Here is an 88580-nt window from a genome sequence, read left to right as displayed (position 1 = left end):
GTCGGGGGTGCTGGTGGCCCCCTTACCACCCCGCCCCGCAATCGAAGTTCACCTGTGGGCCGGGTTCACCGCCCTGCTGGCCGTTGGCACGGTCGCTTTCGCCCGGGGCCACCGGGCTGCTGTCGCGTGTCAGGCCGTGGGGTTCGGCAGCCAGAGGTCGGGGCCGAAGACCTCGTACCGGATGCGCCGTGCCGGGACACCGGCGCCCAGCAGCTGGGCACGGGCGTCGCGCATGAAGGGCAGCGGACCGCACAGGAACACCGTTGCGTCGGAGGGGAGTTCGACGCCGCTCAGGTCCATGAGCCCCGTACGGGCCGCGGGTTCCTCCGGTCCTGGGCGCTCGTACCAGAAGTCGGCCCGCGCGCCCGGTAGTTGGGCGACCAGGTCCCGGGTCTCGGTGCGCAGGGTGTGGTCGGCGGGGGAGCGGTCGGCGTGCAGGACCAGTACCGGGCGGGTGGCGCCGACGGATTCGAGGTGGGCCAGGATGCCCGCCATCGGGGTGCAGCCGATACCGGCCGAGACCAGGACCAGGGGGCCCGCGGCATCGGCCTTCTCGTCGAGGAAGACGTCCCCGAACGGTGCGGACAGGGTGAGTTCGTCGCCCTCGTGGACCTGCTCGTGCAGGAGGCCGGAGACCTCGCCGGCGGGCTCCTCCGCCGTGCCGGCGACCCGCTTCACCGTGATCCGGCGCAGTTCCCTGCCCGGGTCGCTGGACAGGCTGTACTGGCGCAGCTGGTGCACCCCGTCGGGCATCCGCACCCGGACGCTCACGTACTGCCCCGCCCGTGCCCGCGGCGCCCGTCGGCCGTCCGCCGGGCGGAGCAGGAAGGACACCGTGTCCGGGGTCTCGGTGCGGCGCTCGACGACCGTCCACTGCCGCCAGATCCGGCCCGGCTCGACTCCGGCGTCCTGGTAGAGACGGGCCTCGCGGCCGATCAGCGCCCCGGCCATCAGCCAATACACCTCGTCCCACGCCGCCGCGACCTCGGGCGTGACCGCGTCGCCGAGTACCTCGGCCATCGCCCCGAACAGGTACTTGTGCACGATCGTGTACTGGTCGTCGGTGACCCCCACGGCTGCGTGCTTGTGCGCGATCCGCGACAGCAGGGCGTCGGGGCGTACGTCCGGATGCTCCAGCAGCGCGGTCGCGAATCCGGCGATCGACCCGGCGAGCGCCCGCCGCTGGGTGCCTCCGGCCTGGTTGCCGCGGTTGAACATCCCGTCGAGGAGTTCGGGGCGGTCCCGGAACATCGCGCCGTAGAAACGTGTCGTGATCTCGTCGAGCGCCTCGCCGACGGCGGGCAGCGTGGCACGTACCACGGTGGCGGATTCTGCGGACAGCATGGAGCCTCCCGGACAGGGCGGAGGGGTGAGGGAGTTCGCCGCGTCGAAGGCGCGGTGACCATCTGTGTAGCAGGCATCCGCCGGACCTTCGTGCCTGTTCACGGCCCCCGGGGCCGAATGGGGACGCATGGCCCCATCGATCGGGCCGCACCGGCCCAACGGAACGCCTCGGTCAAGGGCCGTACGGCGGCACCGGTTTGTCCCGTCGGACCTCCCCTCCCCGCGGCCGGTCACAGCTTGAGCGTGAACCAGGTGGTCTTGCCCTCGTCGGTGGGCCGTACCCCCCAGTCGTCGGCGAGTGCCCGGACCAGCAGCAGGCCCCGTCCGGACTCCTCGTCGTCGGCGGCCAGCCGGGGCTGGGGGAGGTGCGGGCTGTGGTCGCTGACCTCGACGGTGAGGTCGGTGTCGGTACGGCGCAGGTGCAGGCCGATGGGGCCGACGGCGTGCTGGACCGCGTTGGTGAGGGTCTCTGACAGCAGCAGGACCGCGTCGTCCGTGGCCGGGGCACAGTCCCAGGCCTCGAGGGCCTTGTGCAGGAAGGCGCGCGCTTCGGGCACCGACGACGGTATGGCGGGCAGGTCGGCGCTGATGGACGCCAGCGGGGCGGCGGGCAGCTGGGCCAGCAGCAGGGTGACGTCGTCGTTGTGGCTGTCCGCGTCGGGCAGGAGGCTCGCCAGCACCCGGTCGGCCACGGCCTCCAGACCGGGGGCCTCGGCGAAGGACCGGCCCAGAACGGTGGTGAGTTCCTCGATCCGGACCTCGATGTCGCTGCCGGGGGTCTCGATGAGTCCGTCGGTGTAGAGGACGAGGGTCGCGCCGGGCGGGATGGCCGTGCAGGACTGCTGGTAGAGGACGCCGCCGACGCCGAGCGGCGCGTTGACGGGAGAGTCGAGGTTGCTGACGCCCTCGCCGGGCAGGGCGACCAGGGTGGGCAGGTGGCCGGCCGAGCACACGGTCACCGTCCCGGCGTCCGGGGCGATCACCAGATAGCAGCACGTGACCAGTTGGTCGGGGACGTCGAGGTCGGTCACACAGGTGTCCAGGGCCTGCATCAGCTGGCGCGGCTGCATCCCGGTCTTGGCGAGGGCGTGGGCGGCCGAGCGCAACTGGCCCATCACGGCGGCCGCTTCCAGGCCGCGGCCCATCACGTCGCCCATGAGCACGCCGACCCGGTCGGCGCCCAGCGGGATCAGGTCGAACCAGTCGCCGCCCACACCGGCGCCCTGGGTGGCGGGCCGGTAGCGGCTCGCCGTGGCCAGGCCCGGGATGGCGGACGGGGCGCCCATGAGGCTGCGCTGCAGGGTCAGGGCGATGTGCCGCTGCTGCTCGTAGAGCGCGGTGAGTTCGGCCTCCGCGCGCTTGCGGTCGCTGATGTCCCGCACGATGGCGCAGGCGCCCACGACCGTGCCGTCGGTGTCGCGGGTGGGCCAGAGCGTGACGTCGACGTCCAGCAGGCCGCCGGTGTTGGTCAACCGCAGCGTCTCGAAGTGCTCGACCTTCTCCCCGTGCCGCAGCCGCTTGAGCAGCGAGCTGACCTCTTCCCGCAGCTCCGGCGGGGCGAGCAGCGACACGTGCCGGCCGATGGCGTCCTCGGCGGTGTAGCCGTACAGGCTCTGGGCGGCGGCGTTCCAGTAGGTGATGTATCCGTCGAGGGTCTTGGCGAGGATGGCGTCCTGCGAGGACTCGACGAGCGCGGCCAGTTCGTTGATGCGTGCCTCGGCGGCCTTGCGGTCGCTGACGTCCCGTACGGCGGCCGACACCAGGAGTCCGTCGGTCGTCTCCAGCGGGCTGAGGCTGATCTCGACGGGGAACTCGGTGCCGTCCTTGCGCAGTCCGTGCAGGTCCAGGCCGGCGCCCATCGGGCGGACCTGGCGGTTGGCGGTGTAGCCGTGGCGGTGCCTGGTGTGCTGGTCGTGGAAGCGGTGCGGCATCAGCAACTCGACGGGGCGGCCGAGCAGTTCCTCGCGCCGGTAGCCGAAGAGGGCCTCGGTCTGGGCGTTGACCAGCCGGATGGTCCCGGTGTCGTCGACGATCACCATGGCGTCCGGGGCCGCCTCCAGAAGCCCCCTGAACCGTTCCTCGGCGGCCCCCGTCCCGCTGTCCCGGAGTTCCGCACCGCACCGGCAGCCGTCCCACTCGGCCACTCCAGCGGCAGTGGTCGTCCCGATTCCTGCGAACTCATCCATGTCAACCCCCAGTTCACCGCGCGGTGGGTCGGGCCATCCCAGCGCACCCACCCCGGCCCCGTCACCGGATGTCCCCTACTGTCCGCGCACTGACCGAACCTGTCCGTCACCGCCTTCCGGCTGGGCCGACACCGCCGTATACCGCCCGAATCGACAGCACACGCGATGGCGCCTGGCGCGCGAGGGGCGTATGCGCGGTCTCCCTGCCCGGCGGCCGCGCGCACGCGTGGGGTCGCCGCTCGCCGGCGGACCCGGTGCCCGTCGCCCAGGCGACCGGTCACCGGGTTGGAGGTGCCCGCCGCCGCATGCGCGCCAGGACCGGCGTCGCGCGAAGGTCCTTGGTGAGCGAGGGGGCGTGTGCGCCTGGTGCATTGCTGGGCGAGCGGGCATGCGTGCGGGGGCGATCTCCGAGCGGGGGGTGAAGGCACACGTCGCCGTGCGGGGCCCGGACCGGCGTCGCGTCAAGGTGCCTGGTGGGCGAGGGGGCGTGTGCGCGGGGTTGCTTGCCGGGGGGATCGGCTACACGCGTGCTGGTGGCTCTCGCGAGCCGGCCCGGTGGGCGGTTGTCGGCGGGCTCATGTGGTCGGGGGCGGCATCGTGCGGACTCTGCCCGCTGTGCGAGTGGTGCTGCGGGCAGCCGGGGCGCTTCCGTTCGGACGGGCGTGGCGTCGGGTTGCCTCTTGGGCGAGCTGGTACCGCGTCCCCGCATCGATGAGAGTCCACTGGAACCTTGCCGTGGACCGTTCGGCCCATGCCGGGGCCGTGGTCGTGGCCGAGCCTGAAGGTGTCACGCGACGGATGCGGACGCGCGACGTCAGTCCTCGGGAGGACGCCATGACCGGCACTCCGTATCTCGTGAGCGATGTGATGACCGCTACCGTCGTCGCCCTGCGTCGCCAGGCGCCCTTCAAGGAGATCGTCAGGACCCTGCGGCGCTGGAGGGTAAGCGCCATGCCGGTGCTGGAGGAGGGGGGCCGCGTGGTCGGAGTCGTCTCCGAGGCGGACCTGCTGCCCAAAGAGGAGTTCCGCGACGGCGACCCCGGCCGCTACACCCAACTGCGTCGGCTGACCGACCTGGTGAAGGCCGGCGCAGTGACCGCCGGGGACCTGATGAGCAGCCCGCCCGTCACCGTGTCGGCCTCCGCCACCCTCGCCCAGGCCGCCCGGATCATGGCGCTGCACAAGGTGACGCGACTGCCCGTCGTCGACGATGACGGCGCGCTGCGCGGCATCGTCAGCCGTTCCGACCTGCTCACGGTCTTCCTGCGGGACGACGAGGACATCGCCGAGGAGGTCCGCCGGGACGTCGTCGCCGCGTTGTTCCCCGAAGCGGCCGAACCGATCGACGTCGCGGTCCGGGACGGGGTCGTGCGGATCACCGGACGGGTCACCGACACCACCCTGGTCCCCGTCACCACCCGGCTGGCACGTGCCGTCGAGGGCGTCGTGGACGTGGACTGCGCCCTGCTGGGCCCACGCCGGCGCCCCGACCTCGACCCCGATCTGCCGGACACCGCCTCTACCGCGCGGCCACCGGGAGCCGGCGGCGTGGGCTGAGGCGGCACCGAACAGGCGGGAGTCCCGGGGACGTTGGGCGCCAGGGCCGACCGGGCCCAGGATGGGCTCGGTCGGCCCACGCGCGCCGCGCCGCCGGGCGGGACGCTGGAAGCGGCGAAGAAGAAGAGGAGGAGGGAGACATGACTGGCATGATCGAGCGGCTGCCGGGCTGGCCGGCGTTCCCCGACCTGTTCGGATGGGTCGAGTCCGGCTTCCCGGGGGCGCACACGGTCCCCGGTCTGCACGGCATCCGGATCGAGGAGCACCTGGCGGACGAGAAGTACGTGCTGCGGGCAGAACTCCCGGGCATCGACCCCGCCAAGGACGTCGAGATCACCGTCACGGAAGGCGTTCTGACCCTGCGGGCCGAGCGCAGTGAGGAGACGACACAGAAGCACCGCACGGAGTTCCGCTACGGCACCTTCGCCCGCTCCGTCCGCCTGCCGGCCGGGGCAGCGGGTGACGAGGCCACCGCCGAGTACAAGGACGGTGTCCTGACCGTCACGATCCCGGTGCCCGAGATCAAGACGGGCACCAAGACCATCCCCGTGCGGCAGGGCTGAGTACGACGCCGTACACGGCCTGACCAAGAAGTGCGCGGTCGGTACGCCGGCCGCGCACACGCATGTCCGCCGGCCGGCGGACAACGGGTCCAGCCGGGCCGTACGCGGGCCGGTCGGGGTGTTGTCGGGGGCTGGTCGGCCCCGTGCGGGGTGCGGGCCGCCGGTCGACGCTGGGGGTCGTAGCGCGGATCCGGATGAGGGAGGGCTGTCATGAACGGTTGCGGTCCGGTCGTGGTGGGAGTCGACGGCACGGCGGCGGGGCTGGCCGCCGTGGAGGCCGCGGCTTGGGAGGCCGACCGGCGCGGTGCGGCGCTGCAACTCGCGCACGCGCTGACGTGGGTCTCGCCGGACGTGCCGGCCGGTGTGGCGCCCTGGGACCCGGATGGTGCCGGTGCCCGGGACCGGGTCAACCGGGCCTTCTCGGACGCCGAGGGCCGGGCCCGCCGGGTCGCGCCCCACCTGGTGATCACGCGCGAGGTCCTGGTCGGCGCGCCGGACGCCGTTCTGGGGTCCGAGTCGCGCGCCGCCTGCCTCGCCGTGGTGGGCGCCCACCGGATCGACGGAGCACGCGGCCGTCTGCACGGCTCGGTCGCCGGCCGGCTGACCGCCCGGGCGGTCAGCCCGGTGCTGGTCGTCGGCGGCAGGCACACGCGGACCGGTCCCGTCGTCCTGGCGGCGGACGAGTCGCCCGGGGCCGGGCAAGCCGCCGAGTTCGCCTTCGCCGAGGCCTCCGGGCGAGGCACCGACCTGGTGGTGCTGCATGCTAGGCGCAGCGGTCGTACGACGGCCGACGCGCTGTCCGCACTGCGCGAGAAGTATCCGCACGTCACCGTGCGCACCCCCGCGGTCCGCGGCCGTCATCACCGTGCGCTGGTCGAGGCGAGCGTCGACGCCCAGCTCGTCGTGGTCGGCGTGCGGCGCGGCGGTACGACGGCCGTACTGCCGGGATCCGAAGGCCGGTCCATCCTGCGCGACGCGCACTGCCCTGTCGCCCTGGTGCCCGCCGCCGGCCGCTGATCGACGCGAGGGACCGCTTGACCCTCCCCTCCGCCGCGATGGAGTGAGACCGTTTAGGTGGGTCCCTTTAGGTGGGTCCGTCCCATTGCGCCCGTAAGGGGGTGTGCCCGATGCGGAAGCTCCGCCGGGGGAAGGTCCTGGGATGGCGCTGGCGCCGCAACCCCCTGCGCCGGCCGAGTGACGTGGTCGAGGCGTGGATCGTGCTGGTCGCCTGGACGGTCGCGATCGTGGGGGCGGTCGTCGCGGGGGTGATCGGCTCACAGATCGCGCATCGAGCGGTGGCACACGACCGGGCGGGACGCCTGCCCGTGTCCGCCGTGCTGGTGAAGGCGGTACCCGGCGGCCGGGACCTGGTCACCGGGTTCAAGTACGACCGGGTCCGGGCCACGGTCCGCTGGACCGACGCGAAGGGAATCACGCACACGGGCGTGACGGACGTGAAGACCACCGTGAAACCGGGCAGCGCGCTGACCGCGTGGACGGACGGCCGGGGTCGGCTGGTGGCCGCACCCATGAACTCCGCCGAGGCGACGAGCCGCGTGCTCATGGCCGCCACCGGAGCCGCCCTGGCCGCCGGGCTGACGGTGCTGGGAGCCGGATGCCTGGTACGGCTGCGTGTGCAGCGGCGCGCCACCGAGCGGTGGGGCGCCGAGTGGGAGCGCGTCGGCCGCCAGTGGGGACACACCACGGGCTGAGGCTCATGGGGGTCTCGCTCTTCGGTACCGGGTGGCTTCCGGTACGGGGTCGCTTTCCGTACAGGGTCGCTTTCCGCACGCGCGGGACCCATGGCCCCTGACCGCCCCCCGCGCTCGAGCCCACGATGACACCGTCAGACCGGACCCACGGAGGGAACAGTGTCATGACCGCCCAGCACGTGGCCGTCGGAGTCGACGGCTCGCTCATCGCCGTACGAGCCCTCGACCTGGCCGCCGAGGAGGCGGTCCGGCGCGGCGCGACCCTGCGTGTGGTGTACGCCGTGTCGGACCGCGACGAAGCCGCGCCGATCCTCGCCGCGGCCGCCGAACGGATCCACGACCGTCACCCCGGGCTGCCCTTCGAGACCGAGGCCGCCGAGGACGACCCGGTCCGCGCCCTGGCCCGTGAGAGCGCCGGCGCGGCCCTCACCGTCGTCGGCACCCGGGGTCTCGGCACGGTCGGCGGCACTCTGTTCGGCTCCGTCAGCCTGCGGCTGGCCGCGCACACGCACGGGCCGCTGATGATCGTCCGCGGCGACCACCCCTGCGGCGACGACCGGGCGGTGCTGCTCGGGCTGGAGAGCGACGCCGACACGGAAGCGGCCGCCCACGCCTTCGAGGAGGCGGAGCGGCGCGCGGTGCGGCTGTGCGTCCTGCACGCCCCGGCGCACCGGCACGCCACCCCCGAACTGCCCTCGCTGATCCCCGCGACCAGCCCCGGCCAGCGCCGGCAGGCCCAGGAGGAGCGGGCGGAGGAGGCCGTGTCGCGGTTCGGTATCGCCCGGCTGCGGCAGGCACACCCGGCGGTCACCGTCGACACGGGGACGGTGCGCACCGGACCGGCCCGCGCGCTGCTGGAGGCCACCCGTGAGTGCGCGGTCGTCGTCATCGGCCGCCACCGGCACCTCGGCCCGGTGGCGCACACCCTGCTGCACCGCTCGCACTGCCCGGTGGTGCTGGTCCCGGGCACCGATTGACCGTATCTCCTAGGCCGGATGGGCCGCTCGGCCCTGTTGGGTACCCAGCGGGCGGGAGAGGGTGAGGTGGTGCGGACCGGCAAGCACCTCCGATCCGAATCCGATCCGGAAGGGAACCCCCTGATGTCCGTCGACACGCAGCAGGCGTCCGCTCGGCTCACCGACGAGGAGCTGAGGACGCTGGACGCCCACTGGCGCGCCGCGAACTACCTGTCCGTCGGCCAGATCTATCTGATGGCCAATCCGCTGCTGACCGAGCCGCTGCGGCCCGAGCACGTCAAGCCGCGGCTGCTGGGCCACTGGGGTACGTCTCCGGGCCTGAACCTGGTGCACACGCACCTCAACCGCGTCATCAAGGCCCGTGACCTGAACGCCCTGTGCATCTGGGGCCCCGGCCACGGCGGACCCGCCGTACTGGCCAACGCCTGGCTGGAGGGCTCGTACTCCGAGACCTATCCGGACGTGTCGCGGGACGCCCAGGGCATGGGGCGGCTGTTCAAGCAGTTCTCGTTCCCGGGCGGGGTGCCCAGTCATGTCGCGCCCGAGACGCCCGGGTCCATCCACGAGGGCGGCGAGCTCGGCTACTCGCTGTCCCACGCCTACGGCGCCGCGCTCGACAACCCCGACCTGGTCGTCGCCTGCGTCATCGGTGACGGTGAGGCGGAGACCGGCCCGCTGGCGGCCTCCTGGCACTCCGACAAGTTCCTCGACCCCGTCCACGACGGCGCGGTCCTGCCGATCCTGCACCTCAACGGCTACAAGATCGCCAACCCGACGGTGCTCGCCCGCCTCCCCGAGGCCGAACTCGACGAACTGCTGCGCGGCTACGGCCACGACCCGATCCACGTCACCGGCGACGACCCGGCCGCCGTGCACCGGGCCATGGCCGAGGCCATGGACACCGCGCTGGACCGCATCGCCGCCTTCCAGCGGGCCGCCCGCGAGGACGGCGCGACCGAGCGTCCCCGCTGGCCGATGATCGTCCTGCGCACCCCGAAGGGCTGGACCGGCCCGGCCGAGGTCGACGGGCTGCCCGTGGAGGGCACCTGGCGTGCCCACCAGGTGCCGATGGCCGCCGTACGCGACAACCCCGACCACCTGAGGCAGTTGGAGGACTGGCTGCGCTCCTACCGCCCGGAGGAACTCTTCGACGAGCACGGGGCGCCCCGCCAGGACGTCCTGGCCTGCGTCCCCGACGGCACCCGCCGTCTCGGGGCCACCCCGCACGCCAACGGCGGACTGCTCTTGCGTGAACTCCCGCTGCCCGAACTGGAGAAGTACGCCGTGTCCGTCGACAAGCCGGGCGTGAGCGTGCACGAACCCACCAGGGTGCTGGGCGAGTTGCTCGAAGACGTGATGCGATCCACCGCCGACCGCCGGGACTTCCGTCTCGTCGGCCCGGACGAGACCGCCTCCAACCGGCTTCAGGCCGTCTACGAGGCCAGCGGCAAGGCCTGGCAGGCCGGGACCCTCCCGGTGGACGAACACCTCGACCGGCACGGCAGGGTGATGGAGATCCTTTCCGAACACACCTGTCAGGGTTGGCTGGAGGGCTATCTGCTGACCGGCCGGCACGGGCTGTTCTCCTGCTACGAGGCGTTCGTGCACATCGTCGACTCCATGGTCAACCAGCACATCAAGTGGCTGCGCACCACCCGTCGGCTGCCCTGGCGCGCCCCCATCGCCTCCCTCAACTACCTGCTGACCTCGCACGTGTGGCGCCAGGACCACAACGGCTTCTCCCACCAGGACCCCGGCTTCGTCGACCACATCCTCAACAAGAGTCCCGAGGTCGTCCGGGTCTACCTGCCGCCGGACGCCAACACCCTGCTTTCCGTGGCCGATCACGCGCTGCGCAGCAAGGACTACGTCAACGTGATCGTGGCCGGCAAGCAGCCCTGCTTCGACTGGCTGAGCATGGAGCAGGCCCGCGCGCACTGCGCCCGCGGCGCCGGGATCTGGGACTGGGCCGGCACCGAGAACGGCACCCGCGAGCCGGACGTGGTGCTCGCCTGCGCCGGTGACGTACCGACCCAGGAGGTGCTGGCCGCCGCCCAGTTGCTGCGCCGGCATCTGCCGGAGCTGGCGGTGCGCGTGGTCAACGTCGTCGACATCGCGCGGCTGCTGCCCACCGAGGAACACCCGCACGGGATGAACGACTTCGAGTACGACGGCCTGTTCACCGCCGACAAGCCGGTCATCTTCGCGTATCACGGCTACCCCTGGCTGATCCACCGGCTCGCCTACCGCCGCACCGGCCACCGCAATCTGCATGTGCGCGGCTACAAGGAGATCGGCACCACGACCACCCCGTTCGACATGGTGGTCCGCAACGATCTCGACCGCTACCGCCTGGTCATGGACGTCATCGACCGCGTGCCGGGCCTGGCGGTGCGCGCCGCGTCGGTACGGCAGCGCATGGAGGACGCCCGGCTGCGCCACCACGACTGGATCCGGGTCCACGGCACCGACCTGCCGGAGGTCGCGGACTGGGCCTGGGACGGCTGAGCCGGAGCGACGCGAGCCAGGTGCCCCGCCCGGCGGGGGAGGCGCACCTGGCTCGACTCGACCATGCCGGAGGTGTGTTCACCTCCACGGGGCCGCAAGCGTGGGCAGCGTCCGTTCAAGGCGGGACGGCTCCGTCATGTGGCCCAGGCGGTGCGGATAGCGGACCCTGAGCACTGCTGCCGCCAGAGTCGCGGCGGCCAGGACGGCGCTGCCCAGCAGCAGGGGGCCGGCGTACCCGGTACCGAGCAGTGGCCGGGAGATCAGGGGGCCGATGATCTGCCCGGTTCCGTAACCCGCCGTCAACAGTGCGACCGCTCGTGGCACTTGGAGGTGTTCACCGACGGCGAGTGCCAGGGAGGTGATGCCCACGAATGTGCCGCCGAAGGCAGCCGCCGCGACGAGCGCGCTGACGCTGCCGGGAACGAGCGCGGTGAGGGCGATGCCCGCGGCCTGGAGGAGCAGGGCGGATGCCAGCAGGGTGGGACGACTACGCCGCCGGGCCAGGGCCGTCCACAGTGCCGAACCAGGGATCGCGGCCAGTCCGACGACGACCCACGCACCCGCGCCGACCCAGCCCGGGGCGTCCTGAGTGACCGAGGCGACGAGGAAGGTGCCGGCGATGATGTAGCCGATGCCTTCGAGGGTGTAGCTGAGCGCCAGTGCGGTGAACCACCGGCGTGTGCGGATACGGGTCTTCACCGCGGCGGCCGTATGCGGGGCCGGTGGGGCCGGTGGGGAGAGTTTCCAGGACGCCGCGGTGAGCAGCAGAGTGAGCACGGCCGCGGTCCACCACGCCGTACGCCAGGTCGCGACATCGCGGACGGCCAGGACCAGCAGTCCGGAGAGCATGATGCCGGCCCCGATCCCGCCGAAGCCCCAGCCGATCAGGTGCGGGGCCGATCGGCGCAGTCCGGACAGGAGCGCTCCGACCGCGTGGACGAAGGCGAGGGCGCTGGCGAATCCGGCGACGAGGCGCAGCCCCGACCAGAGCGTGACGTCCTGGGTGAGCGGCATCAGGGCGAGAGAAGCAGCCATCGCGATCATCGAGGCGCGCATCACCGGGCGCGAGCGGACCAGCCGGGGTGCGAAGCTGCCGGTCAGCGCGCCGACCAGGTAGCCGACGTAGTTGGCGGTCGCCAAGTTGGCCCCGCCGGCGGCCGAGAGGTGGGCCTGGTCGTGCATCAGCGGCAGGATCGGGGTGTAGACGAAACGCCCGACGCCGTTGCTCGCGGCCAGCGCTGCGGCTCCCTGGGCCACTGTGATCCAGGGGGAGGCTCCGACGTGCCGGCGTTCGGCCGGCGCTCGTTCGAGGGTGAGAGTCACGGAAGGGACCTTTTCTGGGATTGGCGGCACGGTGCGGCCGGATCAGGCGGCGGCATCTTCGGCGCCAGGTCCGCGGCGGCAACGCCACGGAAGACCCTTCGCGGCCCATGGGCGGCCTCAGCAGGGGTGAAAGCTGGTGTGGGGCATTCGGGCCGCGGCGCGACGGATGAGCGGGGTGCATGGTGCCGCCCGCAGACCACGGGGTGCTCGGGCGGACGCCCACTCCGATGGACGACTGGCGCGCCCTCCTGCGGGGGAGGGCGCGGGTGGCCGCGGGCCGGGCCGCCCGGGCCAGGGCCTGTTGCGAAAGTCCCGTCGTCCGCCCGGAGGGCGGGCCCTGCGGCGTCATGGGGGTCCCCCGCGCGAGTTTGTTCGAGCGTGGGGGAGCGTGCTCTCGGCGTGCCGGGTGCGAGCCCTCGTACTGGATGTACTCGGGGTTGTGCCCGGTGCGGCGAGTGGGGGTGCCCCCTCCGGGGGAGCGTGCCGGGCGTCGCGGGGCACGCGGGACCTTCGCAACAGGCCCAAGTCTCAGCGGGCTCGGGTGGCGTCGACGCCTTCGACGATGAACACGTGGTAGTTCGCACCGGCCTGACGGTGGGGCAGCGCCGCCTGGTAGGCCGGGCTGTCGTACCAGGCCCGTGCGTCCTCGGCGCCCGGGAAGCGGTGGATGAGCACGCCGTCGGACACCGTGCCCTCCAGCGTTTCGATCGCCCCGTATCCGACGACGGGTGTCACCTTGTGCCCGGCCCGGGCCGCCCGGGCCGAGCCGGCGTGGAGAGCCGGCCCGGTCGGGTCCGTCACGCGTTCGCGCAGCATGACGACGTAGGCGCTCATCAGCCGGCCTTGGTCACCAGCTCGATCACGGCGTCGGCTGCGGGGGCCGAGGAGGCCGGGTTCTGGCCGGTGATCAGCAGACCGTCCGTCAGGACGTAGGGGTGCCAGTCGTCGGTCTTGGAGTAGAGGCCGCCGAGCTTGGTGAGCTCGTCCTCGACCAGGAAGGGGACGATGTCGGTGAGCTGGACGGCCTCCTCCTCGGAGTTGGCGAAGCCGGTGACCTTCTTGCCCGCGACCAGCGGGGTGCCGTCCTCGTTGACGGTGTGCCGCAGCACGCCGGGCGCGTGGCACACCAGTCCCACCGGCTTGCCGGAGCGGAGGGTGGTCTCGATCAGACGGGCGGAGACGGTGTCCTCGGCCAGGTCCCACAGCGGTCCGTGCCCGCCGGGGTAGAAGACGGTGTCGAAGTCGCCCGCCGAGACGGAGTCGAGGCGCACGGTGTTCGCCAGTGCCGCGGTCGCCTCCGCGTCGGCCTCGAAGCGCCGGGTGTCGTCGGTCTGGAAGCCGGGCTCGTTGCTCTTGGGGTCCAGCGGCGGCCGGCCGCCCTTCGGCGAGGCGAGGGTGGTCTCCCAGCCGGCCTCCTTGAAGCGGTAGTAGGGCGCCGCCAGCTCCTCCAGCCAGAACCCGGTCTTGACGCCTGTGTCCCCCAGCTCGTCGTGCGAGGTGAGAACGATCAGAACCTTCATGACATACTCCCTGATTGAGTAGACCAGTCTACTATTTGAGTTCGAGAGGGTCCCATGACCGGACCGGTCATGGGAGTGCGGGCGTCTACAGGTGCAGAAGCCCACGAGTCACCGCCGTGACGGTGTCGAGCGGGGCCAGGCTGCGATGGATCTTGGCCATGACGCTGGCGCCGAGCCACATGTCGTACAGGGCCTGTGCGACCTCGCGGGCCTCGCCGTCGACCGAGAGGGAACCGTCCTCCAGGCCTTCGGTGATGGTCCGCTCGATGCGGTCGACGACCGCGCTCGTTCCTTCCTTCAGGGCCAGGCGCATCGCCTCGGACAGGTCCGCCACCTCGGCGCCGAGTTTCACTGCCAGGCACTTGCCCTGGCACTCGTCGAGGCTCTGTGTCTCCCGCCACTGGTGCCAGTAGGTCATCAGCCGTTCGGCCGCCGACTGGCCGGAGTGGGCGAGAACACGGTCCATGTCCGTGAGGTAGTCCGCGAAATAGCTCTTCAGGATCGCTTCACCGAAGGCGTCCTTCGAGGCGAAGTAGTGATAGAAGGAGCCCTTCGGTACGCCGGCCTCCGCGAGCACCTCGTTGATGCCGACGGCCGAATAGCCCTTGTGGGCCATGATCCGTTGGGCGGTGTCGAGGATGACTCGACGGGTGTCCTGGGTGCGCGTGGTGACCGGCATGTGGTGAACCGTAGCATCTGAGTAGACCAGTCGTCTAGTAGGTGCTCAGGACGCGTCGGCGACCGTCAGGCGGATGCCGGTGACGAGGTCGGGGCGGATGCGGACCGCGTAGTCCATGGTCTGCTTCACCCACGGGCGCAGCAGGGACTGGTAGCGGGCCAGCTCGTCGGGGTCCGTGACCAGATGGGCGTAGCCGGTGACCACCACGCTCCAGCCGAGATGCGTGGCAGGGTCGATGACGTCCGCCTCGTAGGCGACGACGACTCCCGGGTCGCCGGCGTTCCGGGTCCGCCGGGTCAGGGCGGCTCCCTCGTGCGTACGGATGACGATGTCGCCGTCGACCAGGATGTGGTTGACGGGCCGGATCGTGGGCAGCGCGTGCTGGGTGAAGCCGATCCTCCCGAAGGAGACGCCGCCCAGCAGGCGCATTGCTTCGACGCTGTCGAGCTCGACGCTCTGACGGGGCCCGGCCGGGGGCGCCTCGGCGTGGTCAAGGGTCATGGCGGGTTCCGTACGTCCTGGGTGCGCGGCTGTGTTCGATCAGATCATTCGAACCGAGTCGGGGCCGTGCCGCTAGGGCCGGTCGGCCCTCACACGGTGCCCGCCGGACCCTTCGCCGTGATGGCGCCGAGGTCGGCGACCGCGCCGAAGACGTCGTCGACAGCGAGAGCGTTGACGACACCGACGACCCCGTCCACCTGCCAGGTCGCCCACACCGCGGACCCGATGTCGGCGCCGTCGGCCACCCGTCCCGCGAGGGTGACCATGCCGTCCCGGACGAGTACTCCGACCGCGTCCGGCGGCAGACCGAGTATGCCGACGACGACCTCCTCGACCACCTCGCGGCCGATCGTGTCGTCCGGACGCAGGAAGATCCGCAGCAGGTCACGGCGGGTGGCGATGCCGATCAGCCGGTCCTCCTCGTCCACCACGGGCAGCCGGTCGACGCCGTGCCGTTCCATCACCCGGGCGGCGTCCGGCACGCGCTGTTCCGGGTGCGCGGTGATCGCCGGGCTCGACATCAGCTCTCCCGCCGTGCCGGCCCGTACGGTGGTCCGCGCGCGCACGAGGTCGGTGCCGGAGACCACGCCGATCACCTTGTCGTCGTGGTCGACGACCGGCAGCCCGCTGATGCGGTGCCGGTCCAACAGCCTGATCAGTTCCTTGAACGGTGTCGCCCGTCGGGCGTGGACGACCTCACTGGTCATCACCTCACCGATGGTGCGTGGTCCCACGGCACCCACCTCCTCGCCCCCGTAGGGAGGGGCCCCTCGCGAGCGGCGAGGGGCCCGTGGTCGTTCTAGTCCTGCCTGTGGTCCTGCCCCTGGCCCTGCCGACCCGCGGCCGGGCCGCCGCGCCACGGGGGCGGCGCGGCCGTCCTGCGGGCCGGGCCGCCGCGCCACGGGGGCGGCGCGGCCGTCCTGCGGGCCGTGTCGCCGCGGTGCGTGAGGCGTTCCACCTGGCCGCGCAACCGGTCCTGGATCCGGTCGGCGAGTTCGTGCGCGCTCGCCTCGCGGGCGTGCACGACCACCACGACGCCTCCCACCCGGATCTCCCCGCCCGCGGACCACGGCCGTTCGTCGTGGTGCGCGCCGGCCCGGGAGATCCGCACCTCGCCGTCGACGGCCGGCAGCCCCGGCCGTTCGAGGGCCGCCCGCACCTTGGCCCGGACGTAGGCGAGGGCCTCCTCGCCCACGTCGCCCTCGGCGCGCACCCGCAACGACGTGACGGTGTCACCGGCCCCGGTGTCCCTGGGAGTCATGTGCTCCACTCCTTTGATCGCTTGTCGACCTTCAGCCTGGCGCCGGTGCCCCACCGGTCCCAGGGGCCGCCCGGCCCCGGGACGCGGCCCGGGGGTCCCTCTTCGGCCCGGCGCGCGACGCGCCGGCATGGGGCCGTCGGCGCGGGGAAACGGCCAATCAGGGCCGACCGGCCCTGGCCCCCCGGCCCCGAGAGGCGTTGGATCTCGGACAGGAACCCTTCCCCGACGCGGGACACACGACGAGGAGCGTCTGATGGCGGACAGCCAGCGACCCGGCCCCGACGGACCGATCCGGGTCTTCCTGCTGGACGACCACGAGGTGGTGCGGCGCGGAGTGCACGACCTGCTGAACGACGAGCCGGACATCAGCGTCGTCGGCGAGGCCGCCACCGCTGAACAGGCCCTGGTGCGCGTCCCCGCCCTGCGTCCCCAGGTCGCCGTCCTCGACGTACGTCTGCCGGACGGCGACGGGGTGAGCGTGTGCCGGGAGCTGCGCTCGCGGATGCCGGAGCTGGCCTGTCTGATGCTGACCTCGTTCGACGACGAGGAGGCGCTGCTGGACTCGATCATGGCCGGTGCGGCCGGCTATGTCCTCAAGCAGATCCAGGGCTCGGACCTGGTGTCGGCGGTGCGTACCGTCGCCTCCGGACAGTCGCTGCTGGACGCCAGTGCCACGACGCGCCTCATGGCCCGGCTGCGCCAGGGCCGGCAGCCGGAGGAAGAGGAACCGGAGGCGCTGCCCGGTCTGACCGACCGGGAACGGGAGATCCTCGCCCTCATCGGCGAAGGACTGACGAACCGTCAGATCGGCCAGCGTCTGTTCCTCGCGGAGAAGACGGTGAAGAACCACATCTCCCGGCTGCTGGCCAAACTCGGCGTGGAACGCCGCATCCAGGCCGCGGTGATCGCCACCCAGGCCCAGGACCGGATCAGGCAGCAGGAGCACTGACCGGTATGCGTCGCGGACCCTTCGGCGTAACTACGGGTGGGTCCGGCTCGCCCCGGTCCCGTCGCGGTCGGCGAGGTCGGCCTGGGCCAGCAGCAGGCGGGCCAGGCGACGGGCCTCGCCGACGGTCAGCGCCGCCCAGGTGCCCGGTTCGCCCCCGCTGACCGTGCCCACGTCCAGGGCGACCCGGGTGATGGGCCGGTCCGCGGGGGTGAGCGTCAGGCGGCGCACCCCGATCCGGCGGCCGCACGCGGTCACGAGAGGCGGGTCCCCCACTGTGCGCGAAGGGTCTCGTCCTGTCGTCGTCATCGGTCTCATGCCCTTCCTCGGCGGCTGAGGCATCCATACCCGTCGGGCTATATACGTCAGCGTCCGTCGAACCCGGATTGTTCCCCGCCCGGTTGGGCCGGTCGTCCCCCGGCCCGCCCCCGCCCGGCCCAAGCCGTGCCGGCCCCGTCGGCGGGAGGCTGACAACGAAGAACGAGGCAGGACACGAAGACATCGACGTGGGAGGGCGACGGGCATGAGCGTGCGCGTGGGCATCAACGGATTCGGCCGTATCGGACGCAACTACCTGCGGTGCGTGCTGGAACGCGCGGAGAGCGCCGCAGGCACCCCCGTCGAGGTCGTGGCGGTCAACGACATCACCTCACCGGCGGCGCTGGCCCATCTGCTGGCGTACGACTCGACGTACGGCCGCCTGGGCCGCACCGTCGAGCACGACGACCAGTCCCTCACGGTCGACGGACACCGCGTCGCGGTGACCGCCGAGCGCGACCCCGCGGCCCTGGCCTGGGGGGACCTCGGCGTGGACGTCGTGATCGAGTCCACCGGCCGTTTCCGTACTCGGGAACAGGCCGGGCTGCACCTGAAGGCGGGGGCCCGCAAGGTCCTGCTGTCCGTGCCGGGCAAGGACGTCGACGCCACCGTCGTGATGGGCGTCAACGAGGGCACCTACGACCCCGACCAGGACCACGTCGTCTCCAACGCCTCCTGCACCACCAACTGCGTGGCGCCCATGGTCAAGGTGCTCGACGAGCACTTCGGCATCGTCAAGGGCCTGATGACCACCATCCACGGCTACACCAACGACCAGGTGGTCCTCGACGGCCCGCACAAGGACCTGCGCCGCGGCCGCAGCGCCGCCGTCAACATCATCCCCACCAGTACTGGTGCCGCCCGCGCCGTGGGCCTGGTCCTGCCCGAGCTGGCCGGGACGCTGGACGGCATCGCCGTCCGGGTGCCCGTGGAGGACGGTTCGCTGACCGACCTCAGTGTCCTTCTGGACCGACCGGTGACGGCCGACGAGATCAACGCCGCGTTCCGGGAGGCCGCCGACGGACCGCTCAAGGGCGTCCTGCGGGTCTCCGACGCGCCGATCGTCTCCCGCGACGTGGTGGGCGACCCCGCCTCCTGCGTGCTCGACGCCCCGCTGACCCAGGCGCACGGCGAACTGGTGAAGGTCTTCGGCTGGTACGACAACGAGTGGGGCTACACCAACCGGCTGCTGGACCTCACCGAGTACGTGGCCGCCCGGTTGCCGCGCGCCTGAGGCATGGCCGACGGACGCCGTGACGGCGTCAACCGCCCTGATCCCGTACCCCGCCTCGTCCTGGACCGTTACCGTGGCACATGACCGCATGCGGTCGAACGGTCGAGGGAATGTGGAGGATCAGGGGTGGCAGGCTCCGAAGACACCGGGGAAGCCCGTGTGCGGCTGCCGCAGCTCAGGCTCGACGAGCTGCTGGAGGAGCTGCAGGCACGCCTCGACGCGGCCCGCGGCACCCGTGACCGGGTGCACAGCCTGCTGGAGGCGGTGCTCTCGGTCGGCCGGGAGCTGGACCTGGAGCAGGCGCTCTACAGCATCGTGGAGGCGGCGGCCGCGCTGGTGGACGCCGAATACGCGGCACTCGGCGTCATCGGCCCCGACGGCAAGCGGCTGTCGGCCTTCCACACCGTCGGCGTCACCACCGAGCAGATCAGGCAGATCGGCCCCTACCCCGAGGGCCACGGCATCCTCGGCGAACTCATCAAGCACCCGGAGCCCCTGCGCCTGACGAAGATCTCCCAGCATCCGGCCTCGTACGGCTTCCCGCCGCACCACCCGCCGATGAACACCTTCGTCGGCGTCCCGATCCGGGTGCGCGACCAGGTCTTCGGTAATCTGTACCTCACGGAGAAGCGGGGCGGGGCGCAGTTCGACGAGGAGGACGAGTCGGTCCTGTCCACCCTCGCCGTCGCCGCCGGAGTCGCCATCGACAACGCCCGCCTGTACGAGGAGACCCGGCTGCGCGAGCGCTGGCTGCGGGCGAACGCCGAGATCACCCACAGTCTGATGTCCGATGGCGAGGGCCCGGAGGTCCTGGGCCTGATCGCCGAGCGGGCCGGTGAGATCACCGGGTCGGCCCTGGCGGCGGTCGGTCTGCCCATGGAGGGCACCGACTCCCTCACCGTGGAGATCGCCGTCGGTCTGGAGGCCGACGCCCACCGGGGTCTTGTGCTGTCCCTGGACCGGAGCCTGATGGGCCTGGCCTTTTCCGCCGCCGCCCCGGTGACCAGTGAGGACGCGTCGCAGGACGAGCGGATCTCCCTGGATCCTCCCCGCTTCAAGGGGCTGGGCCCCGCCGTGGCCGTGCCCATCGGTAGCGGCGCCGAGGGCCCACGGGGTGTACTCCTGCTGGCCCGTCAGATCGGCCGGCCGGTGTTCTCCGAGACGGAGATCGAGCCCCTGCGCGCCTTCGCCGCCCAGGCCGCCATCGCGATGGAGCTGGCCGAACACCGCCGCGACGCCGAGCAGATCGCGGTGCTCCAGGACCGCGACCGCATCGCCCGCGACCTGCACGACCTGGCGATCCAGCGGCTGTTCGCCACCGGCATGACCCTGCAGAGCGCCGGCCGCTTCATCGAGCACCCGGAGGCGGCGGAACGCGTCGTGCGCGCCGTGGACGACCTGGACGAGACCATCAAGATCATCAGGTCGACGATCTTCGGCCTGCGGGCCCGTGAGGGCGGCGCCGGGGCCGGGCTGCGCGCCCGCACCGTCCGGGTGGTCGGCGAGGCCGCGCCCGTGCTCGGGTTCGCCCCCAGTGTCCGGATGGAGGGCCTGGTCGACACCGACGTGCCGCGGGAGATCGCCGACCATCTGGTCGCCGTCCTCTCCGAGGCCCTGACCAACACCGCGCGGCACTCCGGCGCCGACCACGCCGACGTCGTCCTGCAGACCGACGGGCGCGAGGTGCGGCTCACGGTGTCGGACAACGGCGTGGGCATTCCGGACGAGGGCCGTCGCAGCGGGCTGAAGAACATGGCCGAACGCGCCGAGCAGTTCGGCGGACGGCTGGAGCTCAACCGTCCCGAGGGTGGCGGCGCCGAGCTGGTGTGGCGGGTGCCGCTGGGAGGCTGACCTCCCGTGTCCGGTCCGCGTGAGCCGGGCACTGTGGCGAGTGCCGCTGGGAGGCTGACTCCCCGTTCCAGCCGCCTCGAGCCGGGCCCAGTGGCCGTCCGTTGTGACCGGGCGGCCCATCCCCCCGCCCTGCCTCCCCGACGACCCTGGAAGCAGGACCGCCTGCCGGGTCCGACCGGCCTCGCCGCCCGGGTCCTTCGGCCTCTGCGCCCACTGACACGCGCGGGTGAGGCTGGAGCGACCGGCCCGGCGGGACGGCAGAGGGGAGCGCCATGTCGCACGTCACGACCGCACCGCCCACCGCCCACGAGCGGTACGCGACCGCGCCCGAACCCGAGCGCGGTGTGCGGAGCCTGGTGGCCGACTCCTGGCGGCGCTCGGCCCGCGAGGGCATACGGCCCGACGGCAGCCGCCTGCCTCCCCTGCGCTGGGCCTCCGACGAACTGACCGCCTACCGCGAAACCCATCCGCTGGCGCCGCTGATGCCCCTGTTCCGCGAACTGCTGGGGGCCGGAGCCGCTGACGACGGACATGTCTTCGCCGTCGGCGACGCCGACGGAACCCTCCTCTGGGTCGAGGGCGACACCCGCACCATGGCACGCGCCGAGCGCATGCACTTCATGGCCGGAGCCGGCTGGGCGGAGCGTCAGGCGGGCACCAACGCCCCTGGGACGGCACTGCAGTTGGGCCGCGCGGTGCAGATCGTGACGGGTGAGCACTACAGCGCCGCCGTGCACGCCTGGTCCTGCGCCGCCGCTCCGGTCCGCGACCCCTGTACCGGGCGCGTGCTCGGCGTCGTCGACCTCTCGGGCGGCGGCACCATCGCCACGCCGCCCGCCCTGGCCGCCGTACGGGCCGCCGCGCTGGCGGCGGAGGGACAGCTGGCCCGAATGCCCGCCCCGCCCCTGCTCGGCCCCGACGGCCAGGCGCTCCGGAGTGCGAAGCCCCGGCCCGAGGCCGTCCACCTGTGGGTGCTGGGCCGCGACGAGGCTCTGCTGGAGTGCGCCAACCACGTCCGCCGGCTCAGCCCACGGCACAGCGAGATCGTGCTGGCGCTCGCCCTGGCCGGAGCGGGCGTGACCGGCGAGCGGCTCGCCGTGGACCTGTCGGAGCGGGAGATACCGGCCTCGACCCTGCGCGCCGAGCTGACCCGGTTGCGCGCCGTGCTCGGCGCCGACCTGCTCGGTTCCCGGCCCTACGCCCTGCTGCGGCCGGTGCTCACCGACTTCACGGCCGTCTCCGACCTGCTCGCCCAGGGCCGCGCCGGCGAGGCGCTGGCCCGTTACCCGGGCCCGCCGCTGCCGCGTTCCGAGGCTCCGGTGGTCGTCGAGCACCGCCGCTGTCTGGAGCAGCAGCTGCGCGGGGCGGTCCTGGGCAGCGGCGACCCGGGCCTGCTGCGCCGCTGGGTCGACGCGACCTGGGGTGCTGACGACGGCCCTGCGTGGACGGAGCTGGCCAGGGAGCTGCCGGCCGGCTCGCCGCAGCGCGCGGCGGCCGCCGCACGCGCCCGTGCGCTGACCCCGGGCACCATTTCCTTTCCGCAGGCCAGGAGGCATGCAGCGGTGTTGCAGCGTGGCCGCTCCTAGCGTGCTGGGCATCACCACGATCGTCGTGATGGGAGAGGAAAGGGGACGGTCATGAAGTACCAGCCTCCGGGCAGGGCGGGCAGCCCCGTGGACGTCGCGCCCCGCTACGAGAACTTCATCGGCGGCAAGTGGCAGGCGCCCACCACCGGCGAGTACACGTCGAACCTGAGCCCCGCCACCGCCAAGCCGATCTGCGAGATCCCGAAGTCCGGCCCCGAGGACATCGAACTCGCCCTCGACGCCGCGCACGCCGCCAAGGACGCGTGGGGTGAGGCGAGCGCCGCCCAGCGGGCCGCGGTCCTGAACAAGGTGGCCGACGCCATCGACGCCCACCGTGAGGAACTCGCCGTCGCCGAGAGCTGGGACAACGGCAAGCCGGTCCGCGAGACCCTGGCCGCCGACATCCCCCTCGCCGCCGACCACTTCCGCTACTTCGCGGCCTCGATACGCGCCGAGGAGAGCTCGATCAGCGAGATCGACAAGGACCTCATCGCCTACCACTTCCACGAGCCGCTGGGCGTGGTCGGACAGATCATCCCGTTCAACTTCCCGCTGCTGATGGCCGCGTGGAAGCTCGCCCCGGCGCTCGCCGCGGGCAACTGCTCGGTCATCAAGCCGGCTTCGCCCACACCGTGGTCGATCCTGAAGCTGATGGAGGTCGTCGGCGACATCCTGCCGCCCGGTGTCCTCAACGTCGTCAACGGACCCGGCGCCGAGATCGGCAAGGCCCTCGCCGCCAACAAGCGCATCGCCAAGGTCGCCTTCACCGGCGAGACCACCACCGGCCGCCTGATCATGCAGTACGCGGCGCAGAACATCATCCCGGTCACCCTGGAGCTGGGCGGCAAGTCGCCGAACATCTTCTTCAACGACGTGGCCGGGAAGGACGACGACTTCCTGAACAAGGCGGTCGAGGGCCTGGTGCTCTACGCGTTCAACAAGGGCGAGGTGTGCACCTGCCCCTCCCGCGCCCTGATCCAGGAGGACATCTACGAGGAGTTCATGGGCCGTTGCCTCGACCGGATCCGCGCCATCAAGCAGGGCGACCCGCTCGACACCGCGACCATGATCGGCCCCCAGGTCTCCCGCCAGCAGGTCGAGAAGATCGCCTCGTACGTCGAGATCGGCCTGAAGGAAGGCGCCGAACTGCTCGTCGGCGGCCACCGGCCCACGCTCACCGGCGAGTTCAAGGACGGCTTCTTCTTCGAGCCGACCGTCCTCAAGGGCCACAACAAGATGCGGGTCTTCCAGGAGGAGATCTTCGGACCCGTCCTCGCGGTCACCACGTTCAAGGACGAGGCCGAGGCACTGGAGATCGCCAACGACACGCTGTACGGCCTGGGCGCCGGCGTCTGGACCCGCGACGGCTCCCTCGCCTACCGCATGGGCCGCGCCATCAAGGCCGGCCGGGTCTGGACGAACTGCTACCACCAGTACCCCGCCGGTGCCGCCTTCGGCGGCTACAAGGTCTCCGGCATCGGCCGTGAGACGCACAAGATGATGCTCGAGCACTACAGCCAGACCAAGAACCTCCTGGTCAGCTATGGCACCCAGCCGCTCGGGCTGTTCTGAGGAGGAGTTGAGCGGTCATGCCCGCGAGGACCGAGTACGGCACCGTCGGGCGCGTCACCGCGACACGTGCGGCGCGCAGGGCCATCGCGGCCCTGCGGGCCGGCCGCGGCCCGGTGATGTTCGTCCAGTCCGGCGGCTGCTGCGACGGAAGCGACCCGATGTGCTTCCCGAGCGGCGAATTCGCCCTGGGGGAGGGCGACATGCTCGTCGGCGTGGTGGACGGCTGCACGTTCCACATGGACGCCGACCAGTACGAGGCGCTCGGCCGCCCCTTCTTCGTACTGGACGTCGAACCGGGCATGCCGGGCGGCTTCTCCCTCGCAGCCGGAGACGGGCTGCATTTCGTGACCCGGGTCAAAGCGGCCCGGCAGCACACCAGTTGAGGAGCGCATGATGAAGGCAGCAGTCGTCACCGACTTCGGCAAGCCCCTGGAGATCCAGGACCTGCCCATCCCCGAGCCCGGCCCCGGTCAGGTGCTCGTGAAGATGCAGGCCTCCGGGCTCTGCCACACCGACATCCATGCCGCACACGGCGACTGGCCCGTCAAGCCGCGTCCGCCGTTCGTCCCCGGCCACGAGGGCATCGGCTCCGTACAGGCCGTCGGCGGCGGCGTCCCGGCCGACCTGCTCGGCAAGCGGGTCGCCGTCCCCTGGCTCGGCTCGTCCTGCGGCACCTGCCGCTACTGCGTCTCCGGCTGGGAGACCCTGTGCGAGTCGCAGGTCAACTCCGGCTACTCCGTGGACGGTTGCTACGCCGAGTACGCCGTGGCGAACGCGGGAGCGGTCGTCGAGGTGCCCGAGGGCGTCAGCTCGTTCGACGCGGCACCGCTGACCTGCGCGGGCGTCACCACGTACAAGGCGATCAAGGTCGCGCACGTGGTGCCCGCCGAGCGGGTCGCGGTGTTCGGCATCGGCGGCCTGGGCCACCTGGCGCTGCAGTACGCGCGCCTGGTCGGCGGCCTGGTCACCGCGGTCGACCTCGAACCCGACAAGCTGGGCCTCGCCCACCGCCTGGGTGCCGACCAGCTGGTCAACGCGCGCACCCACGACCCGGTCGAGGAGATCAAGAAGGCCGGCGGCGCGGACGTGGCCGTCGTGCTGGCCGCCGCGCCCAAGGCGTTCGAGCAGGCCTTCCGCTCGCTCAACCGCGGCGGACGGCTGGTCATGGTCGCGCTGCCCGCGGACAATGCTGCCATCAACGTCCCGATCTTCGAGACCGTCCTCGGCGGGATCTCCGTCATCGGCTCGATCGTCGGCACGCGGCAGGACCTGGCCGAGGTGTTCGCGCTGCACGCCGCGGGGCGCACCGAGGTCATCGCCGAGCCACGGCGCCTCGACCAGGTGAACGACTCCTTCGACGAGGTACTCGGCGGACGTGCCGAGGCGCGTCTCGTCTTCGAGTTCTGAGGCCCGGGAGACCCCCGGACCCCGGTAGAGAGGCAGCAGATCATGGCAAACGTCACTGTGGCTGCCATACGGGAGCGGGCACCCGGCGAACGCCGGGTGGCCCTCGTCCCCGAGGCCGTCACCCTTCTGCACCGCGCCGGGATCGACGTCATGGTCGAGGCCGGTGCCGGCTCCGGCGCCTGGTTCGCCGACGCCGACTACACCGACGCCGGCGCGACCGTCGTATCGCCGGACGAGCTGTACCTGCGTGCGGACGTCGTGCTGTGCGTCGGGCCGCCCGACCAGGAGACCGCCCGCGCCCTGCGCGCCGGACAGACGCTGATCGGCCTGCTGGAGCCGCTGCGGCAGCCCGCCCTGGTGCAGGACCTGTACCGGCGCGGGGTGCACACGGTCAGCCTCGATCTGCTGCCGCGCACCCTCAGCCGCGCCCAGTCCATGGACGCGCTGACGTCTCAGGCGAACGTCGCCGGCTACAAGGCGGCCCTGCTCGCCGCCGACTCCTACGACCGCTTCTTCCCGATGCTGACCACCGCCGCGGGCACCATGCGCCCGGCGCAGGTCCTCGTCCTCGGTGCCGGAGTGGCCGGACTGCAGGCCATCGCCACGGCCCGCCGCCTCGGCGCCGTCGTCTCGGCGTACGACGTACGCCCCGAGTCACGCGGAGAGGTGGAGTCGCTGGGCGCCCGCTTCCTCGACGTACAGAGTCCGCAGGGAGACGCCGGACAGGGTGGCTACGCAAGGGAGCTGACTCCGGAGGAGCAGCAGGCGCAGCGTGCTGCGCTGGACGCCCACATCGCCCGCTCCGACGTCGTCATCACCACCGCACAGGTCCCGGGCCGCCGGCCGCCGCTGCTGGTGAGCGCGGCCGTCCTGGAACGGATGCAGTCCGGCGCGGTCGTCGTCGACCTCGGTGCGAGCGACCTCGGCGGCAACGTCGAGGGCTCCGAGCCCGACAAGACACAGGTCCTGGACAACGGTGTCACCGTCATCGGCGCCGGACGGCTGCCGTCCGCGATGGCCACCGCCGCGTCCACCGCCTACGCCCGCAACCTCGTCGCCCTCCTGCGCCACCTGGTGCGGGACGGCGAACTCGTACTCGACCCGGCGGACGAGATCACCGGCGCCCTGATGGGAGGCGGCCAGTCATGAACGACCTCGACCTGCTCACCGCGATCACCGTGTTCGTGCTCAGCGTCCTCGTCGGCGTCGAGGTCATCAGCAAGGTGCCCGCGACCCTGCACACCCCGCTGATGTCCGGCTCCAACGCGGTGCACGGCATCGTCGTCATCGGCGCCATGCTGATCGCCGCCGAGTCGCACACCCCGCTCGGCTACGTCCTGGCCTTCGTGGCGATGGTGTTCGGCGCGATGAACGTCGTCGGCGGTTACGTCGTCACCGACCGGATGCTGGAGATGTTCAAGGCCAAGCCGGCCGCCGAGAAGACGGCCCAGAACGAGAAGGCGGAGGTGTGACCGTCATGGACACCGTCTCCAACGCCGTCCACTACGTCTTCCTGGCCACGGCCGCCTGCTTCGTGCTCGGTCTGCACCTGATGAACCACCCGCGCACCGCGCGCCGGGGCAACACCATCTCGGCGAGCGCGATGGCCGTCGCGATCGCCGCCACCGGGTGGCTGGTGATCCACCAGAGCACCATCACCACCACCGGCTGGCTCGTCCTGGCCTCCGGCGGCCTGGTCGGCGCGGCCCTCGGGCTGTACGCGGCCCGCGAGGTCAAGATGACCGCCATGCCCCAACTGGTCAGCCTCTTCAACGCCGTCGGCGGCGGGGCGGCCGCGCTCATCGCGGTCAACGACCTCCTCCAGGCCGAGAACCCGGCGGGACTCGGCGCCCGGGTCTCCCTCCCGGGCGCCCTGGACATCGTCATCGGCGCGGTCACCTTCTCCGGCTCGCTGATCGCGGCCGGGAAGCTGCAGGGTGTCGTCTCCGGGGCACCGGTCGTCTTCCCCGGGGCCCGGCTGCTGAACGTGCTGCTGCCTGCCGCCTTCGTGGCCGGCACGGTCTGGCTGGTGCTGTCACCGGACTCCCGTACGGCCCTGTACGGGCTGGTGGCCGTGGCGCTGCTGTTCGGCGTGACCATGGTGCTGCCCATCGGCGGGGCCGACATGCCGGTCGTCATCGCCCTGCTGAACGCCTTCACCGGATCCGCGGTCGCGATGGCGGGCTTCGTCCTGAACGAGACCGCGCTGATCATCGCGGGCATGCTCGTCAGCTCCTCGGGCGGCATCCTGACCAAGCTGATGGCCGACGCCATGAACCGCTCCATCGCCAACATCGTCGTCGGCGGCTTCGGCACCGGCGACAGCGCCCCGGCGGTGACAGCGGGCGGGGCGGCCCAGGTGCGGCCCGTCTCCGCGGACGACGTGGCGATCCAGCTGGCCTACGCCGGCAAGGTCATCTTCGTCCCCGGCTACGGCCTCGCCGCCGCCCAGGCCCAGCACGAACTCGGCGACCTGGCCAAGCTGCTGGCCGACCACGGCATCGACGTCAGCTACGCCGTCCACCCGGTCGCGGGCCGGATGCCCGGGCACATGAACGTGCTGCTGGCCGAGGCCAACGTGCCCTACACCCAGCTCAAGGAGATGGACGACGTCAACCCCGAGTTCCCGCAGGCCGACGTCGCCCTCGTGATCGGCGCCAACGACGTCACCAACCCGATCGCCCGCCGCCCCGGCAACGCGATCTCGGGCATGCCGATCCTGGACGTCGACAAGGCCAAGAGCGTGGTCGTCATCAAGCGCTCGATGGGCCACGGCTACGCGGGCATCGACAACGAGCTCTACACCGACCCCAAGACCGGCATGTTCTTCACCGACGCGAAGAAGGGACTGGCCGAACTGAAGGCGGCCGTGGGGGAGTTCGTCAGCTGACACCTGATACGTGAGTGGGCCCCCGCCCGACTCGGCGGGGGCCCACTCACGTACGGTCCTATTCCTCGGGCACCATGTCGATCGCCCCGCTCGGGCACTCGGCCGCGCACAGGCCGCAGCCCTTGCAGTAGTCGAGGTCGATCGTGAAGCCCTTGCCGGGGCCCAGCTTGGTGATCGCGTTGTCGGGGCAGACGCCGTAGCAGTTGTCGCACTCGAAGCAGTTGCCGCAGGACATGCAGCGCCGGGCCTCGAACAGTGCGGTGGACTCGTCCAGCCCCTGTTTCACCTCGTCGAACGTCGACACGCGCCGGGCCAGCGCCAGCTGTGGCCGGACCGATGCGGGCGCGTCCGCGTAGTACCAGGTGTTGAGGCGGTCGAAGTCGGCCGGGGCGTGCTTGGGGCCGGGCTCGTAGGACTCCCCGCGCAGATAGGCGTCGATGTGCCGGGCCGCCTTCTTGCCGTGCCCCACGGCCACGGTGACCGTGCGGTCGGCGGGCACCATGTCGCCGCCCGCGAAGACGCCCTCGTGGCCGGTCATCAGTCCGTCGGCCACCTGGACCATGCCGTGGTCCACGGCCAGGTCCGGCACGCCCCGCAGTAGGGACAGGTCGGACTCCTGGCCGAGGGCGAGGACGAGCGAGTCGGCCTCGAGTTCCTCGAACTCGCCGGTGGGCTGGGGGAATCCGCTCTCGTCGAGCTCCATGCGCTCGATGGTGATCCGGCCGCCGTCGGCGTGCTTGATGGTCGACAGCCACTTCACCCGCACGCCCTCCTCCAGCGCCTCCTCGACCTCCTCGTCGTGTGCGGGCATCCGGTCCCGGGTGCGCCGGTACACGACCACGGCCTCGGTCGCGCCGAGCCTGCGGGCGGTGCGTGCCGCGTCCATGGCGGTGTTGCCGCCGCCGTACACCGCCACCCGGCGCCCGAGCATGGGCGGGCCCTCGCCCTCCATGCTGCCCAGCAGCGACACCGCGTCGAGGATGTGCGCGGTGTCCCCGGCCGGGATGTAGGCCCGCTTGCCGATGCCGGCGCCCACCGCCAGGAACACGGCGTCGAAGCCGCCGTCCCGCTGTGCGGCGAGCACGTCGTCCACGCGGGTGTCCGTCTCCAGCCGCACCCCCAGGGCCAGGACGCGCTCGATCTCCGCGTCCAGCACCCGGCGCGGCAGGCGGTAGTGCGGGATGCCGTAACGCATCATCCCGCCGGGCTTCTCCTGCGCCTCGCGGATCGTCACCTCGTGGCCCAGCAGCCGCAGATGGTAGGCGGCCGACAGCCCCGCCGGCCCCGAGCCGACCACCAGGACACGTTTGCCGGAAGTCGTCCGCGGGGGTGCCACCCTCCAGCCGTGCCGGATCGCCTGGTCGCCCAGGAAGCGCTCGACGGAGTTGATCCCCACCGCGTTGTCGACCTGGACGCGGTTGCAGGCGGTCTCGCAGGGGTGGTAGCAGACCCGGCCCATGACGGCGGGCAGCGGGTTGTCCCGCATCAACTGCCGCCAGGCGGCCTCGTAGTCGCCGCTCTCGGCGTGGAAGAGCCACTGCTGGATGTTCTCCCCGGCCGGGCACGCCTGGTTGCACGGCGGCATCCGGTCGACGTAGACGGGACGCTCGGTCCGCCAGGCGCCGGTGCGGTTGGCGAGGCTGGACCCGACGTCCAGGGTGATCGCGAACGGTTTCTCCTTCACGACGGCACCTCCTCCTCGGCGAGCAGCCCGAAGCGGGCGATGTTGCGGTCGGCGGCCCGCTGCAGACGGGCGATGACCTCGGTGCGCGGCTCCGGTTCGAAGAGGTGCGCGTACCGCTTCTGCGGACGCAGGTACTCCTCGACCGGGACCCGACGCCGGATGCGGGTGACATCGGTGACCTCGCCGTCCCTGGCTTCGAACACCGGGAAGAGCCCGGTCTGTTCGGCCAGCCGGGCGATGCGGACCGTGTCGTGGGACGCCGTGCCCCAGCCCAGCGGACAGGGCACCAGGACATGCAGATAGCGGGCGCCGCGCAGGCCCATCGCGCGGTGCACCTTGGCCTCCAGGTCGCGCAGTCCGGCGACGGTGGCCGTGGCGACGTACGGGATCTCGTGCGCCATCGCGATGAGCGGCAGGTTCTTGCCCTGGCCGAACAGCGCGCCCGGGTCCTCGCCGACCGCCTGGGTCGTGGCCGTGCGCGCGGTCGGGGGAGTGGCCCCGGAGCGCTGCACGCCGGTGTTCATGTACGCCTCGTTGTCGTAGCAGATGTACAGGACGTCGTCGCCCCGCTCGAACATGCCGGACAGACAGCCCAGTCCGATGTCGACGGTGCCGCCGTCGCCGCCCTGCCCGACCACCCGGACGTCCGTGCGGCCCTTGGCGCGCAGCGCGGCGGCCACGCCCGCGGCGACGGCCGGGGCGTTGCCGAACAGGGAGTGCAGCCACGGCAGTTGCCAGGAGGTCTCCGGGTACGGCGTGGAGAACACCTCCAGACAGCCGGTCGCGTTGACGGCGATGACCTTGCCGCCGGCCGCCCGCTGCGCCGCGTCCAGGACGTAGCGGGCGCCCAGCGCCTCGCCGCAGCCCTGGCAGGCGCGGTGACCGCAGGTGAGCGCGTTGGAGCGGCCCGGATCGGCCTGGTCGGACTGCAACTCCGGCCCCAGCAGCCGGTTCCCGGCGGCGAAGCTGCCCACCTGGTAGAACTTGACCTGCGGTGCGCCAGTCATCGGTTGCTCCCCACATCGCGCAGGATGTTCTCCGCGGACGGACCGGAGCGCCTGGTCTCCTCCATCCGCGCCAACTCCCGCTCCACCAGATCGCGGTTGAGGTCCAGGAAGGTCAGCTCCCCGAGCCGCCCGGCGATCGCGTCGTCGAACAGCCGGTGCAGCGAGTCCTTGGTGATCGCCCGGCCGCCGAGCCCGGCGATCACGGTGTGCCCGTCGAGCTGGATCCCGGACAGCGCGGTGCGGACGTTCGCCGACACGATCCCGCCGATGCCGACCGCCAACGCCCGCTCCAGCACCAGGACTTGACGTGCCCGGCCGAGCACGGTGCGCACCGCGTTCAGCGGGAAGGGCCGGAACGACGTGATCGCGAGCGCCCCGATCCGCACCCCGTTCTCGCGCATTTCGTCGACGACGTCGCACACCGTGCCGAACACCGAACCCAGCGCCACGACGACGATGTCGGCGTCCTCGCAGGCGTACGGCTGCACCAGTCCGCCGCTGGCCCGCCCGAAGACCCGCCGGAACTCGTCGGCCACCCGGGGGATCGCGTCGAGCGCCTGCATCTGCTTGGCGTGCGCCAGATAGCGCACCTCCGTGAAGGCGTCCGGGCCGACCATCGCCCCGATCGACACCGGCTCCTCGGGATCCAGCACCTGACGGGGCTCGTACGGCGGCAGGAACGCGTCGACCTGCGCCTGCTCGGGCACGTCGACCCGCTCCCAGGCGTGGGTGAGGACGAAGCCGTCCATGCACACCATCACCGGCAGCGACAGTTCCTCGGCCAGCCTGAAAGCCTGCGGGTGCAGGTCGGCGGCCTCCTGGTTGTCGCGGGCGTAGAGCTGGATCCAGCCGGAGTCGCGCTGCGACATCGAGTCGCTGTGGTCGTTCCAGATGTTGATGGGCGCCCCGATGGCCCGGTTGGCGACCGTCATCACGATCGGCAGACCGAGCCCGGAGGCGTTGTACAGGGCCTCCACCATGTACAGCAGCCCCTGGCTGGCGGTCGCCGTGTAGGTGCGGGCGCCGGCCGCGGAGGCTCCGATGCACATGGACATGGCGGCGAACTCGGACTCGACGTTGACGTACTCGCACGGTTTGACAGCGCCGGACTTCACCAGCCTGCTGAGTTCCTCGACGATGTGGGTCTGCGGGGAGATCGGGTAGGCGGCGATCACCTCGGGCCGGCAGTACCCGACGGTCTCGGCGACGGCCCGCGAGCCCTCAGTCTGCTTGAGCATGAGCGTGTTCCTCCCGGAGAGCTTTCTCTGTGTGAGCGCTCACGTGGTCGAAGGCATCCCGGGCCGCGGCCGCGTTGGCCGTGCCGAGGTCGCCGGGGAAGCGTTCCTCGATGGCCGCCGTCAGCGAACCGATCAGGACACAGCCGGTGAGGGCGGCGAGACCGCCCAGCAGGACCGCGTTGGGGACCGGGCGGCCGAAGCGGCGCAGCGCGATCGCGGTGGCCGGGACGGTCAGGACGCGGCCGGCGGCCGTGAGCGCCGGAAGGCCCAACTCCTCAACAGGCCGCGGAGAGTTGATGAGGACGGACCCTCCGGACCGCAGTCCGCCGAGGACGTCGATCTGGTGCAGCAGGGTCGCGTCCTGCACCACCAGGGCGTCCGGTCGGGTGACGGGTTCGCGTACGCGGATCGGCCGGTCGTCGATCCGGCAGAACGCGACGACCGGCGCCCCGGTCCGCTCCGAGCCGAAGCTCGGGAACGCCTGTGCGTGGCGGCCCTCCACGAACGCCGCCACCGACAGCAACTCCGCCGCGGTGACGGCCCCTTGGCCGCCCCGTCCGTGGATGCGCACCTGGAACATGCCGCTCTCCTCACGCGTGCGGGACGATGGCGACCGGGCAGCGGGCGTGGTGCAGTACCGCGTGCGCCACCGGGCCCGTGTGCGGGCCGAGCCTGGCCGGGCGGATCCGGCGGCCCACGACGAGCAGACAGGCGTCGGCCGAGGCGTGCAGCAGACGCTGCGCGGCGCGGCCGTCGTCCACGATGCGGTGGACGTCGACGTTCGGGTACTTCTCCCGCCACGGCCCGAGCGCCAGGTCCAGGGCCCGCTCGGCGTCCTCCCGCGAGGCGTGGCCGGACGGGACGTGCCGCGGATGCCAGGCGTGAACCGTGCGCAGGGGCGCTCGGCGCAGGGCGGCGGCGTCGAAGGCGAACTCGAGCACTTCGTCGCAGGGATGTGCCGTGTCCACACCCATCACGACGGGGTGGTACGCGCTCCCGGCCTCGGGCCCCTGCGCGTACGTGGCCGGCACGAGCACGACGGGCCCCGGTGCCCGCGCCACCGTCGCCAGCCCCACGGAGTCGGCGAGCAGACCGGCGAAACCGCTGAAGGCGCGGTTGCCAAGAACCAGCACCTCGGCCTCGGCGGCGAGAAGGGCTTCCGGTGCCGGCCGGGCGATCTGCTCCGCGCCGAGCGGCACCTGCGGGTAGGTCTCCGCGAGCCGGTCCATGGTGCCGCGCAGCACGCGGCCCGCCCAGTACCGGGGTGCGGCGAGTTCGGGAAGGTCCGAGGCCTCGGCGGGCAGCCCCTCGAACGCGTACAGGAGGCGCAGTGGCAGCCCGCGCCGCAGGGCCTCCCTGGCCGCCCAGTCGGCGGCGGCGAGACTCTCGGGTGAACCGTCCAGTCCCACGACAACGGGTCGCCGCACGGGAAACACCTCCCCACGTCGCGCCCGCGCGGGGGCCGGCGGACTCGATGCTTCCAGCGTCCGCACGACGCCCCCACCGGGGCAGGGGCTGCTGGACCCTGGCCCGGGGGCCGAACGGCCCGGCCGACTCGGGCCCCGGACGCCAGGGGCCGCCCTGACGGCCGGCCCTCGGACGGGCCCGGGCGACGTCGGATGGGCCGTGCCCGCGTGCGCTGGTGAGGTGGGGCGGGGTGCGGGCGGTCGCCGGCAGCCTGGGTGTTCGCCATGGTCGGGTGCGCGAGGCGGCGCCGGTGGCTGACGTCCGGAGCGCCTCCGTCGGCTACCTCCCGCGGCCCTGCATCGTCTGTCGCAGCCGGGCAGCGGCTCCCGCCAGACGTCGGCGGGGGAACCCGTACCCCGGTGGGCTCCCCGACGAGGACCGATCGGCCCATGCGATCTCTCCGTCCTTGACCGAGCCTGGTAAGAGGCGGTGTCCCCCGTGGCGGCCGCCGCACCGGCCCGGCGCAGGAGGAGGCCCAGCCATGACCACCGCGACCACACCCCGCTCCGTCAGGAAACTCCCCGCCGTGTACCGGGGCAGACTGATGAGCCTGGCGCACGAGGTGCGCTACCCGGCGGGCACCCGTCTGTTCGGTGAGGGCGGGCGCGCAGACCACTTCTGGATCATCGATTCCGGCACCGTCGCCCTCGACATGCGGGTGCCCGGACGCCAGGCCCCCGTGATCGAGACCCTGGGCGCCGGGGAACTCCTCGGCTGTTCCTGGCTGTACCGGCCGTACACCTGGCGGTTCGGGGCCCGGACGACCGGGCCCGTGGGCGCGCACGAGTTCGACGCCGAGGCCGTACGGCGGATGTGCGAGGCCGATCCGGACATGGGGCGCTCGATCGCCCTGTGGGTCGGCGAGTCCATGGTGCGCCGGCTCGGTGCCGCCCGCACCCGGCTGCTCGATCTGTACGCCCCCTACGGCAGCGGAGGCCGGGGCTGAGCCGTGCGGTCCCGGGACCTGACCACTCGGCCCGCGATGCTGCCTGGTCGGCCCCTGCAGCCCGCGCCCCGGCCGTGAGACGTTCGAGTTGAGAGGCAAGGGGGTGTCGGCATATGGCGGACACGCGGCCCACTCGGGTGAAGAAGGTGCGGTTCTGGCGCTGGCGGCACAATCCGCTGCGCCGCCCCAGCGACACCGCCGAAGCGTGGATCGTCCTGGCCACCTGGATCGTCGCGCTGGCCGGTGGCGTGTTCGCCGGCCAGGCCGCCGACGCCGCCATGCAGGACAGCCTCGCGGCACGACGGGCGACGCTGTCCCCCGTGTCGGCGGTGCTCACCCAGGACGCGGACAAGACCCCGCCTGTGACGACCGGTGACGGCGGTGACGGGGTGGTCTGGGCGAAGGTGCGCTGGACGGCCGCCGACGGGTCCACCCACACCGGCCTGACCAGGGTCGAGCCGAGAAGCAAGGCGGGCTCCACGGTCAGCGTCTGGACCGACCACCGGGGTGGGCTGGTCTCCAGCCCGCCGAGCGCCGCGGAGGCGCGCCTGCAGTCCGAACTCGCCGGTGTCCTCGTCGCGTTCGGCGCCGGCGGCGCCGTGGTGGGCTGCGGCTGGGTGGTACGGCTCCGTCTCGACCGGCGGCGGCTGCGCAACTGGGAGACCGAGTGGGCACAGGTCGACCCCCAGTGGCGCAAGAAGATGAACGGCTGACACCGCCGACAGCGCCGCCTCTCACTGGAAGACGGCGTGGACCTCGCTCTCGGTGGCGGTGTGGGACAGCACGAGGATCTCGTCACCCTCCCGCAGCTCCAGGTCCGCCGCAGGAGTCAGCGGATCCCCGCCCCGGACGACGGCGGCCACCACGATGCCCGGCGGGACGGCCAGCTCCCCGAGGGCGCGCCCGGCGGCCCGGGAGCGCGGACCGATCGTCGTCTCGATCACGTTCACTCCCGCCTTGCTCAGCCGCAGCAGCGCCACCGTGTCGCTGGCGCTGGTGGCCTCCTCGACGAGGGAGACCAGGGGCGCGGCGGCCGGCACGGCGGTGTCGACGCCCCAGTGCTGGGTGAAGAGCCAGGCGTTGTCGTCGTCGTTGACGCGGGCGATGACCCGGGGCACCTTGAACTGGCGCTTGGCGAGCAGGCTCACCACCAGGTTGTCCTCGTCCTCGCCGGTGGTGGCGACGACAAGGTCCGCCGCGTGCGCGCCCGCGTCCTCCAGCACGCCCGGTTCGCACGCGTCACCGGCGCGCACCTCGGCGGGGAGGCGGTCCCGGAGCGCGGCCACACGGTCGTCGTCCTGGTCCAGGAGCGTGACCTGGTTGCCGGTCCCGCCCAGCACCTGGGCGATCTGGGTGCCGAGGCGGCCCGCCCCGGCGATGATGATCCTCATGTGCCGAGCTCCTTGTCCAGGAAGCCGCGCAGCCGGCCCAGGGCATCGGCCGCGACGGCGAACGTGACCAGGTCGTCCGCCTCCGCCGGGGTGTGCGGGGTGGGCAGGAACGACCGCCCGCCGCGGGTCACCTCGACGACCCTGATCTCGCCGTCGACCTCCAGGTCGCCCATACCGCGGCCGGTGAGGTAGGCGGGCAGCCGGGAACGCAGCAGCATCGTCTCCCCGTTGCCGAAGTCCAGCTCCGGGGTGAGATGGCGGTGCAGCAGCATCTGATGGAGCTGGTGCACGGTCCAGCGCACGCTGGCGATCGTCGGGATGCCCAGGTCACGGTAGATGTCGGCGCGCCGTGGATCGTAGATGCGGGCCAGCACGATCGGCACCCGGTACGTCTCCTTCGCCGTGCGGGCGCTGACGATGTTGGTGTTGTCGCCGGAGGTGACGGCGACGAACGCGTCGGCCAGTTCGATGCCGGCCGACTCCAGCAGCGCGCGGTTGAAACCGTTGCCGTGCAGGATCTGACCGGTGAAGCCCGCCGGCAGCAGCCGCCGGGTTCTCGGGTTGCGGTCGATGACGCGCACGTCGTGGCCCTCGTTGACCAGCTGGACGGCGAGCGCGGAACCGACCCGGCCGCAGCCCACCACGATGACCCTCATCGCGCGACCTCCTTTCCTGTCGGGGCTCCTGTCGGGGCTCCTGTCGGGGCGGGGACGGCCCTGCGGCGCACCCACCACTTGCGGGCCTCCTCCGCACCCAGCAGCAGCACGCCGAAGGCGACGAGGACGGCCCAGTCGGCGGCGGTCAGGGGTGCCGTGTTGAACACGTCCTGCAGCAGGGGCACGTAACTGATCGCGGCCATCAGGCCGATGCCGAAGCAGCCGGCCGCGATCAGCCGCGGGTTGGAGAACAGCCCGACGCTGAACACGCTCTGCCGGTCCGTCCGCACGGCCAGCGCGTTGAAGAACTGGCTCACCACGATCGCGGCCTGGGTGAGGGTGATCGCCTTGCGGTAGGCGGGGTCGGAGCTGGTGAAGTCCGCATACGGGATGCCCGAGGCGTGGATCTGCCAGAAGAACACCGCGCACACGCCGATGGACTGCACGGTGCCCAGGAACAGGAACCGGCGGACCAGTTCGGCGGAGAACAGCCGTTCGTGGCGGGAGCGGGGCGGACGGTCCATGGTGTCCGGCTCCGGCGGCTCCGCGCCCAGGGCCAGCGCGGGCAGCACGTCCGAGCCCAGGTCGATGGCGAGGATCTGTACGGCGGTGAGCGGGACCAGCGGGAAGCCGGCGAAGGCCGCGGCGAGGATCGGGGCCAGCTCGGCGATGTTGTGGCTGAAGAGGTAGGCGAGGAACTTGCGGATGTTGCGGTAGACCGACCGGCCCAGCTCCACCGCGGCGGTGATCGAGGCGAAGGAGTCGTCCAGCAGCACCATCTCGGAGGCCTCTCGGGCGACGTCGGTACCGGTGGCCCCCATGGACACGCCGATGTCGGCGTGCTTGAGCGCGGGTGCGTCGTTGGCCCCGTCACCGGTGACCGCCACCACCTCGCCGCGCGCCTGCAGCGCCGCCACCACGCGCATCTTGTGCTCGGGGCTGACCCGGCACAGCAGCAGCTGGCTCTTCTGCGCGAGCAGCGCGTCCAGTGCCGCCGCGTCCATGCCGTCCAGGCGGGAGCCGGTGACCACGGTGGGGGAGGGGTCGGTGACGATGCCGACGCGGCGGGCGATGGCCTCGGCGGTCAGCGGATGGTCCCCGGTCACCATGACGATACGGATGCCGGCCCGACGGCAGGCGCGCACGGCCGCGGCGACCTCGGGCCGGGGCGGGTCGAGCATGCCGATCAGACCCAGGAACGTCAGACCGGCCTCGGCCTGCTCCGCCGTTCGCGGCGCCTCGCCGACCGGGCGGACGGCCACGCCGAGAACGCGCAGTCCCTTCCCGGCCATGGTGTCGTTGGCTCCGACGACGGCGTCCCGCAGCTGCGCTGTGAGCTCCCGCTCCACCCCGTCCACCCGCATCCGGGTGCACCGGGCCAGCAGCTCCTGCGGCGCGCCCTTGACGCACAGGACGTCACCTTCGGGTGTCCGGTGGACGGTGCTCATCAGCTTGCGCACCGGATCGAAGGGGAACTCGCCGATCCGCGGTGCCGCCTCCTTCTCAGCGCCCGGGTGCAGGCCGGCCTTGGCCGCGGCGACGAGGATCGCGCCCTCGGTGGTGTCGCCGAGTACCCGCCAACCCTCGGAACCCGAGGGCGGCACGAGCCGGGCGTCCGTGCACAACACGGCACTTCGCAGCAGCTCGCGCAGCTCCTCCGCGCCGGACACCTCGCCCACCGGGGCGTATCCCACGCCGGACACCTCGTGCCACGCCCCGCCGCTCCACATCCGGGTGACCGTCATCTCGGCCTGGGTGAGCGTGCCGGTCTTGTCGGTGCAGACGACGGTGGTCGAGCCCAGCGCCTCCACCGCCAGCAGCCGCTTGACCAGCGCCTGCCGGCGGGCCATCCGCCGTACACCGATGGCCAGCGACACCGACAGGGTCGCGGGGAGCCCCTCGGGCACCATCGCGACCATCACCCCGAGCGCGAACACGAAGGCGGACACCAGGGGCTGGCCCGTCTGCAGGCGCAGCGCGAACATGCCCGCGCCGATCGCCACCGCGAGCGCCGCCACGCGCCGCGCCATGACGGCGACCTCGCGCTGCAGGGGCGTCTTCTGGCGCGGGGCCTGGTCGGTGAGCCGGAAGATCCTGCCGAACTCGGTGGCCGCGCCGGTGGCGTACACGACGGCCTTGCCGGAGCCGGAGACCACCGTGGTGCCCATGAAGACACAGTTGCGGGAGTCCAGCGCGGTGTCCGAGGCGGTCGGTTCGCCGACCCGGGCGACGGCTGCGCTCTCCCCGGTCAGCGGCGCGTTGTTCACGGACAGGCCGTGGGCCTCGACCACCCGGCAGTCCGCCGACACCGCGTCCCCCGCCTCCAGGACGACCACGTCCCCGGGGACCAGCGCACCGGACGGCAGCTCCAGGCGTTCGCCGTCCCGCAGCACCCGGCAGGTGTGCGGCACCATGGCCTGCAGGGTCTCCGCGGTGCGCTCGGCCGAGTACTCCTGCACGAACCCGATCACCGCGTTGAGCACGACGACGCCCAGGATCGCGAAGGCCAGCTGCAGGTTCCCGACGTCGCGCGGGTCCTGCAGGGCGTAGGCGAGGAAGGTCAGCGCGGACGCCGCGATCAGGACAAGCGCGAACAGGTCGGTGAACTGGGCCAGGAAGCGCCGCCACACCCCTTTGCGGCGCGGACGCGGCAGTTCGTTCGGTCCGTACCGCTCCCGCAGTGTGTCGGCCGCACCTTCGGACAGCCCGCGCGGTGATGTGGCGAACCCGGTGAACACCTCGTCGGCGCGCAGCCGTTGCACGGGCGGCGCCGACTCGGCGGGTGGCGTGAGCGCCGGCCCCCCGGCGCGGTCGGCCGGAGCACTCGCGGCGAGATGACTCGGCACCGGACCCCCAGAAGGTGGGACGACTCTGTGCTCCACCCTTCGCCCCGTGAGGCGGAGCCGCCATGGGCCACCCGGTCCCCATCCGTGGGCGAACCCGCCCGTGTCCGGTCGACGGAAGGGCGCACGACGAAACCTGCGAGGTGGGCTCCCTTCGCCGGCATGGTCCGGATCAGGTGGTGGAGGTCGCCTTCCGGTCCTTCGACCCTCCGGCCTCTCAGCCCGTCCGTCAACGGCGTCTCCTGACAAGGGCAGTGACTCCCCTGTTGAACGACCGTTGCGGACGAACTCCCTCGCTCGCCCCGCAGGCTGCTTTCAGGTTGTGCCGTCGGCCGCGACGGGACAGGGGCCGGACGGGGTCGTACGAGGGGACCGTTCGGCCCGAATCCCCGGAGGCGATCTCCAGCAGGGCCGCTGGGTGCCGGGTGGACAGCGCCGGTGGGGAAGTGATGACGACGCGGAGCGCCTCGACACGGGCGGGCGGATCGGCGGCCATCGTGAACTCCGCGCGCACCCGCAGTCCGGCGCGGGGAAGCCCGTGCCGGAGGACGTACCGGCCGGAGTGGAAGGCGACGCACGTAGCCAGGGACGCGGTGAACAACTCGGCGGGGGTGGCGGCGACATCCGTGCCGTCCGCCTCCATGGGCTGGTCGACCAGGAGCCGGTGCCCGCGCACGTCGACGCCGTACGCGTCGTCGTGGACATGGGTGACGACGAGCACGGGTGCCTCGGCATCCGGTTCATCCCGCGCGATGCCGGTGTCCGGTGCCGTGCGGGTCAAGACACCTCCTGATCGGGGGAGCTGTCAGGCCGCGGTGAGGTGGTCCGTCACGTCGAGCACGTCCGGAATGCACGCCACCGCGTCGGTCAGCCGGGGGATGAGGTCCGTGGGCACCGGACCGGAGAGAGTGACGACACCGTCGTGTACCTCCACGTCCACGCGCGCGGGACCGATCCCCAACAGGTCCGGCAGGACGTGGGAGACGACCTCGTCACGAATCGCGGCGTCGTCCCGGACCAGGGCGTGCAGCAGTTCGCCACGGCTGACGACACCCACGAGCCGCCCCTTGTGGTCGGTCACGAACACCTGCCGGACGCGGGACCGGGCGGCGTCGCGCGCGGCCTCGACGACCGGGGTCCAGGGATGCGCGGTGAGGGCCGGCGCCGACATCAGCGTGACGGCCGTCCCGCCCACGGTCCGCGGTCGGCGACCGAGCAGTTTGCCGAGCGTACCGGGCTTGGCGTCGGAGGAGGCCTGCGCGGCGGCCCGGGCGAGCAGGTCGGACTCGGCGACCACGCCGACGACCCGGCCCTCGGCATCCACCACGGGCACGGCGCCCAGCTGCTCCCGCGCCAGCATGCGCGCGATGTCCATGAACGGTGTGTCGAGCGCCACCCCGACCACGGTCCGCTGTGCGATGTGGCTCACCTGGAGCTCCGTGGGGGGCGTCGGACGCTCGGCGGGACGGGGGGTGACGGCGGGTGCTTCGGGCCCGGTCGCGGACGGCTCCGCGGCGGCCTGCGCGTCGTGGGCGGCCATGGCATGCAGGTACCGCACCATCAGGTTCTGCCGGAACTCCTCAACCGGCTTCCGGGCGAGGGAGGGCACCGCACGGCGTGCCTCCGCCGACGCCGCTCCGGCTTCCCGTGTCCTACGGTCGTCCATGGCAGCCTCCCACGGTCGGCGCGGATTTCGAGTCCTACGCTCACCATCCCGCCCGCCCCGCTGCCACGACAGGGCCGCCTGGCCCCTTCCGCAGGTCAAACGGCCCCTGTGGGGGGAATCGACCCATTTCGTAGCGTGAAGACAGGCCCCCGGCGGACACCGTCGTCGGGCTGGGAGGTTTCATGCCTGGGTTCCGCGAGTTCCTCGCCCGTTTCCGGCCGGCCGGGTCACCCGGTCCAGCCGTCGGCGGTGCCGTCCCCCCGGACCGCTCCGCGGAGCTCACGGCGGAGCTGGAACCCCCGCTCACCCTGCTGGACGGCACGACGGCCGAGGCCGCCGCGATACGCGAGGCTGCCGTGCGCGAGGCCGCGGAACGCCGCCGCAGGGCCACGGAACGGGCCGACCGCATCGTACGGACGGCACAGGAGCGCGCCCAGGGCGTCAGGCGGGAGACCGCGGACCGGCTCGGACAGGAGACCGCCGCTGAAGCGGCCCGCACCGACGCCGAGGCCCAGCGCGCCGTACGGGAACTGCGGGAACGAGCCCGCGAACGTACCCCCGAGCTGGCTCGACGCCTGGTCGGTCAGGTCGTCGGCGAGTTGACCGGGGCGGTCGGCGACGAGCCGCACCCACGACACCGGGGAATGCCATGGGCGCCGGATGGGTCGCCGGAGTGACCCGGGCCGAGGCCATGGCCTCCTCGCGCGCCGGTCCCACGACCGCGCGGCGCCTGGCCACGGCGGCGAACCTGTCCGACGCCCTGCGCCTGCTGTCCGCCACGCCCTATCGTCGGGGACTCGACGTGAGCGCCGGGATCGAGAAGGCGCAACGCGCCGTCACGGAAGCGCTCGTATGGCAGTTGCGCGTGCTGGCCGGCTGGCAGCCCCGGTCGGGCTCCGCCGCCGTACGCCTGCTCGCCTCCGGTTTCGAGATCGCGAACACGCGCGGCCGCATGCGGTCTCTGTCCGGCGCGTCGGCGCCGCCGCCGTACCGGCTCGGCGCGCTGTCGACCGCCTGGCCCCGGCTGTCCGGCGCCCCGTCCCGAGCCGGTGTGCGGGCCGCCCTGGCCGCCTCCTTGTGGGGAGACCCCGGCGACGAGTCGCCGGCTGCCGTGGTCACGGGGATGCGGTGGTCGGCGGCCGCACGCACCGCGGCGAACCTGCCGCCCGCCACCCGGTGGGCGGCAGGCGAGGCCGCCCTGCTGTGGGTGCGTGAGGTCTTTCTGGCAGGCCGCCCGCCGCCCCCACCGGTCGTCCGGCACGCGAGCCGGCTGCTCGGTGCGGCAGCCGTGGACGCGGCGTCGTTCACCGAATTCCGGGCCGGCCTGTCGCCGACGGCTCGATGGGTGCTGGAGGGCGTCGAGCGGCCCGGGGAGTTGTGGCGGGCCGAGGCCCGCTGGTGGACCACCGTGGAACGGGACGGACTGCGCCTGCTACGCGACGCGCGCTTCGCGGTGTCGCCCGTCGTGGGGGCGGTGGCGGTGCTGTGCGTCGACGCCTGGCGGGTGCGGGCCGGCCTGCAGTGCGCCGCACAGGGCGGCCGGGCGTTGGAGGCATTCGATGAACTCCTGGGCTGACTCCCTGACGCCGACGCGCATGCAGCGGGTGGCCGTCGTGGCACCCCGCGCCGCCCTGCGGGAGGCCCTGGTCCGCGTGGCCGACGCCGGCTGCGTCGAACTCGACGCCACCGACGACTCGGGCCACGGCGCACCCGGGCCGGCCGCCCGGCGACTGCAGGAACTCGGCCGCGGTCCCACCCAGCCGTTGCTGTCCGCCGCGACCCCCGATCTCGACGCGCTCACGTCGACAGGACGGGCCGACCTGCTCGCCGGTGAGGCGCAGCTCGAGACATACCGCCGGGCCGCCGTACGGCACGACACCGTGGCGGCACTGGCCGGCTGGTGTCCCACGGCCGAGATGCCGCGGCTTGCGGCCCGGCTGGCGGACCTCGGGGCGGCCGCCGTACCACTTCGGGCACCGCGCGGGCTCGACCCGCCAACCCGTCTGGATGACACCGGTACGGTACGGCGCTCCCTGGTGCCGTTGGTCCGCACCTACGGGACGGTGCCGTACGAGGACGTCGACCCCACGATGCCCGCCGGAATCGCCTATGTGGTGATGTTCGGCATGATGTTCGGCGACGCAGGTCACGGCATCCTCCTGCTGTTCGGTGCCCTGCTGCTGCGCTCCGGCCGGGTGCGCCGACTCGCCCCCCTGCGGCCCCTGTGGCCCTTCCTGCTCGCAGCGGGAGCGACGAGCACACTGGCCGGCATCGCGTACGGAGAGTTCTTCGGCCCGACCGGCGTCCTGCCCGTCCTGTGGCTCGCCCCCCTCGACCAGCCGTTGCGTCTGCTGGGCGCCGCGATCGCCGTCGGCGCGGTCCTGCTCGCCCTCGCCTACGCGGCGGGCATCGTCAACCGGTGGCGCGAAGGCGGCCCCGGCCGTGCCCTGTACGCATCGTCCGGCATCGCCGGGGCCACGGTCTTCCTCGGGCTCGCCGTACTGGCCGCGGGCGCCGCGCTGCACACGACGCTCGTCGTGGCGTGCGGCTCGGCGCTCGTCCTCACCGGGCTGGCGCTGGCCGGGACGGGGCTGTTCACGGCTTCCGGCGGCGGCCCCTCGGGCGCGTTGCAGACCGGTGTGCAGCTCTTCGACGTGGTGATCCGCATCGGATCCAACACGGTGTCCTTCGCCCGTCTCGCGGCCTTCGGGCTCACGCACGCGGCACTCGGCGCCATCGTCTGGCAGGGCACCACGGCCCTGGCCGGGACCGGCCCGCCGGGCATTGCGGCAGCCCTCCTGGTCTTCGTCGTCGGCAACGCGCTCGCCTTCGCCCTGGAAGGGCTCGTGGCGGGCGTCCAGGCCCTGCGTCTGGAGTTCTACGAGCTGTTCTCCCGGGTCTTCGACGCCGAGGGCCGGCCCTTCAGGCCCTGGCACGTGCCCACCGAGACTTCGTCCGGGCGGCGGACGGACGCCACACCCACGCCCCACAGCACGGAGGTGACGACATGATCGCCTGGCTGATCGCACTGCCGGTGCTCGTCGCGGCGTTCGCCGTGACCCGGCGCCTGATGCGGCGACGCAGTCCGGCCGCGCTGCGGTCGATTCTCGCGGCGGACGGCGCACTGTTCGCCGGAGCCCTCGCCCTTCTGCTCGTGGCGCTGAACGGTGGTTCGGCACACGCCGACACCGCGGCCGCCGCGCAGGGCTCGGGTTCCGGCTCGGCGGCCCTCATCGGAGCCGCCATCGCGGTGGCCGGCGCCTCGATCGGCGCCGCGATCGCGGTCGCGTACACCGGCGCCGCGGCGATCGCGGCGATGAGCGAGCGGCCCGAGCTGTTCGGGCGGGCCATGGTCATCGTGGGCCTCGCCGAGGGCATCGCGATCTACGGCCTGGTCGTCGCCATCATCCTGATCGGGAAGAGTTGACCATGCGGGTGGCGGCGATCGGAGAACGGCGGCGCGTCTCCGGGCTGGCGACGGCCGGGGTCGTCGTACTGCCCGCGGAGGACCCCGAGTCGGCGCGGAGCGTCTGGCGCGAACTGCCCGCGGACGTCGGCCTGGTGATCCTCACCCCCGCCGCGGCCACCGCCCTCGGCCCCGGACTCCTCGACGCAGAGGAACCGCTCACCGCGGTGATGCCGCCATGACGCCGCCCACCGACGCCACCACGGCACTCGCCCCCGTGCGGACCAGGCTCCTGCGGGACGCGGCAGCGGACGCCGAAGCGCTGCTGAGCGCCGCCGGCGAAGAGGCCACGGCCGCGATCCGCGCGGCCGAAACCAGGGCGGCCGGCATCCTGGCGGAGGCCCGGCGCGAGGGAGCGCGGGACGCCGAGCGCATCCGAGGCGCCGACCGCGCCCGTGCCCGCCGCACCCATCGGGCCCGGGAACTCGCCGTGCACCGGGAGATCTGGGAGGAACTGCGCCTTCAGGTCGTTCGCGGGGTGGAGGAACTGGGCGGCAGCACGGCGTACCCGGCTGTCCGCCGACGGCTGACCACCTATGCGCAGCGGGTGCTGGGCCCCGACGCGCGGATCACCGAGGCGCCCGGCGGAGGAGTGGTCGGTGAGGTTCCCGGGCGGCGGATCGACTGCGCTCTGGCCACGCTCGCCCGGCGGGCGCTCGACCGGGCCGGAGGGGAGGTGGAGGAGCTGTGGGCACCGTGACGTTTCCCGGGCCCGGCACGGGCCGCATCCTGCGCGTCGCGGGACCGCTCGTGGAGGCCGAGCGCGTCGGCGGCACCGCCATGCACGACCTCGTCGCCCTCGGAGAGACGGGACTGCCAGGAGAGGTCGTGGCGATCCGCGACGACATCGTCACCGTCCAGGCGTACGAGTACACCGGTGGCCTCGCCCCCGGCATGCCCGCCCGTCCGCTCGGCAGCCCGCTGTCGGCGGCGCTCGGCCCCGGTCTGCTGGGAGGTGTCTTCGACGGGCTGCTGCGCCCGCTGTCGGCGGCCGGCGCCTGGCTGGAACCGGGTGCCGTCGGCGACCGGTCCGACGGAGAGCAAACGGCGTGGACGTTCGAGCCCCGCGTCGCCGAGGGCGACCAGGTGGGCCCGGGAGACGTCCTCGGCGACATCCTCGACGCCGGGCCCATGACGTTCCCGGTCCTGGTACCGCCGGACTGCTCGGGACCCGTTCAACGGGTCGCCGCCGCCGGACGGTTGGACTCGGACGCAGTCGTCGCGACGGTGGCCGACACGGCGGTCCCGATGACGAGCCACTGGCCCGTGCGCACCCCCCGGCCGGTGCGTCGGCGCCTGCGGACCGGCGAGGCGCTCAACACCGGGCAGCGCGCCATCGACCTGCTCTTCCCGGTCGCGCTGGGCAGCACGGTCGCCGTACCCGGCGGGTTCGGCACCGGTAAGACGGTGCTGCTGCAGCAGATCGCCAAGTGGTGCGACGCGGACGTCATCGTCTACGTCGGCTGCGGCGAGCGCGGCAACGAAATGGCCGACGTGATCGAGGAGTTCGGCGCGCTGACCGACCCGCGCACCGGGGGGCGCCTGGCTGACCGGACCGTCATCGTCGCCAACACCTCGAACATGCCGATGATGGCCCGGGAAGCCAGCATCCACACCGGGGTCACGGTCGCCGAGTACTTCCGCGACATGGGCCTGGACGTGGTGGTCATCGCCGACTCCACCTCCCGCTGGGCCGAGGCGTTGCGGGAGTTCGCCTCCCGCACCGGCGCCCTGCCCGCCGAGGAGGGCTACCCCGCGGGCCTCGCCTCGGCGATCGCCGCCTTCTACGAACGGGCCGGGGTGGTGACGACCCTCGGCGGCCGCACCGGGTCCGTCACCGTGATCGGCGCGGTCTCCCCGCCCGGCGGCGACATGGCGGAGCCGGTCACCGCGCACACCCAGCGGTTCGTGCGCTGCCTGTGGACCCTGGACCGTGAACTCGCCTACGCGCGGCACTATCCGGCCGTCGCCTGGGCCGAGTCGTTCTCCCGCGACGCCGAGGCGCTGGACGCCCACCACGCCGCGACCGACGACCCCGACCGGCCCGCACGGCGCGCCCGCGTCGCCGACCTGCTCGCCGAGGCCGACCGGCTGGCCGACCTCGTCGCCCTGCTCGGCATCACCGCGCTGCCCGCCCGGGAGCGCGTCAGTGTCCTGGGCGGTCGGCTGGTGCGCGAGGGCGTGCTGCAGCAGAGCGCCCTGTCCGAGCGGGACGCCTACAGCGCGACGGAGAAGACGGCGGCCCTGGCCGACGCGGTCGTGGCCGTCGTCGCCCGCTGCCACGAACTGGCCCGGGCGGGAGTGCCGGCGGCCCGCATCGAGGAGGTCGACTTCTCGCCCGTGCTGCGGGCCCGCGAGGAGGCGGGACCGCACGACGCGGCAACCGTGGAGGCCCTGCGCGAGACCATGCTCGCCCGGCTCGGGGAGGTGTCGTGACCGCAACACCGGACTGGGGCCGCGTCGAGTACACCTCGGTGCGGGAGCTGAGCGGACCGCTCGCCGTCATCGACAAGGTCGAGGGCGTGGGCTGGGACGAGTTCGTACTGTTCACCGTGGGTTCGGGCGAGCGGCGGCACGGTGTGGTGCTGGAGGTCGACCGCGGTACGGCCGTCGTCCAGGTCCTGGAGGACACCGCGGGCATGGACCCGGAGCGGGTCGGCGCCGTCTTCACCGGCTCCCCGCTGCGTGTGCCCGTGGGTCCCGGCTGGCTCGGACGGGTGTGCAACGGGCGCGGCGAACCGCTCGACGGCGGACCGCCCGTCTTCGGCGCCGCCGCCTCCGCGGTGGCGGGCCGCCCCGTCAACCCGATGCGCCGCGAACCGCCGGCCGAGCCAGTGCTGACCGGCATCAGCGCCATCGACGCCCTCACCACCCTCGTGCGGGGACAGAAGCTCCCGCTCTTCTCCGCCGCAGGTCTGCCGCACCTCGAACTGGCGACGCAGATCGCCGCCCAGTCGACGGCCGGCGGGCAGCCGTTCTGCGTGGTCTTCGCCGCCATGGGAGTCACCCACGCCGACGCCGACTTCGTACGGGACGCTCTGGAGGAACGCTCCGCGGCGGGCGAGCTGGTCCTCCTGCTGAACACGGCCGACGACCCGGTGATCGAACGCATCCTCACCCCACGCATCGCGCTCACCGTCGCCGAGCACCTGGCCTTCGCCGAGGGCCGCCACGTCCTGGTCGTCATGACCGACATGACGAGCTACGCCGAGGCACTGCGCGAGATCTCCTCGGCCCGTGGCGAGATCCCGGCCCGTCGCGCCTATCCCGGCTACCTCTACAGCGACCTGGCCTCGCTGTACGAGCGCTGCGGCCGGGTCCGCGGTCTGCCGGGCTCCGTCACCGTGCTGCCGGTACTCACCATGCCGGCCGGCGACATCACCCATCCCGTCCCCGACCTCACCGGGTACATCACGGAGGGCCAGGTCGTCCTGTCCCGCCACCTGCACGCCCGGGGCGTCTATCCGCCGGTGGACGCGCTGTCCTCGCTGTCCCGGCTGATGCGCAAGGGCGCCGGCCCCGGCCGCACCCGCGAGGACCACCTCGACGTGGCCGCCCAGCTGCTGTCCGCCCTGGCCCGCGCACGCCAGGTCAGGGAGCTGGCCGACCTCGTCGGCGAGGGCTCGCTGGGCCCCGCCGACCGCGGCTACCTGGACTTCGACGAGGCGTTCGCCCACGGCCTGGTGCAGCAGGGCCGCGACGAACTGCGCACGCTGGAACAGACGCTGGAGCGTGCCTGGCAGGTGCTGCTCACCCTGCCGCGCAGCCAACTCGCCATGCTCCCGGCCAGGTTCCTCGACGCCCACGCAGCCGGGGAAGGCAGGTGACCTCATGGCCGAACCGCGCGTCCCACCCGGCCGGGCAGGGCGGCTGCGCCTGCGCCGGAGCCTGGAGGCGGCACGGCGCGGGGCCGACCTGCTCGACCAGAAGTTGCGCATCCTGCGTGACCGCCATGAGGAACTCCTGCGTGCCGAGCGGACCGCCTGGGAGCAGTGGTACGAGTACCTGGCCCGGGCAGATGAGTGGCTCCGACGCGGGCTGCTGCTGGGCGGTGAGGAGGAGCTGGAGACGATCCGCGCGACACGCCCCGCCGAACTGACGGTGTCCTGGACGTCCACGATGGGCGTACGGCACCCCGGCGCCGCGGAGTGCACGGTGCCGGCGCGCGAGGCGGACGAACCGGTGGCGTCGAACACCGCTCTCGTGCACTTCGAGGCGGCCTGTGCCGAGGCGGTGCGGGCGGCGGCGGACTACGCCGTGGCCCGTGCCGCGTCCCGTGCCCTGGGCGACGAGGCCGTGCGCACCCGTCGCCGGGTGCGGTCCCTGCGCCGCCACTGGATCCCGCGTCTGGAGGAAGCCCTCCACGCCGTGGACCTCGCCCTGGAGCAGAGTGAGCACGAGGACGCGGTCCGCAGGCGCTGGGCGGCGGGAAGCCGGCAACACGGCGGTTGACGGCAGTCCCCCGTGGCCTTCGCAGCCGTGCCGCTACGCCGACCGGCGCGGCGGTGTGCCGACGGGCGGAAGCGCCAGGTGGGCCGTGAACCACTCCCGGGCCAGGTTTGCGACCGAGGACAGCGTGCCGGGTTCCTCGAAGAGGTGGGTGGCGCCGGGGACGACGGCGATCCGGTGGTCGCAGCGCATCCAGTCGGCCGCCAGCCGGTTCAGGCCCAGCACCCGGGTGTCCAGCGAGCCCACGACGAGCAGGGTGGGGGCCCGCACGTGGGCCAGTGCGGCAGGCGTGGCCAGGTCGGGACGGCCGCCGCGGGAAACGACCGAACGGATGTCGAAGTCCACGGAAGCCGCCTCCAGCGCGGCGGCCGCACCGGTGCTGGCCCCGAAGTAGGCCACCGGCAGTCCGGTCTCACGGCGCAGCCACAGTGCCGCGGCGCCGAGCCGCCGGGCGAGCAGCACGATGTCGAAGACCTTGTGCCGATCGCGTTCCTCGTCCTCGTCGAGCAGGTCCAGCAGGAGGGTGCCCAGTCCGGCTCGGCCGAGTACGTCGGCGACGTACCGGTTGCGGGGGCTGTGACGGCCGCTGCCGCTGCCGTGCGCGAACGCCACGACGGCCGGCGCCCCGTCGGGCAGCGTGAGCCGTGCCGCCAGCCGAACCCGCCCTGCGGGGACGTCGACGTCGCCGTCCGGCACCGGGCGCGTGGCCCGTGCCAGCAGGTCGGCCACCTCCGTGTCGTCGACCTGGGGGAAGGCGTCGTACCAGGCGCCGACCGAGCCGAAGAAGTGCGGGGAGCGCAGACAGACCACCTCGTCCGCCGATTGCCGCAGGCGGCGCACCGTCCGCTCCGGACCGACCGGGACGGCGACCACCACCGGGCCCGCGCCCTGACCGTGGACGACCTGGCACGCGGCCTCGGCGGTGGCGCCGGTGGCCAGACCGTCGTCCACCACCACGACCGTCCGCCCGGCCACCGGGACGGGGGGACGGTCGCGCCGGTAGAGCGTCAGCCGCCGTTCCAGCTCGGCCCGTTCCGCCCGCTCGACCGTCCGCTGCGCGTCGGGCCCCACCCCGGCCTCCCGGAGCACGTCGTCGTTGAGCACGCGCACGCCGTTGTCCCCGACGGCTCCGAAGGCCAGCTCCGGCTGCCGGGGCACCCCCAGCTTGCGCACCACCAGGACGTCCAGGGCGGCGCCCAGCTCCCGAGCCACCTGGAAGGCCACGGGCATCCCGCCCCGCGGCAGGCCCAGTACCAGGACGTCCTTGCCACGAAGGTGTTCCAGCCGCCGGGCCAGGCGGCGCCCCGCATCCGTACGGTCCTGGAAACGCACGGGCCACCTCCTCCTGCGCACCGTCCGACAGGACGGTGAGACGGTCCCTGTCCGCTTCCATCGTCCCGCTGCTCCGGCCCCGCGCCGGGGGGCCACGAGCCCCGTGCGGAGCGGGCCACCCAGGCCGTCCCCGGGGCCATTGGGCCCAAGGCAGAGCAGGGGCGCCCCAGGAGGCTGGAGACACAGCCGGTGCAGGACCGGAACGACGACCGCCCCCTGGTCGACCGGCCCTCCGCCGAAGGAGGGTGACGTCATGATCACTGTGGTACCGCGGCCGGAGGACACGACGCGTGGACCGGCACGGCCCGCGCTGCTGACCTTCCTGGGCGGTGTGGGGACGGTGACCGGCAGCAAGTTCCTCGTCGAGAGCGACCACGCCCGCGTCCTCGTCGACTGCGGGCTGTTCCAGGGACTCGCCGAGCTGCGCAGGCGCAACTGGCGCGAACTGCCCTGCGACGGTGCGGACATCGAGGCGGTCGTCGTCACCCACGCCCATCTCGACCACTGCGGCTATCTGCCACGGCTCGTACGGCACGGCTTCCGGGGCCGGATCGTGACGACGGAGTTCACCGCACGGCTGATGGAGATCGTGCTGCGCGACAGCGCCAAGCTGCAGACCGAGGCCGCCCAGCACGCCAACGAACACGGCTGGTCCAAACACCGGCCCGCGCAGCCCCTCTACGACGACTCCGACGTGGACCGCACGCTGAAGCTCCTCGATCCCGTACCGTCCGGTACCACGACCGACATCGCCACCGGGACGAGTGTCACCCTGCATCCCGCGGGACACATCCTCGGTTCGTCCTGGGCGGCGCTCACCCTGGAGGACGGCGCCGTGCTCGCCGTCAGCGGCGACCTCGGACGTCCCGGCCATCCGCTGCTGCGCCCGCCGGAACCCTTCTCCGGGGCGGATGTCCTGCTCATGGAGTCGACCTACGGCAATCGGCGTCACGAGGAGCAGGCGGGGCGCGCCCACTTCGCCGACGTGGTCTCCCGTACCCTCGCCCGCTCGGGCACCGTCGTCATTCCGTCGTTCGCCCTCGACCGCACCGAGGTCGTCCTGCACGAGCTCACCGAACTCCGCCGTGCGGGCCGGATACCGGCGACGGTGCCGGTGTACGTCGACAGTCCGATGGCCCTGGCCGCGCTCGGCGTCTACCGTGACGCTCTGGCGACGCGGGCTCCCGAACTGCGCCCGGAGGTGCTGGCCGAGGGCCCGGCGGCGCTCAGTCCGGACCCGTTCCGGGCCGTGCGGTCACTGCAGGAGTCCGTCGAGCTGGGGCATGCGGCAGGACCGGCCGTCATCGTCTCGGCGTCGGGCATGGCCACCGGAGGGCGTGTGCTGCACCATCTGCGGCGCGTGCTGCCGGATCCCCGCAACGCCGTCGTCGTGGTGGGCTTCGCCGCCGCGGGCACCCGGGCCAGGGACCTCGTCGACGGAGCCAGGGCGCTCAAGATGTTCGGCGAGTACGTGCCGGTGCGCTGCCAGGTCGCGGACGTGCCGCACTTCTCCGCGCACGCGGACGCGGCACAGATCCTCGACTGGCTGCGCGGCGCTCCCGCCCCGCACGTCACCTATCTCGTGCACGGTGAGCCGGAGGCGTCCGCGGCACTGCGCGAGCGCATCGACCGGACGCTGGGCTGGACCGCAGTCGTGCCGCGCTCCGGAGAGCGGGTGCTGGTCCGCTGAGGGCTCAGTAGGGCATCGGGCGCCCCGACGGGGTGCGCAGGTCCTGGGGCTCGGGGCGGCGAGGCGTCCCGGGGCGACGGGTTTCGTGAGTCCTCTTCATGACCGTCGCCTCCTGCGGGACATGGGGGAGGTTCCGGTGCCTCGGAACACCGCCACCGAAAAGCCTCGTCCGCCGCCGGACCCGCGGCCATGAGGCCACCGGCCTGCGATCATGGGCCGGGCCGACCTCGGCACCGGGGCCGGTCGGCCCATCCCGTGGGTGGCGGACGCCGCGGGACCCGGGACTAGGGCCGCTAGAGACCTCAGTTCGGGACGATCGGCTCATGTGCCGTGCTCCGCAACGGAGTTGGCTGGAGATGACAGGAACGACGCCCATCCGAGAGGGGGAGAGGACAGTGGGTACGAGTCTCACACCGGAGTTCTACGAACGGTTCGCCTTGCTGCTGGTCGCGGCGATGGGCGTGACCTTCGTCCTCACCATGCTGTTCGACGCGCTGGCGCTGCGGCTGGCGCGGCGGCGCGGTCAGACCCCGCCGGCGCCGCCGCCGTCGGTTCCGCCGACGAGGATGCCCCACCCGCCCGCGGGCACGGACCACCGTACGCCCGTCGGCTGCTGACGACCCGGCGCGCGCTCAGCGCGCCAGAGTCTCGGCGATCCGGGCCGTCCAGTCGTCCACGGCGTCCCAGTCGCGGTAATCGCCGAACCGGCCGCCCACCAGACGGAACATGATCCGTCCGGCCGGCGGCAGGTGGGCCGGTGCGATGACGCCCGAGAACAGGGCGTGATCCCGCGGGAGCAGATCGCCGGGCAGGCTCTCCACGATCACCGGCGCCTCCCTGGGCGCCAGACGCCTCCAGGGTCCGCGCAGGGCGGCCGGCATCCCGACACTGAAGATCCACAGCGGTCGTGCGCCCAGCAGGTCGAGGTTGTCGCGGACGAAGGCCTTGGCCGGTTCGAGCCAGGTCTGCCCATGCACGGCGCTGCCCAGGACGAACGCGGCGTACGCGTCGGCGTCCTCCACCGTGCCCAGATCCCTTGCCTCGACTCTCAGTCCGGCCTTCGCCAGACCGGCCGCGACGCGGTCGGCCGTCTCGCGCGTCGATCCGTGGACGGTCGCGTATCCCACCAGGACGTCCATGACGTCACCTCGGCATGTGATCTACAGGGCACCGCTGCGGATGCCGACGGATTTCCCGGCAGCCCCGAGTGCCCCCTCGGAGCGTTCCGGGGCGGGCACCGTGACCACGGGGACCGTGGCGTGGCGCAGACACTCACGGCCCACGGCACCCACGCCGGGCAGTTGCCGCTGCGGGTGGGAGCCACGGCCCAGAGCGAGGAGCAGGGCCCCGCGTGCCTGCTGGAGCAGGACGCGGACCGGTGGCCCCTCCACGAGCACCGCGTGCACGGCCGGGTCGACGCGCGGGCCGAAAGTCTCGTGCACCGTGTGGGCGAGGAGGCCGGCCGCTCGTTCCCGCTGCTCCGCCGCCGTGGGGCGCGCGGCGACGGGAGCGTAGGGCGCGAAGCCGGCCGCGGCCGGCTCCCACGCGTGCACCACCACCAGGCGCGTGCCCAGAGCACGCGCCTGCTCCAGCGCCCAGCGCAGTGCCGCCCGTGACGCCTCGGATCCGTCCACGCCCACCACGATGCCCTTGTCGCTGATCCGTTCGCTCACGGCTGCCTCCCCGGACGGCTGTCTCCCCTCCACCGTGCCGCGACCCGCGACCCGGTGGCGTGGGCCCACCGGGACCGTGCTGGTGCCGAGCGGCCCCTGTCCCACGGTCGGGACAGGGGCCCCGCGGCCCCGGGGTCGCCGCCCGCCGGCAGTGCCGGTAGTGCCGGGGGGCGGCACCCCGGGCCGGGGGGGGGGGCCGCGCGCCCCCTGCCCCCGGGGCGGCCCGGGCCCCGCCCGCCACGGGGATCGCCGCCGGCAGTCAGTGCCGGTAGTGCCGGTGGTCGTCACCAGGGCCTATGTAGTGCCGCTCCTCGATGACGGTCTCGTTGTCGCCGGGCCGCTGGTGGCCGGCCACGGTGGCCATGAACATCAGCAGGCCCAGAATGCCGGTGGCCATCAGGATGAAGCCCACGACGACCGTGTCGTGGAAGACCAGGAACGAGCCCCCTGTCAGCAGCCCGACCAGCAGCAGTGGGGTCGGGAAGGTGCGCATGGCCGTCCTCCTCACTTCACGGCGCCCGGTGGGGCACCGACAGCTCACAACTTGCGCAGCCAGTCCTCCGAGACCCCGTGCAGGGCCTGTGCGGCGGGTTGGTGGCGGGTGTCGTCGTACCGGTAGGTGAGCCGGTCGACGACGGCGACGACACCGTCGAGGCGGCGCGTCAGGGAGAGCGCGACGGACTTCTCGCTGCGCCGCTCCAGGCGGCCCGTGAGGGTGACCACGCCGTCCCGCACGCCGACCTGGACGATGTGCGGGGTCAGCCAGAGCGCGTTGACGAAGACCTCCTGGCGGACCTCGCGTCGAATGGCGTCGTCCGAGCGCAGAAAAACCCGCAGCAGGTCGTGCCGGGTGACGATGCCGACGAGCCGGTCCTCCTCGTCCACCACGGGAAGCCTTTCGACGCCGTGCCGCATCATGACGCGGGCCGCCTCGGTGGCCGTCGCGTCGGCGTGCACGGTGACGGCGGGCTTCGACATCAGCTCGCCCGCGGTGCGTGCGCGGCTCTTCGCGCCGGCGTGCCGGATCCCGTGGCGCACCCTGCCCAGCCACCCGCCGGGAGAGCCCGGCTCGGACCGGGACTGGTGCAGCACGAGATCGGTCTCGGAGATCACCCCGAGGACCCGGTCCTCCTCGTCGGTCACCGGCAGTCCGCTGATGCGGTGCCGTCCGAGCAGCCGGGCCACCTCCTTGAACGCGGTGTCCGGGTGCACGGCGACGACGTCCCCCACCATCAGGGCGCCGACCTTCACGGGCCTCATCGCTGGTCCTCCTTCCCCACCGCCGGCCGTGGGTCAGCGCAGCCGGCGCAGATACGGGTCATGGGCGTGCCGCGGCTCGAGCCGCACCCGGACGTCCAGGACGCTCACGCCCCGCGGCCCGGACAGGACCGGGTTGAGGTCGGCCCGCGCGAGCTGCGGCAGGTCGCAGGCCATCCGGGACAGCCGGTGCAGCAGCTGCTCCAGGGCCTCGACATCGGCGGTTGGGCTGCCGGCGTAGCCGAAGAGCAGCGGGGTGGTGCGCGAAGACGTGATGAGTTGGCGCACGTCGTGGTCGGTGAGCGGGGCCAGGCGCGCGGTCCGGTCGGCAAGCAGCTCGGTCGCTGTACCGCCGAGTCCGAAGGTCACGAGCGGACCGAAGACCTCGTCCTGCTCGACGCCCGCGAACCACTCGGTGCCGCGCTCCGCCAGCGGCTGGATCACCACGCCGGTGAGCCGGTCGCCGAAACGGGCGACCAGGTCGCGGTGGGCGGCCCGTACCTGGGCCGCGTCGTGCAGATCGAGGTGGACGGCGTGCTGCTCGCTCTTGTGCAGCAGCCCCTGCCAGTGGGCCTTCATCACGACCCGGCCGTCACGGCCCGCCAGGCGTTGCGCGGCGGCGACCGCCTCGTCCTCGTCCCGCGCCCAGGCCCAGGGGAGCTGCGGGACGCCGTAGCAGCCGAGCAGGGTGGCGATGGCCTGCGGGTCGAGCCAGCCGCCCTCGGGGTTGTCGTCCAGGAAGGCGGCGACCAGATCCCTGGCCCGGTGCGTCTCCACGTCCGCCAACTCCGCTACCGAAGACGGCGGTTGGGTGAGCCAGCGGGACCGTGCGGCGGCATGGGCCAGAGCGCGGGCGGCGTCCTGGGCGTCGCAGTAGGCGGGGACTTTGTGCTCGTTGCGGGCGGCGAGCAGGTCCACCCGGGCGGCCTGCGCGGGGAGTACCGCGACGACCGGACGGGGGAGCGGACCGGGGGCGGCCGTCAGGGAGCGGACCAGGTCGTCGCCGGTCGCGGCGGCGACGGCGGTGGGCACCAGGGTCACCAGGACGGCGTCCACGGCCCCGTGCGCCGCGAGGCGTTCCACACAGGCGCGCAACTGCTTCTCGCTCACGGCCGCCGTGGTGTCCACCGGGTTCGTGGCGGTGGCGCCCGCGGGCAGCAGGGTGAGGAGTTCGTCGATCAGGTTCGTGCCCAGCGCAGGCACGCTCAGGCCCATGTCCGCACAGGCGTCGGCGGCCAGCACGCCTCCTCCCGCGGTGTTGGAGACCACGGCGACCTTCGTACCGCTCGGCAGCGGCTGGGAGTGCAACAGGGCTGCCGCGTCGAGGAGTTCGGCCATCGAGTGGGCGGCGGTGATGCCGGCCTGGGTGAAGAGGGCCTGCCGTGTCGCGGCGGGGGGCGCGGTGCGCCGCCCGGTCTCCGACCTGCCGGCGTCGACGGTGAGGACCGGCATGCGGCGGCTTACCCGGCGGGCGGTGCGGGAGAAGGCGCGCGGGTTGCCGAAGGACTCCAGGTGCAGCAGCGCCAGCTCGGTGCGGCCGTCGCTCTCCCACCACTGCAGCAGGTCGTTGCCGCTGACGTCGTACTTGTCCCCCAGCGACGCGAACGACGAGACACCGATGCCCAGCCGGGACAGCCCGTCCAGCAACGCGATGCCCACCCCGCCCGACTGCACCGCCACACCCGCCGTACCCGGGCTCGGGTGATGGGCGGCGAAGGTCGCGTCCAGGCGGACGGACTCGTCCGTGTTGGCCAGGCCCAGGCAGTCGGGGCCCGCCAGCCTCATGTCGTAGCGGCGGCAGGCACCCGCCAGAGCGCCGGCCTGGTGGGCGTCGAGCCCGGAGGAGACGACCAACAGCGCCCGTACACCCGCCTTTCCGCAGTCCTCGGCCGCCTGGGGGACGGCCGGCGCGGGCAGGGCGATCACGGCAAGGTCGGGGACCTCGGGCAGCGCTGTCACGGACGGGTACGCGTGCACCCCGGAAATCGAGGAGACCTCCGGATGCACGGCGAAGACACGGCCCCGGAACGACCCCCGGCAGATGTTGCGCAGGATGGCACGGCCCAGGGACCCGGGCTTGCGTCCGGCGCCGACCACCGCGACCGAGTGGGGCTGGAGCAGCGGGCGCAGGCTGACGACGTCGGCGGTGCGGCTCCGGGTGTCGATGGCGCTCAAGTAGCCCTCGTCCTCGGTGAGACGGACCGTCCAGGACACCTCGGGGCCGTCGTAATGGGGCAGGACGTGCAGCCCGAGGTCGAGGAAGACCGTCCTCAGCTCGTGGTTGTCGGAGAGGGTGTCCGCCGTGAACGCGGTGACACCCGCCGCGCGGGCGGCGTCGGCGAGGTGCTCCACCAGCAGGGTGGCGACACCGTGGTGGTGCCAGCCCTCCGCCACCGCCAGGGAGATCTCGGCCGTGGTGCCGGGCGGTACGACCTCGTACTCGGCCAGGCCCACGAGCCGGTCGGCGTGCTCCGCGGCCAGGGCACAGTAGCCCGGCCGGGCGGGACCTGCGCCGGCCACCCGGTCGGCGGCCTGTGCGGCGGAGGCCCGGCCCACGGTGAAGAACCTCTGTCGCAGGTTCTCCGGCGACATCTCCTCGTACAGCCGCCGCACCGCGTCACGGTCACGGTAGTCGGCCCGCCTGATGCGGACGGTCCTGCCGTCGGTGAGCAGCGCGTGCACGGGTGCTTGCCGGACGTCGGTCATGGCACACCTCTCTCCAGGTCTCACCTTCAGCGTCCGCCCCGGCCGGCCGGCGCCCCAGGGGCTGACCGGGCCGGAAGCCGGGCCGAGCGGCCCTCGCCCCCGCGTGCAGACCGTCGCATGGGCCGAACGGCCCCGCCCGGGGCCGAACCACCCCTCGTGCGCCCCGGCCGACGGTGCGACCGTGAAGGTGGAGCCCCGTGCCGCACACCCGTGCGGTCCAGGAAGGTGGTGAGGACGATGATGGAGCTGCCCCTTGTCGTAGGTGTCGACGGATCGCACGCGAGCCTGGCCGCCGTGGACTGGGCGGTGGACGAGGCCGCCCGGCACGGTCTGCCGCTGCGGCTCGTGTATGCCTCCCTGTGGGAGCGTTACGAGGGCGCGGTGCCCTCCACGACGCTCGACCGTCCCTCCGAGCAGGTGATGGCGGAGAACATCGTCGGAGCCGCCACCGAGCGGGCCCGGCTGCGCAACCCCGAGGTGAAGGTGTCCGCCGAGGTGGTCCCCGAGGAGGCGGCCGACGCGTTGCTGCGCGAGGGCAACAACGCCTCCGCCGTGGTGACCGGCTCGCGGGGGCGCGGTGAGCTCCAGGGGTTGCTCCTCGGTTCCGTCGGCCTGACGGTGGCGTCCCGTGCGTACTGCCCCGTGATCGTGGTCCGGGGCGACAAGGCGGGGCTCGCGGGCACGCACGAGCGGATCGTGCTCGGGGCGGGAGACCCCGCGACCGGCGCCGAGGCCGTGCGGTTCGCGTTCCGGGAGGCCGAGGCGCGTGGTGGCGTGCTCGACGTGGTGCGCGCCTGGCGCTGCCCCGCGCTCGAGGGTGCCGACCACCCCCAGTTGGCGGGTGACCCGGCGCATCAGCACGAGCAGCAGGCATCCGCCCTGATCGACGCCCTTCTGCACGACGCGACGGCCGACCACCCGGCGGTCCGGGTGCGCCGCAACACGGTGGAGGGCCCGGCCCGCACGGTGCTGCTCAACCGCTCCGCCGCCGCCGACCTGGTGATCATCGGAGCGCGTCGGAGGGCCGGCCACTTCGGGTTCCAGCTCGGCCGGGTGGGGCACACCCTGCTGCACCACGCGGACTGCCCCGTGGCGATCGTGCCGCAACGCGTGTGAGCGCGAGGGTGCGGGGAGGCCCGGGGTGACGGACTGGATCTGGGAGTACGAGGGCTACGACCCCGCGGACGAACGGCTGCGGGAGTCCCTGTGCACCCTGGGCAACGGCTGCTTCGCCACCCGGGGTGCACTGCCCGAGTGCGCCGCCGACGAGGTGCACTATCCGGGCACCTATGTCGCGGGCTGCTACAACCGGCTCACTTCCGACGTGGCCGGACGCCGGGTCGAGAACGAGGACATGGTCAATGTGCCGAACTGGCTGCCGTTGCGGTTCCGGCTGCCCGGCGGACCCTGGCTGACGCCTGACGCCGCGTCCGTGCTCGACCACCGGATGCGTCTGCACCTGGCTTCGGGGCTGTTGGAGCGCCGGACCCGGTACGGGCTGGGCGACGGCAGTGAGTTGACGGTGCGTCAGCAGCGGTTGGTGCACATGGCCGATCCCCATCTGGCGGCCCTGCGGACCGAGTTCACGGCGGAGGGCTTCTCCGGTGACCTCGAGGTCGAGGCGGCCCTCGACGGCGGCGTCACCAACGCGGGCGTGCCGCGCTACCGCGACCTGGACGGCCGCCATCTCACCCATGTGCACACCGGCACCGCCGCCCCCGACACCGTCTGGCTGCGCTGCCGTACCCGTACCTCGGACATCCGGATCGGCATGGCGGCCCGGCTCACCGCCGACACGCCCGTCACGACCCGGCACGAGGAACCCCGCGCCGTCCAGCACGTCCGGCTTCGGCTGACGGCCGGCCGCACCACCACCCTGGACAAGACCGTCGCCCTGCACACCTCACGCGACCCCGCCATCAGCGACCCGCTCTACGCCGCCGTCGAGCGCGTCGGCCGGGCATCCGGCTTCGACGAGCTGCTGGAGTCCCACCTGACGGCCTGGGACCAGCTCTGGCGCCGGGCCGAACTGGACGTCCAGGGGGAGCCGGGCCGCATCCTGCGCCTTCATCTCTTCCACGTCCTGCAGACCCTGTCGCCGCACACCGCCGACCTCGACGTCGGGGTGCCGGCCCGCGGCCTGCACGGCGAGGCCTACCGGGGCCATGTCTTCTGGGACGAACTGTTCGTCCTGCCCTACCTCGACCTGCACTTCCCCGAGGTCGCCCGCGCCCTGCTGCGCTACCGTCACCGCCGCCTGGAACAGGCCTGCACCGCCGCCCGCGAGGCCGGGCGCAGGGGCGCGATGTACCCTTGGCAGAGCGGCAGCGACGGCCGCGAGGAGAGCCAGCGTCTGCATCTCAACCCGCGTTCCGGCCGTTGGCTGCCCGACCACTCCCGGCTGCAGTACCACGTCGGTTCGGCGATCGCGTACAACGCCTGGCAGTACTGCCAGGCCAGCGGCGACACGGAGTTCCTGCACACCAAGGCCGCGGAGATGCTGCTGCAGATCGCGCGCTTCTGGGCCGACTCGGCCGTCTACGACGACCGCATCGAACGGCACCGGATCAAGGGCGTCATGGGCCCCGACGAATACCACGACGCGTATCCCGGCGCCGACTCACCCGGCCTCGACGACAACGCTTACACCAACGTCACGGCCGCCTGGGTGCTCACCCGGACCCTGGAGCTGCTCGACTCCCTGCCCGAGCCCCGGCGCCGTGAACTCGTCGAGCGCACCGGCCTGGACGGCGGCGAGCTGGAACTGTGGGAGGACGTCTCCCGCACCCTGTACGTGCCCTTCCACCGGGGCGTCATCAGCCAGTTCGAGGGCTACGGCGACCTCGCCGAACTCGACTGGGACGGCTACCGCGAGCGCTACGGGGACATCCGCCGGCTGGACCGGATCCTGGAGGCGGAGGGCGACAGCGTCAACCGCTACCAGGCCTCCAAGCAGGCCGACGTCCTGATGCTCGGCTACCTCTTCTCACCGGACGAACTCCAGGGCCTGTTCAAGCGGTTGGGACTCCGGCTGGACGCGGGCACCTGGCAGCGCACCGTCGACTACTACCTGCGCCGCACCAGCCACGGCTCCACCCTCAGCGGTCTCGTCCACGGCTGGGTCCTGGCCCGCGCCCGGCGCGCGGAGGCCTGGAAATACTGCCAGGAGGCGCTGCGGGGCGACATCGCCGACCTGCAGGGCGGCACCACCGGCGAGGGCGTCCATCTCGGCGCCATGGCCGGCACCCTCGACCTCGTCCAGCGCGGACTGACCGGCCTGGAGACCCGCGACGGCGCGCTGTGGCTGGACCCGGTGCCGCTGCCGGAGCTGTCCTCGTACGGGTTCGCCCTGCGCTACCGGGGCCACTGGGGCGTACGGCTGCGGCTCGCGCACGGGCGGCTGGAGATCGCCGTACCCGCGTCGGACGAGCCCCCCATCGACGTACGGCTGCCCGACCGCGTGGTGTGTCTGCGGCCGGGGGAGACCGGACACCTGCTGCTCGCCGGGCAGGGCTGAGCCGCAGGCTTGGGCCCATCGGCCCCCCGGGACAGCCCTGGCGGCCCCTGTCCGCGCCGGTGCACGGACCCGAGCCTGGTCGTAGGAGCGGGTCGAGCCAGGGAGGTGCTGGTCATGCCGGTGCCGGTGATCGTGGGGGTGGACGGATCGGCCGAGAGCCTTGCCGCGGCCTCCTGGGCCGCCCGGGAGGCGGAACGCCGTGGCCGGGGGCTGCGGCTGCTCCACGCCTGGGAATGGAGCCCGCCCACGGGGCGGGAGAGGCCGGACGGCGCCGTTCAGCGCCATCTGGCGCGGCGGGCCCTGCGGCAGGCGGAGGAGTACGTCCGCGAGACCAGCCCGGGCACGCGCCTCACGGACGAGCAGGTCGAGGGGCCGGCGGTCGCCGCGCTGCTGCGGGCGGCCGGACAGGCGGACCTGCTGGTACTCGGCTCGCGCGGACTCAGCGGGTTCACCGGCTTCCTGGTGGGGTCGGTGGCGCTCGGCGTGGTCGCGAGGGCTACGCGGCCGGTGGTCCTCGTCCGGGCAGGGGAGCGCGCCGAGGACGAGCACATGCCCGCCTCCGACGGCAGCCTCTCCACCCGGACCCGCTGCCGGGACGTGGTGCTGGGCGTCGACGCGGACGACCCGGCCGAGGCGGCGATCGCCTTCGCCTTCGAGCAGGCCCGGCTTCGCCGCGCACGGCTGCGGGCGGTCCACGCCGGTCCGGCGCGCGCGGCGGTCGACGGCCCGTGGGACGCGGTGGACCGGGAGGGCCTGCTCACCGACGTGCTGCGGCCGTGGCGGGAGAAGTACCCCGGCGTCGAGGTGGCGGAGACCGTCCTACCGGGCCGGGCCCAGCCCGTGCTGATCCGGGCCGCCCGCCCCGCGAGTCTGCTGGTCGTCGGCCATCGTGTCGCCCAGCGTCCCCTGGGTCCGGTCACCGGACCCGTCACGCACGCCGTGATCCACCACGTCGGCTGTCCGGTCGCCGTGGTCCCGCACTACTGAGCGAGGTGACCCGCTGTGTACTGGTACCACCACGGGATGAACGGCTGGGGCTGGTTCACGATGTCTGTCGGCACGCTCCTGTTCTGGACCGTGCTCATCACCGTCGGCGTGCTCCTCTACCGCTCCCTGGGCCGCGGCTCCGACCGCCCGCACACCCCCGCCGCGACCTCGCCCGAGCAACTGCTCGCCGAGCGGTTCGCCCGCGGCGAGATCGACGAGGAGGAGTACCGGCGCCGTCTGGCCGTGCTGCGCACGGACGGCCCGAGCCTCACGAAACACTGAGGAGGTGCGCCCCATGCCGGCGCGACCACTCGACGAGAGCACCGTCGCGGCACTGGTCTCCGCAGCGACGGCCGCACCCTCCCTGCACAACGCGCAGCCCTGGCGCTTCCGCCACGACTCGGCCACGCGCACCGTCGAACTGCGACCGGACCTCGGCCGGGCCATGCCCCGCACGGACCCCGACCACCGCGCCCTCCATCTCGGCTGCGGCGCGGCCCTGTTCAACCTGCGGGTCGCCGCCGCGCACCACGACCTGCACACGGACACCGGGATCCTGCCCGATCCGTCCGACCCGTACCTGCTCGCCACCGTCAACCTGACCTCGACCGAGCGTCCCGACCGTGAACTCGCCCGGATGTTCCCGGCGATCGCCCGCCGGCACACCAGCCGCCACCCCTTCGAGGAGAAGACCCTCCCGGCCGACGTCCAGGAGGCGCTGCGGGAAGCCGCCGAACAGGAGGACGCGCAACTGGTCTTCCCCGACCAGTGGCATGTCGAGGCACTGCTCGACCACGTCCACGACGCCGAGGGACGCGACTCGCTGGAACCCGAACGCGTGGAGGAGGTACGGCGCTGGACCCGGGCCGGTGAGGCGAGCGCCGACGGCATTCCCGAGTACGCCTTCGGACCGCGCAGCAGATCGGGCCGCGCACCCGTACGGGACTTCGCCGGGCGCGGCCACCTGCCCGGCCGCCCGGCCGTCGCCTTCGAGACCACTCCCAACCTGGCCCTGCTGGGCACGGCCCACGACCGCCCCGCCGACTGGCTGCGCGCCGGACAGGCCCTGGAAAGGGTGCTGTTGCTGGCCACGCTCCAGGGACTGGCCACGGCACTCACCTCCCACGCCCTGGAGCGTGCGGACCTGCGCGCACTGGCCCGTGATCCCAGGTCGTCGATGGGGTTCGTGCACATGGTGCTGCGTCTGGGATACGGGCCCGCGGGCGTCGCGACGCCGCGCCGCCCGGTCTCCGACGTGCTGGAGACGGTCTGAGCACAGGCCGACCGGGCACCGCGCAACGGGACCAATGGACCGCACCCGGGACCAGCGGCCGCTCACCCGGGCCGACGCCGCCGAGCAAGATCGAAGCAAAGGAAACCTCCGCAGCGTCAAGCCCGAGGAGCATCACCATGCCCAGCTCGACGAGGAGCGCGGCGAAACCCGCTCCCGGAGCCCGACTCGGTCTGCCGGCCGCGTCCGCTCTGGTCATCGGCAGCATCATCGGCACCGGCGTATTCGCCCTGCCATCGGCCCTCGCACCCTACGGGCCCATCGCCCTGGTCGCGTTCGGCGCCGTCACCCTCGGCGCCCTCGCGCTGGCCCTGACGTTCGGCGCACTGTCCGGACGGGTCCCGGCGAGCGGCGGCCCGTACGTCTACGCCCGCGAGGCGTTCGGCGAGTTCGCCGGATTCCTGAACGCGTGGTCGTACTGGATCACCGCCTGGGCCGGGAACGCGGCGATCGTGGTGGCCTGGGTCGGGTATGTGGAGGTCTTCGTCAACACCGGGCACCGGACCGGGATCTCGGTGGCCATCGCACTCGTGGGCCTGTGGATCCCTGCCGCGATCAACCTCAGCGGGGTGCGCAACACCGGCGCCTTCCAGGTCGTCACCACCGTGCTGAAGTTCGTGCCGCTCGTCCTCATGGCCACCGTGGGGCTGCTGTTCGTCGATCCGCGCAACTTCGGTGCCTTCAACGCGAGTCACCAGTCCGCACTCGGCGCGATCTCGGCCGCCGGTGCCATCGCCCTGTTCAGCTACCTCGGTCTGGAGGCCGCCTCGGTGGTCGCCGGCCGCGTCCGCGACCCCGAGCGCAACGTGCCCCGCGCCACCGTCTACGGCACCGTCGCCTGCGCCGTCATCTACATCCTCGGCACCCTCGCCGTCTTCGGCACCGTCTCGCACGGCGAACTCGGCTCCTCCACCGCCCCGTTCACCGACGCCGCCAACAACATCGTCGGCGGCAGCTGGGCGGGCGACGCCGTCGCCGTGGCCGCCATCGTCTCCGGCATCGGCGCCCTCAACGGCTGGACCATGCTGTGCGCCGAGATGCCCTACGCGGCCGCCCGCGACGGGCTCTTCCCCCAGTCCTTCGCCAGGCTGCGCGGCCCGAGCGGGGTGCCGGCCTTCGGCATCGTCGCCTCCACCGTCCTCGCCTCGCTGATCACCGTGTTCAGCTACACCCGCTTCGAGGACGTCTTCACCCGGATCGTGCTGCTGAGCGTGCTCACGGCCGTCATCCCCTACCTGTTCTCCGCGGCGGCCCAGCTGTACTGGCTGCTCACCCACGGCCGGCGGAGCCTGACCCCCCGGCGCCTGGCCCGCGACGCGACCGTCGCCGGGCTCGCCATGGCCTTCTCCTACTGGTCCATCCAGGGCAGCGGCTATCAGACCGTCTATTACGGCCTGTTCGTGCTGCTGCTCGGCCTGCCGGTCTACATCTGGCTCAAGCGGGACCACGGCGAGTACGGCCACGAGACACCCGCCGGTTCCGAGATTCCGCAGGCGAGGGCGCCCGAGACAGCGTCGCCCGTCGCGCGCATCCCGCGGCAACGGGGGCCCCGCGGCCCGCGCCGGACCTTCCTCCGCCACCACGACTGACCCTTCAGGGAAGGCATGTCATGACCCGCTTCCACGTCGACTCCGAGGTCGGCCCGCTGCGCCAGGTGATCCTGCACCGCCCCGGACTCGAACTGTCCCGGCTGACCCCGCGCAACGTCGACGCCCTGCTCTTCGACGACGTCCTGTGGGCCAAGCGCGCCCGCGAGGAGCACGACGCCTTCGCCCAGGTGCTGCGCGACCACGGCGCCCGCGTCCACTACTTCACCGACCTCCTGGCCCAGACCCTGGACCTCGCCGAGGCCCGCAACTGGCTGCTGGACCGGGTCATCACCGCGGCCACCGTCGGCCCCGCCCTGCTCGACCCGGTGCGCGAACTGTGCGCCGGGCTCGACGGGGAGACCCTGGCCGGCTACCTGATCGGCGGCCTGCTCAAGAGCGACCTGCGGCTGGCGGCCCCGTACAGCCTGGTGTGGAGCGCCCTCGACGCCGAGGACTTCGCCCTCGCTCCGCTGCCCAACCACCTCTTCCCGCGCGACAACTCCTGCTGGGTGTACGACAAGTTGTCGGTCAACCCGATGGCCAAGACCGCCCGCCGCCGCGAGAGCCTGCACGCCGAGGCCATCTACCGGTTCCACCCGCTGTTCGCGGGCGCCGGGTTCGACCCGCTGCTCGAGGGGCCCGTCGGCACCCTGGAGGGCGGCGACGTGCACGTCCTCGGCAACGGGGCCGTGATGGTCGGCATGGGCGAGCGCACCACGGCCCAGGCGGTGGAGAACCTGGCCACCCGTCTGTTCGCCACGGGCACCGCGCACCGGCTGGTGGCCGTCCAACTCCCCGCCACCCGCGCCTACATGCACCTCGACACGGTGCTGACCATGGTCGACCGGGACGCGTTCACCGTGTACCCGGGTCTCGCCGACTCGCTGCGCTCCTGGACGCTCACGCCCAGCGCCGCACACGACACCGGCTTCGACGTCCGCCCGAACTCCGACCTGGCGACCGCGCTCGCCGAGGCACTCGACCTGGACAAGGTGCGGATGCTGTGCGCGCCGCAGGACGTCCGGGGCGCCGAGCGCGAGCAGTGGGACGACGGGAACAACTTCCTCGCCCTGGAGCCCGGCGTGATCGTCGGCTACGAGCGCAACGTCACCACCAACACCTACCTGCGCAAGCAGGGCATCGAGATCGTCACCATCGCCGGCGCCGAACTCGGCCGGGGCCGCGGCGGACCGCGCTGCATGAGCTGCCCCGTCGAGCGCGGCCCGGCCGTCTGACCGGCCAGGAGACCACCATGACCGTCGACCTGCGAGGCCGCTCCTACCTGAGCGAACTCGACTTCACCGCCCGCGAGATCCACCACCTGCTCGACCTGGCCGCCGACCTGAAGGCCGCCCGGCACACGGGTACGGAACGGCCCCGGCTGACCGGCCGGCACCTCGCGCTCATCTTCGAGAAGACCTCCACCCGCACCCGGTGCGCCTTCGAGGTCGCCGCCGCGGACCAAGGCGCCGCCACCACCTACCTGGGGCCCGGCGACACCCACATCGGCGCCAAGGAGTCCATCGCCGACACCGCCCGCGTCCTCGGCCGGATGTTCGACGCCATTGAGTACCGGGGCTCCGCCCACCATCTGGTGACCGAACTCGCCGCGCACGCCGGCGTCCCCGTCTACAACGGCCTCACCGACAGCGCGCACCCCACCCAGAGCCTCTGCGACGTCCTCACCATGCGTGAGCACAGCCGCAAACCCCTGCAGGACGTCGCCTACTGCTACCTCGGGGACGCCCGCAACAACATGGGCAACTCCCTGCTGTCGATGGGCGCCCTGCTCGGCATGGACGTACGCGTCGCCGCGCCCAGGGAGCTGTGGCCCGACCCCGCCCTGGTCGCCGCCTGCCGGGCGCGCGCCGAGGACAGCGGGGCACGCGTCACCCTCACCGAGGACGTAGAGACGGCGGTACAGGGCGCCGACTTCCTGCACACCGACGTATGGGTGTCGATGGGCGAGCCCGCCGAGCACTGGGGCGAGCGGATCGACCTGCTCCTGCCCTACCAGGTCAACGACAAGACCCTCGCGGCCACCGGCAACCCGGACGTGAGGTTCATGCACTGCCTCCCGGCCCTGCACGACCACGACACCCGCCTCGGCAGGGAAGTGCTGCGCAACTACGGCCTGGACGCGCTCGAAGTCACCGACGAGGTCTTCTCCTCACCCGCCTCGATCGTCTTCGACCAGGCGGAGAACCGGCTCCACACCATCAAGGCCGTACTCGTGGCCACCCTGGAGGACTGAAACCATGCGCATCCTCGTCGCCCTCGGCGGCAACGCCCTCCTGCACCGGGGCGAGCGCCCCGACGCCGCCGTCCAGCGCGCCAACATCGACCGCGTGGCCACGGCGATCGCCGCCCTGGCCATCGACCACGAGGTCGTCATCACCCACGGCAACGGTCCCCAGATCGGGCTGCTCGCCGTCGAGAGCGCCTCCGACCCGGCCCTGAGCGCCCCCTACCCGCTCGACCTCCTCGGCGCCCAGACGCAGGGCATGATCGGCTCCCTGCTGCTGCGCACCCTGTACAACACCCTGCCGGGACACCGTGTCGCCGCGCTGGTCACCCACACCCTCGTCCGGGCCGACGATCCGGCCTTCCACCACCCCACCAAGTTCGTCGGCCAGGTCTATCCCCGTCAGACGGCCCAGCTCCTGGCCCGCCGCCACGGCTGGCGGATCGCCCAGGACAGCACGGGCTGGCGCCGTGTCGTCGCCTCGCCGCTGCCCGAGCGGATCGTCGAGACCGACACGATCCACGAACTGCTCGCGGGCGGCACGCTCGTCATCTGCGCGGGCGGCGGGGGAGTCCCGGTCGTCGCCGACCGCGACAGCGGAGAGCTCAGCGGGGTGGAGGCCGTCGTCGACAAGGACCTGACCGCCGCTCTGCTCGCGGAGGACCTCAAGGCCGACTTCCTGCTCGTCCTCACCGATGTCCCCAACGTCTACGAGGACTACGGCACCCCGCGTCAACGCCCCCTGCACGACGCGACCCCCACCTCGCTGCGCCGCGGCGCCTTCCCGGCCGGCTCGATGGGCCCCAAGACCGAGGCGGCGGCCCGCTTCGTCGAGCGCACGGGCGGACTGGCGGCGATCGGCTCCCTGGACGCCGCGTACGAGATGCTGCACGGTCGCGCGGGAACCCTCGTACGCCCGGACCTCCCGGTCGGCTGAACGCATCCGGGCGGGTTCAGGGCGCGAGGGAGAAGTAGCTCTCCTCCTCCTGCGTGAAGTGCAGGCGCAGCACGGTGTTGAGGCCGTAGAGGCAGGCTCGCAAGTCGTCGAGCTGCTCGGGGGACAGTGTGCCGTCGGGCCCGGCCAGGGCGAGGTGGGTGGCCACGCGCCGGGCGAGCCGGTCGATCTCGGCGTGCGCGCGGCTCATGGTGGCCGTCGCCTCCGGGCCGCCGAGTGTCGGGGCGAGCGCGGGATACAGCTGGTGCTCCTCGGCGTACTCGTGCGGCAGCAGCCGCTCGGTCAGCAGCCGGTGCACCTCGGCCACCGCGGCGAGGCCGCCCGGTCCGGCGCCGTCCGACAGGTGGTCGGCGGCGTCGCGCACGGCGTCGAGCACGTCCCGGAGGTCGTCGTGTTCCGCCGCGAAGCGGTGGATGAGGGCTTCCGTCGAGGGCGGCACCACGGGACGGCCGTGCCCGTCGTCGCGCAGTACCCGCAGCGCGTTGAGGATCACGGCGACGTCGATGGCCTCCTGCAGCAGCGCGCCGACGGCCGGCGCGAGCAGCCCGAAGGCGGCCGCGACCATCGCGACCAGCGACAACACCATGCCGCCGAGCGCGCTCTGCACGGCGATGCGCCGCGCGCGCACGGCGATGGCGACCGCGTCGGCCAGACGGTCCACCCGGTCGGTGGTCAGGACGATGTCGGCGGCCTCGGAGGAGGCCGTGGAACCCCGTGCCCCCATGGCCACGCCGATGTCGGCGGCCGCGAGGGCGGGAGCGTCGTTGACCCCGTCACCCACCATCACCGTGACGGCGCGCTCGCGTTCGGCGCGCACCGCGGCGACCTTGTCGGCCGGTGCCAGACCGGCGCGCACGTCGTCCAGGCCGAGGACGGCACCGACCTCGCGCGCGGGCCCGGCACGGTCACCGGTGAGCATCACCAGCCGCCGGATGCCGGCCGCGCGCAGCCGACGCAGGGTGCGCGGCGCGTCGGCGCGCAGCGGGTCGCGCAGGAGTACGGCGCCGACCGGATCGCCGTCCGCGCAGAGCCAGGCCACGGCCGCCCCGTCGAGAAGCGCCCGGTTGTCCACCGACCGCGCCCACTGCGGCAGTTGGGCGCCGTCGTCGCGTCGGCCGATCGTCATCCGGCGCCCGCCCAGCGTGCCGGCCGCGCCCCGGCCGGGTTCCTCCGACACGTCCGCCGGCGTCGACAACCGCAGTCCTCGCTCGTGGGCCGCGTCCACCACGGCCTGGGCCAGGACGTGCGGCGAGTACTGGTCGAGCGAGGCGGCCAGCCGCAGCACCTCGGCCTGCTGCCACTCGGGTGCGGCGACCACGTCGAGGACGCGGGGGCGACCGGCCGTGAGCGTGCCCGTCTTGTCGAGCAGCAGCGTTCGCGCCCGGCCCAGGTTCTCCAGCGCCCCGCCGTCCCGGATCACCGCGCCGAGCCGGGAGGCCCGGGACAGACCGGAGACCACGGCCACCGGTGCCGCCAGCAGCAGCGGACAGGGTGTCGCCACCACCAGGACCGCCACCGCGCGCACGGCGGACCCGCTCAGCAGCCAGGCCGCGCCGGCGACCGCCAGGGACAGCGGCAGGAACCAGGCCGCGTACCGGTCGGCCAGCCGCACCACGGGCGCCGACTCCGCCCCGGCCTGTTGCGCCAGCCGTACGATCCCCGCGTACGTGCTGTCCCGCTCGGTGGCGGTGGCCCGCAGTTCGAAGGCGCCGCCCGCGTTGACCACGCCGCTGCGGACCGTCTCGCCCTGGAGGCGGCGCACGGTCAGCGGCTCACCGGTGAGCGCGGACTCGTCCAGCACGGCCTGCGCACCGGTCACCCGGCCGTCCACGGGTACGACCTCGCCGGGACCCACGACGAGCAGGTCACCGACGGCGACCTCGGCCGAGGGCACCGTGCGCACGCCGTCCGGGGTCAGCAGCCGCGCCGTGCGCGGCGCCCGCTCCAGCAGGGCGCGCAGATCGCGGGAGGCCCGGCGCTGCGCCGTCGCCTCGAGCGTGCGCCCGGTCGCCAGCATCAGCGCGATCAGCGCTCCGGCCAGGTACTCGCCCACGGCCAGCGTGCCCCCGAGGGCCAGGATCGCGATCACGTCGACGCCGCCGTGACCGCGCCGCAGGTCGGCGAGAACCCAGCCGACCGCCGGGACCACGGTGGCGACGGTGCCCAGCGCCCAGCAGACATCGGCCGCTTGGGAGGCACCCGCGAGGCGGCAGACGCCGCCGGCGACGAGCGCGACGGCCGTCACGGCCAGCAGCAGCGGTTCGATCCTCGGCGGCATGAGCAGCGCCGCGCGCAGGCCACGCAGGCGATTCCGTGCGGTGACTCGGTCCATGACGGTCCTCACTGGAGCGTTCGGTGCGGTTCAGTCGTGCGGGACGACGGCGACGGGGCATGCGACGTGGCGCAGGGCCGCGTGGGTGACGGGGCCGAGGTTCCACGCTCGCGCCGAGGGGCGGCGCCTGCGGCCCAGGACGGTCATCAGGGCGTGGATGGACGCGGCGGGCAGCACCTGCGCCGCGGAGCCCCGGGCGACGTCGTACACGACCTCCGTGTCGGGAAACTTCTCGCGCCACGGTGCCACGGCGGCGGCCAGCCGCCCTTGTTCGTCGGTCACGTATCCCTTGTCGGGGCGGCCGGTGGGCGGATGCGTCACCCAGGACGTCAGGGGCAGCGCCCGGACCGCGCGCAGACGTGCGCCGCGCAGATCGGCGGTGGTGAAGGCGAACTCCAGCAGCGGGTCGACGGCGGGGCCGGCCTCGCGGACGCCGACGACGACCTCCTGCCGGTCGGCCGTGGCCGGCCGCCGCGGTCCCACCGGCACGGCCGGGTCGTCCGCGCGCACGGTCACGGCGGGGCAGTGGGCCCGGCCCAGGACCTGCAGGCTGATGGAGCCGAGCAGGAAACCGGCCACCGAGCCGCGGCCGCGGGAGCCGAGCACCAGCATCGAGGCGCCGTCGCTCCGCTCGACCAGGGCCTGTGCCGCGGAGGCCGAGACGAGTTCGGTGGCCAGGGTGAGATCGCCGTGGCGATGCAGGAGTTCGGCCTCCATCCGCTGCAGCACCCGTCCGCCGTAGCTCTGCTTCCGCAGTGCCTCCTGGGCGACGGGCACATCGAGCGGTCGGGTGGTCCAGGAGTGCAGCAGCAGGAGGGGCGCGTGCCGGTCGACGGCTTCCTGCGCGGCCCACCACACCGCCGTCGCACTCGCGCTGGAGCCGTCGAATCCGACGACCACGGGCCCGCTCATCACGCACCTCCGATGCCGGCGCGGCGCGTGCCGCGCGTATGCCTCCCCATCTCCAGGCTGGTCGTCCGATCAGCCTGGAGCGAGGGCCGGACGGTGTGCGCTTGGGCCCGTAAGGCCCACTGCTTTCAGGATCAGGAAGCCGCCGACAGCGGGGCGTCCTGCAGCGCCCGCCACGCCGCGCGCCGTGGTGAGGGCGGTCCCTCGGGGCCGTAGCCCAGTCGGAGGACCATCTGGGCGTTGGCGCGTCGATCGTCCGGTGCGGACGGCAGCTGGTCGCGCAGGTCGGGCCACTCCACTGCCTGGTGCAGGAGGGAGGCGCGGACGCCGTGGGCGGTGACGACCAGCAGGACCCGTTCCAGGGCCTGTCCGGCGCGCAGCCAGTCCGTGCGGCGGTCGTGCGTGGTGGACAGCACGGCGAGCGAGGGGCGCTTCTCGAAGGGGCGGGCGGGCAGCACGGAGGGGTGGCGGTGGGCGCCGAAGTCCCGCATGGGGACGCGCTCGTGGTAGTCCTGCGGGCCGACGGCTGTCGGCGGGATCCCGAGCGCGGTGTGGTCCGGTTCCCGCACCCACTGCCGGCTCTCGGCGGACCGGTCCGCGTCCGCCGTGTTGCGCAGTTCGCCTTCGCGCGTCAGCCGCAGTACCCGGTCGACCTCGGCCGGTCCGGGAACGCCCAGCTGGGCCCCTTCGGCGTGTGCGGCTTCGGTCAGCTCGGTGAGCAGGGCGGTGGGCAGGGGCCGGTCCGAGTACGGGAAGCGGCTGCTGTGCCGGTGCCACACGGCGTCGTACAGCTGCGGCGGAGCCGTGGAGCGCGCGGCGCCGGCCAGTCGCACGGTGGCCAGCAGGTCCGGCTCGCCGGGGTGGGGCAGCAGGCGGGTGACGGGCTCCCAGCCGAAGTGGGCGACCGCGAGCCGGAGGTTGAACACCGCGCAGCCCACGGAGACGTGCAGCGCGCGTCCCGCCGGGTCGGCGTGGCGCAGGGTGCGGTGGGGCGCCGCCCGGATCTCCAGCGTGACCGTGTCCGGATCGAGCCGGAACCGCCAGGGCTGGGTGTTGTGCACGGAGGGCGCGGCGACGGCCGCCGAGACGAGCTTCTCCAGGGTCGCGACGTCCAGGACCGTGGTGGTCATGGGGGCCTCCTCCCCGCCCTGCGGCGGCCGGGCCGATGGTGACCCCACCCACGGTGGCCCCGGGCGGGCCGGCGGGGGAGGGGCCGTACGGCCTCGGAACCCGCCGGACGGCCCTCCCCGCGTCAGCGGCGCACGGGATGCTCTCCGGCCTCCGGCTGCTCCAGCTGCGAGGCGAGCACGGCGGCCTGCACCCGGCGCTGCACGCCGAGCTTGGCCAGCAGCCGGGAGATGTGGTTCTTGACGGTCTTCTCCGACAGATACAGCCGCTTGCCGATCTCGCGGTTGGTCAGTCCGTCCCCGATCAGCGTCAGGATCTCCCGCTCGCGCGGCGACAGGCTCGCCAGCTCGGGGGAGAGCTCCGGTGCCTCGGCGGGCTCGGTGCGCAGGGTGCGCATCAGCCGGGCCGTGGTCGCCGGGTCGAGCATCGACTGGCCCGAGGCGACCGTGCGGACGGCCGAGACCAGGTCCGAGCCGCGGATCTGCTTGAGCACATAGCCCGACGCCCCGGCCATGATCGCGTCCAGCAGCGCGTCCTCGTCGTCGAAGGACGTCAGCATCAGCACCGCCAGCTCCGGCATCCGGCTGCGCAGGTCACGGCAGACGGAGATGCCGTCGCCGTCCGGCAGCCGCACGTCCAGGACGGCCACGTCCGGACGCACCGCGGGCGCGCGGACCAGCGCGTGCTCGACGTTCTCGGCGTCGCCGACCACGGAGATGTCCGGCTCGGCGTCCAGCAGGTCGGCGAGACCTCGCCGGACGACCTCGTGGTCGTCGAGCAGGAAGACGCGGATGGGGTTCTCCGCCGTGAAGGTGCGTGCCTCGGTCATATCGGCCTCTCGTTCCCCTGTAGGGCGGACTGCGGACCGCCCCTGAGGCGATCATGACGCGCCCGGGCCGGTCGCACCAGGGCCGACCGGCCCTACTGCCGAACCTACGTCGAGCAGAGCCGGAAGGGGAACGAGATTGCTCTGCCGGGATGTCAGCGCGTGGCCGGACGCTTCCGGGACAGTTCCGCGGCCGGGGTGTCCTCGCCCAGGTCGAACCGTACGTCCACCACGCCCTCCACGGCCCGCACCAGCCGCGCCGCGACGGGCACCAGGGACCGGTCCCTGACCCGCCCGGCGAGCAGGACGACACCCTCGTGGACCTCGACCCGCACCGCGGACGCCGGGGCCGGGAAGAGGTAGGCCACGACCTCGCGTCGTACCTCCTCGGCGATGGAATCGTCCTCGCGCAGGAACACCTTCAGCAGGTCGGCCCGGCTGACGACACCCTCCAGCCGGCCGGTGCCGTCCACCACCGGCAGCCGTTTCACCCTGGCCCGGGCCATCGTCCGGGCGGCCTGGGCCAGGGTCGCGCCGGCCTCCACCGTGAGGGCGGGAGCGGTCATCAGCTCCTCGGCGGTGAGCGAACCCGCCTTGGCGAGGTCGGACAGCCGGCGCAGTTGCGTGTAGCGGTCGGGGTCGCTGTCGCGGAACTCCTCCTTGGGCAGCAGATCCGCCTCGGAGACGATCCCGACGACGTGGCCGCCGTCGTCGACCACGGGCAGCGCGCTGACCCGGTGGTCCTGCATGGTCCGCACGATGTCCTTGAACGCCTCCCCGCGGCGGGCGGTGACCACGGAGCGGGTCATCACATCACTGACGATGTGGGGTGTCGCGTGCGGCGTGGTCATCGCATGCTCCCGCTGCCGTAGGGGGCGTACAGGTCCAGCAGGCGGGTACGGGCCGCGCGCAGCCGGTCCGCCACGACCTCGCCCACCCAGCGGGCGACGGTCTCGCCGAACGCCGGATCCTCCTTGCACATCTCGCGGACCGCCACGGCGTCGAACTCGAACGCCCGCACGGGCGTCGCCGCCTCCGCGCCGAGGTGCCAGGTGTGCGGGGTGAACAGCCAGGACCAGCCGACGAGGTCGTTGTGCCCGAGGGACTCGATGACGGCGGCCCGGCGGCCGGGTACGTGCATGTCCAGCTCGACCGTCCCGGTACGGATGATCCAGAAGCGGTCGGCGTGGCCGCCCTCGTGGAAGAGGCGGGTGCCCTCGGGGATCGACACCTCCCGGGCCACCTTCATCAGCCTCTCCCGGTGCTCGGCGGGCAGCGCCCGCGGCAGGCTGGTCGTGACGGGACCGTTCATGGCTGGCCTCCCGGGGGACGCGTACGGAACTGCCAGTTCCAGCGTGTGCGCCCGGAATGTCGGGGACCATGGGCCACCCGGCCCCCGGGCGGGGCCGTCCGGCTATGGCGCGTCGCTCCACTTCCGGTAGGCCGCCACGGCCGTCGGCAGGGTAGGGAAAATCAGGTTCTTGCCGACCGAGTCGACCAGGCCGTAGGCCGCCAGGTCGTCCAGCAGGTCCTGCTTCACCCGGGCCAGGGCGAACACGACGCCCCGCCGGGTCAGTTCTCGGCGCAGCTCGTCCACCGCGTCCAGGGCGGTGATGTCGACCTCGACATTGGCCTCGGTGTTGAGGACGAACCAGCGAACCGGCTCGGTCTGTTCGTCCACGGCGGCCAGCGCGCGCCGCCGGAAGTCCTCGGCGTTGGCGAAGAAGAGAGGGGAGTCGTAGCGGTACACGAGCAGGCCCGGAATGGTGCGGGCGGCCGGGTAGTCGTCGATGTCGTGCATGCCGGCCACCCCGGGCACCAGGCCCTCGACGGCGTCGTGCGGGCGGGCGACCCGGGTGAGCAGCTCGGCCACCGACAGGCCGACGGCGACGATCACCCCGTACAGGATGTCCAGCGCGAGCACCCCGGCCAGGCAGCCCAGCGCCAGGAGCAGTTCGCGGCGGCGGAAGGAGGCCAGGCGGCGGAAGCCGGCCAGGTCGATCATGCGCGTGGCCGCGTAGACGACGAGCGCGCCGAGGACCGCCGAGGGGGTACGGCTGAGCAGGGGGCTCAGGAACAGCAGGACGGCGAGCACCAGAGCTCCGGCCACCAACGAGTACACCTGGCTGCGCGCGCCCGCCGAGGTGGCGAGCGCGGTACGGCTGGCGCTGCTGCTGACCGGGAAGCCGTGCACGAGGCTCGCGCCGAGATTGGCCGCGCCCAGGGCCAGGAACTCCTGGTTGGCGTCCAGGACCGCCTCGTCGTCGTCATGCCCGGTGAAGGCGCGCGCGGTGAGGATGAAGTCGGTGTAGGCGACGAGCAGGACGCCGAGGGCGGGCAGGACCAGCTGCGGCACCTCGCCGAGATCCGGAAGGGCGAGGGAGGGCAGGCCCGCCGGGACATCGCCGATGACCTTGATGCCGTACCGGTCGTCCAGGTCGAGGACGGTCACGGCCACCGTGCCCAGCACCACCGCCAGCAGCGGCCCGGGCAGCGTGGGGAAGAAGTGGGACACCGCGAACAGCAGCGCCAGCGTGGCGGCGGAGAACAGCACCGTGGCCAGGTGGACCTGCCCCAAGTGGATGAGGAACGACCACAGTTGGGCGAAGAAGAGGGAACCCTTGATCGGTACCCCGGTCAGCTTGGTCAGCTGGTCGACCACCATGATCAGGGCCACGCCCGCCAGGTAGCCGATCAGCACCGGGCGGGAAAGCAGATCGGCGACGAAGCCCAGGCGCAGCAGCCGGGCCGCCACGCACAGCAGACCGACGGTCGCGGCGAGCGTGGATGCCAGCACGGCGTACCGGTGCGCGTCGGAGCCCGCGAGCGGGGCGACCACGGTCGCCGTCATCAGGGCCGTCGTCGACTCGGGCCCCACCGACAGCAGCCGGGACGAGCCGAGCAGGGCGTAGAGGGCGAGGGCGGGAAGGATCGCCCACAGCCCGGCGACCGGCGCCAGACCGGCCACGCCCGCGTACGCCATCACCTGCGGCACCAGATACGCGGCGACCGTGGCTCCGGCCAGGAGATCGCCGCGCAGCCAGGCGCGCCGGTATCCGGCCAGCGCGGCGGCGCCGGGCAGCACGCGCCGCAGGGTGGGGACGGGCCGGTCCGTGCCAGGTGACATGGCACTCCTTCCGCAGAGTGCCCCAAGGATCCACGAGCCGTCCGGACCGGCCAACGCCGACCTGCCGGTCGCGGCCAACTGGTCCGGCGGAAGGGGCCCTTCAGCCCAACGGATGCCGACCTTCGGCATGCCGCGCCGGGCGGCCGCCGCGAGCAGATTGAGCGGTGCAGAGAAACAGCCGACCAGCACCGACTCCCCCGAAGGGACCACGATCATGGCAGTCCACGAGCACCCGCATCGTCATGTGGGATTCCGTCTTCCCTCGCTGAGGCGGGCGGGGACGGCTGAAGCAACCGCCGGTTCCACGACGGCGGTGAGCGCGTACGTCTTCGCCGGGCTGCGTCTGGTGATGGGCTTCGTCTTCCTCTGGGCGTTCCTCGACAAGACGTTCGGGTTCGGTTACGCGACGCAGTCCGGCAAGGGCTGGATCGACGGCGGCTCGCCCACCAAGGGCTTCCTGAGCTCGGTGGCCGCCGGCCCGATGGAGTCGACGTTCCACAGCTGGGCCGGGGACACCTGGGCGGACTGGCTGTTCATGCTGGGTCTGCTGGGCATCGGTCTGGCGCTCGTCTCCGGTGTCGCGCTGCGGCTGGCCGCGGTCGCGGGCACCGCGATGATGGCGCTGATGTGGATCGCGGAGTGGCCGCCGGCCAAGCACCTCTCGGACGGATCGCTGAGCATGTCCACGAACCCGTTCGCCGACTACCACCTCGTCTACGCGGTGGTCCTCATCGCCCTGGCAGCCGTGGGCGCCGGTGCGACCTGGGGGCTGGGCAAGGCCTGGGCACGGTTGCCCTTCGTCAGCCGCCACCCCTGGCTGCAGTAACGGCGGGAGGCCCGGCGGGCCCCGTGACGGGGCCCGCCGCGCCGTGCCCGGTTGGGCCGGTCGGTCCCGGTGGGGGACGAGCGGCCCCTGCAGTGGAGAGCCGCAGTTCACGAGGCTGGAAGCAGATTCCCCGATGAGGAGGCAGAACCATGGTCCGCAACGTTGTCGCAGGTCTGGACGGCTCGGCGGAGAGCCGCGCCGCAGTTGAGTGGGCGGCCCGCGAGGCGGAGCTGCGCGGCCTGCCACTGAAGATCGTGCACGCCTGGGAGCCCGTACCCGAGCCGATCGCCCAGGCACCCCTCGTCGGCGGCGAGACTCTCCAGCACTGGAGCGAGAAGATCCCCCGCGAGACCGGAGAGGGCGTCCGACTGCGCCACCCCGGCCTCGACGTCGTCACCGAACAGGTCGTCGGCACGCCCGCGGACGCCCTGACGGACGCGGCGAAGGGCGCCGAACTGCTGGCCCTCGGCTCCCGTGGCCTCAGCGGCGTCGGCGGCTTCATGATCGGCTCCGTCGGCCTGTCCGTGATCGCCCACGCCGAACGTCCCGTCGTCCTGGTTCGGGCCGGCGAGCAGGCCGCCGACGAACACGAGCCCGACCCGACGGGCATCCCGTCGGCCGCCACCCGCTACCGCCCCGTCGTCCTGGGCCTCGACGTCACCGGCCCCGACCCCTCGGTGATCGAGTTCGCCTTCGAGGAGGCCGCCCGGCGCGGCACGTCCGTGCGGGTCGTGTACGGCTGGAACCTGCCGCCGTACTACACCTACGGCCTGGCCGGCGACCCCGAGTTCCACGAGGAGATCACCGAACAGAAGGCCCGCGCCCTGGCCGCGGTGCTGGTCCCCTGGCGGGCGAAGTACCCGGCCGTCGAGGTGAGCGCCGAGGCCCGCGCGGGCAGCGCCGCCAATCACCTCGTCGACGCCTCTCACGAGGCCTCCCTCGTCGTGGTCGGCCGCCGTGTCCGGCGCAGCCCGGTGGGCGCGCACATCGGCCCCGTCACCCACGCCGTCCTGCACCACGCCACCGCCCCCGTCGCCGTCGTCTCGCACGGCTGACCCGTCCCCCCTTTTCGAGGAGTTGACCCCATGAAGGCAGCCGTCGTACGAGCCTTCGGCGAGCCCCTGGTGATCGAGGAGCGCCCCGACCCGGAACCCGGCCCCGGCCAGGTCCGTATCCGCGTCGAGGCCTCCGGGCTGTGCCACACCGACATCCACGCGGCGCACGGCGACTGGCCCGTCAAGCCGAACCCGCCGTTCGTCCCCGGCCACGAGGGCGTCGGCCTCGTCGAGAAGCTCGGCGACGGCGTCACCCACCTCACGGTGGGTGAGCGGGTCGCCGTGCCCTGGCTGGGCAGGGCGTGCGGGCGCTGCGAGCACTGCCTGTCCGGCTGGGAGACGCTGTGTGAGCAGCAGATCAACACCGGCTACGGCTGCGACGGCGGGTACGCCGAGAAGATGCTCGCCTGGGCCGACTTCGCCCAGCCGGTGCCCGACGGCATCACCCCCTTCGAGGCCGCCCCGCTGACCTGCGCCGGCGTCACCACGTACAAGGCGCTGAAGGTCGCCGATGTCAGGCCGTCCCAGCTGGTGGCGATCTCCGGTGTGGGCGGGCTCGGTCACCTCGCCGTTCAGTACGCGAAGATCGCCGGCGCCACCGTCGCCGCGATCGACGTCACCGACGACAAGCTCGAGCTCGCCGCGGAACTCGGTGCCGACCTGGTCATCGACGCCCGCAAGGAGAACGTGGGCGAGGTCCTCAAGGCGCACGGCGGAGCCCACGCCGCCATCGCGCTCGCCGTGAACGAGGCCGCCTTCTCGGCCGTCAACTCCGGTCTGCGGCGCGGCGGGAAGCTGGTCATGGTGGCCCTGCCGGCGCACGGCACGGTCCAGGTCCCCATCTTCGACACCGTTCTCAACGGCACCAGCGTGATCGGCTCCATCGTCGGCACCCGGCAGGACCTCGCCGAGGTCTTCCAACTGCACGCCGCCGGCCGTACGAAGGTCATCCACGAAACCCGCCCGCTGGCCGCCGTCAACGAGTCCATCGACGCCGTCCTGCGGGGCGAGGTCAAGGCACGCATCGTCTTCGACCTGGACGCGGGGCGGTGACGACGATGGAACTGCCCCTGGTGGTGGGCGTGGACGGCTCCGAGCCCAGCCTGCGCGCCGTCGACTGGGCCGCAGACGAGGCCGCCCTGCGCGGGGTGGCGCTGCGGGTCGTGTACGCCTCACTGTGGGAACGGTACGAAGGCGCGTCCCTGGTCGGGGAGTTCGCCGGGGTGCGCGACGAAGGGCTCGCCGAGGCCATCGTCGAGGGCGCCGCCCGCCGGGCCCGCGAGCGGCATCCGGACCTCAAGGTGAGCGCCGAGGTCGTCCCGGAGGAGCCGGAGTACGTGCTGCCGAGGCTGAGCCGCGACGCCACCGCCGTGGTGGTCGGCACCCGCGGCCGCAGTGGACTGGCCGAGGCGTTGCTGGGCTCGGTGAGCCTCGCCGTCGCCGCGCACGCGCACAGCCCGGTGATCGTGGTGCGCGGCAGCCACGACAACCAGGCCCGCAGGCCGGTCCAGGGCCGGGTCCTGCTCGGCGTGGGGGAGGACGGCCCTGCGGCCCTGCGCTTCGCCTTCGAGGAGGCGAGGCTGCGCGCGGTGCCCCTGGAGGCGGTACGGGCCTGGCGGTGGCCCGCGCACGAGACCACCGACCATCCCCTGCTGGCCGGCGAGCCCGCCCGGCTGCACGAGGAGCAGGCCGTCGAGATGCTGGAGACGGCGCTGCGGGACGCGCCCGCCGGCATCGACGTACACCGGCGCACCGTCGAGGGCCACGCCCGCCGGGTGCTGGCCGACCTCTCGCACCACGCCGATCTGCTGGTCGTCGGGACGAAGCGGCCGCACGGACACCTCGGTCGCGTCGCCCACGCGGTGCTGCATCACTCCGCCTGCCCGGTGGCGGTCGTACCTCAGGACGCGTGAGTCACAGGCTCGCCGCGTGGTCGGGAACGTAGTTCTGCAGATCGCGCGGCGAGCGTACATAGCCCGTCGACTCCGGCCGCTTCGGCAGTTCCAGGACCGGCGGCGGCACGTCGTGGTAGGGCAGCGAGTCCAGCAGGTGGGCGATCATGTTCAGCCGGGCCCGGCGCTTGTCGTCGCTCTCCACGACGTACCAGGGCGCCTCGGAGATGTCGGTGTGCACCAGCATCTCGTCCTTCGCCCGGGAGTACGCCTCCCAGTGGGTGATCGACTCCAGGTCCATCGGAGAGAGCTTCCAGCGCCGCAGCGGATCCTCCAGACGCTTGCGGAACCGCTCCTGCTGCTCGATGTCGCTCACCGAGAACCAGTACTTGCGCAGCAGGATCCCGTCCTCCACCAGCATCCGCTCGAAGATCGGGCACTGCCGGAGGAAGAGCTGGTGCTCCTCCTTCGTGCAGAAGCCCATCACATGCTCGACCCCGGCCCGGTTGTACCAGGACCGGTCGAACAGCACGATCTCCCCGGCGGCCGGCAGATGCTCGACGTAGCGCTGGAAGTACCACTGGGTCTGCTCGCGCTCGGTCGGCTTGGGAAGCGCCGCGATACGCGCCACGCGCGGGTTGAGGTGTTCGGCGACCCGCTTGATGGTGCCGCCCTTGCCCGCCGCGTCCCGCCCTTCGAAGATCACCACCAGTCGCGCGCCTTCCGCGCGCACCCACTCCTGGAGTTTGACCAGCTCTGTCTGCAGGCGCAGCAGTTCCTGCTCGTACGTCCTGCGCGGCAGAGCCGCCACCGTCTTCTTGCCGGCCATGCCGCCGCCCCTTCCCGTGGCCTGCGTGCGGACACCGGGGGCCGACCGGCCCTCGGATCACCGCCGGTCAGCCCATGGGACCTCGCCCCGATCCGCTGGACGCTCGAAGTGTAAGGAAACCCGGAGGAGAACCGCGATGACCGACGACACGACCGGTGGGCCGCGGGTCCACGCCCTGCTGGCGGACGGCACCACCGTCCGCATCCGGCCCGTGGCGCCGGCCGACCACGACCAGCTCCAGGGCCTGTACGAGGAGATGTCCCCGGAGAACCTGCGGCTGAGGTTCTTCGGCGCGAGCCGCCGCTCCGCCGAACTGGCCGCAGACCGCGCCTGCACGCGGCGGCCCGGGTACCTGGCGCTGCTGGCCGAGCGGTCCGGCCAGGTGATCGGGCTCGCCGAGTACGACACCGGGGGCGCCGGCACCGAGGCGGAGATCTCCATCGCGGTCGCCGACGGCCTGCACCACCGCGGTGTCGGCACCCTCCTCGTCGAACACCTCGTCTCGGCCGCCCGCGCGGCCGGCGTCACCGGCTTCACCGCCGACGCGCTCAGCGAGAACCGCGAGGTGCTCGGCCTCTTCGCCGACCTCGGTCTGCGCACCGCCCGGCACTTCGAAGGCCCGGAGGTGCGCTGCACCATCTCGCTCGCCGAGGACGACACCTACCTCACGGCCGTGGAGGAACGCGGCCGGGCCGCCGACGTCCGCAGCCTGCGACCGCTGCTGCGGCCCGAGGCGGTCGTGGTGGTCGGCGCCGGACGCAAGCCGGGCTCCGTCGGCCGGGCGGTCCTGCACCACCTCAAGGCCGGCGGTTTCACCCGCCGGCTGTTCGCGGTGAACCCCGCCGCGACCTCGATCCTCGGCGTGCCCTCGTATCCGTCGGTCAGCGCCCTGCCCAGGACCCCCGACCTCGCCGTCGTCGCCGTGCCCGCCGCCGCGGTGCCGGCCACCGCGGAGGAGTGCGGCAAGGCGGGCGTGCGCGCCCTGCTCGTGGTGACCGCCGGGCTCGACGCCGACCAGGCGCAGGCCCTGCTGGCGGCCTGCCGCGACCACGGCATGCGCCTCGTCGGCCCCAACTGCCTGGGGCTGTCCAACACCGACCCGGACCTGCGCCTGGACGCGACCTTCGCCGCGAACCACCCGAGCCCGGGCACGGCGGGTGTGGCCGTGCAGTCCGGCGGGGTGGGTATCGCGTTGCTGGACGGGCTGTCCCGGCTGGGCATCGGCGTGTCCTCGTTCGCGTCGCTGGGGGACAAGTACGACGTCAGCGGCAACGACCTGCTGCAGTGGTGGGAGAGCGACGGCCGCACCGAGCTGGCGCTGCTGCACCTGGAGTCCTTCGGCAACCCGCGCGCCTTCTCCCGCACCGCCCGCCGGGTAAGCCGCCGCATGCCGGTCCTCACCGTCGACGCCGGCCGCACCGACGCGGGCCGCCGCGCCGCCGCGTCCCACACCGCGGCCGCCGCCACCCGCACCATGACCAGGGGTGCCCTCTTCACCCAGGCCGGCATCACCGCCACCCGCTCGGTGGGCGAACTCCTCGAAGCCGCGGCCCTGTTGCACTCCCAGCCGCTGCCCACCGGAGCCCGCGTCGCCGTCGTCACCAACGCGGGCGGTGCCGGTGTCCTCGCCGCCGACGCCTGCGCCGAGGCCGGGCTCACCCTGCCGGCGCCCACCCCCGAACTGATCGACGACCTGCTCGCCGTACTGCCCGAGGGTGCCGCCGTTGGCAACCCCATCGATGCCACCGCCGCCGTCTCCGAGGACCAACTCGCCCAAGCCGTCGATCGGTTGACACGACACGCCGGCATCGACACCGTGCTCGTCGCCCTGGTGCCCACGGCCGTGGCCGCCGCCACCGGAGACGACCTCGTACGCGCCGTGACCCGGGTGTCCGGCCCCCGCCCGAAGCCCGTGATGGCCATACGGCTGGAACAGGCGCTCCCCGTCGAACTGTTGCCCGCGACCGACGGGTCCACCGTCCCCTCGTACGCCGAACCCCAGGCCGCGGCAAGGGCGTTGGCGCACGCGGCCCATCGCGCCGCCTGGCTCGCCCGCCCCGCCGGCACCGTGCCCGACCTCGACGCAGTGGACACCGACCGGGCCCACGCGATCGTGGAGACCTACCTCGACGCCCACCTCGACGGAGGCTGGCTCGAGCCGCGCGCCTGCGCCGAACTCCTCGACTGCTACGGCATCCCCCAGCTGCCGTGGGCCTGGGCGGAGACCGAGGAGGACGCCGTCCTGGCCGCCGAGCGGCTGCACGGCGCCGACGGCCGGGTGGTGATGAAGGGGCACTGGCCCGGGCTGCTGCACAAGACCGCCGAGCACGCCGTCCATCTCGACCTGCGGGGCGAGCACCAGGTGCGCGCCGCCTTCCGGGACCTGCAGACCCGGTTCGCCGGACTGCTCACCGGAGTGGTCCTCCAGCCGCTGGCCGACCGGGGCACCGAACTGTTCGCGGGCGTGGTCCAGGACCAGGTCTTCGGCCCGCTCGTGCTCTTCGGCCTCGGCGGCACCGCCACCGAGGTGCTCGCCGACCACGCCGCCCGTCTCGCGCCGCTCACCGACCACGACGTGCACGACCTGATCACGACCCCGCGCTGCGCGCCCCTGCTGTTCGGCGCCCAGGGCAGCGGGCCCGTCGATCTCCAGGGTCTCGAACAACTGCTGCTGCGGCTCTCCCGCATGGCGAGCGACCTGCCGCAGCTCGCCGAGGCCGACTTCAACCCCGTACTCGCGACACCGGGCGGAGTCACCGTGCTCGATGCGCGCGTGCGCCTGCTGCCCCGCAGGCCGCAAGACCCGTATCTGCGCCGACTCCGCTGAGGAGGGAACACCATGAAGCACAACAAGGTCGGCTCCGTGATGAGCACGGAGGTCGTCCGCGCCGAGTACGGCACCCCGTTCAAGGAGGTGGCGCGCATGCTCGGTGAGCACCGCATCAGCGGACTGCCGGTGGTCGACGAGGACGACAAGGTCATCGGCGTCATCTCCGAGACCGATCTGATGGCCCGCCAGGCGGACACGCCCGACCCCTTCGAACCGAGGAAGCGCTTCCGGTTCGCCGCCCTCACGGCGAGCGCCCGGCGACAGGCGGCGAAGGCGGGGGCACGAACCGCCGGGCAGCTGATGTCCGAACCGCCGGTCACGGTCCACGCCGACAACACCATCGTCGAGGCCGCCCGCACCATGGCCGAACACCGCGTGGAGCGGCTGCCCGTCCTCGACGAGGCGGACCGGCTCGTCGGCATCGTCACCCGCCGGGACCTGCTGAAGGTCTTCCTGCGGCCGGACGCGGAGATCCGCACCGAAGTGGTCGAGGAGGTGCTGGTCCGTGCGCTGTGGCTGCCGCCGCGCAGCATCGACGTCGCCGTGACCGAGGGCGTGGTCACGCTCACCGGTCACATGGAACGCAAGAGCGAGACGGAGATCGCGATCTCGATGACCCGTCAGATCGACGGGGTGGTCGCGGTCGTCGACAAGCTCACCTTCCGGCTGGACGACTCCCACATCCAGCCCGACGAACAGGCCCTGCACGGCGTGGCCGACGACTGGCTGCGCCGGATCTGACAGGAGGCGAGACACCATGACCGACAAGGTGCTGGTCACCTACGGGACGACGAACGGATCCACCGCCGAGATCGCCGAGGCCGTGGCCGACGTCCTGCGCAAGGACGGCCTCACGGTCGAGACCGCCCCGGCGGCATCGGTCGCCGACGTGACACCGTACGACGCCGTGGTGGTCGGCGGCGGCCTGTACGCCGGACGCTGGCACAAGGACGCCCGGCGCTTCGTCCGCCGGCACCGCCGGGCCCTCGCCGAACGGCCCCTGTGGCTGTTCAGCAGCGGCCCGCTGGACGCCTCGGCCTCCGAACGGGACATCCCGCCCGTGCCCGGCGTACGGCGCACCATGACCCGGCTCGACGCGCGAGGACACGTCACCTTCGGCGGCTGCCTCCAGGAGGGCGCGAAGGGACGCATCGCGCGGATGATCGTCCGCAACGGAAAGGGCGGCGACTTCCGCGACTTCACCGCCATCGAGACCTGGGCGGCGTCCGTCGCCGACGAACTGGCGGGGGCGCCCCGGTAGAAATGAACACCTGAACACGACCTCCACGAGGAGGTGCGTCATGAGCATCATCCGTCAGGTTCCCGAACTCACGGCCGAGGCGGTGCTGTACCTGGCCGCCGGAGTCCTGGCCTTCTTCTGCATCGGGCTGGCCGCCTCGCTGATCGGCCTGCCCCTGGTCCCGCTGCTGATCCCGGCCATCGTGGCGCTGGTCCTGCTGGCGCGGCGCCTGCACCGGGGACACCAGGGACCAGCGATGTAGGTCCCGGCACGATCACAGGGACGATCCCGGCGCACGGTGCGCCGGGATCGTCCCTGTCGCGAGCCGGAGTTACCGGTTCACGGTCAGCGGCACGGTGTCGACCGTCACGGGCCGGCCGTCCTTCGCCGACAGGAAGTACGCCGTCAGCAGACCGGGTCCCGAACGGGTTGCCTGGTAGGGGAAGACGACGTCGAAGCTGCCGCGGGTGCCGGTCCCGGACGTCGCCCGGACCCGGACGTCGGCCGCGGTGTGCTTCGCGGCATCGGTGACCTTGAGCCGGAACACGGCCTCGAAGGTGTTGGCCGTACCCCAGACCCGCAGCGGTGTGCGCACCGTGTCACCGATCATGGGGGACTCCACCAGGACGGCCGGGCAGACGTCCTCGAAGTCGGCTCGCCCGACCGGCCCGTTGATGACGACGCCTTCGCCGCCGAGGTGCTTCACCAGTTTGCCGTCGATCTCGAAGCGGACCTTCTGCACACCGGAGAAGCGTGTCGCGGTGAACACGACCTGCGCGAGGCGCGCCCGCATCGACAGGCTGCCGCCCCCGTCGTCGTAGCGGCCGGAGAGGTCGACCGTGGCCACGTGATCACGGATGACGACGGAGTGCAGCAGCGTCCCGGACGGGATGGCGGTGGTGCGGCCCTGGTGACGTTCCGAGCTGCTCGGCCCGGCCAGCAGGGCGCGCAGCGCACCGGTGGCGGTCGCGGGGGCCGTGACGGTGCGTGGGGCGGGTGAGACCTTGTCGCCGTGCAGGAAGTACACGGCCGTCCTGGCCGCCGGTTTGGCGCCGGCGCCGGTCGAGGCCGACGGCGTCGAGGGTTGCGGATCGGTCGAGCGGGGCGTGGTGGGTGCGCCCGAGGTGCCCCCGGACGTGCCTGTCCCCGTGGCTGCTTCTGTTCCCGTTCCCGTGGATGGAGTGGTGGACTGACCGGCGCCGTTGGAGCCGGTCGTCGTGGTGGTGCCGCAGCCGGTGAGAGCGAGGAGCGGCACGGTCAGCGCGGCCGACAGCACGAGGGCGCGGTGTCTGGACGCGTGGGCCACAGGCAGGGGTTCGGTGTTCATGGCAGTCTCCTCCGACACTTCCAGCGAACCGCGCCGGCAGCACACCCTCCAGAGCTGTCCGGCCCTGTTCATGGTCCGAACGGCACGGCGGGCGAGGGCCGTTCGGCATCGGACGGCGGACGCGGGACCCATCCCCGTGGTGCCCTGCGGCGAGGACGCTGAAGGTGCACGGTTCACGAAGGGTGGTACCGATCATGTCCGTCACCCACGAGAAGCCGGGACGCGCGGCCCTGCACCTGGCCCGCGCCGCCGCCTCCGCTCCCTCGCCGCACAACAGCCAGCCCTGGTTCTTCGTAGAGGAAGGCCACGACCACGGGTTCGAGCTGCATGCAGACGGAGGCCGCCGGATGGTGCTCACCGACCCCGGCGGACGCGAGATGGTCATCGCCTGCGGGGCGGCCCTGTTCAACGTGCGTGTCGCCATACGCCACCTGGGCTTCCGGCCCGTCGTCGATGTCCTCCCGGATCCCGCGGATCCGGACTACCTGGCCCGCGTCGGATTCGGAGCCCACACCCCGGTCACCGACGAGGAGGAGCTGCTGGCCGGGGCGATGTTCCACCGGCACACCCACCGAGGCCCGTTCGGACCCGAGCCGGTGTCCGAGGAGCTGCTGGACGCGCTGCGGGAACAGGCGCGCGCGGAGGGCGCCCTCCTCCAGGTCATCGACAGCTCCGAGAAGTTGGATGCGCTGACGGACCTGGTGCGCACCGCGGAGGAGGCGGACCGGGCCGACTTCTGGCACACCGTCGAGCTCGGCCGCTGCGTGGGACCGTCCGGCGTGCCCGTCGAGGCGTGCCGTCCGCATCCCGACCTCACGCTGCTGGCGGCCCGCGACTACCTCGGCCTGTCCCGCCGCTTCACCGTCTCGGCCCGTCGGCAGGGCCTCGGCACGGGAACCGTCGCCGTCCTCTCCACGCCGTACGACAACCGGGCCGACTGGCTGCTGGCCGGGCAGGCGCTGCAACGCGTCCTGCTCCACGCGGCGCACCATGGTGTGATGGCGGGCTTCCACACCCAGCCCCTGGAGCACCCAGCGCTACGTGCCGAATTGCGCAGGAACGTCGCCGCCGGCCGCTACCCGCAGATGGTGCTGCGCCTCGGTCACCCCATGGCCGTCCGCTGCACACCACGTCGCCCGCCCACGGAGGTGCTCAAGCAGGGCCCGCTCGCGGCTCGGCGCTGACGACGCCCGGCAGAGCTCCGTACCACCCCTCGGCACCGGGTCTCCGTAGGGAGAACGGTGGAAACCGTGAAGCCGTTCATAAGAATGGGCGAGGTTGCGAGGATGTGCTGTGCTCGGTCGGCAGCGCGGGGGGAAGGGCGCCGGCGGCCCGCCCTCACCCCTCTCGTCCGCGACAAAGCCGCACGGTGCCGGAGGACGACATGTCCGCGACCCATCGCCGGCTCACGGGGCTGTCCGTGCTGCCCTTCGCCATGATGGCCGCTGCCGCCCTGCTCGACGTCGCGGTGGGCCCGTCCGATCCGCCCGGTCCGGGAAGACGTGGCCCCTGGGCAGGAAGCCGAGGTGACGCATGGCGATGCGCATCTTGAACAGCGCAGCGCCGCAGCCGATGACTGGGTGGTGGAGAGGGAGGGTGCCCTGACGGCCGCGGCGGATCAGGAAGCAGGGCGCGCGACCGGCGGGCGGGCGCGAAGCGGTCATGACCGGTACCGCCCTTTCGTCGGCGGGTGCGTTCTCGTGGGCGCACCCGCGGGCGGCTGTCCTTCCTGGGCCGTGGCATGAGAACGGCTCGGGGCCGATCGGCCCCTGTGCGGCGGGCGGCACCGCGGCGGAGGACAGGGGCGGGCACGGAAAGGACCGCCTGACGCGGGGTTAATGGGCCGGTGGGCGTGGTCTGTGACCCGTTGGGCTCATGCCGCGGGCGGCACCGCGGTGAAAGCCTGGATGCGGATGAGGAATTGACCGAGGGCCAATCAAGCCCGGTGACGGACGACTTGGCGGGGACGGCCCGACCGGCGGGCATCCGCCGCTTCACAGCCGACGTCCTCGCGGACGACCGGCACGGCGACGCGCCCGCGCACCGTTCGGGCACCGGAGCGACCGTCGGTCCCGTGCCCGGGATCGCACCAGGCCGACGCTCTGTGACCGCGCGGACCGCGCCGAGACGAAGGGGTGGACGTGATGAAACGGCAGAAGTCCCTGTGGGACTACGCCTTGATCCACCGACGGGATTTCGAAGTTCTCCGAGGGCGGGTTCTGGGCTTTCGGCTGGTGTGCGGGCAGGAGGTGTCCGCTGGTCTGCCCAG

The 88580-nt window shown here is 72.9% G+C and carries 82 protein-coding genes; 47 read left to right on the top strand and 35 right to left on the bottom strand.

Annotation, left to right across the window (positions count from 1 at the left end):
- Positions 1-129 precede the first annotated feature (129 nt).
- A complete protein-coding gene (locus tag ABZ453_RS35335) occupies positions 130-1344 on the bottom strand; it encodes a globin domain-containing protein (RefSeq protein ID WP_359021571.1) in 1215 nt (404 codons plus the stop codon).
- Positions 1345-1574: 230 nt separating this feature from the next.
- On the bottom strand, positions 1575-3530 hold the full coding sequence (locus ABZ453_RS35330) for a PAS domain S-box protein (RefSeq protein ID WP_359021568.1): 1956 nt from the start codon (positions 3528-3530) through the stop codon (positions 1575-1577).
- A gap of 834 nt (positions 3531-4364) precedes the next feature.
- Here ABZ453_RS35330 and ABZ453_RS35325 point away from each other — a divergent pair.
- From ABZ453_RS35325 to ABZ453_RS35300, 6 genes are all read left to right on the top strand, one after another.
- Positions 4365-5087, top strand: a complete 723-nt coding sequence (locus tag ABZ453_RS35325) for a CBS domain-containing protein (RefSeq protein WP_359021566.1) — start codon at positions 4365-4367, stop codon at positions 5085-5087.
- Positions 5088-5227: 140 nt separating this feature from the next.
- On the top strand, positions 5228-5650 hold the full coding sequence (locus ABZ453_RS35320) for an Hsp20/alpha crystallin family protein (RefSeq protein WP_359021564.1): 423 nt from the start codon (positions 5228-5230) through the stop codon (positions 5648-5650).
- Positions 5651-5860: 210 nt separating this feature from the next.
- Positions 5861-6667, top strand: a complete 807-nt coding sequence (locus ABZ453_RS35315; protein WP_359021562.1) for a universal stress protein — start codon at positions 5861-5863, stop codon at positions 6665-6667.
- Positions 6668-6777: 110 nt separating this feature from the next.
- Positions 6778-7362 carry a hypothetical protein gene (locus ABZ453_RS35310; RefSeq protein WP_359021560.1) on the top strand — a complete coding sequence of 195 codons (585 nt, stop codon included), beginning with the start codon at positions 6778-6780 and terminating at the stop codon, positions 7360-7362.
- 164 nt (positions 7363-7526) lie between these two features.
- Positions 7527-8339 (top strand): universal stress protein, encoded by an 813-nt coding sequence (locus ABZ453_RS35305; protein ID WP_359021558.1) that lies wholly within the window; start codon positions 7527-7529, stop codon positions 8337-8339.
- Positions 8340-8462: 123 nt separating this feature from the next.
- The gene (locus ABZ453_RS35300) at positions 8463-10847 is read left to right on the top strand and encodes a phosphoketolase family protein (RefSeq protein ID WP_359021556.1); all 2385 of its coding nucleotides are present in this window, start codon (positions 8463-8465) and stop codon (positions 10845-10847) included.
- A 78-nt stretch (positions 10848-10925) separates the two neighbouring features.
- Here the strand turns inward: ABZ453_RS35300 and ABZ453_RS35295 are convergent, their stop codons facing one another.
- The 7 genes from ABZ453_RS35295 to ABZ453_RS35265 all read right to left on the bottom strand — a co-directional run bounded on the left by ABZ453_RS35295 (position 10926) and on the right by ABZ453_RS35265 (position 16131).
- A complete protein-coding gene (locus tag ABZ453_RS35295; RefSeq protein WP_359021554.1) occupies positions 10926-12170 on the bottom strand; it encodes a YbfB/YjiJ family MFS transporter in 1245 nt (414 codons plus the stop codon).
- Positions 12171-12698: 528 nt separating this feature from the next.
- Complete coding sequence (locus tag ABZ453_RS35290; protein WP_359021552.1) at positions 12699-13004, bottom strand: DUF1330 domain-containing protein; 306 nt, start codon at positions 13002-13004, stop codon at positions 12699-12701.
- Positions 13004-13690: a type 1 glutamine amidotransferase domain-containing protein gene (locus ABZ453_RS35285; protein WP_359021550.1), complete on the bottom strand. Its 687-nt coding sequence runs from the start codon at positions 13688-13690 to the stop codon at positions 13004-13006. The genes ABZ453_RS35290 and ABZ453_RS35285 overlap by 1 nt, the downstream gene beginning before the upstream one ends.
- An 85-nt stretch (positions 13691-13775) precedes the next feature.
- Positions 13776-14369 (bottom strand): TetR/AcrR family transcriptional regulator, encoded by a 594-nt coding sequence (locus ABZ453_RS35280; protein ID WP_359021548.1) that lies wholly within the window; start codon positions 14367-14369, stop codon positions 13776-13778.
- 45 nt (positions 14370-14414) lie between these two features.
- The gene (locus ABZ453_RS35275) at positions 14415-14870 is read right to left on the bottom strand and encodes a pyridoxamine 5'-phosphate oxidase family protein (RefSeq protein ID WP_359021546.1); all 456 of its coding nucleotides are present in this window, start codon (positions 14868-14870) and stop codon (positions 14415-14417) included.
- Between the two features lie 89 nt (positions 14871-14959).
- On the bottom strand, positions 14960-15604 hold the full coding sequence (locus ABZ453_RS35270; protein ID WP_359021544.1) for a CBS domain-containing protein: 645 nt from the start codon (positions 15602-15604) through the stop codon (positions 14960-14962).
- A gap of 65 nt (positions 15605-15669) precedes the next feature.
- Positions 15670-16131, bottom strand: a complete 462-nt coding sequence (locus ABZ453_RS35265; protein WP_359021542.1) for a hypothetical protein — start codon at positions 16129-16131, stop codon at positions 15670-15672.
- A gap of 253 nt (positions 16132-16384) precedes the next feature.
- Between ABZ453_RS35265 and ABZ453_RS35260 the strand changes: the two genes are divergently transcribed.
- On the top strand, positions 16385-17080 hold the full coding sequence (locus tag ABZ453_RS35260) for a response regulator transcription factor (RefSeq protein ID WP_359021540.1): 696 nt from the start codon (positions 16385-16387) through the stop codon (positions 17078-17080).
- Between the two features lie 30 nt (positions 17081-17110).
- Here ABZ453_RS35260 and ABZ453_RS35255 read toward each other — a convergent pair whose 3' ends face one another.
- Complete coding sequence (locus ABZ453_RS35255; RefSeq protein WP_359021538.1) at positions 17111-17335, bottom strand: hypothetical protein; 225 nt, start codon at positions 17333-17335, stop codon at positions 17111-17113.
- A gap of 265 nt (positions 17336-17600) precedes the next feature.
- Here ABZ453_RS35255 and gap point away from each other — a divergent pair, with 265 nt between their 5' ends.
- From gap to ABZ453_RS35210, 9 genes are all read left to right on the top strand, one after another.
- The gene (gap, locus tag ABZ453_RS35250; protein WP_359021536.1) at positions 17601-18629 is read left to right on the top strand and encodes a type I glyceraldehyde-3-phosphate dehydrogenase; all 1029 of its coding nucleotides are present in this window, start codon (positions 17601-17603) and stop codon (positions 18627-18629) included.
- 126 nt (positions 18630-18755) lie between these two features.
- A complete protein-coding gene (locus ABZ453_RS35245) occupies positions 18756-20480 on the top strand; it encodes a GAF domain-containing protein (RefSeq protein WP_359021534.1) in 1725 nt (574 codons plus the stop codon).
- 272 nt (positions 20481-20752) lie between these two features.
- Positions 20753-22066 carry a GAF domain-containing protein gene (locus ABZ453_RS35240; RefSeq protein WP_359021532.1) on the top strand — a complete coding sequence of 438 codons (1314 nt, stop codon included), beginning with the start codon at positions 20753-20755 and terminating at the stop codon, positions 22064-22066.
- Between the two features lie 51 nt (positions 22067-22117).
- The gene (locus ABZ453_RS35235; RefSeq protein WP_359021530.1) at positions 22118-23638 is read left to right on the top strand and encodes an aldehyde dehydrogenase family protein; all 1521 of its coding nucleotides are present in this window, start codon (positions 22118-22120) and stop codon (positions 23636-23638) included.
- Between the two features lie 17 nt (positions 23639-23655).
- A complete protein-coding gene (locus tag ABZ453_RS35230) occupies positions 23656-24021 on the top strand; it encodes a DUF779 domain-containing protein (protein ID WP_359021528.1) in 366 nt (121 codons plus the stop codon).
- A gap of 10 nt (positions 24022-24031) precedes the next feature.
- Positions 24032-25045, top strand: a complete 1014-nt coding sequence (locus ABZ453_RS35225) for a zinc-dependent alcohol dehydrogenase (RefSeq protein ID WP_359021577.1) — start codon at positions 24032-24034, stop codon at positions 25043-25045.
- Between the two features lie 42 nt (positions 25046-25087).
- Positions 25088-26194 carry an NAD(P) transhydrogenase subunit alpha gene (locus ABZ453_RS35220; protein ID WP_359021526.1) on the top strand — a complete coding sequence of 369 codons (1107 nt, stop codon included), beginning with the start codon at positions 25088-25090 and terminating at the stop codon, positions 26192-26194.
- Entirely contained in the window at positions 26191-26517 is a 327-nt protein-coding gene (locus ABZ453_RS35215; RefSeq protein WP_359021524.1) for an NAD(P) transhydrogenase subunit alpha, read from the top strand. Before ABZ453_RS35220 ends, ABZ453_RS35215 begins: the two co-directional genes overlap by 4 nt.
- A 5-nt stretch (positions 26518-26522) precedes the next feature.
- The gene (locus tag ABZ453_RS35210; protein WP_359021522.1) at positions 26523-27935 is read left to right on the top strand and encodes an NAD(P)(+) transhydrogenase (Re/Si-specific) subunit beta; all 1413 of its coding nucleotides are present in this window, start codon (positions 26523-26525) and stop codon (positions 27933-27935) included.
- 58 nt (positions 27936-27993) lie between these two features.
- Here the strand turns inward: ABZ453_RS35210 and ABZ453_RS35205 are convergent, their stop codons facing one another.
- Genes ABZ453_RS35205 through ABZ453_RS35185 form a run of 5 tightly spaced genes read right to left on the bottom strand, consistent with a single transcriptional unit; the run spans position 27994 to position 33291 of the window.
- A complete protein-coding gene (locus ABZ453_RS35205) occupies positions 27994-29619 on the bottom strand; it encodes an NAD(P)-binding protein (protein WP_359021520.1) in 1626 nt (541 codons plus the stop codon).
- Positions 29616-30626, bottom strand: coding sequence for a thiamine pyrophosphate-dependent enzyme (locus ABZ453_RS35200; RefSeq protein WP_359021518.1), 1011 nt, complete (start codon positions 30624-30626; stop codon positions 29616-29618). The genes ABZ453_RS35205 and ABZ453_RS35200 overlap by 4 nt, the downstream gene beginning before the upstream one ends.
- Positions 30623-31864 carry a pyruvate ferredoxin oxidoreductase gene (porA, locus tag ABZ453_RS35195; protein WP_359021516.1) on the bottom strand — a complete coding sequence of 414 codons (1242 nt, stop codon included), beginning with the start codon at positions 31862-31864 and terminating at the stop codon, positions 30623-30625. Before porA ends, ABZ453_RS35200 begins: the two co-directional genes overlap by 4 nt.
- Complete coding sequence (locus tag ABZ453_RS35190; RefSeq protein ID WP_359021514.1) at positions 31848-32444, bottom strand: 2-oxoacid:acceptor oxidoreductase family protein; 597 nt, start codon at positions 32442-32444, stop codon at positions 31848-31850. The genes porA and ABZ453_RS35190 overlap by 17 nt, the downstream gene beginning before the upstream one ends.
- 10 nt (positions 32445-32454) lie before the next feature.
- Positions 32455-33291 carry a universal stress protein gene (locus ABZ453_RS35185; RefSeq protein ID WP_359021512.1) on the bottom strand — a complete coding sequence of 279 codons (837 nt, stop codon included), beginning with the start codon at positions 33289-33291 and terminating at the stop codon, positions 32455-32457.
- A 521-nt stretch (positions 33292-33812) separates the two neighbouring features.
- Here ABZ453_RS35185 and ABZ453_RS35180 point away from each other — a divergent pair.
- Positions 33813-34277 carry a cyclic nucleotide-binding domain-containing protein gene (locus ABZ453_RS35180; protein WP_359021511.1) on the top strand — a complete coding sequence of 155 codons (465 nt, stop codon included), beginning with the start codon at positions 33813-33815 and terminating at the stop codon, positions 34275-34277.
- A gap of 113 nt (positions 34278-34390) precedes the next feature.
- Positions 34391-34990 (top strand): hypothetical protein, encoded by a 600-nt coding sequence (locus tag ABZ453_RS35175; RefSeq protein ID WP_359021509.1) that lies wholly within the window; start codon positions 34391-34393, stop codon positions 34988-34990.
- Positions 34991-35011: 21 nt separating this feature from the next.
- Here the strand turns inward: ABZ453_RS35175 and ABZ453_RS35170 are convergent, their stop codons facing one another.
- The 5 genes from ABZ453_RS35170 to ABZ453_RS35150 all read right to left on the bottom strand — a co-directional run bounded on the left by ABZ453_RS35170 (position 35012) and on the right by ABZ453_RS35150 (position 40833).
- Positions 35012-35668: a TrkA family potassium uptake protein gene (locus ABZ453_RS35170; RefSeq protein ID WP_359021507.1), complete on the bottom strand. Its 657-nt coding sequence runs from the start codon at positions 35666-35668 to the stop codon at positions 35012-35014.
- Positions 35665-36324: a TrkA family potassium uptake protein gene (locus tag ABZ453_RS35165; protein WP_359021505.1), complete on the bottom strand. Its 660-nt coding sequence runs from the start codon at positions 36322-36324 to the stop codon at positions 35665-35667. Before ABZ453_RS35165 ends, ABZ453_RS35170 begins: the two co-directional genes overlap by 4 nt.
- The gene (locus ABZ453_RS35160) at positions 36321-39170 is read right to left on the bottom strand and encodes a cation-transporting P-type ATPase (protein ID WP_359021503.1); all 2850 of its coding nucleotides are present in this window, start codon (positions 39168-39170) and stop codon (positions 36321-36323) included. Before ABZ453_RS35160 ends, ABZ453_RS35165 begins: the two co-directional genes overlap by 4 nt.
- A gap of 226 nt (positions 39171-39396) precedes the next feature.
- Positions 39397-39948 carry an OsmC family protein gene (locus tag ABZ453_RS35155; RefSeq protein WP_359021501.1) on the bottom strand — a complete coding sequence of 184 codons (552 nt, stop codon included), beginning with the start codon at positions 39946-39948 and terminating at the stop codon, positions 39397-39399.
- Between the two features lie 24 nt (positions 39949-39972).
- Complete coding sequence (locus tag ABZ453_RS35150; RefSeq protein ID WP_359021499.1) at positions 39973-40833, bottom strand: CBS domain-containing protein; 861 nt, start codon at positions 40831-40833, stop codon at positions 39973-39975.
- A gap of 182 nt (positions 40834-41015) precedes the next feature.
- Between ABZ453_RS35150 and ABZ453_RS35145 the strand changes: the two genes are divergently transcribed.
- Genes ABZ453_RS35145 through ABZ453_RS35105 form a run of 9 tightly spaced genes read left to right on the top strand, consistent with a single transcriptional unit; the run spans position 41016 to position 48751 of the window.
- Positions 41016-41510, top strand: coding sequence for a hypothetical protein (locus tag ABZ453_RS35145; protein ID WP_359021496.1), 495 nt, complete (start codon positions 41016-41018; stop codon positions 41508-41510).
- Positions 41483-42409 carry a hypothetical protein gene (locus ABZ453_RS35140; protein WP_359021494.1) on the top strand — a complete coding sequence of 309 codons (927 nt, stop codon included), beginning with the start codon at positions 41483-41485 and terminating at the stop codon, positions 42407-42409. The genes ABZ453_RS35145 and ABZ453_RS35140 overlap by 28 nt, the downstream gene beginning before the upstream one ends.
- Complete coding sequence (locus ABZ453_RS35135) at positions 42393-43844, top strand: V-type ATPase 116kDa subunit family protein (protein ID WP_359021492.1); 1452 nt, start codon at positions 42393-42395, stop codon at positions 43842-43844. Before ABZ453_RS35140 ends, ABZ453_RS35135 begins: the two co-directional genes overlap by 17 nt.
- The gene (locus tag ABZ453_RS35130; protein ID WP_359021490.1) at positions 43841-44260 is read left to right on the top strand and encodes an ATP synthase subunit C; all 420 of its coding nucleotides are present in this window, start codon (positions 43841-43843) and stop codon (positions 44258-44260) included. Before ABZ453_RS35135 ends, ABZ453_RS35130 begins: the two co-directional genes overlap by 4 nt.
- A gap of 2 nt (positions 44261-44262) precedes the next feature.
- On the top strand, positions 44263-44481 hold the full coding sequence (locus ABZ453_RS35125; RefSeq protein WP_359021488.1) for a hypothetical protein: 219 nt from the start codon (positions 44263-44265) through the stop codon (positions 44479-44481).
- Entirely contained in the window at positions 44478-44999 is a 522-nt protein-coding gene (locus ABZ453_RS35120) for a hypothetical protein (protein WP_359021486.1), read from the top strand. The genes ABZ453_RS35125 and ABZ453_RS35120 overlap by 4 nt, the downstream gene beginning before the upstream one ends.
- Positions 44996-46735: a V-type ATP synthase subunit A gene (locus ABZ453_RS35115; RefSeq protein ID WP_359021484.1), complete on the top strand. Its 1740-nt coding sequence runs from the start codon at positions 44996-44998 to the stop codon at positions 46733-46735. Before ABZ453_RS35120 ends, ABZ453_RS35115 begins: the two co-directional genes overlap by 4 nt.
- A complete protein-coding gene (locus tag ABZ453_RS35110; RefSeq protein WP_359021482.1) occupies positions 46732-48126 on the top strand; it encodes a V-type ATP synthase subunit B in 1395 nt (464 codons plus the stop codon). The genes ABZ453_RS35115 and ABZ453_RS35110 overlap by 4 nt, the downstream gene beginning before the upstream one ends.
- Positions 48127-48130: 4 nt before the next feature.
- Positions 48131-48751: a V-type ATP synthase subunit D gene (locus ABZ453_RS35105; RefSeq protein ID WP_359021480.1), complete on the top strand. Its 621-nt coding sequence runs from the start codon at positions 48131-48133 to the stop codon at positions 48749-48751.
- Positions 48752-48784: 33 nt separating this feature from the next.
- Here the strand turns inward: ABZ453_RS35105 and ABZ453_RS35100 are convergent, their stop codons facing one another.
- The gene (locus ABZ453_RS35100) at positions 48785-50080 is read right to left on the bottom strand and encodes a phosphoribosyltransferase family protein (RefSeq protein WP_359021478.1); all 1296 of its coding nucleotides are present in this window, start codon (positions 50078-50080) and stop codon (positions 48785-48787) included.
- A gap of 253 nt (positions 50081-50333) precedes the next feature.
- Here ABZ453_RS35100 and ABZ453_RS35095 point away from each other — a divergent pair, with 253 nt between their 5' ends.
- Positions 50334-51770 carry an MBL fold metallo-hydrolase gene (locus ABZ453_RS35095; protein WP_359021476.1) on the top strand — a complete coding sequence of 479 codons (1437 nt, stop codon included), beginning with the start codon at positions 50334-50336 and terminating at the stop codon, positions 51768-51770.
- A 395-nt stretch (positions 51771-52165) separates the two neighbouring features.
- Positions 52166-52387 (top strand): hypothetical protein, encoded by a 222-nt coding sequence (locus tag ABZ453_RS35090; protein WP_133045274.1) that lies wholly within the window; start codon positions 52166-52168, stop codon positions 52385-52387.
- A gap of 15 nt (positions 52388-52402) precedes the next feature.
- Here the strand turns inward: ABZ453_RS35090 and ABZ453_RS35085 are convergent, their stop codons facing one another.
- From ABZ453_RS35085 to ABZ453_RS35065, 5 genes are all read right to left on the bottom strand, one after another.
- Positions 52403-52909, bottom strand: a complete 507-nt coding sequence (locus ABZ453_RS35085) for a flavodoxin domain-containing protein (RefSeq protein ID WP_359021474.1) — start codon at positions 52907-52909, stop codon at positions 52403-52405.
- Between the two features lie 21 nt (positions 52910-52930).
- Positions 52931-53443, bottom strand: coding sequence for a universal stress protein (locus tag ABZ453_RS35080; protein WP_359021472.1), 513 nt, complete (start codon positions 53441-53443; stop codon positions 52931-52933).
- Positions 53444-53702: 259 nt separating this feature from the next.
- The gene (locus tag ABZ453_RS35075) at positions 53703-53936 is read right to left on the bottom strand and encodes a hypothetical protein (protein ID WP_359021470.1); all 234 of its coding nucleotides are present in this window, start codon (positions 53934-53936) and stop codon (positions 53703-53705) included.
- A 44-nt stretch (positions 53937-53980) separates the two neighbouring features.
- Entirely contained in the window at positions 53981-54703 is a 723-nt protein-coding gene (locus tag ABZ453_RS35070) for a CBS domain-containing protein (protein ID WP_359021468.1), read from the bottom strand.
- A gap of 33 nt (positions 54704-54736) precedes the next feature.
- Positions 54737-57406 carry a GNAT family N-acetyltransferase gene (locus tag ABZ453_RS35065; RefSeq protein ID WP_359021466.1) on the bottom strand — a complete coding sequence of 890 codons (2670 nt, stop codon included), beginning with the start codon at positions 57404-57406 and terminating at the stop codon, positions 54737-54739.
- Positions 57407-57646: 240 nt separating this feature from the next.
- On the opposite strand from ABZ453_RS35065, the gene ABZ453_RS35060 reads away from it, so the two are divergent.
- From ABZ453_RS35060 to ABZ453_RS35020, 9 genes are all read left to right on the top strand, one after another.
- Positions 57647-58522, top strand: a complete 876-nt coding sequence (locus tag ABZ453_RS35060; protein WP_359021575.1) for a universal stress protein — start codon at positions 57647-57649, stop codon at positions 58520-58522.
- Between the two features lie 25 nt (positions 58523-58547).
- A complete protein-coding gene (locus tag ABZ453_RS35055) occupies positions 58548-60923 on the top strand; it encodes a glycosyl hydrolase family 65 protein (protein ID WP_359021464.1) in 2376 nt (791 codons plus the stop codon).
- 114 nt (positions 60924-61037) lie between these two features.
- Positions 61038-61910, top strand: coding sequence for a universal stress protein (locus ABZ453_RS35050; protein ID WP_359021462.1), 873 nt, complete (start codon positions 61038-61040; stop codon positions 61908-61910).
- Positions 61911-61925: 15 nt separating this feature from the next.
- Positions 61926-62192 (top strand): SHOCT domain-containing protein, encoded by a 267-nt coding sequence (locus tag ABZ453_RS35045; RefSeq protein WP_359021460.1) that lies wholly within the window; start codon positions 61926-61928, stop codon positions 62190-62192.
- A gap of 13 nt (positions 62193-62205) precedes the next feature.
- The gene (locus tag ABZ453_RS35040; RefSeq protein WP_359021458.1) at positions 62206-63183 is read left to right on the top strand and encodes a nitroreductase; all 978 of its coding nucleotides are present in this window, start codon (positions 62206-62208) and stop codon (positions 63181-63183) included.
- Positions 63184-63320: 137 nt separating this feature from the next.
- A complete protein-coding gene (locus tag ABZ453_RS35035; protein ID WP_359021456.1) occupies positions 63321-64790 on the top strand; it encodes an amino acid permease in 1470 nt (489 codons plus the stop codon).
- Between the two features lie 20 nt (positions 64791-64810).
- On the top strand, positions 64811-66025 hold the full coding sequence (locus ABZ453_RS35030) for an arginine deiminase (RefSeq protein ID WP_359021454.1): 1215 nt from the start codon (positions 64811-64813) through the stop codon (positions 66023-66025).
- A 17-nt stretch (positions 66026-66042) separates the two neighbouring features.
- Positions 66043-67044: an ornithine carbamoyltransferase gene (argF, locus tag ABZ453_RS35025; protein WP_359021452.1), complete on the top strand. Its 1002-nt coding sequence runs from the start codon at positions 66043-66045 to the stop codon at positions 67042-67044.
- A gap of 4 nt (positions 67045-67048) precedes the next feature.
- Positions 67049-67972: a carbamate kinase gene (locus ABZ453_RS35020; protein ID WP_359021450.1), complete on the top strand. Its 924-nt coding sequence runs from the start codon at positions 67049-67051 to the stop codon at positions 67970-67972.
- Between the two features lie 16 nt (positions 67973-67988).
- Here the strand turns inward: ABZ453_RS35020 and ABZ453_RS35015 are convergent, their stop codons facing one another.
- The 7 genes from ABZ453_RS35015 to sulP form a co-directional block, all read right to left on the bottom strand.
- Positions 67989-70322, bottom strand: coding sequence for a heavy metal translocating P-type ATPase (locus tag ABZ453_RS35015; RefSeq protein WP_359021448.1), 2334 nt, complete (start codon positions 70320-70322; stop codon positions 67989-67991).
- Positions 70323-70352: 30 nt separating this feature from the next.
- Positions 70353-71234, bottom strand: a complete 882-nt coding sequence (locus ABZ453_RS35010; protein WP_359021446.1) for a universal stress protein — start codon at positions 71232-71234, stop codon at positions 70353-70355.
- A gap of 131 nt (positions 71235-71365) precedes the next feature.
- Positions 71366-72361 carry a hypothetical protein gene (locus ABZ453_RS35005; RefSeq protein WP_359021444.1) on the bottom strand — a complete coding sequence of 332 codons (996 nt, stop codon included), beginning with the start codon at positions 72359-72361 and terminating at the stop codon, positions 71366-71368.
- A gap of 122 nt (positions 72362-72483) precedes the next feature.
- The gene (locus ABZ453_RS35000; protein ID WP_359021442.1) at positions 72484-73188 is read right to left on the bottom strand and encodes a response regulator transcription factor; all 705 of its coding nucleotides are present in this window, start codon (positions 73186-73188) and stop codon (positions 72484-72486) included.
- Positions 73189-73340: 152 nt separating this feature from the next.
- Entirely contained in the window at positions 73341-74036 is a 696-nt protein-coding gene (locus ABZ453_RS34995) for a CBS domain-containing protein (RefSeq protein ID WP_359021440.1), read from the bottom strand.
- Complete coding sequence (locus ABZ453_RS34990) at positions 74033-74497, bottom strand: cyclic nucleotide-binding domain-containing protein (RefSeq protein WP_358608266.1); 465 nt, start codon at positions 74495-74497, stop codon at positions 74033-74035. Before ABZ453_RS34990 ends, ABZ453_RS34995 begins: the two co-directional genes overlap by 4 nt.
- A 102-nt stretch (positions 74498-74599) precedes the next feature.
- A complete protein-coding gene (sulP, locus tag ABZ453_RS34985) occupies positions 74600-76312 on the bottom strand; it encodes a sulfate permease (RefSeq protein WP_359021438.1) in 1713 nt (570 codons plus the stop codon).
- A gap of 214 nt (positions 76313-76526) precedes the next feature.
- Between sulP and ABZ453_RS34980 the strand changes: the two genes are divergently transcribed.
- The 4 genes from ABZ453_RS34980 (at position 76527) to ABZ453_RS34965 (ending at position 80106) form a co-directional block, all read left to right on the top strand.
- Positions 76527-77138 (top strand): hypothetical protein, encoded by a 612-nt coding sequence (locus tag ABZ453_RS34980; protein WP_359021436.1) that lies wholly within the window; start codon positions 76527-76529, stop codon positions 77136-77138.
- 149 nt (positions 77139-77287) lie between these two features.
- On the top strand, positions 77288-78193 hold the full coding sequence (locus ABZ453_RS34975) for a universal stress protein (RefSeq protein WP_359021434.1): 906 nt from the start codon (positions 77288-77290) through the stop codon (positions 78191-78193).
- 30 nt (positions 78194-78223) lie between these two features.
- Positions 78224-79246, top strand: a complete 1023-nt coding sequence (locus ABZ453_RS34970; protein WP_359021432.1) for a zinc-dependent alcohol dehydrogenase — start codon at positions 78224-78226, stop codon at positions 79244-79246.
- Positions 79247-79251: 5 nt separating this feature from the next.
- The gene (locus ABZ453_RS34965) at positions 79252-80106 is read left to right on the top strand and encodes a universal stress protein (protein ID WP_359021573.1); all 855 of its coding nucleotides are present in this window, start codon (positions 79252-79254) and stop codon (positions 80104-80106) included.
- A 1-nt stretch (position 80107) separates the two neighbouring features.
- Here ABZ453_RS34965 and ppk2 read toward each other — a convergent pair whose 3' ends face one another.
- Positions 80108-80914: a polyphosphate kinase 2 gene (gene ppk2, locus ABZ453_RS34960; RefSeq protein WP_359021430.1), complete on the bottom strand. Its 807-nt coding sequence runs from the start codon at positions 80912-80914 to the stop codon at positions 80108-80110.
- A gap of 136 nt (positions 80915-81050) precedes the next feature.
- Between ppk2 and ABZ453_RS34955 the strand changes: the two genes are divergently transcribed.
- Genes ABZ453_RS34955 through ABZ453_RS34940 form a run of 4 tightly spaced genes read left to right on the top strand, consistent with a single transcriptional unit; the run spans position 81051 to position 85246 of the window.
- Positions 81051-83741, top strand: a complete 2691-nt coding sequence (locus ABZ453_RS34955) for a GNAT family N-acetyltransferase (protein ID WP_359021428.1) — start codon at positions 81051-81053, stop codon at positions 83739-83741.
- A gap of 12 nt (positions 83742-83753) precedes the next feature.
- Positions 83754-84485, top strand: coding sequence for a CBS domain-containing protein (locus ABZ453_RS34950; RefSeq protein WP_359021426.1), 732 nt, complete (start codon positions 83754-83756; stop codon positions 84483-84485).
- 16 nt (positions 84486-84501) lie between these two features.
- Entirely contained in the window at positions 84502-85005 is a 504-nt protein-coding gene (locus ABZ453_RS34945; protein WP_359021424.1) for a flavodoxin domain-containing protein, read from the top strand.
- A 40-nt stretch (positions 85006-85045) separates the two neighbouring features.
- Positions 85046-85246 carry a hypothetical protein gene (locus ABZ453_RS34940; protein WP_359021422.1) on the top strand — a complete coding sequence of 67 codons (201 nt, stop codon included), beginning with the start codon at positions 85046-85048 and terminating at the stop codon, positions 85244-85246.
- A 69-nt stretch (positions 85247-85315) separates the two neighbouring features.
- Here the strand turns inward: ABZ453_RS34940 and ABZ453_RS34935 are convergent, their stop codons facing one another.
- Positions 85316-86311, bottom strand: coding sequence for a GerMN domain-containing protein (locus ABZ453_RS34935; protein WP_359021420.1), 996 nt, complete (start codon positions 86309-86311; stop codon positions 85316-85318).
- A 194-nt stretch (positions 86312-86505) separates the two neighbouring features.
- Between ABZ453_RS34935 and ABZ453_RS34930 the strand changes: the two genes are divergently transcribed.
- Complete coding sequence (locus ABZ453_RS34930) at positions 86506-87495, top strand: hypothetical protein (protein ID WP_359021418.1); 990 nt, start codon at positions 86506-86508, stop codon at positions 87493-87495.
- Positions 87496-88580 lie beyond the last annotated feature (1085 nt).

It is taken from the genome of Streptomyces sp. NPDC005799, from assembly GCF_040630525.1.
Lineage (GTDB): Bacteria > Actinomycetota > Actinomycetes > Streptomycetales > Streptomycetaceae > Streptomyces > Streptomyces griseorubiginosus_B.
The sequence above is the reverse complement of the archived record's forward strand: the minus strand, read 5'-3'. Positions and strand labels throughout refer to the sequence as shown.

What these genes read in the sequence shown, in the direction of transcription:
- ABZ453_RS35190 (WP_359021514.1), bottom strand. Translation starts at nt 32,444, where the DNA reads ATGTTCCAGGTGCGCATCCACGGACGGGGCGGCCAAGGGGCCGTCACC.
- ABZ453_RS35315 (WP_359021562.1), top strand. Translation starts at nt 5,861, where the DNA reads ATGAACGGTTGCGGTCCGGTCGTGGTGGGAGTCGACGGCACGGCGGCG.
- argF (WP_359021452.1), top strand. Translation starts at nt 66,043, where the DNA reads ATGACCGTCGACCTGCGAGGCCGCTCCTACCTGAGCGAACTCGACTTC.
- ABZ453_RS35120 (WP_359021486.1), top strand. Translation starts at nt 44,478, where the DNA reads ATGACGCCGCCCACCGACGCCACCACGGCACTCGCCCCCGTGCGGACC.
- ABZ453_RS35260 (WP_359021540.1), top strand. Translation starts at nt 16,385, where the DNA reads ATGGCGGACAGCCAGCGACCCGGCCCCGACGGACCGATCCGGGTCTTC.
- sulP (WP_359021438.1), bottom strand. Translation starts at nt 76,312, where the DNA reads ATGTCACCTGGCACGGACCGGCCCGTCCCCACCCTGCGGCGCGTGCTG.
- ABZ453_RS34930 (WP_359021418.1), top strand. Translation starts at nt 86,506, where the DNA reads ATGTCCGTCACCCACGAGAAGCCGGGACGCGCGGCCCTGCACCTGGCC.
- ABZ453_RS35235 (WP_359021530.1), top strand. Translation starts at nt 22,118, where the DNA reads ATGAAGTACCAGCCTCCGGGCAGGGCGGGCAGCCCCGTGGACGTCGCG.
- ABZ453_RS35240 (WP_359021532.1), top strand. Translation starts at nt 20,753, where the DNA reads ATGTCGCACGTCACGACCGCACCGCCCACCGCCCACGAGCGGTACGCG.
- ABZ453_RS35180 (WP_359021511.1), top strand. Translation starts at nt 33,813, where the DNA reads ATGACCACCGCGACCACACCCCGCTCCGTCAGGAAACTCCCCGCCGTG.
- ABZ453_RS35050 (WP_359021462.1), top strand. Translation starts at nt 61,038, where the DNA reads ATGCCGGTGCCGGTGATCGTGGGGGTGGACGGATCGGCCGAGAGCCTT.
- ABZ453_RS35035 (WP_359021456.1), top strand. Translation starts at nt 63,321, where the DNA reads ATGCCCAGCTCGACGAGGAGCGCGGCGAAACCCGCTCCCGGAGCCCGA.
- ABZ453_RS34950 (WP_359021426.1), top strand. Translation starts at nt 83,754, where the DNA reads ATGAAGCACAACAAGGTCGGCTCCGTGATGAGCACGGAGGTCGTCCGC.
- ABZ453_RS35310 (WP_359021560.1), top strand. Translation starts at nt 6,778, where the DNA reads ATGCGGAAGCTCCGCCGGGGGAAGGTCCTGGGATGGCGCTGGCGCCGC.
- ABZ453_RS35220 (WP_359021526.1), top strand. Translation starts at nt 25,088, where the DNA reads ATGGCAAACGTCACTGTGGCTGCCATACGGGAGCGGGCACCCGGCGAA.
- ABZ453_RS35010 (WP_359021446.1), bottom strand. Translation starts at nt 71,234, where the DNA reads ATGAGCGGGCCCGTGGTCGTCGGATTCGACGGCTCCAGCGCGAGTGCG.
- ABZ453_RS35065 (WP_359021466.1), bottom strand. Translation starts at nt 57,406, where the DNA reads ATGACCGACGTCCGGCAAGCACCCGTGCACGCGCTGCTCACCGACGGC.
- ABZ453_RS35140 (WP_359021494.1), top strand. Translation starts at nt 41,483, where the DNA reads ATGGGCGCCGGATGGGTCGCCGGAGTGACCCGGGCCGAGGCCATGGCC.
- ABZ453_RS35285 (WP_359021550.1), bottom strand. Translation starts at nt 13,690, where the DNA reads ATGAAGGTTCTGATCGTTCTCACCTCGCACGACGAGCTGGGGGACACA.
- gap (WP_359021536.1), top strand. Translation starts at nt 17,601, where the DNA reads ATGAGCGTGCGCGTGGGCATCAACGGATTCGGCCGTATCGGACGCAAC.
- ABZ453_RS35125 (WP_359021488.1), top strand. Translation starts at nt 44,263, where the DNA reads ATGCGGGTGGCGGCGATCGGAGAACGGCGGCGCGTCTCCGGGCTGGCG.
- ABZ453_RS34945 (WP_359021424.1), top strand. Translation starts at nt 84,502, where the DNA reads ATGACCGACAAGGTGCTGGTCACCTACGGGACGACGAACGGATCCACC.
- ABZ453_RS35335 (WP_359021571.1), bottom strand. Translation starts at nt 1,344, where the DNA reads ATGCTGTCCGCAGAATCCGCCACCGTGGTACGTGCCACGCTGCCCGCC.
- ABZ453_RS35330 (WP_359021568.1), bottom strand. Translation starts at nt 3,530, where the DNA reads ATGGATGAGTTCGCAGGAATCGGGACGACCACTGCCGCTGGAGTGGCC.
- ABZ453_RS35230 (WP_359021528.1), top strand. Translation starts at nt 23,656, where the DNA reads ATGCCCGCGAGGACCGAGTACGGCACCGTCGGGCGCGTCACCGCGACA.
- ABZ453_RS35145 (WP_359021496.1), top strand. Translation starts at nt 41,016, where the DNA reads ATGCCTGGGTTCCGCGAGTTCCTCGCCCGTTTCCGGCCGGCCGGGTCA.
- ABZ453_RS35210 (WP_359021522.1), top strand. Translation starts at nt 26,523, where the DNA reads ATGGACACCGTCTCCAACGCCGTCCACTACGTCTTCCTGGCCACGGCC.
- ABZ453_RS35060 (WP_359021575.1), top strand. Translation starts at nt 57,647, where the DNA reads ATGGAGCTGCCCCTTGTCGTAGGTGTCGACGGATCGCACGCGAGCCTG.
- ABZ453_RS34995 (WP_359021440.1), bottom strand. Translation starts at nt 74,036, where the DNA reads ATGACCACGCCGCACGCGACACCCCACATCGTCAGTGATGTGATGACC.
- ABZ453_RS34965 (WP_359021573.1), top strand. Translation starts at nt 79,252, where the DNA reads ATGGAACTGCCCCTGGTGGTGGGCGTGGACGGCTCCGAGCCCAGCCTG.
- ABZ453_RS34940 (WP_359021422.1), top strand. Translation starts at nt 85,046, where the DNA reads ATGAGCATCATCCGTCAGGTTCCCGAACTCACGGCCGAGGCGGTGCTG.
- porA (WP_359021516.1), bottom strand. Translation starts at nt 31,864, where the DNA reads ATGCTCAAGCAGACTGAGGGCTCGCGGGCCGTCGCCGAGACCGTCGGG.
- ABZ453_RS35095 (WP_359021476.1), top strand. Translation starts at nt 50,334, where the DNA reads ATGATCACTGTGGTACCGCGGCCGGAGGACACGACGCGTGGACCGGCA.
- ABZ453_RS35015 (WP_359021448.1), bottom strand. Translation starts at nt 70,322, where the DNA reads ATGGACCGAGTCACCGCACGGAATCGCCTGCGTGGCCTGCGCGCGGCG.
- ABZ453_RS35135 (WP_359021492.1), top strand. Translation starts at nt 42,393, where the DNA reads ATGAACTCCTGGGCTGACTCCCTGACGCCGACGCGCATGCAGCGGGTG.
- ABZ453_RS35275 (WP_359021546.1), bottom strand. Translation starts at nt 14,870, where the DNA reads ATGACCCTTGACCACGCCGAGGCGCCCCCGGCCGGGCCCCGTCAGAGC.
- ABZ453_RS35325 (WP_359021566.1), top strand. Translation starts at nt 4,365, where the DNA reads ATGACCGGCACTCCGTATCTCGTGAGCGATGTGATGACCGCTACCGTC.
- ABZ453_RS35200 (WP_359021518.1), bottom strand. Translation starts at nt 30,626, where the DNA reads ATGACTGGCGCACCGCAGGTCAAGTTCTACCAGGTGGGCAGCTTCGCC.
- ABZ453_RS34970 (WP_359021432.1), top strand. Translation starts at nt 78,224, where the DNA reads ATGAAGGCAGCCGTCGTACGAGCCTTCGGCGAGCCCCTGGTGATCGAG.
- ABZ453_RS35085 (WP_359021474.1), bottom strand. Translation starts at nt 52,909, where the DNA reads ATGGACGTCCTGGTGGGATACGCGACCGTCCACGGATCGACGCGCGAG.
- ABZ453_RS35075 (WP_359021470.1), bottom strand. Translation starts at nt 53,936, where the DNA reads ATGCGCACCTTCCCGACCCCACTGCTGCTGGTCGGGCTGCTGACAGGG.
- ABZ453_RS35130 (WP_359021490.1), top strand. Translation starts at nt 43,841, where the DNA reads ATGATCGCCTGGCTGATCGCACTGCCGGTGCTCGTCGCGGCGTTCGCC.
- ABZ453_RS35040 (WP_359021458.1), top strand. Translation starts at nt 62,206, where the DNA reads ATGCCGGCGCGACCACTCGACGAGAGCACCGTCGCGGCACTGGTCTCC.
- ABZ453_RS35290 (WP_359021552.1), bottom strand. Translation starts at nt 13,004, where the DNA reads ATGAGCGCCTACGTCGTCATGCTGCGCGAACGCGTGACGGACCCGACC.
- ABZ453_RS35300 (WP_359021556.1), top strand. Translation starts at nt 8,463, where the DNA reads ATGTCCGTCGACACGCAGCAGGCGTCCGCTCGGCTCACCGACGAGGAG.
- ABZ453_RS34990 (WP_358608266.1), bottom strand. Translation starts at nt 74,497, where the DNA reads ATGAACGGTCCCGTCACGACCAGCCTGCCGCGGGCGCTGCCCGCCGAG.
- ABZ453_RS35265 (WP_359021542.1), bottom strand. Translation starts at nt 16,131, where the DNA reads ATGACTCCCAGGGACACCGGGGCCGGTGACACCGTCACGTCGTTGCGG.
- ABZ453_RS35175 (WP_359021509.1), top strand. Translation starts at nt 34,391, where the DNA reads ATGGCGGACACGCGGCCCACTCGGGTGAAGAAGGTGCGGTTCTGGCGC.
- ABZ453_RS35030 (WP_359021454.1), top strand. Translation starts at nt 64,811, where the DNA reads ATGACCCGCTTCCACGTCGACTCCGAGGTCGGCCCGCTGCGCCAGGTG.
- ABZ453_RS35280 (WP_359021548.1), bottom strand. Translation starts at nt 14,369, where the DNA reads ATGCCGGTCACCACGCGCACCCAGGACACCCGTCGAGTCATCCTCGAC.
- ABZ453_RS35170 (WP_359021507.1), bottom strand. Translation starts at nt 35,668, where the DNA reads ATGAGGATCATCATCGCCGGGGCGGGCCGCCTCGGCACCCAGATCGCC.
- ABZ453_RS34980 (WP_359021436.1), top strand. Translation starts at nt 76,527, where the DNA reads ATGGCAGTCCACGAGCACCCGCATCGTCATGTGGGATTCCGTCTTCCC.
- ABZ453_RS35000 (WP_359021442.1), bottom strand. Translation starts at nt 73,188, where the DNA reads ATGACCGAGGCACGCACCTTCACGGCGGAGAACCCCATCCGCGTCTTC.
- ABZ453_RS34955 (WP_359021428.1), top strand. Translation starts at nt 81,051, where the DNA reads ATGACCGACGACACGACCGGTGGGCCGCGGGTCCACGCCCTGCTGGCG.
- ABZ453_RS35005 (WP_359021444.1), bottom strand. Translation starts at nt 72,361, where the DNA reads ATGACCACCACGGTCCTGGACGTCGCGACCCTGGAGAAGCTCGTCTCG.
- ABZ453_RS35070 (WP_359021468.1), bottom strand. Translation starts at nt 54,703, where the DNA reads ATGAGGCCCGTGAAGGTCGGCGCCCTGATGGTGGGGGACGTCGTCGCC.
- ABZ453_RS34975 (WP_359021434.1), top strand. Translation starts at nt 77,288, where the DNA reads ATGGTCCGCAACGTTGTCGCAGGTCTGGACGGCTCGGCGGAGAGCCGC.
- ABZ453_RS35165 (WP_359021505.1), bottom strand. Translation starts at nt 36,324, where the DNA reads ATGAGGGTCATCGTGGTGGGCTGCGGCCGGGTCGGTTCCGCGCTCGCC.
- ABZ453_RS35215 (WP_359021524.1), top strand. Translation starts at nt 26,191, where the DNA reads ATGAACGACCTCGACCTGCTCACCGCGATCACCGTGTTCGTGCTCAGC.
- ABZ453_RS34935 (WP_359021420.1), bottom strand. Translation starts at nt 86,311, where the DNA reads ATGAACACCGAACCCCTGCCTGTGGCCCACGCGTCCAGACACCGCGCC.
- ABZ453_RS35305 (WP_359021558.1), top strand. Translation starts at nt 7,527, where the DNA reads ATGACCGCCCAGCACGTGGCCGTCGGAGTCGACGGCTCGCTCATCGCC.
- ABZ453_RS35320 (WP_359021564.1), top strand. Translation starts at nt 5,228, where the DNA reads ATGACTGGCATGATCGAGCGGCTGCCGGGCTGGCCGGCGTTCCCCGAC.
- ABZ453_RS35020 (WP_359021450.1), top strand. Translation starts at nt 67,049, where the DNA reads ATGCGCATCCTCGTCGCCCTCGGCGGCAACGCCCTCCTGCACCGGGGC.
- ppk2 (WP_359021430.1), bottom strand. Translation starts at nt 80,914, where the DNA reads ATGGCCGGCAAGAAGACGGTGGCGGCTCTGCCGCGCAGGACGTACGAG.
- ABZ453_RS35225 (WP_359021577.1), top strand. Translation starts at nt 24,032, where the DNA reads ATGAAGGCAGCAGTCGTCACCGACTTCGGCAAGCCCCTGGAGATCCAG.
- ABZ453_RS35105 (WP_359021480.1), top strand. Translation starts at nt 48,131, where the DNA reads ATGGCCGAACCGCGCGTCCCACCCGGCCGGGCAGGGCGGCTGCGCCTG.
- ABZ453_RS35150 (WP_359021499.1), bottom strand. Translation starts at nt 40,833, where the DNA reads ATGGACGACCGTAGGACACGGGAAGCCGGAGCGGCGTCGGCGGAGGCA.